The 115,343-nt window shown below is 37.9% G+C and carries 100 protein-coding genes (1 of these 100 running past the window's edge); 36 read left to right on the top strand and 64 right to left on the bottom strand.

All coding sequences use genetic code 11. From position 1 onward, the window contains the following. Together Q1K34_RS01720 and Q1K34_RS01715 are read right to left on the bottom strand one after the other, a co-directional pair. A protein-coding gene (locus Q1K34_RS01720; RefSeq protein ID WP_300433944.1) for a 2-dehydropantoate 2-reductase crosses the window boundary here: on the bottom strand, window positions 1-70 show its 5' end (the start). It extends 860 nt beyond the left edge of the window; 70 of the gene's 930 nt are visible here — the first part of the coding sequence; its start codon is at window positions 68-70; its stop codon lies beyond the left edge, outside the window. Window positions 71-150: 80 nt separating this feature from the next. Beyond that, window positions 151-1,716: an NAD(P)/FAD-dependent oxidoreductase gene (locus Q1K34_RS01715; protein WP_300433943.1), complete on the bottom strand. Its 1,566-nt coding sequence runs from the start codon at window positions 1,714-1,716 to the stop codon at window positions 151-153. A 107-nt stretch (window positions 1,717-1,823) separates the two neighbouring features. Here Q1K34_RS01715 and Q1K34_RS01710 point away from each other — a divergent pair, with 107 nt between their 5' ends. Then, window positions 1,824-2,258: a retropepsin-like aspartic protease gene (locus Q1K34_RS01710; protein WP_300433942.1), complete on the top strand. Its 435-nt coding sequence runs from the start codon at window positions 1,824-1,826 to the stop codon at window positions 2,256-2,258. Between the two features lie 70 nt (window positions 2,259-2,328). On the opposite strand, the gene Q1K34_RS01705 is transcribed toward Q1K34_RS01710, so the two are convergent. The 4 genes from Q1K34_RS01705 to Q1K34_RS01690 form a co-directional block, all read right to left on the bottom strand. After that, window positions 2,329-2,823 (bottom strand): hypothetical protein, encoded by a 495-nt coding sequence (locus Q1K34_RS01705; protein WP_300433941.1) that lies wholly within the window; start codon window positions 2,821-2,823, stop codon window positions 2,329-2,331. 355 nt (window positions 2,824-3,178) lie between these two features. Then, entirely contained in the window at window positions 3,179-4,462 is a 1,284-nt protein-coding gene (gene odhB / locus Q1K34_RS01700; RefSeq protein WP_300433940.1) for a 2-oxoglutarate dehydrogenase complex dihydrolipoyllysine-residue succinyltransferase, read from the bottom strand. A gap of 44 nt (window positions 4,463-4,506) precedes the next feature. After that, window positions 4,507-7,287 carry a 2-oxoglutarate dehydrogenase E1 component gene (locus Q1K34_RS01695; protein WP_300433939.1) on the bottom strand — a complete coding sequence of 927 codons (2,781 nt, stop codon included), beginning with the start codon at window positions 7,285-7,287 and terminating at the stop codon, window positions 4,507-4,509. A gap of 266 nt (window positions 7,288-7,553) precedes the next feature. Then, window positions 7,554-8,528: a polyprenyl synthetase family protein gene (locus Q1K34_RS01690; RefSeq protein WP_300433938.1), complete on the bottom strand. Its 975-nt coding sequence runs from the start codon at window positions 8,526-8,528 to the stop codon at window positions 7,554-7,556. A 142-nt stretch (window positions 8,529-8,670) separates the two neighbouring features. On the opposite strand from Q1K34_RS01690, the gene Q1K34_RS01685 reads away from it, so the two are divergent. Genes Q1K34_RS01685 through Q1K34_RS01670 form a run of 4 tightly spaced genes read left to right on the top strand, consistent with a single transcriptional unit; the run spans window position 8,671 to window position 15,351 of the window. Continuing rightward, the gene (locus Q1K34_RS01685; RefSeq protein WP_300433937.1) at window positions 8,671-9,270 is read left to right on the top strand and encodes a TetR/AcrR family transcriptional regulator; all 600 of its coding nucleotides are present in this window, start codon (window positions 8,671-8,673) and stop codon (window positions 9,268-9,270) included. After that, a complete protein-coding gene (locus tag Q1K34_RS01680) occupies window positions 9,267-10,652 on the top strand; it encodes a TolC family protein (RefSeq protein ID WP_300433936.1) in 1,386 nt (461 codons plus the stop codon). The genes Q1K34_RS01685 and Q1K34_RS01680 overlap by 4 nt, the downstream gene beginning before the upstream one ends. Window positions 10,653-10,674: 22 nt before the next feature. Further along, entirely contained in the window at window positions 10,675-11,835 is a 1,161-nt protein-coding gene (locus Q1K34_RS01675; protein ID WP_300433935.1) for an efflux RND transporter periplasmic adaptor subunit, read from the top strand. 15 nt (window positions 11,836-11,850) lie between these two features. Then, window positions 11,851-15,351 carry an efflux RND transporter permease subunit gene (locus Q1K34_RS01670; RefSeq protein ID WP_300433934.1) on the top strand — a complete coding sequence of 1,167 codons (3,501 nt, stop codon included), beginning with the start codon at window positions 11,851-11,853 and terminating at the stop codon, window positions 15,349-15,351. Between the two features lie 52 nt (window positions 15,352-15,403). Here the strand turns inward: Q1K34_RS01670 and Q1K34_RS01665 are convergent, their stop codons facing one another. Then, on the bottom strand, window positions 15,404-15,766 hold the full coding sequence (locus Q1K34_RS01665) for a nicotinic acid mononucleotide adenyltransferase (protein WP_300433933.1): 363 nt from the start codon (window positions 15,764-15,766) through the stop codon (window positions 15,404-15,406). A gap of 229 nt (window positions 15,767-15,995) precedes the next feature. Between Q1K34_RS01665 and aspS the strand changes: the two genes are divergently transcribed. The 4 genes from aspS (at window position 15,996) to Q1K34_RS01645 (ending at window position 20,125) form a co-directional block, all read left to right on the top strand. Further along, entirely contained in the window at window positions 15,996-17,744 is a 1,749-nt protein-coding gene (gene aspS / locus Q1K34_RS01660) for an aspartate--tRNA ligase (RefSeq protein ID WP_300433932.1), read from the top strand. Window positions 17,745-17,798: 54 nt separating this feature from the next. Continuing rightward, a complete protein-coding gene (locus Q1K34_RS01655) occupies window positions 17,799-19,589 on the top strand; it encodes a chloride channel protein (protein WP_300433931.1) in 1,791 nt (596 codons plus the stop codon). Between the two features lie 11 nt (window positions 19,590-19,600). Then, a complete protein-coding gene (locus tag Q1K34_RS01650; RefSeq protein WP_300433930.1) occupies window positions 19,601-19,840 on the top strand; it encodes a hypothetical protein in 240 nt (79 codons plus the stop codon). Window positions 19,841-19,930: 90 nt separating this feature from the next. After that, a complete protein-coding gene (locus Q1K34_RS01645; protein WP_300433929.1) occupies window positions 19,931-20,125 on the top strand; it encodes a cold shock domain-containing protein in 195 nt (64 codons plus the stop codon). A gap of 54 nt (window positions 20,126-20,179) precedes the next feature. Here the strand turns inward: Q1K34_RS01645 and Q1K34_RS01640 are convergent, their stop codons facing one another. Next, window positions 20,180-21,142, bottom strand: a complete 963-nt coding sequence (locus Q1K34_RS01640; protein WP_300433928.1) for an NAD-dependent epimerase/dehydratase family protein — start codon at window positions 21,140-21,142, stop codon at window positions 20,180-20,182. 90 nt (window positions 21,143-21,232) lie between these two features. Between Q1K34_RS01640 and Q1K34_RS01635 the strand changes: the two genes are divergently transcribed. The 4 genes from Q1K34_RS01635 (at window position 21,233) to Q1K34_RS01620 (ending at window position 27,074) form a co-directional block, all read left to right on the top strand. Further along, a complete protein-coding gene (locus tag Q1K34_RS01635) occupies window positions 21,233-21,853 on the top strand; it encodes a hypothetical protein (protein WP_300433927.1) in 621 nt (206 codons plus the stop codon). 40 nt (window positions 21,854-21,893) lie between these two features. Beyond that, window positions 21,894-22,424 (top strand): nuclear transport factor 2 family protein, encoded by a 531-nt coding sequence (locus tag Q1K34_RS01630; RefSeq protein WP_300433926.1) that lies wholly within the window; start codon window positions 21,894-21,896, stop codon window positions 22,422-22,424. 142 nt (window positions 22,425-22,566) lie between these two features. Then, window positions 22,567-24,636 carry a M13 family metallopeptidase gene (locus Q1K34_RS01625; protein WP_300433925.1) on the top strand — a complete coding sequence of 690 codons (2,070 nt, stop codon included), beginning with the start codon at window positions 22,567-22,569 and terminating at the stop codon, window positions 24,634-24,636. Window positions 24,637-25,013: 377 nt separating this feature from the next. After that, window positions 25,014-27,074 (top strand): prolyl oligopeptidase family serine peptidase, encoded by a 2,061-nt coding sequence (locus Q1K34_RS01620; protein ID WP_300434045.1) that lies wholly within the window; start codon window positions 25,014-25,016, stop codon window positions 27,072-27,074. Between the two features lie 62 nt (window positions 27,075-27,136). Here Q1K34_RS01620 and Q1K34_RS01615 read toward each other — a convergent pair whose 3' ends face one another. Continuing rightward, entirely contained in the window at window positions 27,137-27,496 is a 360-nt protein-coding gene (locus Q1K34_RS01615; RefSeq protein ID WP_300433924.1) for a YraN family protein, read from the bottom strand. Between the two features lie 10 nt (window positions 27,497-27,506). Continuing rightward, window positions 27,507-28,088 (bottom strand): hypothetical protein, encoded by a 582-nt coding sequence (locus Q1K34_RS01610; protein ID WP_300433923.1) that lies wholly within the window; start codon window positions 28,086-28,088, stop codon window positions 27,507-27,509. A 123-nt stretch (window positions 28,089-28,211) separates the two neighbouring features. Here Q1K34_RS01610 and metG point away from each other — a divergent pair, with 123 nt between their 5' ends. Continuing rightward, window positions 28,212-30,287, top strand: coding sequence for a methionine--tRNA ligase (metG, locus tag Q1K34_RS01605; RefSeq protein ID WP_300433922.1), 2,076 nt, complete (start codon window positions 28,212-28,214; stop codon window positions 30,285-30,287). A 191-nt stretch (window positions 30,288-30,478) separates the two neighbouring features. Here metG and Q1K34_RS01600 read toward each other — a convergent pair whose 3' ends face one another. Beyond that, the gene (locus Q1K34_RS01600) at window positions 30,479-30,682 is read right to left on the bottom strand and encodes a hypothetical protein (protein WP_300433921.1); all 204 of its coding nucleotides are present in this window, start codon (window positions 30,680-30,682) and stop codon (window positions 30,479-30,481) included. On the opposite strand from Q1K34_RS01600, the gene Q1K34_RS01595 reads away from it, so the two are divergent. Then, on the top strand, window positions 30,681-31,583 hold the full coding sequence (locus tag Q1K34_RS01595; RefSeq protein ID WP_300433920.1) for a histone deacetylase: 903 nt from the start codon (window positions 30,681-30,683) through the stop codon (window positions 31,581-31,583). The two genes, Q1K34_RS01600 and Q1K34_RS01595, sit on opposite strands and share 2 nt — an antisense overlap. A gap of 9 nt (window positions 31,584-31,592) precedes the next feature. On the opposite strand, the gene Q1K34_RS01590 is transcribed toward Q1K34_RS01595, so the two are convergent. Continuing rightward, entirely contained in the window at window positions 31,593-31,925 is a 333-nt protein-coding gene (locus tag Q1K34_RS01590; protein WP_300433919.1) for a single-stranded DNA-binding protein, read from the bottom strand. 210 nt (window positions 31,926-32,135) lie between these two features. On the opposite strand from Q1K34_RS01590, the gene Q1K34_RS01585 reads away from it, so the two are divergent. The 3 genes from Q1K34_RS01585 to Q1K34_RS01575 all read left to right on the top strand — a co-directional run bounded on the left by Q1K34_RS01585 (window position 32,136) and on the right by Q1K34_RS01575 (window position 33,735). After that, the gene (locus tag Q1K34_RS01585) at window positions 32,136-32,648 is read left to right on the top strand and encodes a PepSY domain-containing protein (RefSeq protein ID WP_300433918.1); all 513 of its coding nucleotides are present in this window, start codon (window positions 32,136-32,138) and stop codon (window positions 32,646-32,648) included. A 178-nt stretch (window positions 32,649-32,826) separates the two neighbouring features. Continuing rightward, window positions 32,827-33,018, top strand: coding sequence for a hypothetical protein (locus Q1K34_RS01580; RefSeq protein WP_300433917.1), 192 nt, complete (start codon window positions 32,827-32,829; stop codon window positions 33,016-33,018). 369 nt (window positions 33,019-33,387) lie between these two features. Then, window positions 33,388-33,735: a hypothetical protein gene (locus Q1K34_RS01575; protein WP_300433916.1), complete on the top strand. Its 348-nt coding sequence runs from the start codon at window positions 33,388-33,390 to the stop codon at window positions 33,733-33,735. Between the two features lie 453 nt (window positions 33,736-34,188). On the opposite strand, the gene Q1K34_RS01570 is transcribed toward Q1K34_RS01575, so the two are convergent. Continuing rightward, the gene (locus Q1K34_RS01570; protein ID WP_300433915.1) at window positions 34,189-34,656 is read right to left on the bottom strand and encodes a CBS domain-containing protein; all 468 of its coding nucleotides are present in this window, start codon (window positions 34,654-34,656) and stop codon (window positions 34,189-34,191) included. A 123-nt stretch (window positions 34,657-34,779) separates the two neighbouring features. Here Q1K34_RS01570 and Q1K34_RS01565 point away from each other — a divergent pair, with 123 nt between their 5' ends. After that, window positions 34,780-37,101 (top strand): M28 family peptidase, encoded by a 2,322-nt coding sequence (locus Q1K34_RS01565; protein ID WP_300433914.1) that lies wholly within the window; start codon window positions 34,780-34,782, stop codon window positions 37,099-37,101. Between the two features lies 1 nt (window position 37,102). Next, window positions 37,103-37,909 carry an NAD(P)H-binding protein gene (locus tag Q1K34_RS01560; protein WP_300433913.1) on the top strand — a complete coding sequence of 269 codons (807 nt, stop codon included), beginning with the start codon at window positions 37,103-37,105 and terminating at the stop codon, window positions 37,907-37,909. Window positions 37,910-37,911: 2 nt separating this feature from the next. Here Q1K34_RS01560 and Q1K34_RS01555 read toward each other — a convergent pair whose 3' ends face one another. From Q1K34_RS01555 to Q1K34_RS01490, 14 genes are all read right to left on the bottom strand, one after another. Beyond that, window positions 37,912-38,640, bottom strand: coding sequence for a hypothetical protein (locus Q1K34_RS01555; RefSeq protein WP_300433912.1), 729 nt, complete (start codon window positions 38,638-38,640; stop codon window positions 37,912-37,914). 66 nt (window positions 38,641-38,706) lie between these two features. Further along, complete coding sequence (gene hflX / locus Q1K34_RS01550; RefSeq protein WP_300433911.1) at window positions 38,707-39,930, bottom strand: GTPase HflX; 1,224 nt, start codon at window positions 39,928-39,930, stop codon at window positions 38,707-38,709. A gap of 117 nt (window positions 39,931-40,047) precedes the next feature. Beyond that, window positions 40,048-40,947: a DUF3078 domain-containing protein gene (locus Q1K34_RS01545; RefSeq protein ID WP_300433910.1), complete on the bottom strand. Its 900-nt coding sequence runs from the start codon at window positions 40,945-40,947 to the stop codon at window positions 40,048-40,050. A 2-nt stretch (window positions 40,948-40,949) separates the two neighbouring features. Then, window positions 40,950-41,462 (bottom strand): DUF2480 family protein, encoded by a 513-nt coding sequence (locus tag Q1K34_RS01540; RefSeq protein WP_300433909.1) that lies wholly within the window; start codon window positions 41,460-41,462, stop codon window positions 40,950-40,952. A gap of 9 nt (window positions 41,463-41,471) precedes the next feature. Beyond that, window positions 41,472-41,795: an iron-sulfur cluster assembly protein gene (locus tag Q1K34_RS01535; RefSeq protein WP_026914726.1), complete on the bottom strand. Its 324-nt coding sequence runs from the start codon at window positions 41,793-41,795 to the stop codon at window positions 41,472-41,474. 1 nt (window position 41,796) lies between these two features. Next, window positions 41,797-42,219, bottom strand: coding sequence for a SufE family protein (locus Q1K34_RS01530; RefSeq protein WP_300433908.1), 423 nt, complete (start codon window positions 42,217-42,219; stop codon window positions 41,797-41,799). A 37-nt stretch (window positions 42,220-42,256) separates the two neighbouring features. Then, window positions 42,257-42,688 carry a hypothetical protein gene (locus tag Q1K34_RS01525; protein ID WP_300433907.1) on the bottom strand — a complete coding sequence of 144 codons (432 nt, stop codon included), beginning with the start codon at window positions 42,686-42,688 and terminating at the stop codon, window positions 42,257-42,259. A gap of 87 nt (window positions 42,689-42,775) precedes the next feature. After that, window positions 42,776-44,014: a cysteine desulfurase gene (locus Q1K34_RS01520; protein WP_300433906.1), complete on the bottom strand. Its 1,239-nt coding sequence runs from the start codon at window positions 44,012-44,014 to the stop codon at window positions 42,776-42,778. Window positions 44,015-44,038: 24 nt separating this feature from the next. Beyond that, window positions 44,039-45,355 (bottom strand): Fe-S cluster assembly protein SufD, encoded by a 1,317-nt coding sequence (gene sufD / locus Q1K34_RS01515; RefSeq protein WP_300433905.1) that lies wholly within the window; start codon window positions 45,353-45,355, stop codon window positions 44,039-44,041. 103 nt (window positions 45,356-45,458) lie between these two features. Beyond that, window positions 45,459-46,211 carry a Fe-S cluster assembly ATPase SufC gene (sufC, locus tag Q1K34_RS01510; protein ID WP_300433904.1) on the bottom strand — a complete coding sequence of 251 codons (753 nt, stop codon included), beginning with the start codon at window positions 46,209-46,211 and terminating at the stop codon, window positions 45,459-45,461. A 51-nt stretch (window positions 46,212-46,262) separates the two neighbouring features. Continuing rightward, entirely contained in the window at window positions 46,263-46,646 is a 384-nt protein-coding gene (locus tag Q1K34_RS01505; protein ID WP_300433903.1) for a hypothetical protein, read from the bottom strand. A 21-nt stretch (window positions 46,647-46,667) separates the two neighbouring features. After that, complete coding sequence (gene sufB, locus Q1K34_RS01500; protein WP_300433902.1) at window positions 46,668-48,113, bottom strand: Fe-S cluster assembly protein SufB; 1,446 nt, start codon at window positions 48,111-48,113, stop codon at window positions 46,668-46,670. A gap of 30 nt (window positions 48,114-48,143) precedes the next feature. After that, window positions 48,144-48,512 (bottom strand): four helix bundle protein, encoded by a 369-nt coding sequence (locus Q1K34_RS01495; RefSeq protein WP_300433901.1) that lies wholly within the window; start codon window positions 48,510-48,512, stop codon window positions 48,144-48,146. 37 nt (window positions 48,513-48,549) lie between these two features. Beyond that, entirely contained in the window at window positions 48,550-48,879 is a 330-nt protein-coding gene (locus Q1K34_RS01490; RefSeq protein WP_300433900.1) for an iron-sulfur cluster assembly accessory protein, read from the bottom strand. Window positions 48,880-49,105: 226 nt separating this feature from the next. On the opposite strand from Q1K34_RS01490, the gene thiL reads away from it, so the two are divergent. Further along, window positions 49,106-50,161, top strand: coding sequence for a thiamine-phosphate kinase (gene thiL / locus Q1K34_RS01485; RefSeq protein ID WP_300433899.1), 1,056 nt, complete (start codon window positions 49,106-49,108; stop codon window positions 50,159-50,161). On the opposite strand, the gene Q1K34_RS01480 is transcribed toward thiL, so the two are convergent. From Q1K34_RS01480 to Q1K34_RS01455, 6 genes are all read right to left on the bottom strand, one after another. Next, on the bottom strand, window positions 50,158-50,409 hold the full coding sequence (locus Q1K34_RS01480) for a DUF1660 family phage protein (protein WP_300433898.1): 252 nt from the start codon (window positions 50,407-50,409) through the stop codon (window positions 50,158-50,160). The genes thiL and Q1K34_RS01480 overlap by 4 nt on opposite strands. Window positions 50,410-50,481: 72 nt before the next feature. After that, a complete protein-coding gene (locus Q1K34_RS01475; protein WP_300433897.1) occupies window positions 50,482-51,261 on the bottom strand; it encodes an alpha/beta hydrolase in 780 nt (259 codons plus the stop codon). 91 nt (window positions 51,262-51,352) lie between these two features. Then, window positions 51,353-52,645: an aminopeptidase P family protein gene (locus Q1K34_RS01470; protein ID WP_300433896.1), complete on the bottom strand. Its 1,293-nt coding sequence runs from the start codon at window positions 52,643-52,645 to the stop codon at window positions 51,353-51,355. A gap of 137 nt (window positions 52,646-52,782) precedes the next feature. Then, window positions 52,783-53,073 carry a chaperone modulator CbpM gene (locus Q1K34_RS01465; protein ID WP_300433895.1) on the bottom strand — a complete coding sequence of 97 codons (291 nt, stop codon included), beginning with the start codon at window positions 53,071-53,073 and terminating at the stop codon, window positions 52,783-52,785. Continuing rightward, a complete protein-coding gene (locus Q1K34_RS01460; protein WP_300433894.1) occupies window positions 53,070-53,999 on the bottom strand; it encodes a J domain-containing protein in 930 nt (309 codons plus the stop codon). Before Q1K34_RS01460 ends, Q1K34_RS01465 begins: the two co-directional genes overlap by 4 nt. Before the next feature lie 15 nt (window positions 54,000-54,014). Further along, entirely contained in the window at window positions 54,015-54,524 is a 510-nt protein-coding gene (locus Q1K34_RS01455; protein WP_300433893.1) for a DinB family protein, read from the bottom strand. 267 nt (window positions 54,525-54,791) lie between these two features. Between Q1K34_RS01455 and Q1K34_RS01450 the strand changes: the two genes are divergently transcribed. The 6 genes from Q1K34_RS01450 (at window position 54,792) to Q1K34_RS01425 (ending at window position 60,998) form a co-directional block, all read left to right on the top strand. Then, complete coding sequence (locus Q1K34_RS01450; protein ID WP_300433892.1) at window positions 54,792-55,508, top strand: succinate dehydrogenase cytochrome b subunit; 717 nt, start codon at window positions 54,792-54,794, stop codon at window positions 55,506-55,508. Between the two features lie 3 nt (window positions 55,509-55,511). Beyond that, window positions 55,512-57,515: a fumarate reductase/succinate dehydrogenase flavoprotein subunit gene (locus Q1K34_RS01445; RefSeq protein ID WP_300433891.1), complete on the top strand. Its 2,004-nt coding sequence runs from the start codon at window positions 55,512-55,514 to the stop codon at window positions 57,513-57,515. A gap of 69 nt (window positions 57,516-57,584) precedes the next feature. Next, on the top strand, window positions 57,585-58,328 hold the full coding sequence (locus Q1K34_RS01440; RefSeq protein ID WP_300433890.1) for a succinate dehydrogenase/fumarate reductase iron-sulfur subunit: 744 nt from the start codon (window positions 57,585-57,587) through the stop codon (window positions 58,326-58,328). Window positions 58,329-58,407: 79 nt separating this feature from the next. Further along, complete coding sequence (locus Q1K34_RS01435; protein ID WP_300433889.1) at window positions 58,408-59,562, top strand: methionine aminotransferase; 1,155 nt, start codon at window positions 58,408-58,410, stop codon at window positions 59,560-59,562. After that, window positions 59,563-60,198: a ligase-associated DNA damage response endonuclease PdeM gene (gene pdeM, locus Q1K34_RS01430; protein ID WP_300433888.1), complete on the top strand. Its 636-nt coding sequence runs from the start codon at window positions 59,563-59,565 to the stop codon at window positions 60,196-60,198. 8 nt (window positions 60,199-60,206) lie between these two features. After that, a complete protein-coding gene (locus Q1K34_RS01425; protein WP_300433887.1) occupies window positions 60,207-60,998 on the top strand; it encodes a tryptophan-rich sensory protein in 792 nt (263 codons plus the stop codon). A gap of 302 nt (window positions 60,999-61,300) precedes the next feature. Here the strand turns inward: Q1K34_RS01425 and Q1K34_RS01420 are convergent, their stop codons facing one another. The 3 genes from Q1K34_RS01420 to Q1K34_RS01410 are packed head-to-tail and all read right to left on the bottom strand — an operon-like array spanning window position 61,301 to window position 63,855. After that, window positions 61,301-62,656 (bottom strand): NAD(P)/FAD-dependent oxidoreductase, encoded by a 1,356-nt coding sequence (locus tag Q1K34_RS01420; RefSeq protein WP_300433886.1) that lies wholly within the window; start codon window positions 62,654-62,656, stop codon window positions 61,301-61,303. A gap of 12 nt (window positions 62,657-62,668) precedes the next feature. After that, entirely contained in the window at window positions 62,669-63,451 is a 783-nt protein-coding gene (locus Q1K34_RS01415; RefSeq protein WP_300433885.1) for an SDR family oxidoreductase, read from the bottom strand. Between the two features lie 5 nt (window positions 63,452-63,456). Further along, complete coding sequence (locus Q1K34_RS01410; protein ID WP_300433884.1) at window positions 63,457-63,855, bottom strand: DoxX family protein; 399 nt, start codon at window positions 63,853-63,855, stop codon at window positions 63,457-63,459. A gap of 136 nt (window positions 63,856-63,991) precedes the next feature. Between Q1K34_RS01410 and mfd the strand changes: the two genes are divergently transcribed. Beyond that, window positions 63,992-67,393, top strand: a complete 3,402-nt coding sequence (gene mfd, locus Q1K34_RS01405; RefSeq protein ID WP_300433883.1) for a transcription-repair coupling factor — start codon at window positions 63,992-63,994, stop codon at window positions 67,391-67,393. Between the two features lie 130 nt (window positions 67,394-67,523). Here mfd and Q1K34_RS01400 read toward each other — a convergent pair whose 3' ends face one another. The 3 genes from Q1K34_RS01400 to Q1K34_RS01390 form a co-directional block, all read right to left on the bottom strand. Next, window positions 67,524-67,883 (bottom strand): endonuclease domain-containing protein, encoded by a 360-nt coding sequence (locus tag Q1K34_RS01400; protein ID WP_300433882.1) that lies wholly within the window; start codon window positions 67,881-67,883, stop codon window positions 67,524-67,526. A gap of 137 nt (window positions 67,884-68,020) precedes the next feature. Next, window positions 68,021-69,403 carry a DUF5689 domain-containing protein gene (locus Q1K34_RS01395; RefSeq protein ID WP_300433881.1) on the bottom strand — a complete coding sequence of 461 codons (1,383 nt, stop codon included), beginning with the start codon at window positions 69,401-69,403 and terminating at the stop codon, window positions 68,021-68,023. A gap of 10 nt (window positions 69,404-69,413) precedes the next feature. Further along, complete coding sequence (locus Q1K34_RS01390) at window positions 69,414-72,230, bottom strand: TonB-dependent receptor (RefSeq protein WP_300433880.1); 2,817 nt, start codon at window positions 72,228-72,230, stop codon at window positions 69,414-69,416. Between the two features lie 113 nt (window positions 72,231-72,343). Between Q1K34_RS01390 and Q1K34_RS01385 the strand changes: the two genes are divergently transcribed. Continuing rightward, window positions 72,344-73,414, top strand: a complete 1,071-nt coding sequence (locus Q1K34_RS01385; RefSeq protein ID WP_300433879.1) for an endonuclease/exonuclease/phosphatase family protein — start codon at window positions 72,344-72,346, stop codon at window positions 73,412-73,414. A 345-nt stretch (window positions 73,415-73,759) separates the two neighbouring features. Here the strand turns inward: Q1K34_RS01385 and Q1K34_RS01380 are convergent, their stop codons facing one another. The 12 genes from Q1K34_RS01380 to uvrC form a co-directional block, all read right to left on the bottom strand. Further along, window positions 73,760-74,197, bottom strand: a complete 438-nt coding sequence (locus Q1K34_RS01380; RefSeq protein WP_300433878.1) for a hypothetical protein — start codon at window positions 74,195-74,197, stop codon at window positions 73,760-73,762. Window positions 74,198-74,232: 35 nt separating this feature from the next. Beyond that, window positions 74,233-75,870 carry an Ig-like domain-containing protein gene (locus tag Q1K34_RS01375; protein ID WP_300433877.1) on the bottom strand — a complete coding sequence of 546 codons (1,638 nt, stop codon included), beginning with the start codon at window positions 75,868-75,870 and terminating at the stop codon, window positions 74,233-74,235. A 97-nt stretch (window positions 75,871-75,967) separates the two neighbouring features. Continuing rightward, on the bottom strand, window positions 75,968-77,686 hold the full coding sequence (locus tag Q1K34_RS01370) for a hypothetical protein (protein ID WP_300433876.1): 1,719 nt from the start codon (window positions 77,684-77,686) through the stop codon (window positions 75,968-75,970). A gap of 10 nt (window positions 77,687-77,696) precedes the next feature. Further along, on the bottom strand, window positions 77,697-80,231 hold the full coding sequence (locus Q1K34_RS01365) for a TonB-dependent receptor (protein ID WP_300433875.1): 2,535 nt from the start codon (window positions 80,229-80,231) through the stop codon (window positions 77,697-77,699). Window positions 80,232-80,419: 188 nt separating this feature from the next. Continuing rightward, window positions 80,420-82,051 carry a glucose-6-phosphate isomerase gene (pgi, locus tag Q1K34_RS01360; RefSeq protein ID WP_300433874.1) on the bottom strand — a complete coding sequence of 544 codons (1,632 nt, stop codon included), beginning with the start codon at window positions 82,049-82,051 and terminating at the stop codon, window positions 80,420-80,422. After that, window positions 82,052-83,257, bottom strand: a complete 1,206-nt coding sequence (locus tag Q1K34_RS01355; RefSeq protein ID WP_300433873.1) for a peptidoglycan DD-metalloendopeptidase family protein — start codon at window positions 83,255-83,257, stop codon at window positions 82,052-82,054. Window positions 83,258-83,288: 31 nt separating this feature from the next. After that, on the bottom strand, window positions 83,289-84,254 hold the full coding sequence (locus Q1K34_RS01350; protein WP_300433872.1) for a tryptophan 2,3-dioxygenase family protein: 966 nt from the start codon (window positions 84,252-84,254) through the stop codon (window positions 83,289-83,291). 2 nt (window positions 84,255-84,256) lie between these two features. After that, window positions 84,257-85,033, bottom strand: coding sequence for a DUF3108 domain-containing protein (locus tag Q1K34_RS01345; RefSeq protein ID WP_300433871.1), 777 nt, complete (start codon window positions 85,031-85,033; stop codon window positions 84,257-84,259). A gap of 294 nt (window positions 85,034-85,327) precedes the next feature. Next, the gene (hppD, locus tag Q1K34_RS01340) at window positions 85,328-86,470 is read right to left on the bottom strand and encodes a 4-hydroxyphenylpyruvate dioxygenase (RefSeq protein WP_300433870.1); all 1,143 of its coding nucleotides are present in this window, start codon (window positions 86,468-86,470) and stop codon (window positions 85,328-85,330) included. A 102-nt stretch (window positions 86,471-86,572) separates the two neighbouring features. Next, window positions 86,573-87,745 carry a homogentisate 1,2-dioxygenase gene (locus tag Q1K34_RS01335; protein WP_300433869.1) on the bottom strand — a complete coding sequence of 391 codons (1,173 nt, stop codon included), beginning with the start codon at window positions 87,743-87,745 and terminating at the stop codon, window positions 86,573-86,575. A gap of 171 nt (window positions 87,746-87,916) precedes the next feature. Further along, the gene (locus tag Q1K34_RS01330; RefSeq protein WP_300433868.1) at window positions 87,917-90,145 is read right to left on the bottom strand and encodes a patatin-like phospholipase family protein; all 2,229 of its coding nucleotides are present in this window, start codon (window positions 90,143-90,145) and stop codon (window positions 87,917-87,919) included. Beyond that, on the bottom strand, window positions 90,146-91,939 hold the full coding sequence (gene uvrC / locus Q1K34_RS01325) for an excinuclease ABC subunit UvrC (RefSeq protein ID WP_300433867.1): 1,794 nt from the start codon (window positions 91,937-91,939) through the stop codon (window positions 90,146-90,148). Between the two features lie 154 nt (window positions 91,940-92,093). Here uvrC and Q1K34_RS01320 point away from each other — a divergent pair, with 154 nt between their 5' ends. From Q1K34_RS01320 to Q1K34_RS01295, 6 genes are read left to right on the top strand one after another with little or no spacing between them, the layout of a single operon-like run. After that, window positions 92,094-92,546, top strand: coding sequence for a RimK/LysX family protein (locus tag Q1K34_RS01320; protein ID WP_300433866.1), 453 nt, complete (start codon window positions 92,094-92,096; stop codon window positions 92,544-92,546). Next, on the top strand, window positions 92,515-93,387 hold the full coding sequence (rimK, locus tag Q1K34_RS01315) for a 30S ribosomal protein S6--L-glutamate ligase (RefSeq protein WP_300433865.1): 873 nt from the start codon (window positions 92,515-92,517) through the stop codon (window positions 93,385-93,387). Before Q1K34_RS01320 ends, rimK begins: the two co-directional genes overlap by 32 nt. Before the next feature lie 3 nt (window positions 93,388-93,390). Beyond that, window positions 93,391-94,386 carry a succinylglutamate desuccinylase/aspartoacylase family protein gene (locus Q1K34_RS01310; protein WP_300433864.1) on the top strand — a complete coding sequence of 332 codons (996 nt, stop codon included), beginning with the start codon at window positions 93,391-93,393 and terminating at the stop codon, window positions 94,384-94,386. After that, window positions 94,373-94,945, top strand: coding sequence for a 5-formyltetrahydrofolate cyclo-ligase (locus tag Q1K34_RS01305; protein WP_300433863.1), 573 nt, complete (start codon window positions 94,373-94,375; stop codon window positions 94,943-94,945). The genes Q1K34_RS01310 and Q1K34_RS01305 overlap by 14 nt, the downstream gene beginning before the upstream one ends. A 52-nt stretch (window positions 94,946-94,997) precedes the next feature. Continuing rightward, on the top strand, window positions 94,998-96,455 hold the full coding sequence (locus tag Q1K34_RS01300; protein WP_300433862.1) for a PAS domain-containing protein: 1,458 nt from the start codon (window positions 94,998-95,000) through the stop codon (window positions 96,453-96,455). Between the two features lie 12 nt (window positions 96,456-96,467). Next, window positions 96,468-96,884, top strand: coding sequence for a response regulator (locus Q1K34_RS01295; RefSeq protein ID WP_300433861.1), 417 nt, complete (start codon window positions 96,468-96,470; stop codon window positions 96,882-96,884). A gap of 12 nt (window positions 96,885-96,896) precedes the next feature. On the opposite strand, the gene Q1K34_RS01290 is transcribed toward Q1K34_RS01295, so the two are convergent. The 7 genes from Q1K34_RS01290 to gdhA form a co-directional block, all read right to left on the bottom strand. Next, entirely contained in the window at window positions 96,897-97,511 is a 615-nt protein-coding gene (locus Q1K34_RS01290; RefSeq protein ID WP_300433860.1) for a lipoprotein signal peptidase, read from the bottom strand. A gap of 43 nt (window positions 97,512-97,554) precedes the next feature. Further along, window positions 97,555-98,172 (bottom strand): hypothetical protein, encoded by a 618-nt coding sequence (locus Q1K34_RS01285; RefSeq protein WP_300433859.1) that lies wholly within the window; start codon window positions 98,170-98,172, stop codon window positions 97,555-97,557. Window positions 98,173-98,243: 71 nt separating this feature from the next. Beyond that, on the bottom strand, window positions 98,244-98,627 hold the full coding sequence (locus tag Q1K34_RS01280; protein ID WP_300433858.1) for a TraR/DksA C4-type zinc finger protein: 384 nt from the start codon (window positions 98,625-98,627) through the stop codon (window positions 98,244-98,246). 4 nt (window positions 98,628-98,631) lie between these two features. After that, window positions 98,632-102,087 carry an isoleucine--tRNA ligase gene (gene ileS / locus Q1K34_RS01275; protein WP_300433857.1) on the bottom strand — a complete coding sequence of 1,152 codons (3,456 nt, stop codon included), beginning with the start codon at window positions 102,085-102,087 and terminating at the stop codon, window positions 98,632-98,634. A 279-nt stretch (window positions 102,088-102,366) separates the two neighbouring features. Then, window positions 102,367-104,766: a TonB-dependent receptor gene (locus Q1K34_RS01270; protein WP_300433856.1), complete on the bottom strand. Its 2,400-nt coding sequence runs from the start codon at window positions 104,764-104,766 to the stop codon at window positions 102,367-102,369. Then, window positions 104,767-105,486 carry a DNA repair protein RecO gene (gene recO, locus Q1K34_RS01265; RefSeq protein WP_300433855.1) on the bottom strand — a complete coding sequence of 240 codons (720 nt, stop codon included), beginning with the start codon at window positions 105,484-105,486 and terminating at the stop codon, window positions 104,767-104,769. A 78-nt stretch (window positions 105,487-105,564) separates the two neighbouring features. Further along, window positions 105,565-106,908: an NADP-specific glutamate dehydrogenase gene (gene gdhA / locus Q1K34_RS01260; protein WP_300433854.1), complete on the bottom strand. Its 1,344-nt coding sequence runs from the start codon at window positions 106,906-106,908 to the stop codon at window positions 105,565-105,567. A 201-nt stretch (window positions 106,909-107,109) separates the two neighbouring features. Between gdhA and Q1K34_RS01255 the strand changes: the two genes are divergently transcribed. Continuing rightward, window positions 107,110-107,886 (top strand): glutamate dehydrogenase, encoded by a 777-nt coding sequence (locus Q1K34_RS01255; RefSeq protein ID WP_300433853.1) that lies wholly within the window; start codon window positions 107,110-107,112, stop codon window positions 107,884-107,886. Here the strand turns inward: Q1K34_RS01255 and pncA are convergent. From pncA to Q1K34_RS01225, 6 genes are all read right to left on the bottom strand, one after another. Beyond that, window positions 107,883-108,494: a bifunctional nicotinamidase/pyrazinamidase gene (pncA, locus tag Q1K34_RS01250; RefSeq protein ID WP_300433852.1), complete on the bottom strand. Its 612-nt coding sequence runs from the start codon at window positions 108,492-108,494 to the stop codon at window positions 107,883-107,885. The two genes, Q1K34_RS01255 and pncA, sit on opposite strands and share 4 nt — an antisense overlap. Then, window positions 108,494-109,903 (bottom strand): nicotinate phosphoribosyltransferase, encoded by a 1,410-nt coding sequence (locus Q1K34_RS01245; protein WP_300433851.1) that lies wholly within the window; start codon window positions 109,901-109,903, stop codon window positions 108,494-108,496. The genes pncA and Q1K34_RS01245 overlap by 1 nt, the downstream gene beginning before the upstream one ends. A 14-nt stretch (window positions 109,904-109,917) precedes the next feature. Further along, window positions 109,918-110,454 carry a macro domain-containing protein gene (locus tag Q1K34_RS01240; protein ID WP_300433850.1) on the bottom strand — a complete coding sequence of 179 codons (537 nt, stop codon included), beginning with the start codon at window positions 110,452-110,454 and terminating at the stop codon, window positions 109,918-109,920. Window positions 110,455-110,511: 57 nt separating this feature from the next. Further along, complete coding sequence (locus tag Q1K34_RS01235) at window positions 110,512-111,009, bottom strand: hypothetical protein (protein ID WP_300433849.1); 498 nt, start codon at window positions 111,007-111,009, stop codon at window positions 110,512-110,514. 327 nt (window positions 111,010-111,336) lie between these two features. Then, a complete protein-coding gene (locus tag Q1K34_RS01230; RefSeq protein ID WP_300433848.1) occupies window positions 111,337-113,580 on the bottom strand; it encodes an inorganic phosphate transporter in 2,244 nt (747 codons plus the stop codon). Between the two features lie 68 nt (window positions 113,581-113,648). After that, the gene (locus Q1K34_RS01225) at window positions 113,649-114,854 is read right to left on the bottom strand and encodes a porin (RefSeq protein ID WP_300433847.1); all 1,206 of its coding nucleotides are present in this window, start codon (window positions 114,852-114,854) and stop codon (window positions 113,649-113,651) included. Window positions 114,855-115,343 lie beyond the last annotated feature (489 nt).

Genomic DNA, 115,343 nt, shown 5'->3' with positions numbered 1-115,343 from the left:
ATCCTGCATTGGCCAGGTTTCCGCCAAAATAACCCCCTACACCTCCGATTCCATAAACAAGTATTTCCATTGTTTACTTTTTTTCAAATTTAGGAAACTTAAAGTGATCCCTCGATTTTGTTAGAAATGAACTCCTTTTAGAAATATTTTTTAGTCCTGAATATTTTGATATTTTTTCGCAATTGCATCCACACAATTAATTCCGTCTATCGCTGCGGAAATGATCCCGCCGGCATAACCGGCACCTTCTCCACAGGGATAAAGTCCTTTTACCTCTACATGTTCAAGTGAATCGGAATCACGCGGGATTAAAACCGGGGAGGAAGTCCTGCTTTCAGGCGCATGTAAAACCGCATCGTTCGTGTAATATCCTTTCAGCTTTCTTCCGAATTGCACAAAAGCTTTCCGCAACCGTCGCGCTATAAGATCTGGAAGTACTTTATTTAAATCTACACTCACAATTCCGGGTTGATAGGATGTTTTCGGAAAATCTTTTGAAAGCTTTCCTTCCACAAAATCTTTCATTCGTTGCGCGGGTACCTGTTGTGTCTTTCCCGCTGCCTCCCAGCAATTTTTTTCCACCAGTTTCTGAAAATCAAGACAAACAAAAGGATCTTCCGGTTTAAACGCTGGAAGATCTGACGGTGCTATACTAACCACGATCCCGGAGTTTGAATACGGATTATTGCGCTTACTCGGGCTCCAGCCATTAGTCACCACTTCCTGCTGCTCTGTAGCACAGGGAGCGATTATCCCTCCGGGACACATACAAAACGAATACACACCCATGCCATCCACCTGCTCTACCAGGCTATAAGAAGCCGGTGGCAAATAGGGATTATCATTCTCACCATGATACTGTATCTGATCTATCAATTTTTGTTGGTGCTCAATACGAACACCTAAAGCAAATGGCTTGGCTTCGATTTTAATGTTTTTATAATGCAGGAGATAGAAAATATCCCTGGCAGAATGTCCCGTTGCCAGAATCAAATCCTCAAAAGAAAACCATTTTTCAGCATTGATCTCAATCGCCTCCATGCGATCTCCGTTCAGTTTAAGATCGGTGAGCTTAGAATTAAAATGTACTTCCCCGCCAGCCTCAATAACCGCTTCCCGCATGGCGGTGATAATCTTTGGTAGTTTATTCGTGCCAATATGCGGATGAGCATCTACAAGTATGTCGGGATCGGCACCAAAATTCACAAACCATTCCAGGGCTTTTAAAACATTTCCCCTTTTTTTGGAACGTGTATATAATTTCCCATCAGAATAGGTTCCTGCACCACCTTCGCCAAAACAATAATTAGATTCAGGATTTACAATATGATCTTTATTGATTTTTGCAAGGTCAAATCTTCTGGACCTAACATCTTTACCACGTTCAAAAACCACCGGTTTTATACCGGCTTCAACAGCACGAAGAGCTGCATATAAACCTGCCGGACCCGCACCAATTATAGCAATTTTCCTGCCTTTGGAAACATCCTGCAATATAAACGGTGTAAGAGGCTTTTTTTCTTCACCATGATTCCATACTTCTATTTGCAGGGTGAATCTCACAGGTTTATTTCGAGCATCTATAGAACGTTTCCTTATGCGCCAATCTTTAATATCATCCTTACGAATTTTGGATTTCTTCACCACTCTATTCAACAAAAGGTGACGGTCCTCTAATTCCTGTGGCAAGGCTGTGATTTGTACCAATGTGCTCATAGGCTTCAAAGATACCATGTATTTTTTCTAATTCTTTAGATGAAAATAACTTTGGAAAAACCTTTCCCCTTTAGCTATCCCTATAATTATATATTTGTAAAAAAAACATGTCTTTAAAGAAGCTATTAGAAGAGAAAGGATATCATCGTATTAAGATGAAGTTTACCAAAACGAATCATCTGGAAATAGTTGCGAAAATCAATGATATTGAAGGGAATTTTATTTTAGACACCGGAGCTTCCAGCACCTGTGTAGGAATCGATGCGGTAGAACATTTCGATTTACTTTCAGAAGATAGTGATGTTAAGGCTGCAGGAGCTGGAGCAACTAATATGCTTACTCAAATCTCTCAGAAGAATCGGATTGATATCTTTACCTGGAACAAGAAAAAGATAGATCTGGTATTATTTGACCTAAAACATGTAAATGAAGCACTTATTAACCATAAAGCAGAAAAAGTGCATGGTATCATTGGTGCAGATATCCTCAAAAAAGGAAAGGCTGTGATAGACTACAAAAACAAGGCGCTTTATTTAAAATAGCAACTTCTATTTATTAGATAAAAAAACCCACTTAAACAGTGGGTTTTCCATTCTTACTGAATTATGTTTTCTATGACTTTTTTTGCGTAGTATCGCTAAGCGTCTTGCTCATTTCTTCAAAATCCTTCATCATCTGCTCATGTTCACTGCGCATTTTTTCATGCTCAGACATGATCGTCTGATGTTGTTTCTTCATTTCTGAGATTTGAGCTTGTTTTTCTGCATCACTCATACCTTCAAAATCAGATTTAAGATCTTTGTGTGCAGAAATCATTTCCTTATGAGAACTCATCAAGGCTTCATGTTTTTTCAGCATAACTTCTTTAGAAGCAAGGTTCTCCAGTACTGTAGAATCTTTCACCTCCATATTCTGAAGTTTTTGAGATAGATCCTCGTATTCTCCGGTCATTTCCTGATGCTTTCTTTCAAAAGTTGAATGTACTTTTTCTATACTGTCATTCTGAGTCATCAACTTATCCATATCTTCCTGAACTTTGTTGTTCTGATCTTCACATGCCGTAAGTGCTAAAAAAGCAACACTAAAAATTATTAAATACTTCTTCATTTTTATGTTTTTTTGGTTTACTCAAACTTACAAAAGCTATGATTTTAGGATTCTAAATTCCTGTTAAAAAAGTATTTACGTAGTAAACACAAAAAATTCACCGTAATTATGAAAAATAATAAGGGGAAAAATCCCCTGGACGACAATAGTTTAAAAAAGTAGATTTGAGTGTTTAAATCAGCTTCATATCAAAACTAAAATTTTTTCTCAGCTCATTTTTTTTATCCTGGCTATTTCAGTCTTGACGGTCTTAGCTATGAACGTTTTTCGTTTGGTAGTTTTGTTTTAATTTTTGTTAGAGATAAAAAAGGGTCTGCTTTCGCAAACCCTTTTTTTTATTTATTTTAAAAAAACTCTATAATTCCAGAGCCCTTTTCACATCCTGATCCATCAATAATTCTTCCGGATTTTCCAATGCTTCTTTTACTGCCACAAGGAAACCAACTGATTCTTTTCCGTCAATTATCCTGTGGTCATAAGACAGGGCAACGTACATAATTGGTCTTATCTCCACATGGCCATCAATAGCCACTGGTCGCTCCACGATATTATGCATTCCAAGGATTGCACTTTGGGGAGGATTTATTATGGGGGTAGACAACATAGATCCAAACACTCCACCATTTGTTATGGTAAAAGTTCCTCCGGTCATTTCGTCTACGGTAATCTTACCGTCACGAGCTCTAATAGCGAGGCGTTTCACCTCAGCCTCCACTCCGCGGAAACTTAAGTTTTCAGCATTCCTAATCACAGGCACTGTTAAACCTTTGGGTCCAGAAACTGCAATACTAATATCTTTATAGTCATAACTTATCTGATAATCCCCGTCTATCATGGAATTCACTGCAGGATATTCGTCTAAAGCCCTGATTACTGCGAGAGTAAAGAAAGACATAAATCCTAAACTCACTCCATGTTTATCCTTAAATTCCTCTTTATATTTTTTTCTTAGTTCGAAGATTGGAGACATGTCTACTTCATTAAAAGTAGTTAGCATCGCTGTATCATTCTTGGCGCTCACCAGACGTTCTGCCAGTTTACGGCGAAACATAGACATTTTTTTCTTCTCTTCTCCTCTAGTACCTGTTCCAGGAGTTCCCATAGAAGCTTTAGCCTCAACCGCATCTTGTTTAGTAACCCGACCGTCTTTACCCGACCCTTTGACTTCTTTTGAATCAATCCCTTTTTCATCAAGAATCTTCTTTGCAGCCGGAGAAGGACTTCCAGTGGCATAGGTATCCTGTTTCTGACCAGGAGTGCTTGATTTGGATGGCTCTTCGGTTTTAGCTTCCGCCTTTTTGCTATCTTTCTTATCTTCTGTCTTTTCCTGGCGTTCCTGCTCTTCTTTTTCAGCAGATTTATCATCATCAGAACTGTCATCATCACCTCCACCTGGTTTATCAGCGTCAGTATCGATTAAACATACTACCTCACCAACTGCTACCACATCACCTTCTTCTGCCTTTAAAGTAATAATTCCACTTGCTTCCGCAGGAAGTTCGAGGGTTGCTTTATCACTATCCACTTCGGCAACTGCCTGATCTTTTTCAACGTAATCCCCGTCTTCTACCAGCCACTGTGCTATTTCAACTTCAGTGATGGATTCCCCGGGTGAAGGAACTTTCATTTCTAAGGCCATGATTGTTATCTATTTTGGTTCCCGAAATTTCAGGAATTTGATTCTTAATTATTTTCTTCTTCGTTTAAATTCTTATCAAAAACGCTGTTTATGACACGTTCGTGACGTTTCTTGAAACGCACCGAACTCCCGGCTGCTGGGGATCCGTAAAATTTACGACTGCATACCCTGAATTTTCGCGCTTCTTCAAAATGAAGCAACAAATGAGCATAAGCCCCCATATTTCGAGGTTCTTCCTGCGCCCACACTACATCATCTGCGTTTTTATACTTATCCATTACCTCTTTCATCTTTGAAATAGGTAAGGGAAATAATTGTTCTATCCTTACCAAAGCAACATCATCTCTCTCATTTTCTTCCCTGTGCTTCAAAAGATCATAGTAGAATTTACCGGTACAGAATACTAAGGTTTTAGTATTTTCCACTTTTGCCTCACTATCATCAATTACTGGCTGAAAACTTCCTGTTGCAAACTCTTCTTTTGTAGAGATGACTTTTGGATGACGAAGTAAGCTTTTAGGTGTAAAAATGATAAGAGGTTTTCTAAATTTAGCTTTCATCTGTCTCCTTAGAATATGGAACATGTTCGCAGGAGTGGAAATATCTGCCACGTACATATTATCCTTCGCACATAGCTGAAGAAAGCGTTCCATTCTTCCTGAAGAATGCTCTGCTCCCTGACCTTCATAGCCATGAGGCAACAACATTACCAATCCGTTTTGAAGTTTCCATTTGTCTTCTGCAGCAGAAATATACTGATCTATCATAATTTGGGCCCCATTGACAAAATCTCCGAACTGAGCCTCCCAGATGGCCAGGGTAGTTGGACTTGCCATGGCATAACCATAATCAAAACCTACCACTCCATATTCTGAAAGTAATGAGTTATAAATAAAGAAATCGCCATCTCTTTCTTTTATATTATTGTGTAGAATGATCTCTTCTTCACTATCTTCTACTTTCACTACAGCATGGCGGTGGGAAAAAGTTCCGCGCTCACTATCCTGACCGCTTATTCTTATATTATAGCCTTCAGCCATTAAAGATCCATAAGCAAGATGTTCTGCCATAGACCAATCCAACTTATTATCTTCAAAATACATTTTCTTTCTCCCGTCTATGATCTTTTTGATCTTTCTCATAAACTTCTTGCCCTCGGGCAATTGAGAAATAGCTTCTGCTACCTTATCCAGTTTTTCCAGATCGAATGTGGTATCAATATTCGACATCATCTCATCTTCCTGCACATTTTCAAAACCTTCCCACTCATCCTGCATGAAAGGGGTAATTCTGGTAGTTTCTTCTTTTCTGGAATCTTCCAGTTTTTCTTCCAGGGCGGCTTTATAGGTTTCCTCAAGTTTCTTTAAATATTCATCATCAGCTACTCCCTGTTTTTTAAGCTTCTCAAAATAAATATCCCGCGCATTTTCATGCTTGGAAATTGCTTTATATAATTTTGGTTGGGTAAATCTTGGTTCATCCCCTTCATTATGTCCATATTTCCTGTATCCCAGAAGGTCTATAAATACATCTCTTTTAAATTTCATCCTGAAATCCAATGCGAAGAGTATAGCATGCACCACTGCTTCTGCATCATCTGCATTGACGTGTAGTACAGGAGAAAGTGTCACTTTTCCTACATCTGTGCAATAAGTAGAACTTCTTGCATCAAGATAATTCGTGGTAAATCCAATCTGGTTATTAACAACAATATGAATGGTTCCGCCGGTTTGATAACCCTCCAACTGAGCCATTTGTACTAATTCATAAACTAGTCCCTGTCCTGCAATGGCGGCATCACCATGTACCAGAATTGGTAAAACCTTAGAGTTATCACCTTCGTAACGGCGATCCTGTTTTGCACGGGTTATACCTTCAACAACCGCCCCCACAGTTTCCAGGTGGGAAGGGTTAGGTGCTATATTTATGTTTATTTCGTTTCCGTTATCGGTAGTGCGGCAGGAAGTCCAACCAAGGTGATATTTCACATCGCCATCAAAAATATCCTGTTCGTAATCCTTGCCGTCAAATTCGCTAAAAATATCCTTGGCACTTTTTCCGAAGATATTGGTAAGTGTGTTCAACCTTCCACGGTGCGCCATTCCCATAACGAATTCCTTTACTCCAAATTCAGCAGCTTTTTCTATAAGCGCGTCAAGGGCCGGAATTAAACTTTCCCCACCTTCCAGTGAAAAACGCTTTTGCCCTACATATTTGGTATGTAGAAAACTTTCAAAGGAAACCGCCTCATTAAGCTTTTTAAGTATTTGTTTCTTTTGAGATTCATTAAAGTCAGGATGATTCTCATTAACGTTCAGTTTATTCTGAATCCATTCTATCTCTTCAGGTTTTCGAATATACATGTATTCGATCCCGATCGAGTCACAATAAATTTTCTCCAGATGTCTGATAATCTCCTTTAAAGAAGTGGGCCCAATCCCAAGAATATCACCCGCATTAAAGGTCGTATCAAGATCTGCTTCCTCAAGTCCGAAATTTGAAATATCAAGTGATGGAACATATTTCCTACGTTCTCTTACAGGATTCGTTTTAGTGAATAAGTGACCTCTGGTCCTGTAACCATCAATCAATCGAATTACCTGGAATTCCTTAATTACATACGAGGGTATTTCTCCTTCAGCAAAATCTACAGGAGCTTCCCCCAAAACTTCTTCCGCAACACCATCTTGTTGCATTCCAAAATCAAAACCCTGGAAAAATGCCCGCCAACTAGGCTCCACACTATCAGGATATTTTAAATATTGATCGTAAAGTTCTGCGAAATAAGCAGTATGAGCAGCGTTTAGAAATGAAAATCTATCCATAAAATTGAAACAAATGTCTCTTCTGTTTTTAGAAACATAGCAAAAATACAATTTTTAAAAAAAACAGCTTGCAGGCATTATGATAATTCTCTATATGATTATAGGAATTTTAACACTGCCTGAAAATGAACAGATTCACTAAGAATTTAATTCATATTGAAAATTTTCATGTCCGGTTAAAGATACCAGAGCGCTTCGCTTTTATAAATAAGAAGCCGGATTCAGGTTCGTTCTTCAAAATTTTATCGGACATCGATTATTGATAGCTAAACCTGGCGATCCATAAGCATTTCTCCGAATTTTCTCAAGGGTTGCTTCTTTTCTTCGGGTAACTGAATTTTATCCAGAATCTTAAAGGCCTTATCGGTATAATCTACTATTTCTTTTCTGGTAAGTTCTGCCGCACCACTACTTTCAAAAAGTGATTTTACGGCTTCAATTTTTCCGGAATTTTCTACAGGAGAAATACTATATAAATGCTCCAGCTGTATGGCTTCGCTCCTGCTGGCAAGCTCCAGCGTTTTAAGATAAAGGAATGTTTTTTTGTTTTCAATGATATCTCCTCCCGGCTGTTTACCAAAAGTTTCGGGATCGCCAAAAGCATCGAGATAATCGTCCTGAAGCTGAAATGCTATACCCAATAACCTGCCATATTGATAAATGGCCTCTTTACATTGCTGAGAGGTTTGTGCCACAATTGCGCCCATTTGTAACGAAGCTCCCACTAATACGGCCGTCTTATATTCAATCATCAGCAGATAATCCTCAATACTCACATTATCCCGGGTTTCAAAATCAATATCATACTGCTGACCTTCACAAACCTGGATGGCAGTTTTAGTAAATAAAGAAGATAATTCTTTAAAAGTTTCGCCTTCATAATTCTCAAAAAGCTGATAGGCGTTTATGAGCATAGCATCACCAGAAAGAATTCCTGTATTGATATCCCATTTTTCATGCACCGTTTCCTTGCCTCTTCTTATAGGAGCATCGTCCATAATATCGTCATGTACCAGGGAAAAATTATGAAATACCTCGATCGCTAAGGCCGCATCCAATGCCTTTTTGTAGTTGCAGTCAAAAATTTCAGTCGCCATTAATACCAAAACCGGTCTTAATCTTTTCCCTCCCTGTTCCAGTATATAAACCATTGGTTCATATAAATTTACAGGTTCCTTTATTTTAATCTTTTCGTGCAGATAGTCGATTATAGCTTCTCGATACTGGGAAATGGCATGCATGAAGTAATAAATTTTCCGCTAAAATACCATAAATGAAAGTAATTCAAATTCTCTTCCAATGTTAAATAATAGTAAACTATGGAAACTTTTATTGTTTCTAAAGTTTCCATAGTTTATATTTGCCAAAAATTTAAAGAAAGCGTTGGAAGAAAAAATACTGAATACGGCTACCGAGATGTTCCTGAGTTTTGGTTTTAAGAGTGTGACCATGGACGATATTGCAGAAAAACTGGGGATATCCAAGAAAACTATATATGCCCATTATTCTACAAAAAATAAATTGGTGCAGGCCAGTGGATCCCACTTATTAAAAACTATTTCTGAAGGCATCAATAAAGTGAGAGCAAGAAACCTCAACCCGGTTATTGAAAATTTTGAGATTAAACGTTTTGTAAATCAGCATTTAAAAGGGGAGCAAACCTCTCCTCATTTTCAGTTAAAGAAGTATTATCCTAAAATCTTTGAAAATCTTATAGAAGAACAATTTAATGTGCTGGAGGATTGTGTGGAAGATAATATTGGACGTGGGATTGAACTGGGGTATTACCGGAAAAAAATCAATGTCCCCTTTGTGACCCGCATCCATTTTGTAGGAATGATGGGAATAAAAGACAAAGAAATGTTTCCGCTGGAGGAATTTAGCGAACAGGATCTCACCGAAGAATTCCTGAACTACCACCTACGGGCAATATGCACCCCAAAAGGAATTAAAACTTTAGAAGAATTTATAGCAACCTCATGAGTATTTCAATTATAAAAAAAATCCTACTTCTCGTAGGAGTATCTTTAAACTTGAGCCTGTATGCTCAGGATACACTTCCTAACCCCGAATATAGTTTTAGCCTGGAAGAAGCGGTAAGATATGGACTGGAAAATGCCTACAATTCCCAGATTGCCAGTAAGGATGTGGCGATTGCCTTAAAACAAAAATGGGAAATAATTTCACAGGGCTTACCTCAAATTAGCGCGAATGCCGAATACCGAAATAATCTAATTCAACCAGTGACACTTTTACCTGGCGAAATCGCTGGCGGTGCACCTGGAACATTTGTACCCGTTACTTTTGGCACAAAACAAAATCTTACAGCTACGGCTACATGGAATCAATTAATATTTGATGGCTCCTATATTGTAGGGATCCAATCTGCCAAAACCCTGCTTCAAATAACAGAAAACGCTAAGATAAAAACAGATTTGGAAGTAAAGAAAGCCATTACAGATGCTTATGGCAATGTTTTATTAGCCAAGGAAAGTGTCGCCATTCTGGAAAGAAATTTAGAAACAGTTGAAAAAAATCTCAATGATACCGAGAAAATTTTTGAAAATGGACTGGCAGAAGAAGAAGAGGTGGAACAACTAAAAATCACCTCCCTGGGGCTACAGGTAAATTTAAATAATGCCGTGCGAATGGAAGACGTTGCCTATGATATGCTAAAAGTAACGATGGGAATCCCTGTAGAAAGACCTATACAGGTAGAAGATGATCTTAACCAGTTAAGCATGGAAAATTTTGACCTTTTATTGCTTTCCAAAGAAATAAATGTAGAAAAGAATATAGATTATCGTATTGCTGAAGATCAGGCAAACAGTGCCGAAGTTGAAGTAAAACTGGAAAAAAGTAAAGCTTTACCTAGCCTTTCAGCTTTTGTAAATTACGGAGCCCAGGGCAATAGCGATGAGTTTACATTTTTCACCAATAACCAGATCTATTTTGACCAGTCTGTTCTGGGCCTTAGTTTAAATATACCAATTTTTAGCAGCGGGATGCGAAGTGCCAGAACTGCACAAAAAGAACTTGCTTACGAACAATCCCTTCTTGAACTGGAGCAAACTAAAAATAGGATAAAACTCGATATCCAAACCGCGAAGAACGATTATAGTTTTAGCCTTGAAAACTACCAAAATAAGAAACAGAACCTGGAGCTGGCAGAGCGAATGGAAAATAAAAACCAGATTAAATTCTTTGAAGGCTTAGCTACCAGTTTCGAACTTAGTGAGGCACAAAGACAGTTATACCAGGCACAACAGGAGTATTTGCAGGCAATGTTGGATGTAATCACCCAAAAAGCCAAATTAGAAAATCTGTTAGACACCACTACTTATTCTGAATATTATGACAATTAAACAACTTAGTAACTATATTTCCATGAAAAAGTTTCTATTCATACTTATTGCTGCGCTTTTCTTTAGCTCCTGCGGAGATGAAGATAAATCTGCAGATACACTTATTGATAATGGGGATCTTTCTGCCATTAAAGCCAGAAAAACCGAATTGAGCAACCAGCAGCGGGAATTAAAAGCCGAAATCGAGAAACTGAACAATTTTATTCAGAAAAAAGAGAAGAAACAGGCGGCAATTCTGGTTTCTACGGAAACGCTCAATGATACTATTTTTAAACATTTTGTGGAAGTACAGGGAAATGTGGAAACCGATCAAAATATTATTATCTATCCGGAATATTCCGGAGTACTCACCAAGGTTTATGTAAATGAAGGACAACGAGTCTCTAAAGGGCAAAGATTGGCCAAAATAGATGATGGCGGTCTTAGTAGCCAGGTAGCCCAGCAGGAAACCCAAACGGCTCTTGCCAAAACTACTTACGAAAGAAGAAAACGCTTATGGGATCAAAAGATAGGTTCAGAAATTCAATTTTTAGAAGCCAAAGCTAATTACGAAGCTTCTTTAGATGCGACGAACCAGCTTAAATCCCAATTAGCCAAAACTGTTATTAAGGCACCTTTTAGCGGTGTGATTGATAATGTGATGGCCGAACAGGGCCAGGTGGTAAATCAGGGGCAAACTCAAGTGATCAGACTGGTAGACCTTAGTGATATGTATGTAAAAGCTTCTTTACCTGAGAATTACTTGAATAATATCCGGGTTGGCACCGAGGTAAGCATTAATCTCTCCTCAATAGGACAGGAATTTAAAGGAACTGTTCGGCAGGTAGGTAATTATATTAACCCAGACAACAGGACTTTTGATGTGGAAATTGACATTCCGAATAAAAACGGACAGGTTAAACCAAACCTTATTGCCACGGTAAAGGTGAATGATTACACCAATGAAAATGCAATCACAATCCCCGAAAATATCCTTCAGGAAAATGCTGAAGGCGAAACTATCGCCTATTTGTACCAACCACAAAGCGATTCTATAGGAGTTGCAAAACGAGTTAAACTCGAGATCGGTTTAAATTACGGGAACCAGATTGAAGTAAAAAGCGGTTTAAACGATGGTGACGTTGTGATTATTGAAGGCGCAAAAAGCGTACGCGACGGTCAACGAGTGACTACCAAAAATTAGAAAATAGATTGCATTATGGGCAAGAACACTTATAAAGAATTTAGTATATCCTCCTGGGCGATCGAAAATAAAATGACGGTCTATGTCATTATTGCCATCATCCTATTTTTAGGGGTTTTCTCCTATTACACGATGCCAAGAGAATCCTTTCCTGAAATTATAGAGACTAAAATTTATGTTAGCTCTGTAAATCCAGGGAACTCGGCGGAAGATGTAGAGAAATTCATCACCGAACCACTCGAAGAGGAATTTAACAATATTGGGGGCGTACGCGAAATTAGCTCCACTACTCTTCAGGATTACTCTATGGTAATTGTAGAATTTGAAGAAGATGTTGAAATCCCGGTGGCCAAGCAACGGGTAAAAGACAAGGTAGACCAGGTAAAAGCCGAAACCACCTGGCCCACATTGGATAATGGCGCCAAAGTAGAACCTAATGTTTTTGATCTTAACCTTTCTGAAGAACAGCCCATCTTAAACATAAACCTTACCGGAAATTATCCCATTCAGCAGCTAAAAGATTATGCTGAATATCTTCAGGATAAGATTGAATTACTTCAGCCAATTAAAGAGGCGAGTATTAGAGGTGTTGAAGATCAGGAAGTAGAAGTTGCGGTTGATGTTTATAAAATGACCGCTTCACAGGTAAATTTTGATAATATCATCAATGCTGTTCGGGCTGAAAATAACACTATTTCAGGAGGAAATGTTATTAGCAATGGTGTTCAGAAAAATATTAGGATCCTTGGAGAAATTGAAGATCCGGATGATCTTAAGAATGTGGTGGTAAAAACTGACGGCGGCAATATTTTTCTAAGGGATATTGCAAGTATTAATTTCAAAAATCAGGATCCTACGACCTACGCCAGGGAATATGGAGAACCCGTAGTCATGCTGGACATTAAAAAACGGGCTGGTAAAAATATGATCGAAGCCGTTGAAAGCATTAAAGAGATCATAAAGAAAGAACAGGAAAACTATCTTCCGGAAGATCTGCATATTTCCTTAACTAATGACCAGTCTATAAAAACGCAAAATCAGGTAGATGACCTGGTGAATAATATCATTTTTGGAGTGATCCTGGTAGTGCTGGTACTTATGTTCTTCCTGGGCTTTAGAAATGCACTCTTTGTAGGATTTGCCATTCCGCTTTCCATGTTGATGTCCTTATTTATATTATCATCACTGGGCTTTACCATGAACACCATGGTACTATTTGGTTTGGTAATGGGATTGGGAATGCTCGTGGACAACGGAATTGTGGTGGTAGAAAATGTCTACTCCCTTATGAGTCAGGGAATGCCCAGGATGAAAGCCGCCAAACAGGGGATGGGCGAAATTGCCTGGCCTATTATTGCTTCCACGGCCACCACTCTTGCAGCCTTTTTCCCACTGGGTTTATGGCCCGGCTTAATTGGTAAATTCATGATCTATTTCCCAATTACACTTTCGGTTGTGCTTGGCTCCTCTTTATTTGTAGCCCTGATCATCAACTCCATGCTTACTTCCAAGTTTATGGAAACGGAAGAAAACTCGCTCACAAAAAAGAAATTAGTTAGATGGAGCTTAATTTTGGCTGGTGTTGGAGCAGTTTTACTCATTGCAGGATATGTGTTGAACATAGCAGGACTTCGTGGTATAGGTAATCTAAGTATCCTTACTGCAATTATGTTGTGGGTATATAAATATTTCCTCGCCGGAGCTGTAGAATATTTTCAGTTTAGAGCTTTAAAAAAATTAGAAAATCTTTATGAAGGCTTTCTTAAATATGCGCTAAGAGGAAGAAAAGCATATGCATTTTTCTTCGGAACATTTGGAGTGCTTATTCTATCCTTCTTTCTGGTGGCAGTAGCGCAACCGGATGTATTATTCTTTCCGGAGAATGAACCAAATCAAATTATCACCTATATAGAATATCCTCAGGGAACCGATATTAAAAAAACCAATGAGCTTACCAAGAAAATTGAAGAGCGGGTATTTAGTGCTATCAAAAAATATGAGGATGAAGATGGATATAATTATATGGTGGAGTCTGCTATTTCTCAGGTTGGTGAGGGTGCTGGAAACCCCCAAACCGATGCCGGCCAGTCCAATGCAATGCCGCACAAAGGGAAGATTACACTTTCCATGCGTGAATTCCAGCTTCGTAGAGGAGTAAAAAGTAGCAAGGTTCTTTCAGAAGTTAGGGATGCAGTAAAAGGTTTTCCGGGAGCTTCCATTATTGTTGAAAAAGATGCTGCGGGACCTCCAACCGGATATCCTATTAATATTGAATTAAGCGGGGATAACTATGAAGACATGTTGCGTGAAGCTGAAAACATGCGAAATTTTATCGAAGAACTCAATATTGCCGGAATTGAAGAACTTAAAATAGATGTAAATAAATCCAAGCCAGAAATGGATGTGGAAGTAGATCGTCAAAAAGCGGGACAGCTAGGAGTATCTACTGCTGCAGTGGGACAAACCTTAAGAAGGTCTATTTACGGGGAAGAAATATCTACCTATAAAGAAGGAGATGATGACTATCCCATAAACGTTCGGTTTGCAGATAAATACCGGTACGATGAAAGCGCAATTTTCAACCAACCCGTCACTTTCAGAAATAATAATGGAAAATTAATACAGGTTCCTATTTCGTCATTAATTACTAAAAGCAATACCTCCTCTTTTAGTTCTATCAAACGAAAGGACCTTAAAAGGATCATTACTGTGTATTCGAACGTTTTAGGCGGCTATAACCCTACCGAAATTGTTAATGAATTAAAAGATGAACTGCAGAATTATGAAATGCCTTCAGACATTGATTATTCTTTTACAGGAGAGCAGGAAGAACAGTCAGATAACATGAGTTTCTTATTATTGGCCTTATTCTATGCCATGGGTGGGATTTTACTTATTCTGGTTGCACAGTTTAATTCAATTTCCAAACCTCTCATTATCCTTATGGCTATCGTCCTGAGTTTAGCGGGGGTATTTCTTGGGCTTGTAACATTCGGAATGGATTTCGTGGTGATCATGACCATGATGGGAATTATATCGCTGGCAGGGATTGTAGTGAACAATGCTATTGTACTCATTGATTACACCCAGATTCTAATTGACCGAAGGAAGGAAGAAATGAATATGAGGGATGACGAATATTTAAGCCGAAAAGAATATTTTGAACTTGTGGTTGCAGGAGGCAGATCTCGGCTTAGACCTGTATTGCTTACGGCTATTACAACGGTGCTGGGGCTAATCCCTCTAGCAGTAGGGTTAAATATAGACTTCTTTGGTTTGTTTACAGATTATGACCCGGGAATTTATATTGGCGGTGACAACGTGATATTCTGGGGGCCATTGGCCTGGACCGTAATCTTCGGATTAATCTTCGCGACCTTCTTAACCCTGGTGATTATCCCAGTAATGTTTTATTTAGTGAACAGGGCAAAGATCAAATTCAGGGAGAAGCGTGAAAAAAGAAAGAAAACCAAACTGGAAGAAAAGGAAAAACAAATGAAACTGGCGAATCTGTAAAGCAAAAACCCCGAAGCACTGCTTCGGGGTTTTTTATTACATATTTATTTTCTTAGTTGTTTACCAGTGAACTTTCACTTTTCCAGCTATTCACAGAAGCGATCACGCTGTTCTGATAGTCAACTTCGGTAAGTTTATTTTCAGCCCAAAAAAACCACTTCCCACTTTTTTTGCCATTTTCGTAATTCGCGATGGCTGTCTTTTCACCGTTCTTGTTGTAAGAAACCCACTCTCCGTGCAGTCTACCGTCCTTGTACGTACCTTCCTGTCTAACACTTCCATCTTCATAATAAAACGTTCCTTTAATTAAATCCCCCTGTTTTTCAAAAACAGGTTTTTTATCTTCTTTTTGCGACATGGCAACTCCTCCAATAAGGAATATTCCTGCTAATAATATATTTTTTATAGTCTTCATAGCTCTTTTCTATTAACGTTAGCATTACAAATATAGTGAAAGTTTACAAACAATCAATATTTACATAACATTAACTTAACATTAAATCCTTTTAAATCTGTTTTTCAGCAGTTTACAATGTTAATAATGAATAAGGCTGAAATAAAATGATATAATTTTTAAGATGGAAAGGTTCAGTAAAAGTGTTTAACTTCTTACTTTTGTGCCCATTCTAAATTCGAAGAATAAAATGTACAGAAGTCATACCTGCGGCGAACTCAGCGCACAACAGATCAGTAACAAAGTGACCCTCTCCGGATGGGTGCAGAAAGTTAGAAATAAAGGTTTTATGATCTGGGTAGATCTTCGTGATCGCTACGGCCTAACGCAGTTAATATTTGATGAGGAACGCTCTTCAAAAGAATTAATGGATAAAGCCGGAAACCTCGCGCGGGAATTCGTAATCCAGGTTGAAGGAACCGTGATAGAAAGGGAGTCTAAAAATTCAAATATACCAACAGGTGAGATTGAAGTATTGGTAGAAGACTTTAAATTACTGAATTCTTCCAAAACCCCTCCTTTTACTATTGAAGATGAAACTGATGGTGGGGAAGACCTTAGAATGAAATACAGGTATCTTGATATTAGAAGAAATCCGGTAAAGAATAAGTTAATGTTCCGCCACCAGGTGGGAATGAAAGTAAGAAACTATCTTTCTAACGAGGGGTTCATTGAAATTGAAACTCCGTATCTAATAAAATCTACTCCTGAAGGTGCCCGCGATTTTGTAGTTCCCAGTAGAATGAACGAAGGCCAGTTTTACGCCCTTCCCCAATCTCCTCAAACTTTTAAGCAGTTGTTAATGGTAGGCGGAATGGATAAATATTTCCAAATCGTGAAATGCTTCAGAGATGAAGACCTTCGCGCAGACCGTCAGCCGGAATTTACACAGATAGACTGCGAAATGGCTTTTGTAGATCAGGAGGATATTCTGAATATTTTTGAAGGCCTTACCAGACATTTATTGAAAGAAATTAAAGGAGTTGAAGTAGGTGAATTTCCCAGAATGACCTTTGAAGAGGCCATGAAAAAATATGGAAATGATAAACCGGACATTCGTTTCGGGATGGAGTTTGCTGAACTTAATGATCTCGCGAAAAACAAAGGCTTTAATGTATTTGATCAGCAGGAACTGGTAGTTGGAATATCAGTACCGGGAGCTGCAAGCTTTACCAGAAAAGAGATTGACAATCTTATTTCATGGGTAAAAAGACCGCAAGTTGGCGCAAACGGACTCGTTTGGGTAAAATATAATGAAGATGGAAGCTTAAAATCTTCTGTAGATAAATTCTATTCTCAGGAAGACCTGAAAAATTGGGCAGAGGCAACCGAAGCAAGCCCAGGTGATCTTATTTTGGTCATGGCTGGTGATGCCGCAAAAACAAGAACTCAGCTAAGTGCTCTTAGGATGCATTTAGGTAATGAGCTTGCATTAAGAAAGGCAGATGAATTTGCTCCATTATGGGTAGTAGATTTCCCTCTTTTGGAGTGGGATGAAGAAACACAAAGATTCCACGCCATGCACCATCCTTTCACTTCTCCTAAAAAAGAAGATTTTGCTTTATTGGAAACTGAACCGGGAAAAGTACGGGCAAACGCCTATGACCTGGTATTAAATGGTAACGAAATTGGTGGTGGTTCTATCAGAATTCACGATAAAGAAACTCAATCTCAAATGTTCAAATATCTTGGCTTTACTCCTGAAGAGGCAAAAGAGCAATTTGGATTTTTGATGGATGCTTTTCAATATGGAGCACCCCCACACGGCGGGATCGCTTTTGGCTTCGATAGACTGGTAGCTATTTTAGGAGGCCAGGAAAGTATTAGGGATTTCATTGCATTTCCTAAGAATAATGCAGGTCGCGATGTAATGATAGATGCTCCTGCAAAACTTGATGAAGAGCAACTTAACGAGTTACATCTTCAGCTGAAATTATAAAAATAACATCCCGCGTATTGCGGGATTTTTTATTCACAGGCTAATTATCAGAGAGTGGCTAAATTCAGAAATTCTTTATTACACAGGTTTTTGAACTGGAAGTCCAGGAACCTCTCTCATCGTCAATTCCTGATGATTATTAGTGCGCTGATTGGTTTTATCGCTGGGATTTGTGCGGTAGTCATTAAAAACCTTACTCATTTCATCCAGGTTTTTCTGAAAGCTGATAACATCATAAGTTATCATAACGCCTTTTATTTTGTATTTCCGGTAATCGGCCTTCTCATAGTATACCTCATCTTCAAATTCATCCTGCGAAGAAAAGTAGGACAGGGAATACCCGCTACGCTCTATGCTATTTCCAGACAAAAAGGAATCATGAAGCGTTACCAGATGTATTCTTCATTAATTACAGCTCCCATAACCGTAGGTTTTGGAGGATCTGTGGGGTTAGAGGCTCCTACCGTAGCAACGGGTGCTTCCATAGGTTCCAATTTATCCAGAATGTTCTTACTAAACCAAACCACGAGGACATTACTTATTGGCTGCGCTGCAGCCGGGGCCATGTCTTCTATCTTCAATGCTCCCATTGCGGCAATTATATTTGCCATTGAGGTTTTTAGCCTGGACCTAACATTAACTTCTCTTTTACCGCTACTTATCGCCTCTGTTTCTGCCGTACTTACCTCCTATTTTTTCTTCGGAAGTGAGATAATCTTACCTTTCCAGTTGGAAGAGGCTTTTACAGTTTCAGAAGTGCCCTATTATATTTTATTAGGAATTGTTACTGCCGTTTTTTCAATTTATTTCTCTAAAGTTCATTTTAAGCTTACCAAGCTAATGTCTGGAATTAGGTCTAATATTTTAAGACTGATAACCTGCGGACTTTTACTGGGGTTGATCATATTTTTTATCCCACCGCTTTACGGGGAAGGCTACAGTGTAGTAAATAATCTGCTTCAGGAAAATTATCTGGAAGCGCTGGGCACTAATCTCTTTAACGCCTATCTAGATAATATTTGGGTAGTGATCTCTTTATTATTGGGACTTGTTCTCTTTAAAATTGTTGCTACATCTTTAACGTTAAGTGCAGGTGGTGTAGGAGGAATTTTTGCACCAGTAATGTTTATGGGCAGTGCACTCGGCCATGGTTTTGCCTTAATTCTCAATAACCTCGGTATATTTAAGGAAACTATCCCTGTAAGTAACTTTACACTCGTGGGAATGGCCGGATTAATGGCAGGTGTACTCCACGCCCCTTTAACCGCAATTTTCCTTATTGCTGAACTTACCCATGGCTATGAATTGTTTATTCCTTTAATGATCACAGCGGCCATATCTTATATGATCACCAGTAAATTCCAGCCACATTCGGTTTATACGATGGAATTGGCCCAGCGCGGTGATCTTTTAACGCACGACAAAGACCAAACGGTATTAACTTTGATGAATATTTCGAATGTGATCGAGAAGAATTTTATTCCATTGAGAATAGATATGAACCTTGGCGATGTGATACACGAAGGGGTTATAAAATCTTCCCGGAATATCTTTCCTGTAATTGATGAAGATCGTAATTTTATGGGGATCATCTTATTGGATGATATTCGTTCTATCATGTTTAATGAAAAATTATATAATGAAGTAAAAGTTCAGGACATCATGCAACAGGCGCCGGAGATAATTGATATGGAAACAGATAGGATGAAGGCTATTATGAAAAAATTTCAGGAAAGTGATGCCTGGAATTTACCGGTCGTGGAAAAAGGAAAATATGCCGGATTTATTTCAAAATCAAAACTTCTCACCGCCTACCGGAAAAAACTAATAGAAGTGACTGTTTAAAATAAGTACGAATGAAATTATTTATGAAAATACTCGGAATAGCAATTTTAATCGCTATAGGCATTGGGTTCTATTTCAGGTTGACCGATAGAATTTTAACAGGGGACAGAATTATTGGAATTTCAGTCCTGGCAAGTGCATTTATCCTTATGCCAATTTTTTTGATAGTGCGTTGGAGAGGTAAAAAACTGAAAGATTACACACTCTCAGACGAGAATATGAAGAAAATGAGAGAGAAAGGAATTGACTAAATACCTACAAAAAAATCATAAAAAATTCTGATATTCAACCGATTCTAAAATTTTATCTATTATGTTTGTGCTTTATTAATTATTATTTTTATGCAAGGCACAGTAAAATTTTTCAATGAATCAAAAGGTTATGGATTCATTACCAACGACGACACCAAAAGAGACATTTTCGTACACATCACCGGTTTAAACGGTGAAACTCTTCAAGAAGGAGATAGAGTTGAGTATGAGGAAACAGAAGGAAAAAAAGGAGTGAACGCTACAGATGTACGCGTGATCGAATAATATATTTTTTCTGATTAAAATGTAAAAGCCGCTTTTCAGCGGCTTTTCTTATTTCTAATTCTTTGTGGTTTTCAATGTCTCTCCAACACCTTCAAGCATCGTGCCGGTCAATTTTTCCAAATCAAATTCATGTTTCCATCCCCAGTCTTCCCGGGCAGCAGAATCATTTATACTGGAAGGCCATGACTCCGCTATACTTTGCCTGAAATCGGGTTCGTAAGAAATCTCAAAATTCTCAATATGTTTCTTAATTTCACTGGCTAATATTTCCGGAGTAAAACTCATAGCCGAAAGATTATAGGAGGATCTAATCTTTATTTTTTCAGCAGGAGCCTGCATAATATCTACGGTAGCCTTTATAGCATCATCCATATACATCATAGGTAATGCAGCATCTTCCGCAAGGAAACTTTTATAAGATGAATTTTTTATTGCTTCGTGAAAAATCTCGATAGCATAATCTGTAGTTCCGCCACCAGGTAGGGTTTTATAACTTATAATACCGGGATACCGAATGCTCCTCACATCCACACCGAACTTTCTATGGTAATATTCACACCAGCGTTCACCGGTTTGTTTACTTATTCCGTACACCGTTGTTGGCTCCATCACTGTGGTTTGAGGTGTTCTTTCTTTGGGAGTGGTAGGTCCAAATACAGCAATACTTGAAGGCCAGAATACTTTGTTAATGATTCCTTCTTTGGCAATATTTAATATATGAAATAAGGAATCCATATTCAGGTGCCAGGCTTTCATTGGAGCTTTTTCTGCAGTAGCACTTAACATCGCTGCCATCAGGTAAACTTCGCTTACCCTATAATCATTTATGATCTGCCTAATATGAGTTTCATCGGTTGCATTTAAGATCTCGAAAGGGCCAGACTCCATCAATTCTTTTGCACCATCCCTTATATCACTGGCAACCACCTGATCGTTGCCATGAATCTCCCTTAATTTCAATGTTAACTCAGTACCAATTTGTCCGCAGGCACCAATTATTAAAATCCTTCCGGCCATAAATTAAATTTTTTGCAAATATATTTATTTATACAGAGGAAAACCTAATCTTAGTATTTTCTTGACGTTCTTTATTGAGAATCCTGCAATATGAATTTATTAAAAGCATATCAGCAAATAATGAATAACTTTGTATTAGCTGAATTACTTCGTATGAAAATTATCATCTATTTTATCTCTATTTTGATACTGACTTCCTGCAGAACAGAACAGGATGGCAGGGATTCTATTAAAAATGAACTGGACACAACCGCATTTCAGAAAGAATTGAAAATTGAAAAAGCCGAATTAAAACTGGAAGAAGACGCTAGAAAATTTGCCCTCAACTGGGTGGAATACATCACTGCCCAAAATGAAATAAGGCAACTGGAGAATGCTACGATTAATCAGGTAATGAACAATGCTCCTGCCATCGCTCAGATTATGGAATCCCTTAAAAATTCGGTTCCGGATAGCTTAAAATCGGTACCGGTGGAGTCGAGGTTAAATGTAATTAATACCAAAGCACAACTTTTAAAGCAATATTCTGCAAAACAGGAACCAGATGCTGAAGATATTCAACAAACCACGAGAGAACTTCACCAGGAATTCAACAATTTAAAACTCCAGATGAACGAGATATTCTTAAAATCCCTGGAAGATTTTGAAAAAGAATTGGACGAATTTGAAAAAATGGAAAGAGAGCAGGATTCAACTTCCGAAGATTTTTAAACACCTACGAAATGTCGTAACTTATTACAAATTTAGACCAATGAAAAAATTAATGCTCATTTTAATTGTTTTTGCGGCATCCCTTTCGGCACGAGATCTAATCGCTCAGGTTAAGAATACCGAAGAAAATCTTAATGCTGTAAAAAGACAGATCAACCAAAGCCTGGGTAAATGGCATAAGGCTGCAGCTTCTGCAAATTTTGAGAATTACTTTAACCTGATGACCGAAGATGCCGTATTTATAGGTACCGCTGCTACAGAAAACTGGACATTGCCCGAATTCAAAAAATTCTCCAAACCTTATTTCGATGCTGGTAAAGCCTGGAGCTTTTCTACACTGGAGAGGAATATCTACGTTCATGAAAATTTACGGGTTGCATGGTTTGATGAACTTTTAGATACTCATATGGGGATCTGTAGGGGTTCTGGTGTGGTAATGAAAGAGAACGGAAAATGGAAAATTCACCACTACGTTCTTTCCCTGACGATTCCTAATGATAATGTTGATGAAATTACCAGCATGAAACAAGAATTTGATGAAAAACTTACTTCAAAATTAAAGAAGAACTAATTTTATTAAAGGAAATCAAAATCAACTATTCCCTTAATTTTTGAAACGCAAATACTTAGGTTGAAGATCTCCTAATAAATCCTTTGAATTTTTAGGAGATTTTTTACTTTAGCACACATATTTTTAATTATCTAATAGAACAATGAAAAAAATAAACAGATTTCTTCTTTTATCCTTTGTCGGGGCCGGACTTCTTAGCTCTTGTGACGATGATAAAAAAGTAGAAGAAAAGGATGATGAGATCCATGGTATCAACCTTGCCTATATGGATACTACCACTACACCTAATGAAGACTTTTTCAGGTATGTTAACGGAACCTGGCTGGACAGTACTGAAATCCCAAATGATCAAACCCGCTGGGGAAGTTTTAACGAATTACGTCTAAGAACTGACGAGGATGCCCTTGCACTTCTGGAAAAAACAGCAGAAAGTGATAGTCTAGACGGATCTACAGATGCAGGGAAAGCTGTTTTCCTTTATAAGAGCATCATGGATACCGTAAGTAGAAATGAGCAGGGTGTTGAACCAGTAAAACCTTATCTGGCAAAAATAGACGCTATTGATTCTAAAGAAGATCTACAGAAATTCCTGGTGGAAATGAGTGAATATGGCAGTGCCGGATTCTTTTCATTTGGAGTTGGGGCAGATAGTAAGAATTCAGATATGAATGCCGCGTATTTAAATCCGTCTGGATTGGGCCTTCCGGAAAGGGATTATTACCTAACCCAGGATTCAGATTCTAAAGACATCAGAGAAAAGTATAAAATGTATATTACAGATATGCTCCAGTATATAGATTATTCTGAAGAAGAAGCTTCTAAGGCTGCTGAAACTATCCTTGAATTTGAAACAAAACTTGCTGAACCCCGCCTGGATAAAGTAGAGCGTCGTGATGCCAGAAAGACTTATAACCCAATGACCGTAGCCCAACTTCAGAAAACAGTTCCGGCAATGCGATGGGAAGCATATTTTGATGGTATTGGAGCTAAAAATTTAGATACTATCATCGTTTCCCAGCCAGGCTACATGAAAGCTTTACAGGAAATTCTAGCTGAAAACTCTGTAGAAGAATGGAAAACCTATTTAAAATGGGATCTTTTCAACAGTGCTGCACCCACATTAACTACAGATTTAGAGCGTGAATCATGGGAATTTTATAGCAAGACATTGAGAGGTGCTAAAGAACAACGGCCTAGAGATGAAAGAGCACTTGGAAGCATCAATGGAGTTCTAGGAGAGGCTCTTGGAAAATTATATGTAGAGGAACATTTCCCTCCGCAGGCAAAAGAAACCGCCCAGGAAATGGTTGCCAATATCCTGAAAGCTTACGAAAACAGAATAAACAACCTCAGCTGGATGAGTGAAGACACCAAAAAGAAAGCACTGGAAAAACTAAGTACTTTCAACGTGAAGATTGGGTATCCTGATGAATGGAAAGACTATAGCGATCTGGAGATCCAGAGCCCTACAGAAGGTGGTTCTTATTTCCAGAATATGTTAAATGCTCAAAAATGGAGAGTTGCCGAAAATATGGCAGATCTTGGACAGCCCGTAGATAAATCTGAATGGTTTATGTCTCCGCAAACCGTAAACGCATATTACAATCCTCGTTATAACGAAATTGTTTTCCCGGCCGCCATATTACAGCCTCCTTTCTATGATTATAAAGCTGATGCTGCCGTAAATTATGGTGGAATTGGAGCCGTGATTGGTCACGAAATCTCTCATGGTTTTGATGATAGCGGTGCGCGTTTTGATGCTGAAGGAAACCTTAATAATTGGTGGACAGAGAAAGATCTTGAACAGTTTGAGGATCTTGGTAACGATCTTGCTGAACAATACGATGCTATTGAAGTCATGGACAGTGTTTTTATCAATGGAAAATTCACTCTTGGAGAAAACATTGGTGACCTTGGCGGAGTGAATGCTGCTTACGACGGACTCCAGATTCACTTGGAAGAAAATGGAAATCCTGGAGAAATAGATGGATTTTCCCCTGAACAACGTTTCTTCCTTTCCTGGGCAACTGTATGGCGTACAAAAATGCGCGAAGAAGCTTTAAGAAATCAAATTAAAACTGATTCTCATTCTCCCGGGATGTACAGGGCGTATGTTCCGCTTCAAAATATCGATGCATGGTATGATGCTTTCGCGATTGAAGAAGGGGACCCTATGTATATAGAACCCGAAGAAAGAGTTAGAATCTGGTAACATAATAGTGCATAATAAAATATAAAGCCGGTCTGACGATCGGCTTTTTTATTGAAAATTTTTAGTTTAAAATCAAGGACAAGTCACACACAAAAAAGAGCATTTTACTCGATACATATTATTTTCCTATTATAAATTGCTGCTACTCCTTCTTAAATATTCAATTGATTTTTTTTGCTCTTCTTTGATGTTTTCAAAAATTTGTTAATTTTAACAAAAATTTTATAAGTCGAGAGTAAAGCCCTATCTAACTCCTCCTTCAAAAGAATCCTTTTAAGCTTAAAATGAAGTATTTTGTTCTCCTATTATTCCTTCTTCCAGGAATCAACGCTATCAGTCAAAAAAATTAGGAATATCCAAAGGCTCCCAAACTAGCTATCTCTGACACCTATTTTGGAGAGGTCATTGAAGATCCATATCAGTGGATGGAAGATTCCAATGATCCCCAGCTAAAAGACTGGCTTGATGAACAGGCGAAATTAACCAAAAGGCAATCCAGAAGACAAACTCACTATTGGGACCTTAGAGCCCAGATCGCTGCCATGTATAGAATTCGCCGTGAAAAGACCGAAGATCATGTAGAACTGGATCCAAAATTTGAAAATAAATTTAATACCAAAATAGACTGGAATCCTTATACAGGCTCTATGGATTTTTTATATAAATTAAAAGAGCATAAAAACTGGAAAAAATTAATTAAAGGAAAAGATATACTAAAAAGTGGTGAAGAACATGTTCTCTACGGCAGTACAAGCATCAATGAAGATGAGAACCTCATTGCCCTGGCAATTTCGGTAAACGGTAGCGATTGGGCAGAGGGTCATGTGTACGACCTCACCACAGGCTCAAAATTTCCTTACACGCTTGAAAATATTAGGACAGGTACAAATTTCGAATGGAATGGCAGGGACCTTTATTATACAGGCTATAAAAAACCTAAAGTAGGTCGTGAACTATTAGATAAGCCTACTGGCGAAGCACTATACCGTCTTTCTTTAAAAGAACTGAATGCCAGACCCGAATTAATTTACAAAAATCCAGATACCACTGGCACCAATAGTTTTACTTATGATATTCACCAAAAAAACTTAAAATTATATCATCCTATCTTTTCCCGCGGAACATGGTATAAGGCTATATCTATTGCAGATCTTGATAAAAAACAATTTCAACCAAGGAATTTCCTGGTGTACCCTTCAAAAAATAATATAGAGTTAAGTATTGCTCATATTAAAGGTGATTCTCTTTTTTTAAAAACCACTATAGGAGCCCCTAATGGTAAATTACTCCTGGCTAACTTAAACAAACCTAACGAATTAAGTGACTTTATACCCGAGTATGATCTTAACCTTCAATATGTAAATAAACTCGGCAAAAACAAGCTTGCATGTGTATATCGCAAGGAGGGTCAGAACATCGCCCTTATTTTTAATCTGAATGGTGAGTTGCTTCGAAAAATAAATTTTCCGAAAGGGAAAAAATTAAATCACTTCTATGAAAACAACGATGAAGCAAAAATTACCAATTTTAGTATAAGTTCTTTTTTTCATCCTAATACCTGGTATCAATTAAATCTCGAAAATCTTGAATTTAAACCTTCCGAATCCATTTCAGTACCCTATGATATTAATAACCTGGAAACAAGATATGTAACTTATACTTCTAAAGACGGCACCAATATAGACATGTACATTACCTGTGAGAAAAACACTGTATTAGACGGAAGCAACCCTGTCTTAATCTATGCTTATGGTGGTTATGGCACAACAGTGGAGCCTTCTTTTGATAAAGCTACAGGACTTTTACTCGCGCATGGAGGTATCTTGGCGGTTCCAAATGTTAGGGGCGGTGGTGCGAAAGGAAGTGACTGGGCGGTGGCAGGCCGGCGATTACAGAAACAAAAAGCAATAGACGATTTTATTGCGGCGGGAGAATATTTAATTAAGAATAATTATACCACTTCAGAAAAACTGGTGATTTCAGGAGGTTCTCATGGAGCACTATTGGTAGAAGCTTCAGCTATTCAGTGTCCCGAACTCTTTAAGGCAGTTATTGCAGAAGCAGGACCCTATGATATGCTCCGGTTTAATTTATTTACAATTGGTAGTGTGGATACTAACCTTAAGGAGTTTGGAACTCCCGAAAATATTGAAGATTATAAAAATTTAAAATCTTACTCTCCACTTCATAATATTGCTAGAAATAAAAGATATCCCAATACCCTTTTGGTAACGGGTGACACCGATGATCGAGTGCCCCCACACCATTCCTTTAAATTTCTCGCTAAGCTACAGGAACTCGGAGATCCTTCAGGGCTTTATCATTTATATGTAACACCGGGATCTGGTCATTACGGCGCATTGGCACCAGAAGATTATGTAGATAAACTTTTATATGAATATTATTTTATGTTTGAACAAATGGGGATCGAGCTGTAAATAATTGTTGTAAATCAGTACTGCAGATTTATTTTTGGGGGGAATGACTGAAATATTGTCTCCTAAAAATAAAGAAAAGCATCCTGGATATGTTCAATTTTTGTACCTGCTTTATTTTTAATTATGGCAATAATATCAAACCTCACTTCAACATCCAGTTCTTCGTCTTCCACAAAATGGTTCACGGCTTTTACCAGCTGTTTTATCTGTTTGGGTTTTACAAAATCCTGGGGATTGCCAAATTCGGGTGTACTTCTGGTTTTAACTTCGGCAGCAATTAATAAATTTCCTCTTTTGGCAAGAATATCAACCTCTGCCTTTTGATATCTATAGTTTAACTGGAGAATCTCATATTCCTTTAATCGCAAATATTCAACGGCCAGCTCCTCCCCTTTTCTTCCCAGTTGGTTATGCTCTGCCATGATATTTTTTTTAAATCGCGTAATTAATTACAATTGCTCCAACTACCATATCTAAAGCATCAATTTCTTCCTGACTTGCTTCAATTATTTTATCCCCATAAAATTTATTGGAGGTTTCTCCTTTTGGTGTTAAAAATACCCGGAGTCCGCTTTTTTCAAGTTTGCCTTCATTCCAGTCTACAGCACCGCTATAATCCCATCCAAAGCCGTAAAATGAGATTTTTTTACCATTCATTTTATTCAGTTGCTCGTAAGTTGTTCCTATATCAACTCCTGTCTCAGATTTCCATTTCCCTTTATTTGAATATCTAAGATCGTGAATATTGGTTCGGGCTTTATTTTGCCAGGTGATATGCAACTCATTTTCGGTACCCGGATACAAAATTGTGAATGGCCGTTCATCGGTTCCTTCCTCAAACATATCTGTACCTTCCTGGATATTAGCATCAGGATAGTTTTTTGAAAGATCTTCAGCATCCATTCTTTCGAGATTTTCTATTGTATACTTGGAAGTACTTCCTAAAGTTCCTTTTTTCGCAGAATTACAGGCAGCCATAAAAAGCACGACCACTATCATCAATATTTTACACATGATAAATCAATTTCAGGTAAAAGTAGAAAGTTATTTTGCACGGCTTTTGCCTTTTACAAGAATTTAACGCGTAATCGAACGCCTTTGCTTAACTTTACGGCTGTTAAAAAAGGACATATTATAATGAACAAAAATCCTCAGAGATTTACTATTACAGCGGCCTTACCCTATACAAACGGGCCTATACATATTGGACATTTAGCCGGCGTTTATGTTCCGGCAGATATTTATTCCCGATTTCTGCGAATGCAGGGGCATGATGTAGCCTTTGTGTGTGGTAGTGATGAGCATGGTGTGCCAATTACCATAAAAGCAAAAAAAGAAGGGGTAACCCCACAGGATATAGTTGATAAATACGATGGAATCATTAAAAAATCTTTTAAAGAATTTGGGGTAAGTTTTGACAATTACTCCAGGACTTCTGGAAAAATCCATCACGAAACTGCCTCGGCATTCTTTAAGAAAATGTACGATGACGGAAAATTCATTGAAGAATCTACCGAACAATTATATGATGAGGAAGCAGGACAATTCCTGGCTGATAGATTTGTTACCGGTACCTGTCCTAAATGCGGAAATGAAGAAGCTTATGGAGATCAATGTGAAAGCTGCGGCACCTCTTTAAACGCGACAGATCTTATCAATCCAAAATCCACCATCACCGGTGCAGTCCCCACTTTAAAAGAAACAAGACACTGGTTTCTTCCTTTAGATCAATATGAAGATTTTCTGAAAGAATGGATCCTGAAAGGACATAAAGCCGACTGGAAATCGAATGTCTACGGCCAGGTGAAATCATGGATAGACGATGGTCTTCGTGCCCGTGCGGTCACCCGTGATCTTGATTGGGGGATCCCTGTTCCGGTTAAAGGAGGTGAGGGAAAAGTGCTATATGTATGGTTTGATGCGCCTATTGGCTATATTTCCTCTACCAAAGAATGGGCAGAGCGGGAAGCTAAAAATTGGGAACCTTACTGGAAAGATGAGAACACGAAACTGGTTCACTTTATCGGGAAAGACAATATCGTTTTTCACTGTATCATATTTCCGGTCATGCTGAAAGCACACGGCGACTATATCCTTCCTGAAAATGTTCCGGCAAATGAGTTTTTAAACCTTGAAGGAAAGAAGCTTTCCACTTCAAAAAACTGGGCGGTTTGGCTGCATGAATACCTGGAAGACTTTCCAGATAAGCAGGATGTTTTAAGATATGTATTAACCGCAAACGCACCAGAAACAAAAGATAATGACTTTACCTGGAAGGATTTTCAGGCAAGAAATAACAATGAACTGGTAGCTATCTTCGGAAACTTTATTAACCGGGTCGTTGTACTTACCAATAAATATTACGACGGAATAGTTCCTGAACCGGGCACATATTCTGAAGTAGACAAAAAGACCATTGCTGAATTGAAGGCATATCCTTCTGTTATCGCCAGCTCCATTGAAAGATATAGATTTAGAGAAGCTCAGGGAGAGCTTATGAACCTGGCCAGACTAGGAAATAAGTATTTAGCAGATGAAGAACCCTGGAAGCTGATTAAAACCGATGGGGAAAGAACTAAAACAGTAATGTATGTGGCATTACAGATCGCTTCAGCATTATCTATTATCTCTGAACCATTTCTCCCGTTTACCTCGGCAAAACTTAAAAAAATGCTGAATCATGTAGATGAGAAATCAGATAATACTCCAGATTGGGATATTATTACAACCAAAGAAGCGCTTATTCCGGCAGGTCACCAAATTGGAAAAGCTGAATTATTGTTCAGCAAGATCGAAGATGAACAAATGGAAAAACAACTGGAAAAATTAGAAGCTACAAAAACTGCCAATGCAATGGAAGATCAAAAAGCAGAGCCTCAAAAGGATACAGCAACTTTTGAAGATTTCACTAAAATGGATCTAAGAGTTGGAACTATTGTCGAAGCTGAAAAAATGCCGAAGACTAAAAAATTGATGGTTTTAAAAGTGGATACCGGAATCGATAAAAGAACCGTGGTTTCAGGAATTGCTGAACACTTTAAAGCAGAAGATATTATAGGGAAGAAAGTGACAGTTTTAGTAAACCTTGCTCCCAGAAAACTACGCGGAGTGGAAAGTGAAGGCATGATCTTGATGACTGAAAATGCGGAAGGAAAACTGGTTTTTGTTAACCCCGATGAAGAAGGAGTTAAAGCTGGAACTACTATAAATTAATTCAATTTTTGTCACATTGAGCGCAGTCGAAATGTGACAAAAATAAAATCTGTCTTAAGTATATTGGTCAAACTGAGACCCATGATAAAAAATTATCTAGCGTAGGAAATTGAAATACTTTATTAAGATACCTGTTCATTTTTTCCATTGATTAAAAAACGAACCAAAAAAAAAGCTAGGCTTACGAAACTCTATTTAAATTTTCGTTCAGCACCTAAATTTTCGATAGGCCGGGGAATTAGAGGCTCATAAAATAAAGTATTTAACCTGATGATTACTACTTTCAGAAATTTGTCAATGGTAACTGGTTTCAGCTTCTCTTTTATGCTATGAATTTCAATAGATCCTAAAATAAGTTCAGGATGACACTTCTTAAATCGGTATTTCCAATTCATGCTTAAAATTGCTTTCCACCCCATTTATAAACATCCATTACCTGAAGGCCACCGGTTCCCGATGGAAAAGTATGATCTATTGCCAAAGCAATTGCTTCACGAAGGCACTTGTGAGCAGGATAATTTTTTTACGCCAGACTTTCCAGATGAATCATATATTTTAAACGTTCACGATGCCGATTATGTTCAGCGTTTAAAAAGCCTCGAATTATCAAAAAAGGAGGTTCGGGTTTCCGGGTTTCCCTTGTCCCAGGAATTGGTAGACCGGGAACATATTATTGCCGATGGAACGCTAAAAGCCTGTGAGTACGCTCTGGAACATGGTATTTCGATGAATATAGCTGGTGGCACACACCATGCCTACACCAATCGGGCAGAGGCATTTTGTTTATTAAATGACCAGGCCATTGGAGCAAGGTATCTTCAGAAAAAAGGTTTAGCCAAAAAAATTCTTATAGTAGACCTCGATGTACATCAGGGAAACGGAACGGCAGAGATCTTCCAGAATGATGATTCTGTATTTACTTTTTCTATACATGGAAAAGGAAATTATCCTTTTAGAAAAGAAAATTCTGATCTGGATATTGAACTTCCCGATGGTACCAAAGATGCCGAATATCTCGAAAAACTAAAATCCACGCTCCCAGATCTCATTGATAAAACAAATCCAAACTTTATCTTTTATCTCTGTGGGGTAGATATCCTGGAAACTGATAAACTCGGCCGACTTTCCTGTTCTATCGCCGGATGTAAAGATCGTGACAGGTTCGTTTTACAAACCTGCCACGATCTTCAAATTCCGGTGGAATGCAGTATGGGCGGCGGATATTCTAAAGATATTAAACTCATCATTGAAGCTCATGCCAATACTTACAGACTGGCCCAGGAAATTTATTTTTAACTCATTGCTTTATTTACCCAGTAATAATAATTCGTTACAAACAACCTCGGTAATATATCTTTTAACCCCATCTTTATCTTCATAGCTTCTGCTGGTTAACTTTCCTTCTATCCCAATTTCTTTACCTTTTGGCACATAATTTTCAACAAGTTCAGCAGTTTTACCCCAGGCCACGATATTATGCCATTGCGTATCTGTGATCTTCTCTCCTTTTGCATTCTTGTAACTTTCATTTGTAGCTACTGAAAATTTGGCCAGTTTCTTACCAGACTCAAGATTTAGGATCTCGGGATCGTTACCTACATGTCCTATTAATTGTACGGTGTTTCTTAAAGTGCTCATAACTATAGAATTTATTGCAGTTGAAAATCATTCGTTCATTTCAACAGGACAAAGATGTAACCGGACACTTAATTTATTCGTCTGGAAAGTATTTGTATGTGTTTACTTTCGTTTGTAAACGTTTGAAAATGGATATTCTATGTTTTAGCAATATTATTTAATTAATATTTCTCCCGATATTCTATTTTAGAGCCTTGAAAAATGAAGTTTATGAATAATCGTAAGATCAGTAATAAAGCAAGAATATACCATCGCTATTTAGGTTTTTTCCTGGCAGGAATCATGGCGATGTATGCCATTAGTGGAATCGTACTGATCTTTAGAAATACAGATGCTTTTAAATTCTCTCAAACCCTTCAAAAGGAAGTAGCAACAAACCTAAACGAAAAACAACTGGGAAAAAGCTTAGGTATTAAAAATTTTGAGATAGAAAAAACCAAAGCCGAGAAAGTCTACTTTAAAGAAGGAGTATTAAATAAACAAACCGGAATTGCAACTTACGAAGTTAAAAAACTCCCGGTGATCCTGGAAAGTATGACTAAACTGCATAAGGCAAATACTACCCGCCCCCTCTTTTGGCTGAACATCATATTTGGATTTTCCCTCCTATTTTTCGTTTTATCAGCCTTCTGGATGTTTATGCCCTCAACAAAAATTTTTAGAAAGGGTATTTTCTTTACGATTGGCGGTATCATTCTAACTCTAATACTGTTGTTCATTTAACAGAAAACTCCGAAAATATGATCCTTTCCCTTCTCCTTATAAAGAAAATCAGAAATAAAAATAGATCTTAAAGGCAGAAAAATATAGAAACAAAGGGAGTCTTCAATTATTTACTATCATTTAAACGCAACCATTTTACCTCTGCCTCATCTTATTAATGAATAAAAAAATTACATTCATGAAAAAGTTAGTTTATCTATTTCTCCTCTCCGCCTCTTTAATTTCATGTAGCAAATCTGATGACGAAGGGGGAAATGATGATCGCAGTGATTATATAGTTTATCCTAACGCATCCCTAAATATAATTGAAACTGAAAATAGTAAGTTTATAGAAGTAGAGGAAGGGAATAACCTTGTATTTGAATATTAATTTTCAACCGAAGGCGCTCCTGAAATTGCCGATGACGAATTTACCGAAATAGTATATTTTGAACTGGATGCCAACACAGAAGATTTTTCATTTGATGAGAATGACTTTGAAGGAATAAATGCATACCTGGGAAGATTCTGTTTTTGTGGCAATACCGGCTTTTTTAAGATAACTTCCGGGACAATTAATGGAGAAAAAACCGGAAATAATCAGTGGCGAGTTTCTATAAATGTAGAAGCCATGATAGAAGCTAATGAAAATGTACCTGAAATGAACTTTACGGCAATGGCTACTGGAACCTTTAGGCCCCGAAATTAATTTCTAAATTCAATTTGATCAGTCTCCAAACTTTTTTATATATATTTCAGTATGGAAAAATCCTGCCCGGAATGTGGAGAGAAGATCATCGGCCGAACCGATAAAAAGTTTTGCAGCGATTATTGCCGTAATGTCTATCATAATAACGTAAATAAAGATTCTACAAAATTAATAAGGAATACTAACAACCTTCTTCGCAAAAATTATAGGATCCTGGAGGAATTAAATCCGGAAGGAAAAACTTCTATTTCAAGAACCAAATTATTAGCTAAAGGCTTCAATTTTGAATTTTTTACCAGTATTTATACTACTAAATCCGGCAATCAATATTTCTTTATTTATGACCAGGGCTATTTAAAGCTGGAAAACGATTTTTATGCTTTGGTAAGGAAAAATTAATATTCCGTCGAGACCACTTGTTGCTCTGGAATATTTTATTTTCTGAATAATTTCTCGGAATATTCTTCCTTATATTTAGCTCTAAGTCTTCACAATCCTTGTCAAAATTTCAATGGAAAACGGACTGCTGGTGGTTTCTACCAATACTAAAAATACCTCGAACCTGATCAACAATTAGAGTTCTTAAATGATAATTTAAAAACTTTTAAGGATAGAAAACTTAAGTTTTTTCAAGCTTTTCGCGGCAGACAGCGAATACTCCAGCCCACAAAACCAGAATAGAAAACTTCCGAAGTTTTAAAAAATAACAAGGAAACTAGCGCTGATTTGAAGTTATATTAAAAGGCCGGGATGGCGGAGTAAAATTAAGGCAAAAAATGTCCTTGGGACCAAAAAATTATTTGATCTCATAGATTCCATGTCCATGCGAGAGGCAGAAATGTGTAGAAATAATTAATGCGTCCAGGTTTGTCCCTTTAATTTTAAAGCAGCCCTTAGAACATCTCTCTGACTTAATTGCCCTATAAGCCTACCATTCTCCACAATGGGAAATCTTCGGAATTTTAATTCTATGAATTTCTTTGCTGCTTCCAAGACATTCATATTGCCATCAATGGTTTCCACCCTACAATTCATGCGTTTCCCAACGTTAAGATCACTCATAGGCATATTATAATAACGGCTGTCTGAAATTTGTTTCATACAATCCCCCTCAGAGATAATACCCAATAATTCCTGTTTCTCGTTCACCACACAACCACCCGAAATACCATGTTTTATTAGTTTTTCCATTACATCCATAATATTATCGGTTTCCCTGAAAGTCACCAGGTTCTCGGTCATGTAATCCCTTACTGTAATTGGGGTTTCCGCAGGCTTTTCTGGTGCCGCCCGCTTTCCCATAAAACTCTTGATACCCATATTTTAAGTTTTTGATTCCTAATTACTTAAATATATGAATTTTTACTTTAGTAACTACTAGCGTAAATTCTTTGCTCAAAAATCAAAAACTTATTTAACTTTAAGATTTCTGAATCTAATTTAATGAATAACCGATTTACCGGCTTAATTGCCTTTCTCCTAATCATTCTCACCGTTTGGGTCAGTTTTAATTTTGATCAGCCCGATTTTGAACCTGATAACTCCAAACCTTTAACTGAATTTTCTACCACACGTGCCTTTGAACATGTAGAAGAGATAGCAAAGAAACCCCATTATTTGGGCAGTCCAGCTCATAGCCAGGTGAGAAATTATATCGTAGATCAACTCCAAAGTGTGGGTCTGGAAGTTCAGACTCAGGAAGCTTACCATCTTAACAAAAACGGGGTTTTGGTGAACCCTCAAAATATTCTTGCAAGAATTGAAGGTTCTGGTGACGGCGATGCGTTGGTTTTGATGACCCACTATGATAGCGCCATGCACTCTTCTTATGGTGCCAGCGATGCCGGAAGTGGAGTTGCAACCATACTGGAAGGTATAAGAGCATTTTTGGAGAAGGATCGTACTTCGCGGAATGATATTATTCTTCTATTTACAGATGCGGAAGAATTGGGACTCAATGGTGCCGGCTTGTTTGTAAAAGACCACCCCTGGGCCAAGGATGTAAAACTTGCTTTAAACTTTGAGGCAAGAGGAAGTGGGGGAAACCCATTTATGCTCCTGGAAACCAATGATAAAAATGCCCGTTTGATTGAAGCTTTTCAGGAGGCTGATATTCAATATCCAGTGACCAACTCTCTTGCTTATAGCATTTACAAAATGCTTCCCAATGATACTGATCTCACGGTTTTAAGGGAACAGGCTAATATAAACGGGTACAATTTTGCATTTATAGATGATCATTATGATTATCATACGGCCACCGATATTCCTGAAAATCTCGATAAGGAAACACTCGCCCACCAGGGGAGTTATTTAATGCCGCTTTTAGATTATTTCAGCAATTCAGAGATAGAAAATCTTTCTAGCGACAGGGATCTCATCTATTTTTCTCTGCCCTTTGGAGGCTTCGTAAAATACCCATTTAACTGGATAGGCCCTATGCTCATCCTGGCAGTTATCCTTTTTATTGTTCTGATCATTTATGGAATAAGACGAGGCCGGTTAGATTTCATAGGAATCCTTAAAGGCTTTATCCCTCTGCTGCTTAGCCTGGTTATTTCCGGATTACTGGTTTGGGCCTTCTGGCAATTCTGTCTTTTTATTTATCCGGAATATGGTGAAATGGAGCAGGGTTTTACTTATAACGGCTACTGGTATATCGCCATTTCAATATTTCTGGCACTGGCAGTTTGCTTTTTGATGTACCATTTATTGAGAAAGAGTTTAAGAACAGCCTCTGTATTCATCGCTCCCTTAACTTTGTGGCTTATAATTTGCGCCCTGATTTCGGTCTACTTAAAAGGCGCGGCTTATTTTATAATTCCGGTTTATTTTGGTTTAGTGCAATTATTTGTGATGATACGCCAGGAAAAACCAAACCGAATACTAATGGTGGTGCTTTCAGCTCCTGCCATTTTTATTTTATTACCTTTTATATGGAACCTGCCGGTGGCTTTAGGTCTAAAAATGTTATTTGTCACGGCTATTATAACCAGTTTATTATTTTTTCTTTTCTTACCGCTATTCGGTTATTTTAGGCGTTTGAAGTCCTTTGCCGTTCTGTGTTTCCTCATTTTTAATATACTCATTTTTATAGCGCATTTTAATTCTGATTTCAATGTTGAAAGGCCTAAGCCTAACAGCCTGGTTTATTTGCAGGATCTTGATGAGAACACAGCGACATGGTACTCTTATGATCTGATAGTTGATGAGTGGACCGCAGAATTTTTTGGAGAAGACCCGGTTGAAAATTCCCATACCGAATCTAACTTCAGCAGTAAATACGGCAGTAGTTTTACCTTTAATTCTGAAGCCCCTTTAATCAATATTCCTGAACCGGAGATAATTATTGAAAAGAAGGGAATAGATAGTTTGAAGAACCAAATTTACTCACTGAAGATCGCACCGAACAGGAAAATAAACCGAATGGAAATCTATGAAACAAAAGATGTGGATTTTAAACAATTCAAAGTAAATGGTTTAGAGGCCGATGAAATATATCTTGGGGAAAATGCCTTTCATATGTTCAAAAGACGCTGGAGAGAGCGTTTATTAACCTATTACGCTTCTAACCAGGACACCCTGCGTATTGAATTTAGTGTAGAAAAAGGCGATCTCCCGGAATTTGTTTTATATGAATCTACTTACGACCTTATAGGGCATAAAGATTTAAAAGTTGAGGCCCGGTCCGAAGCAATGATTCCCAGGCCATTTGTATTGAACGATGCAACAATTTTAAAAAAAACTATAAGAATTAAAGACTAATATGAAAATATCGATACTTGGGTGCGGATGGCTGGGAATGGAACTTGGAAAAAGGCTTCGAAAGGAGAACCACGAAGTTAGGGGCTCGGTAACCAGCATGGAAAAGTTCGCTGAAGTCCGGGCTGCTGGTATCGTTCCCTATTCCATCAAACTTTTTGAAAAAGGGATACAGGGAGATATAAGGTCTTTTCTTTCAGGAACAGATTTACTTATTGTTGACGTTCCGCCGGGTTTGAGAAAAAATCCAGATATCAACTTCGTAAAAAAGATTAAAAACCTCATCCCTTATATAGAAAAGTCACACCTTCAAAAAGTGATCTTTACAAGTTCCACTTCGGTGTATAAGGATACCGAAGATTTCACCACATATGATGAAAATTCAAATACAGATAATTCCAAGAATGTTTCAGTACAACTGCGCAATGTGGAATTATTGTTTTTAAATAATGAAAATTTCAATGCTTCTATTATAAGATTTGGAGGATTAATTGGAGAAAAAAGGCATCCTGTAAATCACCTTTCAGGAAAAACCGGAGTAAAAAATCCCGAAGCACCTATAAACCTCGTGCACCAGGAAGATTGTATCCAGGCGATCTTTACATTAATGAAAAAAGACAAAGATAATTCGGTCTGGAATCTGGTCTACCCCGACCATCCAGCTAAAAAAGAATATTATTCCAAAATAGCCACAGATCGCGGACTCGAAGTGCCTCAATTTGATATTTCTGAATCCTCAAAAGGAAAAAAGATAAGTTCTGAAAAGCTCAGGAAAGAACTGGATTTTAAATTTTCCAAAGCTATCTGGTAGATTTATTTTGAATAGGCCTCAGCATAAGGAGACCAGATCTCGTAGATAGGATCACCTTTAGAACTTTTACCGGAATGATGCCATTCTCCGTCTTTTAATTCATAATCGAATCCAAGACTGGCTCCAACCCTGTTTTTATCCCTGGAGAAAAATTCTATATTTTCGGTATTCTTACCATCTTCAGAAGTATAAGTACCGCCTCCGGTACCTGAAAATTCCCGTGTTTCTGAGTTAAAAGCAATCCACTGAAAGTGGTCACCTCCCAGGATTTTAACAGTACGCCTCGCGCCGGGCGTCATTCGGTTCATCTCTCCATTACGCTTTCTACCAGTGATCACCCAATTACCATCTAATGCATTTTCTTCGGAAGATATTTTATCCCAAACCTGCACTTCATCTACCTCATTGATCCTGATCTTATTCTCGTTAATAAATGTAAGCTTTGGATCTATGCTGTCACCTACCATTTCCGGAGATTTTGTATTAAAATCAAGTGTTACCGAATAATCCTCTGAATCATATTCTCCGCCAAGGGCCCATAAAAATTCGTTGGAACTTAACTCTTTGGCTCCTTCAGCAAAATAATTATCCTGGTAGATCCTAACCACTTCTTTATCGGTTATTTTTCTTCCATTTTCTTCCACCAGTTTCCAGGAACCTTCAAGAGATTGTGCCTTTAAATTTAAACTTACGGCTAAGGCGATTATTAAAATAGACAAGCTTCTCATCATCTATAAGTTTTTGATACTCATAAATTTAAAAAGATGATTTTAAAAAATAGTTAAAGCTTTACTAAGCTATTCTTTTTGCTCGCCGTATTTATCATATTCAGGATAGAGGAAATTATTGTAAGGAAAGCGAGTAATATGAATTTCCCTCACGGCTTCATATACTTTCTTTCGGAAATCTTCCATATTTTCCTTATTCAGAGCTGAAATAAACAGAACATTATCACCCATTCTATTCATCCAGGTACGCTTCCATTCCTTTAGCGTATAATGTGCTGAAGTCTTTTCAGTCATTAAATCATCTTCATCGATCTTTTCAGGCTTATAAGCATCAATCTTATTAAAAACCATGATCGTTGGCTTACCTATAGTTTCAATCTCGGTAAGAATCTGGTTTACAGAATCAATATGATCTTCAAAGTTGGGATGTGAAATATCCACCACATGCAGTAAAAGATCAGCTTCCCGTACCTCATCAAGCGTAGATTTAAAGGATTCTACCAGCTGCGTAGGTAATTTTCTTATAAATCCTACGGTATCACTTAATAAAAATGGCAGGTTGCGTATCACTACCTTTCGCACGGTAGTGTCTAAAGTCGCAAATAATTTGTTTTCAGCAAAGACATCACTTTTGCTAATCACGTTCATTAAGGTAGATTTCCCAACATTTGTGTATCCCACCAGGGCCACACGAACCAGCTGTCCGCGATTTCCACGCTGCACTTCCATTTGTTTATCTATGGTTTCCAGCTTTTTCTTCAGTAAAGAGATCTTATCCCGAACTATCCTACGGTCGGTCTCAATTTCTGTTTCCCCGGGGCCACGCATCCCAATACCACCTCGCTGTCTTTCCAGGTGAGTCCACATTCCTGCAAGCCTGGGAAGTAAATATTCATATTGGGCAAGTTCCACCTGGGTTCTTGCATAACTTGTCTTTGCTCGCTGCGCGAAAATATCCAGGATAAGATTGGTACGATCCAGGATCTTACATTTAAGGATTTTTTCTATATTTTTTTGCTGTGCGGGCGAAAGTTCATCATCAAAAATAACCGCGCCAATTTCATTTTCTTTCACAAATTCCCTTACGTCTTCCATCTTCCCTGTACCTATAAAGGTCTTGGGATTGGGTTTCTCCAATTTTTGAGAAAACCGTTTGATCACTTCCCCTCCCGCCGTATAGGTTAGGAATTCAAGTTCATCCAGATATTCGTCAAGTTTATCTTCGTCCTGTTCTTTGGTAACTATACCAACCAGAACAGCCCTTTCAAAAGATAGATCTGTTTTTTCAATCATAAATACAAAGGTAAACAATACATAGCTACGGTATTAGCAGCTTACAGACTTCAACAAAAATTTAACTGAAAAAGGCTCGCACATTTGCGAGCCTCGATATTTTTATAAATTCAAATTCTAGAATCCGAAATTAATTCCTAAACCAAATACTTCCCTAATCTGAAATGCCCCAACGGCATTATCATCATAAACGGCTTGAAAAACGAGGTTCGCAGAAAGATAATCATTGATCCCCATTTCTACATTCAGCAAATAATCTATATCTATATTGCCCGGTTTATCCAGATAATTGGAATATAAAGATAAGGTATGTTCCATAGCCACATTCTCCATAATTCCATATTTAAAATACCCGCTTAGGGAAGCGCCTAATTCAAATCTCATGGCTTTACCTTCATCTACGCCAAAGTAATCCCCATCAACATAATCAGGTCCTGTAGTAAAGTCCTTATTTACAAAAATAAACCGTGCAGTGGCAGGGGCGAAATTGATCACCAGGTCATCATTTTTTTTCCACATAATGCCAGGACCGGTTTGTAGATACCCTGGTGACATAAAATCTGAAATTTCTGTCCTGAGGGTTTTCCCGGTTTCAGCATCTTCACTAAACTCATATCCTTTTGCAAATTGCGTTCTAAAATTTAAAAACCAGGAATAGTAATAATTTGATTCCTGAATTTTTTTTCCTGCAATAGAATTCAATTCAAGACGATCACTCGTTTTTCTTATAAATTCATCATCTTTTACCTTAGTAAGACCATAATTTCCGAAAATCCTGTTGTTCCAGGAAAAATCATCCATTTTATAATTGAACTGGTAATCTACTGAAAGGTTTCCGGCGATACTGGATGTTCCTCCCCCAGTCCATTCTTTATTAAAAGCCGACTGATTAAAAAGCAGCTGCACATTTCCCTCTTTTTTCCAGCCATTTGGAATGGTATCGTTTTCTTCATCTTGTGCGTAGGAAATCGTTATACTGAACATTAATGAAAATGCAACGAGTAAAGTTTTCTTCATTTCTATTTTTTTGATTTTTTATATAATGGAACCGATGAACATGCTTCACCATACATAAGGCTTTTCACTACAGGTTGTAGTTTTTGTATTAAGAAAATATAAGCATTCTTCGGAACAGGTTTATTGGAACAACCCTTAACAATCACCGATTTATCCTTAAAATCTGAAACATCCAACTGCTGGATCACCTCCTGGTACAAATGGCTTTCCAGGTTTTCCAAATCTCCTATCACCACTTTCCTGGCATAGGGTTGAAGATAAGTGCTTATAAGCATGTATGCCCATGCAGGTACAATGGCATCTGTAGCACAATGTAACGCTATAAACTTATCATTGTACTGTGACCAGTGGTGCGCTTTCGCCTGGTCTCTAAAATCTTTTTCTTTTAATACAAAACCTTCAAGAAGCCACTTACTAAGATCAAAAAGCTCCCTTTCTCCTTTTGGATAATGATCTTCAAGGTTAAAGGTGATCAATTTGCTCTGAGCGACCCGATTTAAAATCTCTTCCGCCATAACCTGAAATTATAAAAGTCCGAGTTCCAGCTTGGCCCCCTCACTCATAAGATCCTGGCTCCAAGGCGGATCAAAAGTAATTTCTACTTCCGCATCTTTCACCATATCCAGTGATTTTACCTTTTCTTCCACCTCTAAAGGCAAAGTTTCAGCAACCGGACAATTGGGAGTGGTAAGCGTCATTAAAATTTTAACATCGTAATCTGTACTTACCATTACGTCGTAAATAAGTCCCAGCTCATATATATCTACCGGAATTTCCGGATCGTATATTGTTTTAAGAACAGTTACAATCTTCTCTCCTAATTCCTGTGTATTAATTTCCTGTTCCATTTTAATTTAATTGAGTTTGATATGCTACCGCATACATTTTTAACTGTTTCACCATACTCACTAATCCATTGGCTCTGGTTGGTGATAAATGCTCCTTTAAACCAATTTCATCTATAAATTTTGTATCGGCTTCAATGATTTCTGAAGGATGTTGATCTGAAAATACCCTAATCAGTATTGCCACAATGCCCTTGGTTATGATCGCATCACTATCTGCGGTAAAAGCTAATTTATCACCTTCCAGTTCTGCATGAACCCACACCTTACTTTGACAACCTTTGATTAGATTTTCATCAATCTTATATTTCTCCTGAATAAGCGGAAGCGATTTCCCCAGCTCTATCATATATTCATAACGCTGCATCCAGTCATCAAACATTGAAAACTCCTCTACCACTTCCTGTTGTTTCTCCTGAATCGTCATATTTCAATTTTATGCAAAAGTACAATAAGAAGCAGTGCTATTCAACATTTTCTGCCAATCTTAGAATAGCCTCAACTAATGGCTTTACTTCTGCTGGTGGATTTCCGTGATCAAAGCTGTTAGTCTTATAAATAGTGTCATTCTTACGAATACTTAAGATCGCATGTAGCGCCTCATCTGAAACTCTTGAATTTGTTGGCGCCTTTAACTGGCTCATTTTTGAAGCCTCTATTTTATTAGCGCTCCCAATTAAAAAGTTCCATTCTTCCGCAGTGATACTCTTTGATTTCTCCTTAGAATTTAAATCTGAACTTTTTACTTTTACGTTCTCTGAGGTAACTGTGTACATGGTCGTAGAGCCCCTGGTGAAGGTTTCATAATTAAAAGATTCAATAGAATTCATTTCCTGTTTTGAACAGGTATCTGCAGAAAAAAACATTATTATAATGGCAAAAATGGCAGTTTTCATATTTCCCTATTTTTTTCAATTGACATAATACAAAAAAAGACACCTCAAAGGTGCCTTTTTAAATTATTATTAACTCGTGAATTTGATCTACTGAAGCATCATTTTGGCCTTTTTCACCGCTTCGATAAACCTGTCAATTTCACTGAAAGTATTATAAAAAGAAAAAGAGGCTCTTACAGTTCCAGGGATTTTAAAGAAATCCATGATTGGTTGCGCACAATGATGTCCTGTACGCACTGCAATTCCCATTTTATCCAGAAGAGTTCCTATATCATAAGGGTGTAAGCCCTCAATATTAAAAGAAATTACTGCTGTTTTATCCAGGGCTTCGCCGTAGATCTTCATGCCTTCGATTTCTTTTAGCTTTTGGGTTGCATATACCAGAAGTTCGTGTTCATAAGCTGCAATTTCATTAAAGCCTATCTTATTCATATAATCTATGGCAGCACCAAAAGCAATTCCACCACAGATATTAGGGGTTCCGGCTTCAAATTTATGAGGAAGTCCGGCATAGGTAGTTTTCTCAAAGGAAACCGTGGCAATCATCTCTCCACCTCCCTGATAAGGAGGCAATTTTTCCAGCCATTCTTCTTTTCCGTAGAGCACTCCAACGCCAGTAGGGCCACACATTTTATGTGCAGAGACCACATAAAAGTCAACATCCAGAGCCTGTACATCGGCTTTAATATGAGGAGCTGCCTGTGCACCATCTATTAAAACTGCCGCAGCATTTTCGTGAGCCTTTTTAATGATTCTTTCAATAGGATTTACAGTTCCCAAAGCATTGGAAACATGATTTAGAAATACAAGTTTGGTTTTGGAACTTACCAATTTTTCGAATTCTGAATAAATAAGTTCACCCTTAAGATCCATAGGAATGACCTTAAGTTTGGCGCCAGTCTTTTCGCAAAGCATTTGCCAGGGAACAATATTGGAATGATGTTCCATGGCTGAAACCAAAATTTCATCTCCTTCTTCCAATAAAGAAGAAAAACCATTTGCTACCAGGTTAATTCCATGCGTAGTCCCTGAAGTGAATATAATTTCATGAGCCTTTTCAGCATTAAAATGCTTCTGAATTTTTATCCTCGCCTCTTCATATTTATCTGTAGCCTCCTGAGATAAAGAGTGAACACCCCTATGGATATTTGCGTTGTAATTGGAATAATAATCCACGATCGCATCCATCACCTGTTTCGGCGTTTGGGAGGTGGCTGCATTATCAAAATAAACCAAAGGATAGCCGTTAACCTTCCGGTTAAGGATTGGAAAATCTTTTCGAATCTTTTCAACCTCAAAGGTCTTAGCCTGGGTTTGCTGACTCATCCTTAAAATTTTTTTGAATTTATATTACAGGTTATTAAAACCAAGATCTACCTCTAGCTTGGAAGCGATCAATTTATTGATTCTCTTCTTAACTTCAGGAATCTTTACACTTTCCAAAACGTTATTTGCAAAAGCATACAGCATTAGTCCCCTTGCTTCTTTTCTCGGAATTCCCCTGGATTGGAGATAAAATAATGCTTCCTCATCCAATTGACCAATAGTACATCCATGACTACAGGCGACATCATCTGCAAAGATCTCCAATTGTGGTTTAGAGTTTATCGTTGCTTTATCGTCTGCAAGGATATTGTTATTAGACTGGTAGGCATTTGTTTTCTGAGCTTCTTTTTCCACTAAAACCTTTCCGTTGAAAACTCCAGTAGAACTGTCACCAAAAATACCTTTATAATCCTGATGACTTTCACAATTCGGTTCAATATGGTGTACTAAAGTATTATGATCTACATGCTGTTTACCTTCAATGATGGTAACCCCTTTCATGGTAGAGTCTATACGCTCACCATTTTGATAAAAATTGAGGTTGTTACGGGTCAGTTTTCCTCCGAATGAGAAAGTATGCACAGATACATTACTTTCATCTTTCTGATCTATAAAGGTGTTGTCTATTAAAGACGCCGAACCTTTATCATTCTGAATCTTGTAATAATCTACCATTGCCCTTCTATCGGCATAGATCTCCGTCAAAGAATTGGTAAGTACCGGATGCTCTGTAAGACTTTGGTGTCTTTCAATAATCTGAACATGAGAATTCTCTTCTACCACTACCAGATTTCTTGGCTGAAGCAGTAAAGAAGATTCATTTCCCGTGGCGAAATTGATGATCTGTATAGGTTTATCTGCCTGCTTATTCTTATGGATATGGATAAATGCACCTTCTCTTGCAAAAGCTGTGTTCAAAGAATTCAAACCAGATTTTGGCGCTATCTTATTAAAGTAATTATCTATTACCGGTCTGTATTTATCCTGCGTTAATGCTGAAGACATTAAACAAACATCGATCTTATCGTGTGTGGTTTGAGACAAGTGTGAAGAAAAGATCCCATCAATAAATACAAGATCGTAAGTATCTATATCATGAATAAGATATTTCTTAATATCACGATATTCTATCGCATCTTCTTTCTTCGGAAATATAGTATAGTCATGCTTTAATATAGCATTAAGCGAAGTATATTTCCAGTTCTCATCTTTTCTATTCGGAAAGCCCAGGTTTTCAAATTCCCTGATAGCTTCATTTCTGATAGAATCCATTCCTTTATCTGGCTCCAGCCCTTCTTCAAAAGCTAAAAATGATGAGATAAGTTTATCTTTTAATTCCATTCTTTTTAAATTTAAAGTTCAAGGTTTAAAATTTAACTCTGTAAAAGGTGTTTTTTAAACAATCAACTTATTCAATTATCAAATTGACGAATTTTCAAATTGATTAAACGGTTTTCTCTGCCTTTATCCAGTCGTAACCTCTTTCTTCCAGTTCGTGAGCTAGCTCTTTCCCTCCAGATTTCACAATTTTCCCGTCTATCATTACATGCACCACATCTGGTACGATATAATTCAATAATCTCTGGTAGTGGGTAATAAGCAATACGGCATTATCTTCTCTTCTAAGCTTGTTCACTCCATTGGCCACTACCTTTAAAGCATCGATATCCAGACCTGAATCTGTTTCGTCCAGAATAGATAATTTTGGATCTAATACTGCCATCTGGAAGATCTCATTACGCTTTTTCTCTCCTCCGGAGAATCCCTGATTTAGGGAACGTGATAAAAACTTACGGTCGATTTCCAGCGATTCAGACTTCTCACGAATCATCTTCAGCATTTCATTCGCCGGCATATCCTCTTTACCATGTGCTTTACGCTGTGCATTGATCGCTGTTTTGATAAAGTTGGTTACTGAAACTCCCGGAATTTCCACAGGATATTGAAAAGAAAGGAAAATGCCTTTGTGAGACCTTTCTTCGGGGTCCATCTCCTGAAGATCTGCACCTTCGAAGATCATTTCACCCTCGGTCATTTCATATTCCTCTCTTCCTGCAATTACTGAAGATAAAGTACTCTTTCCTGACCCATTGGGTCCCATGATCGCATGTACTTCTCCCGGATTAATCTCAAGGTTAATTCCTTTTAAGATTTCTTTATCTTCTATGCTGGCGTGTAAATTCTTTATTTTAAGCATGTTTATCAATTCTGAATCTGCTTTGGCAGATGGATTTATTTTTTCTATTTATTATTTTATTGAGTCTGATACTTTTGCTCCCTCAGGAACCTCAAGGATTTCTAAAATTTCAATCACTTCTTCCCATCCTTCCTGTCGTGGATTTGGCCTTATCTGAGCTTTCACCTTAACCGGGATCATTTCAAAATCATCAGATTTTAAAGGAGCGATTCTTTCTGAAAGAACTTTCGAAGTTGAATCTAAAGTGATCCCATAAACAAAATTCTCACCTCGCATCACCGCAGACTCACCACCGTAAACAACTTCTCCTTCCAAAACCTGAATACTATCCCTTACTTTTTCAGCCTGGGGCTGATCTAATAATTCTTTTCTTTCGTAATCCTGACAGGAAAAAAGAACCAGGCTCAATATCAATACTCCAAATAACTTCTTCATAACAGTTTTTAGCGCTGGGGTTTATCCAACGGAACCTTCCAGCGAAATTTCAAGTAATTTCTGAGCTTCTACTGCAAACTCCATGGGCAGTTTATTTAATACTTCCTTACTAAACCCATTCACAATTAAGGCTATTGCTTTTTCAGTATCAATCCCACGCTGATTACAATAGAATATCTGGTCTTCTCCAATTTTACTCGTCGTCGCCTCGTGCTCAACCTGAGCCGATTTATTTTTAACTTCTATATATGGGAAGGTATGCGCTCCACATTTGTTACCCATTAAGAGGGAATCACATTGTGAAAAGTTTCTGGCGTTATGCGCTCGTCCATTTATCTGAACAAGCCCCCGATAGGAATTCTGAGATTGTCCTGCCGAAATACCTTTAGAAATGATGGTACTTTTGGTATTCTTTCCAAGATGGATCATCTTCGTTCCTGTATCTGCCTGTTGCCAGTTATTAGTAACTGCAATAGAATAGAATTCACCAACAGAGTTATCTCCTTTTAAAATACAACTAGGGTATTTCCAGGTTACTGCTGAACCTGTCTCCACCTGTGTCCAGGAGATCTTCGCGTTTTTCTCGCAAAGGCCTCTTTTAGTAACAAAATTGAAAACTCCTCCCTTACCTTCTTTGTTCCCGGGAAACCAGTTTTGAACGGTACTGTATTTAATTTCTGAACCATCTAAGGCCACAAGCTCTACAACGGCAGCATGCAATTGATTTTCATCACGTGAAGGTGCAGTACAACCTTCCAGATAACTTACATAACTATCTTCATCTGCAACCACAAGGGTTCTTTCAAACTGACCTGTACCTGCCTGGTTAATTCTGAAATAAGTGGAAAGCTCCATTGGGCAACGCACTCCTTTAGGGATATAGCAAAAAGAGCCGTCACTGAATACCGCCGAGTTCAAAGCTGCATAAAAGTTATCTTTCTTCGGAACCACGGTTCCCAAATATTTCTTTACCAGTTCAGGATGCTCCTTAATTGCTTCAGAAATAGAACAGAAAATAATCCCTTTTTCAGCCAATGTCTTTTTAAAAGTAGTAGTTACAGAAACTGAATCCATTACTACATCTACCGCGACTCCGGCCAGTTTCTTCTGCTCGTCCAGAGAGATCCCCAATTTTTTGAATGTGTCCAGCAATTCTGGATCTACCTCATCCAAACTTTCGTATTTCGGCTTTTTATTAGGTGCCGAGTAATAAGATATATTTTGAAAGTCTGGTTTTGGATATTTCACATTGGCCCACTGCGGTTCGATCATTTCTTCCCAGGCGCGGTATGCTTCCAACCGCCACTGTGTCATCCACTCCGGTTCTTCTTTCTTTTTAGAAATTGCCCTTACGATATCTTCGTTCAAGCCCACAGGAAAAGTATCAGATTCTATATCTGTATAAAACCCATACTCATACTCTTTGGTTTCGAGCTCTTTCTTTAAATCATCTTCAGTATATGCCATATTCTGTTTTTAAAGTTGAAAAGTTGAACGCTATAAAGTGGTATTTAAATATTTTATCAATCCACTTATCATTTTCGAAATATCACTCACCCTGGAGTTCAACCTTTCAAAATTCTCATCCTTTATATATCTTAAATCGTAGGCTAAATATAGCTGAGATCTAAATTCGCCAGCCGAAGCTTTTGCTATATATAAAAAACGAATAAATTCTTTTATCGTCCCTCTTTCAAATCCTTCAGCAATATTTGAAGAGATTGAAATACTGGATCTTCTTATTTGACTTTTTAAATCAAAATCTGTTTTGAACAGACCATCGTTACTAATTTCATAGATTTCAGAATTTAATTCTCTAGCCTTTTGCCATGCTTTAATTTCTTCAAAAGAACTAAATTTCGACATCTACATTATGAACTTTCGCACTTTAAACTTTTTCACTTTACAATGAAAAACTCTCCCCGCAACCGCAGGTTCTTTGAGCATTAGGATTATTAAATACAAATCCTTTGCCATTTAATCCTCCTGAATATTCAAGGATAGTTCCTGCTAAATACAGAACACTACGCTTATCCACAACGATCTTAACATCATTGTCTTCAAAAATCTTATCACCTTCCTCCTGGCTTTTATCAAAATTTAATTCGTAAGATAAACCAGAACAACCTCCACTCTTCACACCTACGCGAACATAGTCTGCAACTGGGTTAAAACCTTCTTCAGACATCAATGTGGAAATTTTTCTTTTAGCCTCTTCGCTAACTTTAATCATAACCTATAAAGATTAATTCTAAATTGTGCACAAATATACTACAATGCATGTGTTTTACCATAGACTAAGCATATGTTTTAAGAATTGAATTATAGAGGTCTTCAATTAGAATTTATAACCTAATTTTCCCCTATTTAAAAGACTCCTAATTCCACCAGCAATGCTTTAACTTCATTTTCTTCATTGAATTTTATAATCGTACTTTTGTATTTTAAAATTCAATTGCATGTTTGAAAATAGTCAGGAAAATAAGACAAACCTTTCAGAATTAGGTGAATTTGGTTTAATAGATCACTTAACTAAGAATTTTAAACCAAAGTTAGATTCCACCATTAAAGCGATTGGTGACGATGCTGCAGTTCTGGATTTTAAAAACAAGCAGAGCATAATTACCACAGATTTGCTCGTAGAAGGCGTTCATTTTGACTTGGCGTATATGCCTTTAAAGCATTTGGGATATAAAGCCGTTATGGTAAACCTTTCAGACGTTTACGCCATGAATGGAAAAGCCACTCAAATCACGGTTTCCATAGCCGTTTCGAACCGTTTTCCGGTAGAAGCGCTGGAAGAACTATATGCTGGAATTCAGCTGGCTTCTAAAATATACAATGTGGATGTTATTGGTGGGGATACCACTTCCTCTACTTCCGGATTGCTGATTAGTATTACAGCGTTGGGAATTGCTGAAAAAGAAGAAATTGTTTACCGTAACGGAGCTAAAGCAAACGATCTTTTGGTAGTGACAGGTGATCTTGGAGCTGCATACATGGGTTTACAGGTATTGGAACGGGAAAAAGAAGTTTTTAAAGCGAATCCAAATTCCCAACCAGATCTCGATCAATACACCTATTTGATTGAAAGGCAATTGAAGCCAGAAGCCAGAAAAGACATTCCGCCACTTTTAAAAGATCTGGGAGTACTTCCAACCTCCATGATAGATATTAGCGACGGACTTTCTTCTGAAGTGATCCATCTTTGTAAAAACTCTAAATTGGGCGCTAACCTGTATGAAGAGAAAATTCCGTTAGATCCTGCGGTAATTTCAGTTTGTGAAGAATTTGAAATAGATAGCACCATGATCGCACTAAGCGGTGGGGAAGACTATGAGCTGCTTTTTACAATCGCACAGGAAGATTACGATAAAATAAAGGGAAATCCGCACTTAACGGTGATTGGCCACATGACCCAAGAAAGTGAAGGTATGCACCTGGTGACCCGAGCCAATCAAAAATTACCTTTGATTGCAAGAGGCTGGAATTCGATGGAGAATAAAAAAGACTAAGAAGCCTTTGCGAAAAATACCCTTTTTCGCTTCTCGTGAATTTTGGCAAGGTACCTGTTAGTTTCTTTGAATCTCGGAGTTAATCTGGCTAATAGCCCATCTGCAGTATCTGTCATTTCCATCCCACATTTTTTGCAGGTATACTCATGTACGTGATTGGTAATGTTTTTAGACACTCTTAATTTATGGCCGAAAAGATTGCAATAAACCTTTGCAAATGAAAATAAAGTAGGGGTCAATTTTTTCATATAAGGTTAAATTTCTGGTTTCTAGTTTACTAAAATATAATAAAAAGTTAATAATTCGACAAAATGCGTTGATTAATCGATGAAATGCTTAATTGTTCTTAAACTGTTCATATCTTCTATATAAGAATTATGCCCGTTTTTCATGATGTAAAACTCACAATTACACAATGTGGAAATTTGCTCGATCTGGGAAATCTCTATCATTGGATCCTGTTCTCCAGCCGCAATAATCTTCTGTCCGGAAAAATTTTTCAATATTTCAGAATAATCCATCCGGTTCTTCATACCAATTAGAGCAGCCTGCACATTCTCTGTATTCATCTTTATCGCCCGGGATTCCAAATTTTCAATTTCTTTAGCAAAATTCTCTTTGCTCTCCTTCGGGAACAAATTAGTAATAGCCATACTTATATACGCCTCTTTATTCTTTCCTACCAGTTTAACAGATCTTTCACGAATTTTACGTCTTTCCACAGTATCATCAATCGGTGTTGAATTAATCAACATAATGCTCTTTACCATCATAGGAAAATTTTTAAGGAATTCCAAACTTACATAACCGCCCATACTATGTCCCGCGATACTAATATCCTGGGTCTCTAGTGCTTTCAACACTTCCCGAACCACCTCCGCCATGAGCCGCATATTATGTTCTTTGGCCAGCCCTTCAGACTTTCCATGACCAGGCAAATCAATGCAAATAATCTGCCGTTCTTTTTGGAGTTCTTTAACAATAGGCTCCCATATGCTGGAATCTTCCAAAAAGCCATGCAGAAGCACCAGGGGCATTTTCTCACCCTGACCTTCAACGCTGAAATGAATCCTCGATCCTTTAAAAATTATTTCACTCATTCTAAAAATTAAAAAAACCGCGAACCCAGAATAGAAATTCAGGAATTCGCGGTTAATGTTATTGTTTTAATTATCCTTAAAAAGCTAAGAACTAGGAATTCATTATATCCTCTATCTCCTCAATTTCAATAGGAATATTTCTCATTAAATTAAAGGGATCGCCTTTTTCCTGAATTACCACATCATCTTCCAGGCGAATTCCAAAACCTTCATCGGGTAGATAAATTCCGGGCTCCACGGTAAATACCTGGTTTGCCCTCATAGGTTCCGTGAGAATACCATAATCGTGTGTATCCAATCCTATATGGTGCGAAGTTCCATGCATAAAATATTTCTTATAAGCAGGCCAGTCTGGATCCTCATTCTGAACATCTGCCTTGTCCAGTAATCCCAGATCCAACAATTCTGAAGTCATCATTTTACCAACCTCAACATGATACTCTTTCCACATAGTGCCAGGAACCAACATTTTGGTAGCATCCTTTTTTACCTTGTTCACGGCATTATAAACTTGTTTTTGCCTATCTGAATACCTTCCTGAAACAGGAATTGTTCTACTTAGGTCACTGGAATAGTTCGCATACTCCGCTCCAGTATCCAGAAGAATAAGATCTCCCTCTTTACATTGGTGTCTGTTCTCAATATAATGTAGCACGTTCGCATTATTACCACTGGCGATAATGGGGGTATATGCAAAACCTTTAGACCTGTTTCTTATCATTTCGTGATAGTACTCCGCTTCAATTTCGTATTCCCACACTCCCGGTTTGACGAATTTTAAAGTTCTTCGAAAAGCTTTCTCAGTAATATCACAGGCTTTTTGCATAAGTTCCAGTTCTAGAGGATCTTTTACCGAACGTAATCTCTGCAAAATGGGGTTTGCTTTGGCCACCTGGTGAGCAGGATATTTCTCCTTACACCATTTTATAAAACGATCATCCCTGGTTTCGGTTTGATGATTCGCCCTGTAATGCTCATTCGTATTAAAATATACTGTATCACACTGCGTCATTACCTCAAAAAAGATCTTTTCGAAATCTTTCATCCAGTAAACGGTTTTGATTCCACTTACTTCAAAAGCATTATCTTTAGTAAGTTTAGCGCCTTCCCAAACGGCAATATGCTCATTGGTTTCGGTTAAAAAAAGGATCTCGCGATGCTTTTCTTCAGGAGCATCAGGAAATAATACCAGGATACTTTCATCCTGATCCACACCACTTAAATAAAATATATCACGATTTTGCTGGAAAGGCATGGTGCTATCTGCACCAATAGGATAAATATCATTCGAATTAAAAACCGCCAGACTTTTCGGCTTCATCTTTTCCATGAAGTTTTTACGGTTTTTTATAAAGAGTTTCGAGTCTATTCTGTCATATTTCATATATAATTCATTTCAATTTCTTCAAAATTAAAGGAATTAAACGCAAATGCTAAAAAAGGGATTAAAATTTTACAGGATCCCGAATATACGAATACGTCTTATGAAATATGGAAACAAGAAAAATTGTATATCATTAATTATTCGTAAAGATTTAAACGATTCTTTAATCCCATATTTTCTTTTTGTAGTTCACCAATTTTTTCCAGCAGATGATTTATAGCTTCCAGACCTTCAAGACTTATATCCAGATCCTGGTGCAACCGCATCATCCTTTCCAGATTCGCCAGATGATCACAGTGAATATATTCAGTTTCCTGAATGGTTATAATTTCTATAATTCCGCTTTCATAAAGTGAACTTACAAATTGTCGCTCTACTTCATAATGCATACAAATTTCTTCTGCAGGAATGAGATCTTCATTTTTCATATTCCCGTTTTTTTAAGTTCCTGAAATAATTCCTTTTGCCTATCGGTTAAATTTTCCGGCACTTTCACTTTATAGTTAATATAAAGATCTCCAAACTGATTTTCTTTTTTATACTTAGGGAAACCTTTGCCTTTCAATTTCACTCTGCTATCGTTTTGCGTACCTGGCTTTACCTTCAATTTTACTTCCCCATCAAAAGTCCTAACCTGTATTTCCCCACCTAAAGCTGCTGTGCTAAGACTAATCTCTTCTGTTGAATAAAGATGCTCTTTTTCTCTCCTGAACGAGGTATCATTGAGAATATTAAAGGTGATATAAAGATCTCCATTAGGCCCTCCCTGTACTCCGGCGCCTCCATGGCCTTTGATTTTTATGGTTTGCCCATTTTCAACTCCGGCAGGTATAGTAAGCCTTATATTTTTACCATTTACTGTAATAGTATGCTTTCGGCTTTCATAAATTTCACTTAAGCGTAATTGAAGTTCGGCATTAAAATCCTGCCCCTTAAAACGTCCTCCGCGATGTGCGCCTTCAGCTCTTGCTCTGCCTCCAAACATTTGCTCGAAGAAGTCAGAAAAAGTGTCATCTTCAAAATTTCCTGAATATGAATAAGATTGCCCACTCTGAGCTCTACCTCCAAAACCACCGCCAAATCCGCCTGAAGCTGCCTGTTGTTTCCTCGCTTCTTCAAATTGATCGGCATGCTTCCAGTCTTTGCCATATTCATCATATTTTTTCCGCTTTTCAGGATCACTCAATACCTCATGGGCTTCATTTATTTGCTGAAACCTTGCCTGCGCTTCTTTATCGTTTGGATTGAGATCGGGATGATATTTTCGTGCCAACCGCCTGTAGGCCTTTTTAATATCAGATTTCGTAGCAGATTTATCCAGCTCCAACAATTTGTAGTAGTCTATAAAGTCCATTTAATAATTCTGTTTTTAAATTCTAAAAACACCTGAATCTGTTTCTTTCTTCTTTAGCTGGCTTTCTATTAAACCTATCTGTCCTATATGGTAAATATCATGCTGCATGATTCCAGTTAATAAATGGCTAAAATCATAATTTTTTCCGCTTACTTTTTCGTTCAAAAAGGAATCGTCTTTTTTTTCATCTATAAGTTCATAGATTTCAGATTGAGCGGCCACTAATTTCCTTTTCAATTCTTCCCACTCCTGTTGAGAATGAACCTCTACATTGGGCCAGTCTTTTCTGGTATCTATATCGATATCATAATTAGTATTATTTCTCAGCTTTTCAATAGCGAAGGTTTTCCAGGAAATTAAGTGCCCCACTATTTGAGCCACGCTATGAGATTCCGGATTGCAGGTTTTGAAACCTATTATATAAGGTACATTTTCTAATTTCCGCATCACCGAGTCTCCATACCATGGTTCCCCTTCAAAAGTTTCTGAAAGTGCTCTTACCAATTCATTTGTTCTTTTCTTCATTTCAGGGATAAATGAAATAGGAAATTACAAAATTTGACTTTTTTGCTCAGTTAAGCTTTTGCCAAAAACAGAAGTTACCATCTATACAACTCCTTTTAAGAACCGTTTAAAAGTCTAATCTGCAAGGCTCTGTCATTCAAAGCCTCAACAATTGATAAACTATTTTAAATTAGTTCTAAATAGACCGTAAAAAGCCCGTCAAAGTTTGTTAAAAATTAGAATGAAGCGTATTTTTGCTCCACTTTATCTAAATAATTCAACACGTTTATGGCGAAATCTGCGCTTTTAAAGTCATCATTGGCAAAAAAATACTGGATGGCTTTCACAGGCCTTTTTCTGTGTCTGTTTTTAATAGGTCACCTTTTAGGAAATCTACAATTATTAATTCCCGTAAGTGAAGGTGCCAGGGATCAATTCAATGAATATGCCCTATTTATGGCCACCAATCCTGCCGTTAAGATACTGTCGTATCTTACTTATATTAGTATTCTTTTTCATGCTATTGACGGTATATGGTTAACAATTACCAATCGACGGGCCAGACCTCAGGGCTATGTTAGCTTTAAACCTTCCACCAATACTATTTGGGCATCGCGAAACATGGGAGTGCTTGGAACTATTATTCTTGCTTTTATCGCGGTTCATTTATACCAGTTTTGGGGACAGCTAAAATTTGGATCTCTGGATGATTCTCTTTACACTACCGCTAATGATCAGGAAGTCACCGACCTTTACACACTTACTATTCAAACCTTCCAGGATCCTCAATACGGATTAATTTGGGCTATTATTTATGGGTTTTCCATGCTTGCAATTGGTTTTCACCTGTATCATGGATTTTCAAGCGGTTTCCAATCTTTAGGCGTTAATCATCCTAAATATAATGGGTTTATAAGGAAGTTGGGTTATGCTTTTGCGATCCTGGTTCCCCTTGCATTCGCGGTTATCCCATTTTACATTTACTTTATACTAGAAAAAATTTAAGCTATGGGAATATTTGAATCTAATACACCTAAAGGCCCATTGGCAGAAAAGTGGACCAATCATAAAAATGCAATAGACCTGGTAAATCCTGCCAACAAACGTAATATTGATGTTATTGTAGTTGGAACGGGGCTAGCCGGCGGTAGTGCCGCGGCAACCCTGGCAGAACTGGGTTATAACGTAAAAACATTTTGTTATCAGGATTCTCCGCGAAGGGCTCACTCCATTGCAGCCCAGGGAGGAATTAATGCTGCAAAGAACTATCAGGGAGATGGTGATTCTATTTACCGCCTTTTCTATGATACCGTAAAAGGAGGAGATTATCGCTCCAGAGAGTCGAATGTTTACAGACTTGCGCAGGTTTCCGGGAATATAATTGACCAGTGTGTGGCACAGGGAGTTCCATTTGCCCGTGAATACGGTGGTCTTTTAGATAACCGTTCTTTTGGAGGTGTTCTTGTTTCAAGAACCTTCTACGCGAAAGGACAAACAGGCCAACAATTATTGCTTGGAGCATATTCAGCGATGAACCGCCAGATAAACCGAGGAAAAATCAAAGCTTACAACAGGCATGAAATGCTAGATATCGTTAAGGTTGATGGGAAAGCCCGGGGAATAATCGCAAGAAACCTGGTTACAGGAGAATTAGAAAGACATTCAGCACACGCTGTAGTAGTTGCTTCAGGAGGATATGGAAATGTATTTTTCCTTTCCACCAACGCTATGGGAAGTAATGTTACGGCAAGCTGGAAAATACATAAAAAGGGAGCTTATTTCGCTAACCCATGTTTCACTCAAATACACCCTACCTGTATTCCGGTTTCAGGAGATCACCAGTCTAAACTGACTTTGATGTCTGAATCACTTCGTAATGATGGTAGAATTTGGGTTCCGAAGAAAAAAGAAGATGCGGAAGCAATTAGAGCCGGAAAGAAAAAACCAACAGAGCTTTCTGAAGAAGAAAGGGATTACTACCTCGAGAGAAGATATCCTGCTTTTGGTAACCTTGTGCCTCGTGATGTTGCTTCCAGGGCAGCAAAAGAACGTTGCGATGCAGGTTTTGGGGTAAATAAAACCGGGGAAGCAGTTTACCTTGATTTTAGTTCAGCAATTATGAGGTATGGTAAGGAAGCTGCAACTACCCAAAAGATAGACAATCCTTCAGATGCCAGAATAAAACAATTAGGAAAACAGGTTGTAGAAGCCAAATATGGTAACTTATTCCAGATGTATGAGAAGATCGTAGACCAAAACCCATACGAGACTCCAATGATGATCTATCCGGCCGTACACTATACCATGGGTGGGGTATGGGTAGATTATAACCTTCAAACTACGATTCCTGGCTGTTATGCGATTGGAGAAGCCAACTTTTCTGATCACGGGGCAAACAGACTTGGTGCATCTGCTTTAATGCAGGGTCTTGCCGATGGATATTTCGTACTGCCATACACTATAGGAGATTATTTATCCAACGATATTAGAACCGGGGCGATCCCCACAGATTCTGCTGAATTTGATGCAGCTGAGACTGAAGTTAGGGAAAGACTGGAAAAACTAGTAAACAATAAGGGAACCAAATCTGTAGATCATTTCCATAAGATCCTTGGAAAGATCATGTGGAACAAAGTTGGAATGGCCAGAAATGCTACTGGTCTCAAAGAAGCTATCACCGAAATTAAAGAACTCAGGGAAGAGTTCTGGAAAGAGGTTAAAGTTCCCGGAAATACGATGGAAATGAACGCAGAGCTTGAAAAAGCAGGCCGTGTGGCAGATTTTCTTGAGCTTGGCGAATTATTCGCTAAAGATGCTTTGCATAGAGAAGAATCCTGTGGGGGTCACTTTAGAGAAGAATATCAAACCGAAGAAGGGGAAGCAATGCGTGATGATGAGAACTTTATGTATGTAGCGGCCTGGGAATACACTGGTAATCCTGCTGATGCTATCTTACATAAAGAAGATTTAGATTATGAAAATATCCAGGTAAAAACAAGGAGTTATAAATAATTTGAAAATTTGAAAATTCGTTTATTTAATTGACTAGTTTTCAAATTCTCAGATTTTCAAATTGAAAATATGAACCTTACACTAAAAATATGGCGCCAGAAAAACGCCGACACAAAAGGAAAAGTTGTAACCTACCAGGTTTCAGATATTTCTGAAGATATGTCTTTTCTTGAAATGATGGATGTTCTTAATGAACAGCTAATCGATAAAGGAGATGAGCCCGTAGCTTTTGACCATGATTGCCGTGAAGGGATTTGCGGTTCTTGTAGCCTTCAGATAAACGGGGAACCTCACGGGCCAGATCGCGGAGTGGCAACCTGCCAGCTTCACATGAGGAAGTTTAAAGATGGTGATACTATTACTATCGAACCTTTCCGCGCAAAAGCGTTTCCGCTTATAAAAGATCTTGTGGTTGATCGTAGTTCTTTTGACCGTATTCAGCAGGCAGGTGGTTACGTTTCGGTAAATACTTCTGGAAATACAATAGATGCGAACTCAATTCCGGTAGATAAGGAAAGTGCAGATATGTCATTTTATGCCGCTACCTGTATTGGTTGTGGAGCTTGTGTTGCCGCTTGTAAAAATGCCAGTGCAATGTTGTTCACTTCAGCAAAAGTAAGCCAGTTTGCACTTCTTCCGCAAGGGGAAGTTGAAGCAGACCGCAGGGTTTTACAAATGGTAGAGCAAATGGATAAAGAAGGATTTGGTAACTGTACCAACACCGGAGCCTGTGAAATTGAATGTCCTAAAGGCATTTCTTTAGAGAACATCGCCAGGATGAACAGGGAATATCTAAAGGCAAGCGTAAAATAAATAGCCTTTGATTTAAATATAGAAGAGCCCGGACTTTGTAGTTCGGGTTTTTTTATGCATTTTATTTAAAAAATGAACTATGACTGGAAATTTTGATATTAACTCCAAACTCCCTGGTACAAAAACCAGTATATTTTCAGTAATGAGTAAAATGGCTAATGATCATGGAGCCATCAATTTATCGCAGGGTTTTCCGAATTTTGAAACAGATCAAAAGTTAAAGGACCTCGTTTTCCAGGCAATGAAAGATGGGTACAATCAATATCCGCCAGATTCAGGCGTTCAGACTTTGCGGGAAGAGATCGTAAAAAAGATTAAAACACTATACAACAAAAAGTATGATGCCAATTCTGAAATTACGATTACTTCCGGCGCCACGGAAGCTTTGTATTGTGCCATAACTGCTTTTGTTCAAAAAGGTGATGAAGTCATTGTTCTAAAACCGGCATATGACACTTATGAACCTACGGTGAAACTTAACGGCGGGATTCCTGTGCAGATTCAGTTAAAAGGAGAAAATTATAGGGTGGACTGGGATGAGGTAAAATCTGCAATTACTTCAAAGACGAAAATGATTATCATTAATACACCCCATAATCCTACCGGTACTGTTTTATCTGAAAAAGATATGCTTCAGCTTCAGGAGATTCTGAAAAATACTAATATCATCCTGTTAAGTGATGAAGTTTATGAGCATTTAATTTTTGACAGCGAAAAACATCAAAGCGCTTCTAAATTTACAGACTTATCTGAAAAGTCTGTTGTTTGCGCCTCTTTCGGTAAAACCTTTCACAACACCGGCTGGAAAACAGGCTATTGTGTTGCTCCCAAAAATTTGATGAAAGAAATTAGAAAAATTCACCAGCTTACGGTTTTTTCAGTGAACCACCCTATGCAAAGAGCCTATGCAGAATACTTACAAACTCCGGCTCATTATTTAGATCTTTCTAATTTCTATCAGACGAAAAGGGATCTTTTTCTAAATTTCATCAAAGATTCGAAATTCACCTTTACTCCTTCAAAAGGAACTTATTATCAGCTTTTAAATTTTTCCCGGATAACTGATGAAAATGATGTACATTTCGCAGAGAAATTAGTAAAGAAACATGGTTTAGCCTCAATTCCGGTTTCGGTTTTCAATATTAATGAAAAGGATAACAGCCAATTAAGATTCTGTTTTGCTAAAACAGATGACACTTTGGAGAAGGCGGCAGAAATACTTTGCAAATTATAGATGAATTTTAATATTAAAATCCATAGTCAGGATTTTGTTTTACATCCATTCGGGGCTGTTTACTGGCCAGAACAGGAGGTTCTTCTGGTAGCAGATGTCCATCTTGGTAAAGTATCCCATTTTCGAAAACACGGTAGCGCTGTTCCCTTAAATGCTATTTCTCAAAATTTTTTAAAACTTGATCAGCTAAGAAAAGAGTTTGATCCCGAACATATTGTATTTCTCGGAGATCTTTTTCATAGCTCGCTCAATTTAGAATGGAATATGTTTGAAGAATGGATTGGAAGCATAGACAATCAGGTGTACCTCATTGCCGGCAATCATGATATTATTTCCCCGCTAAAGTATGAAGAACTAGGCATTAAAGTTTTTTCAGAGGTAAAACTGGAAGGTTTTCATTTAAGCCATCATCCAGAACCTACAGAGCATTATTTTAATATTTGCGGACATATACATCCAGGCTTTAAGATGAGAGGCCATGGCAGGCAATTAATAAAGCTATCTTGCTTTTTTCAAAATAAAAATCAGATGATCCTTCCCGCTTTTGGAGAGTTTACAGGAAATTATTTTATGCGCCCGGAAAACGGAGATCGCATTTTCGCCATTACTGGCAAAGAAGTGATCCCAATAAATTAACCTGCCCCATGATAAAAAAACTGGCCGTTCTAAATTTTCTTTCTGTTATTCTGAATATCGCCCTGAACTTTTATGCACAAACAGGAAGGATCAACAATACCACCATTGGTGAGATGAGCGATAAATATTCTAATTTATTTACCCCTGCAGATTATGCATTTTCTATCTGGGGCCTTATTTATTTTAGTCTTCTGCTATGTTCAGGCTTTATGATTCAGCAGGCATTTTCAAATGGGAAATACACTAATTTCATAAAAAATACTTCCATTTGGTTTATCGTAGCGAATCTGGGAACTGGTTTATGGACCATCGCCTGGTTATATGATTTAACGGGAATGTCCGTCGTTTTGATGTTTCTGATTCTGGCCAAGCTCTTAAAGCTTATTATAAATAATGAAATGGAGATATGGGATGCACCCTTCAAAATTATCCTGTTCTACTGGTGGCCCATTTGCCTGTATTCCGGATGGATAACAGTTGCAAGTATTGCAAATATGGCCGCCTGGCTTACTGAAATTGGATGGGACGGTGCTATTTTTTCTGAAGCAGAATGGACCGTAATAATGATAAGCGTAGCTGTAATCATTAACCTTTTGATGATCTATTTGAGAAATATGCGGGAATTTGCAGCGGTTGGCGTTTGGGCATTAGTAGCTATTTATATAAGGCACCAGGGAACTGAAGAATTAGTCGCTGCAACAGCACTCGCCGGGGGAATTCTATTATTTCTGAATATAGCTTATCATGGTTTTGTAAACCGGAAGTCTAACCCTATGTACAAAATGCTTGCTGGGAATTAGAAAAAGGAAGAATTGCCTCAGACGATTGTCTTTTTTTCAGCTTTTTATTCGGTAGTACCCTATAAAATTTTAAGGAACGACCCTCAACCCAGTATTTTATAGTTTAAAGTTACTTACTATTTATAACCTTTTTTACAAATTTTCAAATTGTGGTATTCTTTGAAGAACACAGTTTAAAAATACTTTGTTATCAGTTAGTTAAGTTCCCGTTTAACTTCTTATATCTAAAAGCGAAACGGTCTGATTTCTTTAATAGAAAACAAGTAACTTTTACTAAGAAATACTATGGCTAATTTTAGATTTTAGACCATCCCTTTGATGTCGCTACCCCAGCTAGGATAGGAGAATATCATTCCTTTCAAAGTTTCACAGGTTAATTTACCACACATTGCCATTACAAACATATTGATCATTTCTCCGGCATCTGGCCCTACCAAATGTGCTCCTAGAACAAGACCCGTTTTTTTATCTACCAAGGTTTTATAGGCATAATAATCGTCATTTATCCGTTTAGCATTAAACCACTGTGGCACCAGTTTTTGGTCAAGTGTAAAATCATATCCCTTTTCTCTGGCTTCTTTCTCATTTAAACCTACAGAAGCCAGATTAGGTAAAGTAAATACTACGGAAGGTTGTGGAGGATAATCTACTTTCTTTTCACGGTCTTTATCCAGAATATTTCCTGCTACAAGCCGCGCTTCCTGAGAAGACAATGGAGTTAGTGGAAGGCCTTCACTCGCCGACACATCGCCACACGCATAGACGCTTTTATTGGTAGGACTTTGCAAATGTTGATTTACGGTAATTCCCTTTTTTGAATATTCCACATTCCCCTTCTCCAGATCCAGACCGTCTATAGAGGGAACTCTTCCGGCTGCATTTATAACCAGTTTTGCCTTTAATTCAATTTCTTTTCCCCCTTGTTTCGCACTAATCCTGTAATTTGTTTGAAGTTTCTCAACTTCAGTCACCGCGGCATTAAATATAAATTTGATCCCAATTTCTTCTGAAGCTCTCTGAAGATGTTTCACCATATCTTCATCAAAGTTGTTCAGTGCCCTGGATTCAGTATCTATCATCGTTACTGCTACACCGCATCTAGCCGCAATATGGGCAAATTCCATCCCAATATATCCGGCTCCAATAAAGATCATACTTTCCGGCAGCTCTTCCAGCTCCAGGAATTCGTCACTTGTTATTGGAAGATCTCTCCCCGGAATCGGTAATTCCAGGGGTTTATTCCCTGTAGCGATCACTATCTTTTTTGCTTTTACGGTTTTACCCTCCACCGAGAGTGTATTTTCATCCAGGAATTTCGGAGATTGATGATACATTTTAATACCAAGTTGCTTCATATCTTTTTCGGTAGCAGCCGGTACGGCGCTCGTGAAGGATTTTTTAAATTCCATAAGATCTTTCCAGCTGAATTCAGGCAATTTTGTGATCCCATTTCCTTTCATTTTTGCAGCGCGATCCAGGATTTCAGTCAATCCTACTAAAACTTTTTTTGGATCACATCCCCTGTTTGCACAGGTACCGCCAAATTCCCGGTTATCGGCGATGGCTACTTTTAAGCCTTCAGCAACACATTCTTTAGCGACACTTTTTCCGGCTGTTCCGGTTCCTATCACAAAAACATCAAATTCTTCAAATCCCATAGTTACATTCAATTAAATTGTTTTTACCACACCCCCATCCACTCGTAAAGAAGCACCATTAGTAGCCGAAGATAATGGACTGGCTACATAGGAGATCATATTTGCAATTTCCTGAGGGTCTGCAAATCTCTGAATAAGTGAGGTGGGCCTGGTTTCTTCAAAAAATTCTTCCTCGGCTTTTTCTTTCTCTTCCTTATTATCAGCGTCAATCATTTTCTGAACTCCCTCTGAAAAGGTTGGTCCTGGCAGCACACTGTTCACAGTAACTTTTGAACCTTTGGTCATTTCAGCAAGTCCTCTTGAAATGGCCAGTTGGGCTGTTTTTGTCATTCCGTAGTGGATCATTTCCACAGGAATATTTAATCCACTTTCACTGGAAATAAAAATAATTCGGCCCCAGTCCTGTTTCAGCATTTTAGGTAAAAAAGCTCGTGACAATCTTACCCCGCTTAGCACATTCACTTCGTAAAACTCCAACCATTCTTCATCAGAGATATCTCCAAAATCTTTGGGTCCAAAAATGCCAACATTATTTATTAAAATATCCAGCCTGCTCAATTCTTTGATAAGCTTATCAATTTCTTCTTTTTCAGAAAAATCACAGGCAATACCCGAAATATTTCCTTCTGGCACCTCAGTTTTGAGTTTTTCCAGTGCATTCGCTACAGAATCTTCTGAGCGCCCGTTTATTATTACTTCTGCTCCTTCTTTTGCCAGAGTCCAGGCAGTGGCCAAACCAATTCCTTTAGTAGACCCTGATATAAAAACCTTCTTTCCTCTTAATTTTAAATCCATTATCCTTAATTTTTCTTTTTGCTGAATATAGCCCTTAACTCATGTTCCTGGTAAAATATTAGAAAGAAGATATACAAAGAATAGAGCATTTGCGTGCCCACTGTGCCCCAGTCTTCTTTAAAAGCGCTTCCTGCAATAAGAATAATCATGAAAATCGCGGCTCCAATTAATGTTTTTCTGGCCAACACTCCAAAAAGCAGGAAAATACCCAGAATTCCTTCAATAAAAGGAATAGCATAGGCAATAGGAGTTACCAAAATTTCAGGCAACATACTATCTTCGAAACCTTTTATTATTCCATTCGCGAAAGCTTCCAATTTTGGAATTCTTACGAGGCCATGAATAAAAAGATTGATTCCCAACGTGATCCTTGCCAGAAAATATGCAAGCTGTTTGTTATCCATCTTCTAATTTTAGGGAAGTTATGTATTGCTGCGCGGTTCTTGTGTTATTAAATTGATAAAATCTGTAATGCTATTTAATAGTTAAAAATCAGTTTACTGGTTGTAAGGCAATTTGTATGAATTTATATTTGCAGGAATGAGTACTAGTCTTATCGCCCAGAAATTTGCACAGTCCCCGCAACAGCAGGAACTGCGAAATGCTATTGCCACTTCCGAAAAAAATAAATCTAAAATTCATCTAAAAGGTCTGGTAGGTTCTGCCCTATCCTTTGTTGCGGCAGATGCTTTTAAGGAATCTGATCAGCCCTTCCTGATGATCTTTAATGATAAAGAGGAAGCTGCTTATTATTTAAACGATCTTGAACAATTGGTTGGGGAGAAAAATGTACTTTTTTATCCCGGTAGTTATAGAAGACCGTACCAGATTGAAGAAACGGATAATGCGAATGTACTTTTAAGGGCAGAGGTACTAAACAGGATTAACTCCAGAAAAAAACCTGCTTTAATCGTTACTTATCCCGATGCTCTTTTTGAGAAAGTGGTAACCAGAAAGGAACTGGACAGAAGCACCCTGAAAATTGCCGTTGGAGAGGAACTCTCGATAGATTTTGTAAATGAAGTACTTTTTGAATACCAGTTCAAGAGAGTTGATTTTGTTACAGAACCGGGGGAATTCTCTGTGCGTGGAGGGATTATAGATGTGTTTTCCTTTAGTCATGATGAACCTTATAGAATTGAATTCTTTGGGGACGAAATAGACAGTATCCGAACCTTTGATGTGGAAACCCAGCTTTCTACAGATAAAAAGAAGAAGATTTCGGTAATGCCGAACGTAGAGAACAAGCGTCTTGATGACACTTCGACTGCGCTCAGTGTGACACGAGAAAGTTTCCTGAAGTATATTTCAGAAAAAACCATCGTCTTCATTAAAAATCTTGACCTGCTTTCAGCTCAGGCAGATAAGCTATATAAAAAAGCAGAGGAAGCCTTTAAGGAGCTTTCAGAAGATGTGAAACATAGTGAACCAAAAGAACTTTTTAGTAATGGCGAGCTTATTAAAAAACAATTGCTGGAGTATACTGCAGTAGAATTGAGTACACAGGCTTTTTTAAAAGCTGAAAAAATAATAGAGTTCCACACCAAACCTCAACCTAGCTTCAATAAGCAATTTGAATTACTCATAGACAATCTTATTGAAAATCAGGAAGCTGGTTATACAAATTTCATTTGTTGCGTAAGTGAGCAGCAAGCGAAACGTTTTCACGATATTTTTGAAGACCAGGAGAAAGAAGTAAAATATCAAACGCCTGTTTTTTCCATGTTCCAGGGGTTTATCGATGAAGATTTAAAAACTGTTTGTTATACAGATCACCAGATTTTTGAACGTTATCATAAATTCAATTTAAAGAATGGTTATGCCAAAAAGCAGGCAATCACCCTGAAGGAACTAACAAATCTGGAAGTTGGCGATTATGTAACGCATATAGACCACGGAATTGGGAAGTTTGGCGGACTTCAGAAGATCGATGTTGAAGGTAAAAAACAGGAAGCGATCAAACTGATTTACGGAGAACGTGATATTTTATATCTCAGCATACATTCGCTTCATAAGATCTCCAAATTCAATGGTAAAGATGGCAAGCCACCAAAGATCTACAAGTTGGGAAGTAATGCCTGGAAGAATCTTAAGAAGAAAACCAAAGCACGGGTTAAGCATATTGCCTATGATCTTATTAAATTATATGCGAAAAGAAGATTAGAGAAAGGTTTTAAATACGATCCTGACTCTTACCTGCAACACGAGCTGGAAGCTTCCTTTATGTACGAAGACACCCCTGACCAAAGTTCTGCCACTGCAGCCGTAAAAGCCGATATGGAAAACGAGCGCCCAATGGATAGGCTTGTATGCGGCGATGTTGGTTTCGGGAAAACTGAAATTGCGATTAGAGCTGCTTTTAAAGCGGTAGATAATAATAAACAGGTGGCAGTTTTGGTCCCTACCACCATTCTTGCTTTTCAGCATCATCGAACTTTTTCTGAAAGGCTTAAAGATTTCCCGGTAAGGGTAGATTATCTGAATCGTTTCAGAACCGCAAAGGAGCGAAAAGAAACCCTGGCAGATCTTGAAAGCGGCAAGGTGGATATTATTATTGGCACGCACCAGTTGGTGAGCAAAACGGTTAAATTTAAGGATCTGGGATTGTTGATCGTAGATGAAGAACAGAAATTCGGGGTCGCCGTAAAAGACAAGTTGAAGACCATAAAAGAGAATGTGGATACCTTAACCTTAACCGCTACTCCAATCCCCAGAACCCTACAATTCAGCCTTATGGCTGCTCGTGACTTATCTACCATCACCACTCCCCCTCCCAACCGATATCCTATTGAAAGTCATGTGATTCGGTTTTCAGAAGAGACCATTCGTGATGCTATTTCTTATGAAATTCAGCGAGGAGGACAGGTGTTCTTTATTCATAACAGGGTGGAAAACATTAAGGAAGTTGCCGGAATGATCCAGCGCCTGGTGCCCGATGCGAAAATTGGCGTGGGACATGGACAGATGGAAGGTAAAAAACTAGAAAAATTGATGCTAAGCTTCATCAATGGTGAGTTTGATGTGCTGGTTTCAACCACGATCGTAGAAAGCGGACTTGATGTTTCTGAGGCCAACACCATCTTTATCAATAATGCCAATAATTTTGGTTTGTCTGATCTTCACCAGATGCGTGGGCGCGTAGGCCGTAGTAATAAAAAAGCATTTTGTTACTTTATCACTCCGCCATATTCCGCAATGACCGAAGATGCCAGGAAGCGTATTACCGCTTTGGAGCAGTTTTCAGAACTCGGAAGCGGTTTCAATATTGCCATGAAGGATCTTGAAATTCGTGGTGCAGGAGATTTACTTGGCGGGGAGCAAAGTGGGTTCATCAATGATATTGGTTTTGACACTTATCAAAAGATCCTTAATGAAGCTATTGAGGAATTAAAAGAAAATGAATTTCGCGATCTGTATGCTGAAACTGAAGATGTGGAACAAAAGGATTTTGTCAAGGAAACGCAAATAGACACAGATTTCGAATTGCTCTTCCCTGATGATTATATCAATAATATTACTGAAAGATTGAATCTTTATACCAAATTGAACGAACTAAAAACTGAAGAAGAACTTCAGAAATTTGAAGCTGATCTGGTGGATAGATTTGGAGAACTTCCCACTCAGGCTGTTGATTTGCTAAATTCGGTTAGGATAAAATGGATTGCGGCCAAGATTGGTTTGGAACGAGTAATCATGAAAAAGAACAAAATGGTAGGTTATTTTATTTCCGATCAAAAATCCAGGTTTTATCAAACCAATAACTTTACTAAAGTGCTCCAGTATGTACAGACACACCGGCAGAATTGCACCATGAAAGAGAAGGAAACCCGAGCGGGATTAAAACTTCTACTTACTTTTGACCGGATCACTTCTGTTGAAAAAGCTTTAAAAGTGCTGCAGCCACTGGATTTTAGACACAAAAAGGAGGAAGCTGTTAGTTAAAATTTCTGCTCTGACCCTTCCGTCCGCCTTCGGCTGACACCTTCCCTAAAATTAGCGAAGGAGCCTTTTAGTAATTTCTGCATTTTTTTTCTCCACCTAATTTAGAAGGGGTGTACGAGGGACGTGGTGGTCAGTTTTTAAAATTATCTTTTATCTTCTGTATCACAAAATCCAAATTATCAAACACTACTTTATTTTCAAATCTTATAACTCTAATTCCAAGCATATTTAAATCATCGGTTCTCTTTTTATCATATTCTCTGGCAGCTTCATTAAAATGAACCTGCCCATCCAGTTCAATAATCAATCTTTCCTGCGGACAGTAAAAATCCGCAATATAATTTTCGATACTATGTTGCCTTCTGAATTTTCGCCCTTCTAACTTACTATTTCGTAAATGCTTCCAAAGAAAAGCTTCCGCCGGAGTAAGTGATTTCCTCAATTTTTTACGATATGGTTCCAGGTATTTTCGGTTGTGTATTCTCTTCATAGGAATTGTGTTTTTGACCTTTCGTCTGCCATCGGCTGACACCTTCCCTAATATTAGGGAAGAAGCCTTTTGTTTATTTTTTTCTCCCCTCCTATTTTAGGAGGGGTGTCCGAAGGACGGGGTGGTCCGTTTTAATTTCATTCCCCAATCACTCTAATATCATCAAGATCGTACGTAGTAGTTTTATCAAAGCTGGAGCCTAAATATCTGAAGCCTATCCAAACATTGCCCTCTAAACAGGAAATATTAATATTTGATTCTCTGAAAATCGTTGCATTAGAACTTGAAGGGCCGAATGGAATATTGGCATCTAACTCTGTCCATTCGGTACTTAGCGGATCACCGGTATAGTCCTGGGTGATATATACTTCGAGAATCATTCCTTTATCGTAGGAAGAAAGTATATCAAAACTCAACATTTCAGAATTTGAAGAGTTTAAATCTATTTTTGGAGTAACCAGCCAGGCCTCTAACGGACTTTCATTGGTATTATATGCTGAAATCCGCAAAATCCGGTTTCCTGCAGATAAAGTAGGAGTGAATTTTTTCTCTCCCCCACTTACATTCACATTGGTCCAGCCTCGTGAATTTAAAGTAGTGTTAGAAGTTACCCCATCAAAATTCTCTTCAAATATGATTTTTGTGCCATTAGTAGTAGTTGCATTTTCGCAACTCAGGTATTCTGTATCACATCGTTCTCCATTCATTTGCAAGGCATCTGGCGAATTCACCACCACTACATAATGTTCATCATAGAAATCCCGGGTTAAAATCCCTGCAATACTTCCTGAACCCGCAGGAATAAGGAGCGATTTAAAATTAGAAAATGTACTGGTACTCAGTAAGACAGTTTCACCGGTTTCACAACTTTCTAGCTGCCGCTCTCCGTCAAACCTGTCATAAGCATTGGAGGCAAAGGAAAAAATCTGATCATTTTTAACCAGATTTCGATCAAACTGAACATTTTGTAATTTGACATATAAATTCTTTAATTCCGAATTAAAATCTGAGATACTGATATTCTTCGGAAGGATTTCCGCAGTTATTTCAGATCTTATAATATGGTCATCTATTAAAGAATTTGGTATTGCCACCACATCACCCCTGTTTTGAATACCTAATTGCAATACTCCATTATTATACCACAAGCTTAGACCGTCCAGCTTAACATAGATCTTCCTACCTATATTATAAGTTTGAAAAAGAGAATTATGATCTAATAATATATGAATTCCGGCAACTGGATTTTCCGGTTTATCCTGAACTACCAGTTCCTTATAGAAATTGCCGCTAGCATCACTGGAAATCACATAGCCCTCAAACCAGGTATCACTTTCCCGGAAGGTATAAATAGCTTCAGTATCAAAATTAAAGTTGCCTTTTACTGCTAAAATACTGGTGAGATTTCCTTCAATTTCAACTTCTGAAATTTCCTGTTCAGGAATTTCAAAATCATCTGTTTTTACACATCCTTGTATCATAAAAATTATCCCCCAACCAAAAATTACAAAATTCCTCATATCCCATTCATTAAAACCTTAAATATACATTCGCAAAAAAAGTAGTTCCCTGGCCATACCAATATTTGTTTGAAAACAACGGTAAATCCCGATCCAAATCCTGCTTTAGCGTGCGGTAGTTAGAATTTCTGGCCTGCTCATAACCACCACTCTTATAAAAAACATCTAAAATATTATTGAGACTTATAAAAGTGCCCAGGTATTTATCTTTTATGCGCCAAGATTTACCTCCTACCATATTTGTAAGGAAATAATCTTCAAATTTTTCCTGTCTTAGCAATTTAACTGCAACCTCAGGAGCATAATCCAGTAAAGGTAGGCCGTCATAATCCTGTTGGAAATTTATAGTACGTGTAAGCGGATTTATATCTACAAATCCGTTGGCAAAATAGTTAAGGCTAAGGCTGAACCACCAGAAATCCGGATCCCGATATTCAAATCCTATTTGGGCCGCAGTTTGTGGACCGCCAGATAAATGGTAGTTTTTAAGATATGCCTTTCCATAGTTAAGGGTTTCGCTGAAGGAAGCTGAGCTTAGCGATAATTCAGGATTATTGGCATAGAGATATTCCCCGAGCGCCAAAACTGCTTTCAATTTAATAGTAGGAGTGACCTGAGATTCTGCTCCCATTTCCAATCCGTAATACTTCTTATCCATTCCACTTAATACCTCCTGAACAAACGCAGCCGTATTTTCCCTTTCCAGCCCGGAAAGACCTTCCGCAAAATAATATGAAACCTCTGTGACATCATTTATTTGAGTATAATATCCGGTAAGCCTGAAATTTAAAAAAGAAGAACGATAACGATAAGAAAGGTCTCCGCTCAATATATTTTCTTCTGAAAGGTCGTTTACCAGAAAATCATTCTGCCTAGGATTTATAAAAGCATTCCTAAATCCCGGTGCTTTGGTAAAATACGCTGTATTAATTTCAACATTCTGCCTACCGGAAAACTTATAAACGCCGCCGGTTTTTATACCAAAATTTAAAAATTCAGCCACATTACCTGCTCCCAGGGAATTATCTGGGAAAATCCCGTTTTGATATTTCCCCTTCCTTTGGTATTGTACTGCCTCTATATTTCCTGATACATGAACCTCGAGCTTATTATTATTCCATTGTAATTGACCAAAAAGTTCTGTTTCTTCCGCATCAATTTCATAATTATATTTATATCGGTCCCCTTCCCGAACCAATCTGTTTAAATTCTGCAAATCGCTTTGAGCTTGACGGCCACTAACTTCGCCAGCCACAACCTGTACAAAAACATCGATATCCAAAAACTGGTTTCCACCCAACAAATCCTTTATTCTGGAAAAATTTTCGCTTTTAAGTGTATGATGTCTAAAAGAAGAATTCAATTTTAAATTATTTCGAAGTTCCCAGCTAAAATTAGAATTCACCGTAAACTGCGAATCTTTATTTACGTCTTCGGATAGAGCATAAATAGAGTTTTCAGAATTTATTAAGTTGGAGGAATACAGGGAATTCCAGTCTAATTGGCCATTCTGGGTAATCTCAAGTTGTGCCTGATAAGCAGCTTCAAAATTTTGAGCATCCGGAAACCGGAGAAAATAGGAAGGCAATTTTTGATAATAAGAAGGATCTGGATTTGCACCCCCACCCGCAAAACTTTGTTGACCGTTTGCTATATTTAAAACCGTCCCGCCATAGTCTATCCTGGAATTAGAAGTTTCGCCAAACTGATAGGAAATTGCTGTATTAAGTTTCATTTTTCCTGAAATATCCCAAAAATGATTTAGCATCAATACCGGTTCTTTTATCTCCCTGATCCTGGAATTACGAATTTCTCCATTCTGAAAACCCCAGTAAGGATTATACGTCCTGCCTTTCAGTTCAAATACCTCTTCAGTAATCGCTGCTGAACGACCGCGAATATTAGGGGTGTAAATACCACTGAAATTAAGTGAATGTCCATTCCCCAGCTTCTTTTCAGCAGAAATAAATAAAGAATTAGCGCTATATATAGTTCCATCAATATAAGCCTCCTCTGCAAATCTCCTTCCCAGCGAAATTGCATAATACCAGCCATTGTTATTTTCACCCGAAGCATAGGTCGCCATGATCCTTCCGGTATAACTTCTATTGGCAGCTGCAAAAGACAGTCTACCCCCTTTTTGATATTTAGAAGCACGCATAATAATATTGGTAGTTCCTCCTAAGCCCCCAAACTGGAAATCGTTCGCCGAAATTCCATTTGAAAATATTTGATTCCGCTGTACATCATTTAATCCTCCCCAGTTGGCCCATTGTGGCCTGCCATCATACATTTTATTCATTTCAAGGCCATTTATAAGGATCTTCCCATATTCTGAACCCAAACCTCTCGGACGGAAAAATGTCTGACTAAAATCGAATGCTGCTGCATTTAAGAATACATCCCGGCTGGATTGTAGAATTCCCGAGATATTATCGAATTCGCTTTCTTCTGAAAGCAATTCAGCGTCAGAAAGACTTATCGTATTTTGATGAATTTGCTCTGAAGAAAGATCTGGTTCTAAGAGAATTGTCTCCAGTATTTTCACTTCAGAAGTTAGTCTGATTGGGATCCTTTTAATTAGATACCCCAATTTGTCAATTCTTAGGATATATTCACCGGGAACAATATTCATAAGTTCCAGAGAGAATTCACCTTCTGAATTGGAATATACTTCGTTGAAACTATTTTCGATGGAAACTTTTACCTGTGGTAAGGGCACTTCGGTAAAGGCGTCTGCAAATTTACCTTTAATGGTAATTTGCTGAGGTTTCATAGACGTCCCCATAAGCACGGCTATAAAAACCACAATAACCTTTATGTTCATTTAATTGCCCCAAAATAAATATTAATTAAACTATCGGTTAAATATATAATAAACTTATATTCAGTAGTTTAAAAAATCCATTTATTTAAGTACGGGTTTAAAAATAATTTTTAATGAACTACAGGAATTTTCTAATTGTCAGCATTTACATGCTTTTTCACTCATTATCGGGTCAGGAAAAAAGAGATTATGAAATACATACCATAGCATTTTATAACGTAGAAAACCTGTTTGACACGATTGATAATCCTGAAACTTTTGATGATGACCGTACCGCTACCGGAAAAGATGTCTGGAATGATGAAAAGTATAGGTCCAAAATTGAAAATATAAGTCGGGTACTTTCAGAAGTAGGTAAGGAAACCACGAAAGAACCACCGACGATTATAGGTCTATGTGAAATTGAAAACCGACAGGTGCTGGAAGATCTAATAACCCATCCAAATTTAAAAGATCTGCATTATGGTATTATACATTATGACTCCCCGGATGAGCGAGGGATTGATGTTGCTTTCCTCTATAGAAAGCAATCTTTTCAGCCAATAGATTCTAAAGCCAGAAAGCTGGTTATATACGAAGCTGATAATCCTGGAAAACGAGATTATACCAGAGACCAGTTAGTGGTTTCAGGTTTACTAAATAAAGAAGAAATGTATTTTATAGTAAATCACTGGCCTTCCCGGGGAGGAGGCGAAGCCCGAAGTGCCTATAAAAGGGAAAAAGCAGCCTTCTTAAATAAAAGGATCATCGATTCCCTGGTCAAATTAAATCCTGAAGCAAAAATTATCTCTATGGGCGATTTTAATGATGATCCCACAAATAAAAGTTTTAAAAAAGTCCTGAATGCCAAATCCAGCAAAGAATCTCTTTCCTCCAGCGAGTTATTTAATCCTATGGAAAAAATGCTAAAACAGGGAAAAGGTAGTCTTGCCTACAGGGATTCCTGGAATTTGTTCGACCAATTCTATATGACCGGTAACCTGGTACAGGCAAATAACTCAGGATTTCAATTCTACCAGGCAGGAATCTTTAATAAACCTTATCTAATTACTACCACCGGACAATTTAAAGGATATCCTGCACGTACCTATGGTTATTCTGGATACGAAGGTGGTTATAGCGATCATTTTCCGGTGTATATTTATTTAATTAGGGCACTTAACTATAACAAAAAAGCCCCTTAAAAATCCGGAGCCTTTTTAAAATTAAATTTATTTTATTGAGCCTCTGAAGTGTAATCATCGGATTAAGTTGGTGTCATTTCGACGGAGCATAGCGGAGTAGAAACCTCTTAATTTTATCTAATTCCAATAAGATCTCTCCCTTTGGTCGAGATGACCATCAATGAAAATCTACATTTACAACAGTCATTATGAATATAATCAGGTAAACTCTAGTAGGGTGTTCCGTCAATATAGATTGCTATTGCTTCGCTTCATCCGCATTGAAGAATTCAGTCAAAAATCTACATATCCTGAAAAGAAGACATTTCGCCTGCGCTCAATATGACTTTGATACTTAATTATAGATTAGAACCAGGCGCTCCATGGAATTCTCGAAAGCATTACTACCAATGCAAAACCGTAAAAAATGGCCAGCATTTTAAATTTAGGCCTGGAAGTAAGTTTCTTTTTATGTTTTGAATATCCAATGGTAATCAAGGCAATTGCGATGATCATCATAAGCGGATGCTCTACATTGTATAATCTTAAGGTAGCATCGCCCATAACTCCGCCCATTCCTTCTTCTGCCCACATCTTAAAGTAAGGAGTGGTAAAATAAAGTACAATTCCTATTAAAAGCTGAATATGAGAAACAATAAGGGTAAAAAGTGCTATCCTAAAATTGGTAGCTGAATATTCCTTATTAGTTGCAAATCCAATGATTCCATTAAAACTTGCAATTAGAAGCATAAATAAGACAAGATATGCCCAATATGAATGGATAAACTGAATGGTTTCGTACATAAATTTTTAATTTTTAGAGTTCGCTAAAATACTAATTATTCCCATGTATTCTCAGCGCTTGCCCCACCCCAAATAAGCGTAGCTAAAAAGGGATTATCAATAAAGGGATTCCTGTTACCCTGGGCATTTTCAATCACATTATTACGCTGTAATTCGAAAGCTGAAACCGGATCTTCACGATTCCATTTCAGAAATAGTTCCAGGTTTCCAACTTCGGTAAAGCTATCGCCATAACTAAGGTTAACATACATAATGATCCTGGCAACATCACCTCTCCAATCATCTCCGGGAAACCATTTGTCACCATCTATCAGCTTATATTCACCACTTCCATCGGTAAAAGGATAATTTAACCTTTCTGAATTAATCTCAGCATCGGCCACTCTTAATAAGTGAAGATCACTTACAGATTCTTCAGTGTTTAATCGGGATTGAGGATATATATGTTCGGTATTAAAACTTTCATCACCATCAAGATCTCCCAACTGGTATTCGTCATCTGGCCTCAATTCTCCTGAATAAACCAGGACTACCATGGAGTCGTCGTCAAGATCTGCATCTGCATCATAGAGATAATCGTGGCGATCTACATATTCAAGTCGGTTGGTATGCTGGGCATTAGTAAAATCTGAAAGTTCAGCATATAGTAGATCAGGATCTACACTGAAGGTTGCATCAGCATAATAATCCTTCAAATTATCCGGAATATTAAATTTAACGACTTCAACAATATTTACCGTTACGGTTGCCGTAGAGCAGGTAGCTTCGGCATCATCGTCACAAATAGAATAGCTAAAGCTGTCTTCTCCCTTAAATCCGGTCTTTGGTTTGTAGGAGACCGTTCCATCGTTATTAAGAACAATGCTAGCATTACTTCCTGAATCATCGATAGAACTAATGACAGCATCGTCTGTTAAATCATCATTCTCTAAAAGTTTGGTAATAATCTCTTCAGTGGTTCCTAACTCAATCACTACAGTGTCATCATTCGCGACCGGAGAGCCTGTATCCTGTACCTGTATGGTAATTGTTGCTGTAGAACAGTTAGGGGTCTCGTCATCATCACACAAGGTATAGGTAAAGCTATCCTGACCTGAAAATGAGGCTTCTGGTTCATAAAGGATACTACCATCTTCCTGTAGCGTTACCGTCGCATTACCGCTGGCACTTTCTACTGAAGTCACTACCGCATTATCTACAACATCATCATTCTCCAGGTGATTGCTAATGGTATAGGTTTTTCCTTCTTCCATAGTAAAGGAATCATCTTCGGCAACCGGCGAACCGGCATCTCCGACAATAACAGTTACTATGGCACTTGAACATCTTTCTGAATCCCCCGGAACACAGATAGTATATGAAAAAGTATCATTTCCGGTAAAATCTTTGGCTGGTTCGTAAGTATAGGTATTATCACGATTATCGGTAATACTCCCGCCGGCTTCTGTTTCTGAATCTATGGAAGTAATGATGGCATTATCCACAATTTCATCATTCTCAAGTAGCTTGGAGCGATTAAAAGTATAAGCCTCATTTTCTACTGCGGAAAGCTCATCTGCCTTAGCTACGGGATTTTCGTCTATAACGGGGGGAGTGGGATTGGATACCGAATCATCTTCACCAGAACAGGCCAAGATCACCACAAGCAGAAAGAGACTAATATATTTCTTCATATTTCAAGTATTACGGCTGCAAATATCCAACATTTTAAGCCAAAAAAAAACCTCTTACCATGAAGATAAGAGGTTTATATAAATTAAGTGGTAGAACTTATTCGTTTATCACCCATTCTCCACCTTCTCTTATAAGGCCAAGACTTTCCGTAGTATTTGTGCCGTTGTAGATATCGAATGTTACCAAATACTTCTGACCTTCTTCTGCATTAGGCGCGATCTCATTTAGAAGCGCTTGCATGGCTAAAAGAATATCAGCATCAGACCAGTATGCGCTTGCACCCGGACGACGATCAAAATTACTATAACGCTCCATGCTGGCGATTTGCGTTGACAAATCAGCATTTCCAGCCAAAGCATCTGCTATGATTGAATAATCTGCAGAAGTAAGTGTATAATTGATCGTGTTATCTGGCACCCACATTCCATCTTCAAATCCAAATTGAAGTGAATCTGAAACTACAGATGGAATTGCGTTCCAGTCACCCCCTTCAAATACGAAGTTTGCATATTCGGTTACCGTTGCTTCACCATTATAGAACTTATATCCTACGGCTTTGAATTCACCTTCAGTAGCATATGGAAATTCTCTCCCAAGAAATATTGCAATTTTAGAAAGTGCTTCTTCTTCATCACCAAAGTTATTGAAACGCTGACCAAATTCTTCCGTATAAGAATTTTCAGGAAGCATATAAGGTAAATCCCACTCTCCATTTGTATAAGCGAAAACTTTGGTTTCTTCAATAGTTGAAACTGAAGCGTTTTCATCGATTACAAACTCATCGTTACTAAAGATAACATTTGTAACCTGAGTAGAAACCGATCCATTATAGATAGCATAAGAAACAATGAATTGATCACCTTCTTCTGCATTTGGATATTCTTGCATCAGTACAAAGTTGATCGCTTCAAGTAGCATATTCTCATTCCAGAAATTATCGCTGCTAGGTCTTACATCAAAACTTCCAAACCTGGCGACGTTGGCAGCAGGACCAGGATATTCTGTTTCAAACTCAGCTCCAACTTCGTCATAATTATCGTCAGACAATTCATAAGCTCTACCACCTACAGAAATATAGGTATTCCCATCAAATTGAACTGTCATGCTTCTTTCTTCAACACTTCCACTATAAACTGCATAAGAAACATTGTACTTTTGACCAGTGACAGTTCCAAAATTTTCAGTAATTACGGCTCCCAGAGCTTCTACAATCATATCATTGCTCCAGTAGTTTGAACTGGTTTCCCTAACATCAAAACTTCCAAATTGAGCAGCATTCGCAGCGGGACCAGGATATTCTGTTTCAAACTCATCACCGATAAAGTCAAAATCATCATCGTTAAGTTCATAAGACTTCTCTTCAGCAAGAATATTGTACGTCAGTCTTACGTATTCACCTTCTTCAGCCTGAGGATATTTAGCCTCAAGAAAATCTGTAATCTCTCCCATACCAGTAAAATAGTCGGTAGAAAGATCGATCATTCCATAATCTGAAGCTGAAACCGTGTAATCTTCAACCCTAAGAGGATCGAAAAGATCAAAACCTACGTTAATAATAGAACCCGCTCCGTAAGTAGGATAAAGATCTGCAAGTAAAGAAGGGATCAAAGTTCTTGCATCTTCTACTGAACCGAAATTAGGAAAGTTCTGCCCAAGATCTTCGTAATCATCCTCAGTAAGCACATAATCTCTCTCTGCAACAGCAAGCTTACTATCCAGCTCATTGTCTATCTCTTCATGAATGTCTTCCATAGGCTCACAACCTGTTAAGGCCAGACCTATAAAAGCCATTATTACATAAAATGTCTTTTTCATCTTGTTTTGTTTAGAAGTTAAGTTTTGCTCCTACAGTGTAAGTTCTTCCGAAACCGTACCATACAAGTGCTGTACGTGCATTGTTTCCAAGACCATTCTGTGCGTTCGCAATATATTCTGTATCTGTAATGTTATAAACGTTTGCATTTAAAGTAGCATCAAATCCTACTACAGAGAAATCGTAGGTAAGACCTACATCCAGGGTTCCAAAATCTGGAAGTTTCCAGGTATTTCCTGCATCTGGATCGTTACGGCTAACCGGGTCAAAATCTGACCAGAAGTCCCCGTAATAATTATAGTTACCTCTAATTCTCATATCTTCAAGGAATTCGTAATCCACACCTAAACCTGCAGTGGTTTGAGGTGTACCTCCTACCTTAGTGCCTTCAATGAATAAATTGATCTCATCTATAAGGTTTTGCTCCTCATCAAAGATCTGTACTCCTGTAACATCATCTTCCCAGGTATAATCTCCAAGAGATGCGAAACCGGTAATAGATAATTCACTAAAAGGACGATATTCAAAATCTATTTCAAGCCCCTGGTGGATCGCATTGATCCCCAAGATATTTGCTACTCCAAGAGAACCGTCCGGGTTATTATAAGAATATACTAAAGATCTATCTCTCCAGTTAGTTCTATACACATTTACATTAGCTCTAACCACAGGAGTTCTGAAGGTGTAACCAAGTTCTGTACTAAATATCTTTTGGTTTTCAGCATCCGGGTTCACATCGTTTACAAAATTAAGAAATACTGCATTAAAGAAAGGTGCTCTCTCAAAATAACCAAGGTTGGCAAAAACACCGCTACTTTTTGTAAAATTATAGTTAGCTCCACCTTTAACCTGGTACCCAAAGAAATTTGTAAAATCTGTTTCCTGAGCAGGATCTGAATCAAGGTTATTGAAGTAATCTACACGCTTGTAGGAAGTATTGGATGCAGCCAAAGAAACGAACACATCAAGATCATCTTTTGAATACTCTGCCTGAAGGAATCCACCTTCCCAAAGTACGATCCCGTCGTTATAATAACTAATCTTATCTCCAACCTGCGCCAGGTTTACCGGATTGTTTACGTTAGAATCATCAAAGAAATACTGTCCTCCAAGAAGATCGGTAACTTCCTGAAAGTGCTCTCCTTTATAATATCTTAGATCTATACCAGCAAGAAGTTCTATATCGCTGGTTATATCTGTAGATAAGGTAGAAAGTGCTCCAAACCAGTTATGGTCATTTCTTGAAGCTCTAAGAATAGTTTCAGAACCATCTGCACCTCTGGCAACGTTTTCATCTACGATAAGGTCCAAATTCACAGGTTGCAAATAACCGTCTCTATATTTGGAATCCAGGCCAAATTTGTTGGTTCCGGCCCATCCACCACCACCACCTGTACCAAAAGAGGCGTATAGTGCAGTAGACAATTCAGTTTTTTCGTTGATATCCCAGTAGTGGTTAAGAGACATTTGTGGTTTATGATAGAAGTTATCCTCTATATGAGTCACCTGTCCATTTAAATAACCCCAATCCCCGTTAAATTTAATTCCTCTTTCGCTTTCACGATAGGTTTCAATAAGATATCTGTTCTGGCGCTGACCGTGTCGTTGGGGAGCACCAAAAATGGTGAAAGACAATTGATGATCTTCCCCAAAATCTTTAGCTATGTTAGCGAAATAGTTATATCCAATAAATTCTGTACCATCAACATAACCATTACCAACTGTTCTGGAAGCAGATACTGTAGCAGCCAATCCGCTTTCTGTCCTACCTGTTGAAACTGTTGCGCCAAACTTAGTGTAACCATCATTTCCAGTTGCGGCAAAAATATTCCCACCTTTCTCCGCATCGGTAGTTTTGGTTACAATATTCACGGTTCCTGCGATAGAAGGAACAGCAACTTTAGCAGCACCCAAACCTCTTTGTGTCTGCATAGTTCTGGTCACATCAGAAAGACCTGCCCAGTTACTCCAGTAAACACGACCATTTTCCATATCATTTACAGGAACACCATTGATCATTACCGCAATATTTTCCCCTTCAAAACCTCTCATACGAAGTTCAGCATCTCCAAAACCACCACCGGCTTTGTTCGCATAAACTCCGGGAGTAGATTTAAGCACTTCCGGGAATTCCTGGTTACCGATCTTTGTTTCGATCTCAGCAGCGCTAATGGTTGAAACTGCCACAGGAGTTTTTCTGTCAATTGCCAAAGAGAAGCTTGTTACCACAATCTCATCAAGAGCATTATCATCTGCTCCTAAAATAATCTCTCCAAGGTCCTGACTTCCATTCGTTAAATTGAATTTCACCTCTTTAGATTCGTATCCTACGAAGCTAATTTTAAGTGTACCGGTAGATTTCTCTACATCCAGAGAGAAGTTACCTTCAAAATCTGTCATCGTACCATTGTTAGTACCAACTACCATCACATTCGCTCCTGGAAGTGGCCCACTAGTTTGAGAATCCATTACCACACCGGTAATAGTTCCTTGAGCAAAAATCGTAGCAGATGTAAAGAACATCGCTAGCAGTAATAATTTCCTCATTTGTTTTGTTTGTTTGTGTTTGATTAAAATTCGCTGCAAAAAAAGCTAATTCTTTAATCTTAAACATTATCCAAATGTTAAGATATTTAACTTTAACATTCACTGCCTACAAAACTATACAAAAAAAGAAAGTGCCTGATTTTAGGCACTTTAAAACTACTAACAAACTATTAACAACCTGGAAATAATTAGCTTAAATAAAATTTTAGCATTTTTTTAGTAGAAGAATCGTGGTTATTAATATTTTTTGATGAGAATTCAGCAAGGATTTTGTTAGCAAGTTGCTTACCTAATTCCACACCCCATTGATCGTAACTAAATATATTCCAGATCACTCCCTGAACAAAAATCTTATGCTCATAAAGTGCAATAAGTTTACCTATACTTTCGGGTGTTAACTTTTCTATCAAGATGCTATTTGTAGGATTGTTGCCACCAAAGACTTTAAAGGCACTAATCCTATTGATTTCTTCCTGGTTAAAGCCTTTTGCCTTTAGCTCCTCCTCTACTTCTTCCGAAGTTTTTCCATTAAGCAAGGCTTCAGTCTGCGCAAAGTAATTGGCCATTAATTTATCCTGATGAGAGGTATCCTGAAAAAGTGAATGCTTAAATCCGATAAAATCTGCAGGGATCAACTTGGTTCCCTGGTGGATCAACTGAAAAAAAGCATGTTGTGAATTGGTACCTGGCTCACCCCAGATGATTGTACCGGTTTGATAATTTACTTTCTCCCCGTTTCTATCCATACTTTTTCCGTTACTTTCCATAATTGCCTGCTGAAGATATGCCGGAAATCTATGGAGGTATTGTGAATATGGGATTACAGCCTCACTTTCGGCTTTAAAAAAGTTATTATACCATATACTGATGAGAGCAAGCTGCACCGGAAGATTGTCTTTAAAAGAGGCTTCTTTAAAATGATCGTCCATTTTACGAGCCCCGTCCAATAAGGATTCAAAATTATTATAACCTATGGCCAGACTTATGGAAAGTCCAACTGCACTCCATAAAGAGAAACGACCTCCTACCCAATCCCACATAGGGAAAATATTATCTGGGGCTATTCCGAAATCTTCCACCACTTTTATATTGGTAGAAACCGCCACGAAATGTTTGGAAACTTCCTTTTTAGGAACCGATTTTAGAAACCATTCTCTTACCGTCGTAGCATTGCTTATAGTTTCCATCGTAGTAAAAGTCTTGGAAACAATCACAAACAAAGTGGTTTCTGGATTCAGGTTTTTTAGGGTCTCATGAACATGATCCCCGTCTATATTAGAAATAAAATGAGTATCGAGGTGATTTTTGTAGAATTTGAGACTTTCAGTTACCATGACCGGTCCAAGATCTGAACCTCCAATTCCAATATTTACAATATCTGTAAATGCCTTGCCAGTATAGCCTTTTTTATTCCCGGAAATTACCTCTTCACTAAAACTTCTGATTTGCGCCTTTACTTCCTGAACTTCTGGAACTACATTTTTCCCGTCGACTTTAATTTCTGAATTTTTATCAGCTCTTAAAGCGGTATGTAATACGGGACGATTCTCGGTTTGATTAATCGGCTTGCCTTCAAAATAGCTGTCAACAGCTTCTTTTAATCCGCATTCTTGCGCGAGTTTTAGCAATAAACCCTGGGTTTCTTCAGTAATCCTGTTCTTACTGTAGTCCACATAAAAATCTTCCCATTGAATAGAAAATTTTTCTGCTCGCTCCTCATCCTTGCTGAACATATCTTTCATATGTTCATTTTGAATTGCACTATAATGCTTTTCGAGTTCCTTCCAGGCGTTTGTTGTGGTTGGATTTATATTTTTCATCTAAATATTTTTGTACGGAATTTGCTCTAATTCTTCTTTCAACGGCTTTATATAAGCAAAATATTCATCTTTTAACTCCTCTTCTATATGTTTGGCTGAAGGAAGGTTTTGGCGATATGGATCTACCTGTCTTCCATTCACCCAGAAACGATAGCACACATGAGGCCCGGTAGCAAGTCCTGTACTTCCTACATATCCAATCACATCTCCCTGACGAACCGTTTGCCCGTTGCGAACATTCCTTTTGGTCATATGCAAATACTGCGTGGTATACTTACTATTGTGACGCACTTTCACATAATTCCCATTTCCCGAGGTGTAACTTGAGGCGATCACCGTTCCATTGGCAGTACTTACAATAGGAGTACCGTAGGGAGCGGCATAATCTGTACCCAAATGTGCTTTCCATCTTTTCTGTACGGGATGAAAACGCCTTTTGGTATACCTTGACGAAATCCTTGAATAATTCAGAGGTGCTTTCAGGAAGAAACTTTGTAAAGCTTTGGCTTCAGCATCATAAAAACTGGGCTGACCTGAAATTGTATCATTCAAATATCTAAAAGCGTAATAAGGTTCGTCTGAATGTTTAAAAACAGCCGCATCTACCTTTTCAATCCCGGCAAAAATAGTATCATCAATATATTTTTCCCGGTAGACCATCTTAAATTGATCACCCTTCTGAAGTTTGAAAAAGTCAATACTCCATTGGTATATATTAGACAGCTCATAAACCAACAGGTTGCTTAGACCCTGGGCTTGTATGGCTTCAGAAAGTGAAGAAGTGATCACTCCGGAAACTTCCCTTTTCTTAATGGTAACCGGTCTTTTTTTCTTTTCGGCATAAATACTGTCTCCAAGTGCTACTACCGTATAATTGATCTTGTCGTCCTCATAAATAAAATACTGTGGAGTTCTTGCAGAATCTTTAGCTTTTAAGATCATATATTTCTTTCCTGCGGTAATTCGGGCAGGATTGAATGTGTCTTTTACTTTATTAGAAATTTCATAGACTTTGCCATGACCAACCCCGTTTTGATCCATGATAAAACCGAAGCTGTCGCCAGATTCAATGGTATCTTTCACCACTTCAAAATCATTCAGCACAAAGCCATATTCCTTTTTTACCGGAGGAGGCACCTCCTTCTTAACTTCTTTAACCGCCTGTTCTTTTTCGTCATCATTACAGGCCGAAAATGCCAGTATCATTATTAAAAATATACCTAATTTCTTCAATTTTTTATCTTTTATTTTCTGTATTAAAAGTATGATTTACCCATTGTTTTCCCCAATCTTCCTGTTCTTCTTTAGTCCATAAATTCGGGAAAAATGATATTTTTTGAAAGCTTGGAGGAAGGAATTTCTTCCAGTTTGTCCCGCCTGTTGCTTTAACAGTCTCTTTATCTTTACTTAGATAACGATATGCAGCACCTATGTGCATTAACAACCAGTTGATGTTAACATTTACATCCAGATTCCGCATCGCCTGTATTAAATCTTCATTAGCCCTTTCATCCTCATGCATGTTTAAATAACGATGATAAATAGTTTTATTACGTACCTCATTAGCAATACGTAAAAACCGGGGGGTATATCTTTTTTCGAATTGCCTTAAGGTGAGTGTTTTTTCTCCGGTTTTCAAGTCGATCCCGCCTTTTTTCCAATATATATTCTCGTAAAGTTCTTCCGGACTGTTTTCTTCGGAAAAATTTCTTCTTACCTCATCAGAAACCAAATGCTGCAATGGAGTCGCATATAATTCTATCATTCTAAATTGTGCCGACTGAAATCCACTTGCAGGCAATAAAGCCATCCTGAATTTGAGAAATTGTTCCCTTTCCATTCCTTTGATCATTACATCAAAAGAATCGATAAGAATTCTAAAATACCTGTTGATCCTGTTAAGTTTTTCAGTAAAAAAGGAAACGGTAAGTGTAGGGATTTCTATAATTTGCTTTTGCTCGTGAATTATAAGTTTAAAATATAATTCAGTAATTTGATGGTACGTGATAAAGATCGTTTCATCAGGAAAGTGTGTATTTGTTTTTTGCAGGCTTAGAAGGGTATCTACTTCAATATAATCCCAATAAGACAAATAACGATCGTATAAAAGACCATCTAAATAGGAACCCATATCCTGTCCCGAATTCTTAAACTTTTCTTCCAGTCTGACAATTCGTTCTGCGATTTCGGGTTTTATTTCCATATTTAATTCATTATGATGCTAAACTGATGCTTTAATCCTTTATAGGCTTCAAGATCTGCATCTAAAGATCCAACGGCAAGATCGGCTTCAATTTTAACCGGGATCTTATTTTTATCATCGCTTATCCAGAAAGTAAGGCTTTCTTTTTCCTTAAATACCCTTCCTGCCAAAACATAAGGGCGGAATTTTAAGGTAGCTACTTTTCCGAATTTTGTCTTTATAACTTCCCTACCCAGAAACACAAGCTTAAAATCAAGGTTTTCATCATCGATGAACATATTCACCCTCATTTCATCACCCGGTTTAAGCTCCTTACCGTTAATTTGGTTGCGAATATAATAAAATGATGATAACATATCGTGCACATTATTGGGTACGGAATAGGATTTTTTCTCCCTGTTTTTTCTATTTAAAACATGGGCCTTGTTATTGTTATGATCAAAATCTATTTCCAGATCTTTGGTATATCCCCCTTCATTAATGTTTCTTATGAACTTGTAAGGTTTTCCTGTCTTTTTATCTATGTAAGTTTGATAGTCATCATCCACTTTAAAAAATAGACCCAGCAACCCGGTAGATTTACCGCGACCCTTAATGTGATAAACCGGGGTATTATTAATGTTGGCTTCATCTACCTCTAACGTAGCATAGCTCGCGTTGAACATCCCGTAATGAATTCTGAATTTAAACCATTCTCCCGAATCGAATGCTTTTTGGGAAAATAGATTTATATGGCTTAGACAAAAGATTAGGGTAATTGCAAAAAGTCTTTTAATCATAATAGTTCTCATAAGTTTGAGTATATCGGCTTAATACGCTGATTACAATTACTATTCCAAAAGTATTAAAACAAAAAACCCCATCAAATTAATGACGGGGAATTTTATCTTATTAACCAACTAAAACTTAAATTATGAAAAAAATTTAATCATTCCTGGTAACCACTCCAAAAATGCGGTGCAAAAGTCCTGTATTTCTACTTTACCCGCAAGCAGTAAATAAATTTTAACTTATAATTTGTGTGATTATCAGTGATTTGAGTCAAAAATTTAAATTTTAGCAATTTTTTAGATTTAATTTAACGTACCTCTCAAATCCTGCTCTCTTTCAATGGCCTCAAACAAGGCTTTAAAGTTACCTTTACCAAAAGATTGCGCTCCTTTTCTTTGAATAATCTCAAAGAACATCGTTGGTCGGTCCAAAACTGGCTTCGTGAAAATTTGAAGAAGGTAACCTTCATCATCTCTATCTACAAGTACACCCAGCTCTTTAAGTGGCTCTAAATCTTCGTCTATGTCACCCACTCTATCCAGCAAATCATCGTAATAAGTTTCTGGAACATACAAAAATTCAACTCCACGATCCCTTAATTGACTTACCGTTTCTATGATATTATCTGTAGCCAAGGCAATATGTTGTACGCCAGCTCCATTATAGAAATCGATGTATTCTTCTATTTGAGATTTTTTCTTTCCTTCGGCAGGTTCGTTAATTGGAAATTTGATACGGCCATTTCCGTTGCTCATCACCTTACTCATCAGGGCAGTATAATCGGTAGAAATATCTTTGTCATCAAATGACACTAACTGCGCAAATCCCATCACTTTTCCGTAGAATTCCACCCATTTATTCATCTCGTTCCATCCAACGTTCCCCACCATGTGGTCTATAAATTTTAAACCGGTATCTGGAGATTTAGCTTTGGTATCGTAAACACGATATCCAGGTAAAAACGGACCTTCATATTCACCTCTTTCTACAAACAGGTGAATAGTTTCACCATACGTATGGATTCCAGAGATCACGGCTTTACCGTTCTCATCTTCCAGTTCATAGGGTTCTACATAAGATTTGGCTCCTCTTTTTGTAGTTTCCTCATAACTTTTTCTGGCATCATCCACCCAAAGGGCTACGAATTTTACGCCATCACCGTGCTTGTTCACATGGTCATTAATGCTACCATCTGGTTGCAAAGGAGAGGTTAAAACGATCCTGATCTTACCCTGCTGCATCACATAGGAAACACTATCTTTTTTACCAGTTTCAAGCCCGGCATAAGCAATAGGCTGAAAACCCCATGCATGCTGATAATAATAAGCTGCCTGCTTGGCATTTCCCACATATAGTTCTACGAAATCTGTTCCCAAAATAGGCAGAAAGTCTTCTGCTTCAGGAACTACTTTTTCTAAATTTAATGATGTGCTATCTGTTGACATTTTATTTTATTTTTTTGGATTATTGATATTTTAAAAAACTGAAGTTTGAACTCAGAATTTTACCACATCGCTCTATCCTGTGCTGATAAATCTTCTTTCATCTTAATGATCATGTCCATCTTCTAACCATGACGTATGGTAGGTTTCATCTGCTATTTCCATCGCGTCTTCTGTAAGCTTCAAAGGCTTAAAGGTATCTACCATCACCGCCAGCTCTTCAGTTTCTACCTGACCTATACTACGCTCAACTGCTCCCGGATGCGGACCATGAGGAATACCTGCCGGGTGCAACGAAATATGCCCGGCTTCAATATCATTCCTGCTCATAAAATCTCCATCTACATAATACAACACCTCATCACTGTCTATATTACTATGGCTATAGGGCGCAGGAATACTTTTCGGGTGGTAATCATATTTTCTCGGGCAAAAACTACAAACTACGAAAGCATCGGTTTCGAAAGTTTGATGCACCGGTGGCGGTTGATGAATTCTACCTGTAATAGGCTCGAAATCATGAATAGAGAATGCATAGGGGTAATTATAACCGTCATATCCAACCACATCAAATGGATGGGTGGCATATACCATATCGAATATTTTTCCCTGTTTCTTGATCTTTATAAGAAAATCTCCTTTTTCATCATTAGTTTCCAGCTCATGAGGTTGTCTAAGATCCCTTTCACAAAAGGGAGAATGCTCGAGTAGCTGACCAAACCAGTTTCTATATCTTTTTGGCGTATAAATTGGCCTTCTGGATTCAACAATGAAAAGACGGTTATCTTCATCATCAAAATCAAGTTTATAAATAGTTCCTCTTGGTATTAACAGATAATCGCCATATTTAAAATCTAAATTACCCAAATGAGTCCTTAATTTTCCTGTTCCCTTATGGATAAAGATCAGCTCATCTGCATCAGAATTCTTATAGAAATAATCTTCTGTAGAACCCTGCGGGGAAGCCAGGATAATATCGCAATCTGAATTAGTTAAAACCGGCTTTCTACTTTTTAAATAATCTGGATGTGGAGTAATTTGAAAGCCTTTGAATCTATAGGATTTAAGATTATTATCTACTGCTATTTTGGGAGTTACGTCATAGCTCCCTTTGATTTCCTTAACCTGAGTAGGGCGATGTTCGTGATATAGATTAGAAGACATTCCGTCAAAACCAATCGTTCCGAATAATTGCTCATAATAAAGGCTGCCATCGGGTTTTCTGAAAATCGTATGGCGCTTAGGTGGAATTTTACCCAGTTTATGATAAAAAGGCATAATAAAACGTTTTTAAATCGGCTTAAAATTAACGAATCCTTAAAATATCAGGATGAAATCGACATTATATTTCGATTTATACAAATATCATTAAAATTTGACGAAACAATCTTAAATCTAGTCTAAAAACAAGCTTAGAAACTATAAAATATTGAGCTTAAGAAATCTATCTCAAAACCAGAATCCAAGACTAAAAAACCAGTAGCTTTCTCTAATTTCAGGAGAATAAGAATATTTAGCCTCCAGCGGCCCCATAAAAGTGTCTATCCCATAGCCCAGGGCATAACCGGTAAAATCTGGTGCGCTAAGCCAGTTTCCAGTGGTATAGAGCCGGTCTTCCACATTGGCAATATTAGCACTGGCAATAAGGTGGTTTTTTCGGAATATTTCATAATCAAATTCCAGCAATGCTTTGATATAACTATCTCCGGAAAGACCTAAGAAATCATAGCCATAAAAAGGCTTGATATTATTGATGAAATCATTCCCATATCCACCCAAAAAGAAATCCAGAATTTCAGTGCCGTCATTCCCAATTTTAAATCCTGTTTCTGTAGAAAGGCGCGTGGTAAACTTATTGAAGGGCGTCACCGCATATCCAATCGCCCCCTTGGCAATGGAAAATTCAGAAAAATTATTGTTGAAATCTGAAGAGTATAGGTATAGATGGAAATCTCCCGTAAAACTTAAGCCTTTGGTCGGAAAATATTTATTGTCGTAAGAATCAAATTTTAAATATCCAAAAACGCTTCCGTAATGGCTATTATCAAAAATAAAGTCGCTATTGGTATTACTTTCATCATTAAAAGTCCTGCTACTTAATTTCAGGTATTTATGCTCTATCCCAGCACCTATGGAAAAAACCTGCTGAAAAAGCGTTTCTACATAAAACTGATTGGTGAAATCCTTAAAATTCACCCCTAATTCCCTTATGGTTTCAAACTCCTCTGGCGCCTGTACATCCCGTATGGCATTCAGGTCTATGTTCTTATCAAAAGTATTATATCTTGAATTTAAACCGATGCTCCAATAAAAACCTTTATCCAGATAGTAATTGAAATTATACCGGAGGTTATCACCTACAATTAAATCTAAAGAAGCTACATCATTTGTAAAAAGTAAACTTTTCCTGGTAAGGTTTACGAGAGCCCCGCTTTTGTACAATTCGTCGTAATGCAAACCCAGTCTTAAAAGCATTTTATTTTCGCTTTCTTCTATTTGCATCGCCAGTAGGTAATTCCCCTCTTCATCTTCGGGGATCAACTGATAATTTATCCTATCAAAGTTACCTGTTGCAGAAAGGTTGTTAAGTCCAATATTCAGATCTTCAAAATCATAAGGCTCCTCATAATCCAATTTCAGTTTCCCCTGTACGTAAGCCCTTGGATAGGTATTATTTCCCTGAAGTGTAAGGGCACTAATATTAAAAGTATCCACCTTTTTTAAATCGGGCCTTTTATATTCTTTCCCAACCTTAGAAGCAAGTTTTTTAATATCTTCCAGTTTTTTCAGGGCAGCCACTCTTCCTGAATCTATGATCGCATTGCCCTTATCAAAAGACATGACTGAAAAAGAGCTAATGTCCGGCCTGATATACACATTTGTTAACGGGATTTTTTCCTTCATATCGTTGATCGTACGAAAATTGCTTATTTGAGACATGATCTCAAATACATTTTGAAGTTTTTCCCTTTGCACTAAACTATCCTGCACATCTACACCAATTACTATGTCTGCACCCCTTCTTCTCAATTCTTCCACCGGATAATTATTGGCCACACCTCCATCGGTTAGTAACTGATCATCAATTTTAACAGGACTAAGAAGTGTTGGGATCGCTCCACTTGCTGAAATTGCCTTGGCCAGCGAACCCTCATCCAGGATCACAGCCTCTCCTGTTTCTACATTGGCGGCCACGCAAAAAAACGGGATTGGCAAATTGCTGAAATCATTCACATCACTTACATGAATAGTTAGCCGCGACATTAAATTATAGATATTTTGACCCTTGAAGAGTCCGGTAGGAAAAGAAATATCAAAGTCATCGAAGGGTAAGGTGATGGCATATTTTTCAGAATCTTCCTTTTCGTAGAAAGTTTTAGCTCTTCTGGGAAGGTTATCCTGAATTAAGATATTAAAATTTGTTTCCCTAAAAATCGAATCCAGATCTTTGGCAGAATAACCTGAAGCATACAAGCCCCCAATAATGGCTCCCATACTGGTGCCGCCAATATAATCTATTTTAATCCCTTCTTCTTCCAGCACCTTTAGAACACCGATATGGGCCAGGCCTTTAGCTCCACCACCACTTAGCACCAATCCTATCTTAGGCTCGCCTTTTTCCTGGCAATACCCAAACAGTGAAATACTAAAGAACAAGAAGATTAAAAATCTCTGCATCTATTCCGAATGATAATAATTATGAATGATTCCTGCCTTCGAAGCTCCAACCACCTCAGCCAGATCTTTCTGGGAAGCTTCTTTCACCCGTTTTAACGATCTAAAATGCTTCAACAATTCCACAACAGTTTTTTCCCCTATTCCCTGAATAGATTCCAACTCTGTATTAAGCGCAGTTTTACTTCTTTTATTGCGATGAAAAGTAATCCCAAATCTATGTGCTTCATTTCGCAATTGTTGAATGATCTTCAAAGTTTCAGACTTTTTATCGAGATATAACGGAATGGAATCCCCAGGATAAAATATCTCTTCCAGGCGTTTTGCGATTCCAATAATGGCAATTTTACCTCTAAGGCCAAGGGTTTCCAGGGCTTTAACACCACTCGATAGTTGGCCTTTGCCTCCATCCACTATAATTAACTGCGGCAGATCTTCTCCTTCATTCAGCAATCTGCGATACCTTCTAAAAACCACTTCTTCCATAGAAGCAAAATCATTAGGCCCTTCTACGGTCTTGATATTAAATTTACGATAATCCTTTTTACTCGGTTTCCCGTTTTTAAAAACCACGCAGGCTGCTACGGGATTGCTTCCCTGGATATTTGAATTATCAAAGCATTCAATATGCCTTGGCTCTTCACTCAATCTAAGATCTTCCTTCATCTGCGCCATCACCCGGTTTACATGCCTGTCCGGGTCTACGATCTTCATCTGTTTAAACCTTTCCTGGCGGAAATATTTTGCATTTCGCTGGGATAATTCTACGATCTTCTTCTTATCACCCAGTTTAGGCACTACAATTTTCAATTCTTCCCCAACTTCTACCTTAAAAGGAACATAAATTTCAGTTGAATTTGAACTGAAGCGCTGTCTTATTTCAACAATGGCCAATTCTAAGAGTTCCCGATCAGTTTCATCAAGCTTCTTTTTCATTTCAATGGTATGGGACCTGATAATTGCACCGTGAGACAACTGAAGAAAATTTACATAGCCATAACCCTCGTCGCTCACAATAGAAAATACGTCTACATTGCTTATTTTCGGGTTAACTACAGTAGATTTCGCCTGATAGTTCTCCAGAACCTCGATCTTATTTTTAATTCTCTGGGCATCTTCAAACTCCATCTTTTCAGCATGCGCTTTCATCTGATTTCTAAAACGCTGAAGGGAATCTTTGAAATTACCTTTCACGATCTGCCGAATTGCTTCAATATTGTTATTATATTCTTCTTCCTCCTGAAATCCTTCGCAGGGACCAAGGCAATTGCCTAAATGATATTCCAGGCAAACTTTATATTTTCCGTTTTCTATTTTTTCTTCGGCAAGATCATAATTGCAGGTTCTAAGTTTGTAAAGCCCTTTAATGAGATCTAATAAGGTATTTACCGTTTTAAAGCTGGTAAAAGGCCCGTAATATTCACTGCCATCTTTAATTATCCTGCGCGTAGGAAAAACTCGGGGAAATCGTTCATTTTTAATACAGATCCAGGGATAGGTTTTATCATCCTTCAGCATCACATTAAAACGCGGCTGATGCTTTTTTATCAGGTTATTCTCAAGCAGAAGCGCATCTGTTTCAGAAGCTACCACAATATGTTTGATCTCGTGGATCTTCTTCACCATAACACCTATGCGATGGCTGTCATGTTTCTTATTAAAATAGGAAGCAACCCTTTTTTTGAGGTTTTTTGCCTTCCCCACATATAAGATCTTGCCGTTCTTATCAAAATATTGATATACCCCCGGGTTATTGGGTAATGTCTTTAACTGAACTTCCAGCGCAGGTTTTTCCATTACCTCAAATTTAAAACATAAATAAGATCCACATAAATTTTTTAAGGCTGCTATGGAAAAAATTTAGTTAAGCCTCCTGAAATTTAAATAAATGCTTAATCTTTGCTTTACTTTGCAAATCCTTTAATTATATGGCTTTTTAGTATATTGCAATATGGAGAAAATCGTAATTGGCAGGTTTGATAAAGCAGACTTTCCGGCTTTACACCTCAACGATATTGCAGTAAAAATCGATACCGGAGCTTACACTTCATCTATTCACTGTGAAAACATTATTGAGAAAGATAATATTATTCATTGTACCTTTCTAGATGAAGAACATCCTTTATATAACAACAAAAAGTTTGTGTTCAAAGATTTCGACGTGGTCTTTGTACGAAGCAGTAATGGTATGATCCAGAAAAGATATATGGTGCAATCCAATATCAAATTGTTCAACAAAATATTTAAAATATCGCTTTCCCTTTCAGATAGACAGGAGATGAGGTATCCGGTTTTGATCGGAAGAAAGTTTTTAACCAAAAAATTCATAGTAGACACTGAGCTTATTGATGTGTCTTTTAATCAGAAGTTAGATGAAGATAAGAATTCTATCAAGAAATCCTAGATTGTATTCCACCAGTAGGCTAGTAGGAGCGGCGAAAAAAAGGAACCATGAAGTAGAAGTAATAGATCCCGTTAAATGTGATCTTATAATTGAAAAGAAAAAACCTACTATATACTACAAAAATCATTTTCTTGAAGATACAGATGCGGTAATTCCCAGGATCGGAGCTTCGGTCACTTTCTACGGAACTGCGGTAGTAAGGCAATTTGAAATGATGGGTACTTTTACTACTACAGAATCCCAGGCGCTGGTAAGAAGTCGGGATAAATTAAGAAGTCTTCAAATTCTTTCCCGTGCAAGGCTGGGATTACCAAAAACCGTTTTTACAAATTATTCTAAAGATGTAACGGAAATCCTCGAACATGTTGGAGGTGCACCGGTAATAATAAAATTACTGGAAGGAACCCAGGGACTTGGTGTGGTACTGGCTGAAACTCAAAATGCTGCTGAATCTGTTATTGAAGCTTTTAACGGGTTGCAGGCAAGAGTGATCGTTCAGGAATTCATCAAGGAAGCAGGTGGCGCAGATATACGGGCTTTCGTGGTAGATGGCCAGGTAGTTGGAGCTATGAAAAGACAGGGAAAAGAGGGCGAATTCAGGTCTAATTTGCACAGAGGTGGATCTGCTACAGTAATCCAGCTGACCGATGAAGAGGAAAATGCCGCCATAAAAGCCGCCAAAGCAATGGCTTTAGGAGTTGCGGGTGTAGATATGTTGCAAAGTAGCCGCGGGCCTCTGATCCTCGAGGTGAACAGCTCACCGGGACTTGAAGGGATTGAAGCAGCAACAGGAAAAGATATTGCAAAAACCATTATTAGATATATAGAAAGAAACGTATAGTATATGCCTCGTATAGACAAGAACAACGTTCTTGAAATTTTAGGTGAAAAAGTGCTTCCCGGTAAGAGCGCGACCATCAATTTCAATATGGCTAAGCTTTATACCACCACATCAGTGGAAGTTCCGGTTATTATTGAACGTTCTAAAAAACCTGGCCCGGTGGTGCTACTTACTGCCGGAATCCATGGAGATGAGATAAACGGTGTTGAAATTGTTAGGCAAATTATTTCAAAAGGGATCAATAAACCTCAAATAGGCACCATTATTTGCATCCCCATTGTAAACATTTTTGGCTTCCTGAATATGGCACGTGAATTTCCGGACGGTAGGGACCTAAACCGTGTCTTTCCCGGTAGTAAGAACGGCTCCCTGGCCAGTAGGTTTGCCTACCAGTTTGTAAAGAAAATATTACCCATAGCAGATTTTTGTCTTGATTTTCATACAGGCGGTGCCGCAAGATTCAATGCTCCACAAATACGTGTTAAAAAAGGAGATGAACAAAGCATTAAATATGCACGGATTTTTAACGCCCCTTTTACTATTCATTCCAAAACTATTATCAAATCATACCGGGAAACCTGTTCAAAATTAGGAATTCCAGTACTCCTTTTTGAAGGAGGAAAATCTTTAGACAGCAATAAAGATATCGCAAAATATGGCGTTGAAGGCGCCATGAGGATCTTAAGTCATTTAGATATGCTCGCTTCAAAGTTTGAATATCCAGATGTTAAAAAAGAGACCGTTTTAATTGAAAATAGTTCCTGGCTTCGGGCAAAATACAGTGGGCTCCTACATGTAAAGATCCCCTGCGGAAAACACGTTGAAAAAGGCGAATATATCGCTACTATTACTGATCCTTACGGAAAATTCAGACATAAAATAAAGTCCAATAGCGAAGGTTATGTTATTAATATCAATGAATCGCCCATAGTTTATCAGGGCGACGCGATTTTTCATATTTCGATGCAACCCAAAACAGAGGAACATGAACAAGGATGAACTAAGAAAGAAGTACAAAAAACTTAGAATAGAACTAAAGGCGGATGAGATTGAACACTTAAGTCTACAAATTGCCAATAAATCACTGGAATTACCCATTTGGGATTTTCGGTATTATCATGTTTTTTTAAGTATCGCCGAACAAAAAGAAGTTGATACTGAATTTTTATTACATATTTTACAGGGGAAAGATAAAGATGTAATCATTCCTAAATCTAATGCTGAAACGGGAGAAATGACCCATTTTTTGCTCACTGACCAAACAGTTATCAGGAAGAACAGATGGAACATTCCCGAACCACAGGGAGGAATTCAGATTAATTCTGAGTTACTCGATGTGGTCTTTATACCCTTGCTCGCTTTTGATAAAAATGGACATAGGGTAGGGTATGGCAAAGGCTTTTATGATAGATTTTTAGCGCAGTGCAAACCAAATATTGTGAAAATCGGGCTGTCATTTTTTGAACCTGTAAAGGAGATTAAAAAAGTTTTCAGCAGTGATATCCCATTAGATTATTGTGTAACACCAAATAAGGTATACGAATTCAGGGCTAAATAATTTTGCTTTGGTATAATTTAAATATTAATTTTAACCTACCCAATTGACTTGAATGCTTAGCGATCTGCAGTTAAACAGCATACTGGAAGATTTTGATATCGCTTATTGGAAAATAAACCTTTTTTCTAAAGAGATATCATGGTCTGAACATTTCAACTTTCTGGTCGGGAAACCAGAAATTGAAGAAGATAGATTTGAATTCTTTATCAATCATATCCTTCATCCCGATTATCGCTACGATTTCCGTATTCATTTTGAAAAACTGATTAAAGAGGACGAGCCTTTTAGTTTTGAAATAAAACTGAGACTGGATAATGGTAAATACCGCTGGTTCGAATGTAAAAATCAAAAAAGTAAAACCGAAAGGGAATTTAAGGAAACGGCAGTCCTACTGTTTGTAAATATTCATCAGAATAAAAGAGACCAGTACACGATTGAAGAAAACTTCTTTTACTATCGTGAAACGGCAGAAATGACCTCCACCGGAGGCTGGTATGTAGATACGGTGAACAAGAACATCTATTGGGATGATGTATCCAAAAAAATTATCGATTGTCCCCGGGATTTCCAGCCGGCATACGAAGATCGTATGCAATTCTACGCCGAAGAGCATCATAACAGGATGCGGAATGCTTTTGACAAATGTGAAAATTTTGGAATTCCGTTTAAACTGGAACTTAAAATGGTCTCATTCCAGAACCGTGAGTTCTGGGTAAGATTGACGGGGAAACCTGTTTATAACAATGAACAGACGGTGATAGGAATTCGAGGCGTTCTTCAGAATATTGATGAAAATAAAAGCAATGAGCTTAACCTACAGAATGCATTGGATATAATTGCCACGCAAAATTCCAGGCTTTTTAATTTTGCTCATATTGTTTCCCATCATTTGAGATCTCATAGTAGCAATCTTAGCCTCATTGTTGAACTATTACGGGAATCTAAAACAGATCGGGATAAACTAGACCTTTTGGCAAATGTGGAAGACGTTGCAGGAAACCTGGATTCGGCCATTTCAAGATTAAATGATATTGTTAGTATTCAAACTTCTTTACGCAAAGAGAAAGTAACGATTAGATTTGAAGAGGCGTTGGAAATCGTTTTAGCTTCTATTTCCTCTCTTATTAATCGAGAAAATGCAAAAATCGTCGCTGAATTTCAGGATTTGAAAGAAATTCGTTATATACCTGAGTATCTTGAAAGTATTTTACTAAATTTAATCACGAATGCAATCCGGTATAGACAACCGGGACGTAAACCAGTCATTTTTATCCAGACCTATGTCGAAAACGATAAAGAGTATTTAGAAGTTAGCGACAACGGAATGGGTATTGACCTCGATGAATACGGTGATAAAATGTTTGGAATGTATAAAACATTTCATCAAAGTAATCCTGAGGCAAAAGGAATTGGTTTATTTATAACCAAAAATCAGGTAGAAGCCCTTGGAGGGGCAATATCTGTAAGCAGTACCATAGATATTGGTACTACTTTTAAAATAAAATTCTAGATTCTATTTATTATGGGGCAAAAAGTAGAACTGGCGTGTATCATAGATGATGATAAAATATACGTTAACCTAGTGAAAAAGATCATTGAGATCAAAAAACTTTCTGAAAACTTACTTATTTATAAGAATGGCAAAGAAGCCTTGGATTATTTCAAGGAGATCATGGAAAATGCTACAGATGAAGACAAACTTCCAGACATCATTTTTCTTGACCTTAACATGCCGATAATGGATGGATGGGAGTTTTTGAATGAATTTATCAAGATCAAGAACAGTTTGCACAAAAAGATCACTTTGTACGTGGTTAGTTCTTCTATAGATCCTAGGGACCTGGAACGGGCAAAGTCGTTTAACCTGGTTACAGACTATCTTATAAAGCCTATCGAGTTGAAAAAATTCGAAAAGATCTTCGCCAGGACAGCCGCCTAATCAAATCAAAAATTATTTATTCTCGTTTTCTTCTTTAGGAAAGGCTTTTTTATTGAACACCAGCAACATGGCTACGCCCACACTTATAGCTGAATCTGCTATATTGAAAACCGGTTCAAAAAAAGTAAAATACTCTCCTCCCCAAAAAGGGATCCATTCCGGCAGATATCCTTTCCACAATGGGAAATACAACATATCTACTACCTTTCCATGAAAAAGGGAGCTATATCCTCCAGATTCCGGTAAAAAGCTCGCTACGTGCCCGTAACTATCATCAAATATGATCCCATAGAACACCGAATCGATAATGTTACCAAAAGCTCCGGCGAAAATTAGGGCGATAGAAAAAATAAGAATTTTTGAACCACCTTTTCTAACTGAATCCCACAACCAGTATCCAATTCCGACAATCGCTGCTAGGCGAAAAAGTGTCAAGGCGAGTTTCCCATATTCCCCGGGTATTTTTGTTCCCCAGGCCATTCCTTCGTTCTCCACAAAAAGAATCCTGAACCAGTCGAAAACTTCCACTTCTTCTCCTAAAGCAAAATGAGTTTTAATATAAATCTTGGAAATCTGATCAATTAAAAGAATCAGTATGATGAACAATCCGGCTTTTTTAAGGGACATGAATTTATTTTAGTTGAAAACGGGTCAAAAATACTAATATTATTTAGTTTTTTCGCACCATAATATCACCGTCTATACTGGTAAGCCTTAACGGATTTCGGCCAGGTAAAATTTTTGGAATTACTACCGTTCCATTTCGAGAATTTGCTTCTATCAAACCGGCACTGGTTTCTACAAAAATATTACCCGAATAGGTATTGATCACCGCACTTCCTGAAAAATTATTCAATTTGCAATAGCCCTGTTTTAAATCGGCGTACATAGATTTAAAAGCACCTTTGGCCTGCAAAGAAGCAATGTTGGATTTTATGGAAATTTCTAATCCTTTAGGAACTTCCAATTCAATCTCCAGGGAAAAAACTTTATGCGCACTCAGTTTATCAAATCCGCCGGCAAGTCTTTCAGGATAGTTAGTGGTAATTATTAAATTTTTCCCTTTTATTTCAGTTTCCAGAATAATATTATCGAAATATTCCCCTTCAGAATGAGTTTTAATTTTAATTTGAGATGTTTCAATAACATTCAGGCTTAAAAGAAAAACTTCATCTGTATTTATCTGAATGCCTGTAAGATTCTTTGCATCAATAATCTCTCTTGTTTCCCTTTGTCCAAAAGAAGAATTCGCCAGTAACAAAAGAATTACAATTAATAAACTTTTCATATTATTCCGCAAACAAAAAACGTCCAGTACCAAAAGATGGCTGGACGTTCTTTTTTAATACTTTCTGAAACCTAACGCTGCATATTCTTAGCTTCTATACTAAGAGTCGCGTGCGGGACCAAAAGCAATCTTTCTTTTGCGATAAGTTTACCGGTTACCCTACATATACCGTAGGTTTTATTTTCAATACGCATTAAAGCATTTTTAAGGTCCCTGATGAATTTCTCCTGACGTATTGCCAATTGAGAATTTGCCTCCTTACTCATCGTTTCACTACCTTCTTCAAAAGCCTTAAAGGTAGGGGAAGTATCGTCAGTCCCATTATTGCCGTCGTTCTTGTAGGCGTTTTGATAGATCTCAAGTTGTTCCTGAGCTTTATCAATTTTTTTTCTGATCAGCGTTTTGAATTCTGCAAGATCAGCATCGCTGTAACGTTCTTTTACATCTGTAGACATAACTTTAATGTTTTTTAATAAACAATCTGGTGGCGATATCATCAAATTCAACCGCGGCTCCTTCCTCTACCACCTCTGCAAATTCGAGTTTTGCAGTTAATGTTTCGTTTTTAATATAACTTATATTATCGTTAACGGCATCCTCGATCATACCGTCCTTTTGTAGGGTTACATCTATCGTATCAGTCACTTCGTAGCCTGAATCCTTGCGAAGGTTCTGGATCCTGTTTACCAGTTCCCTGGCAACACCTTCCTTCTTCAACTCCAGACTAATACTTACGTCCAGGGCTACCGTTAAATTGCCACTGCTGGCAACTAACCATCCTTCAATATCCTGCGAGGTAATCTCTACCTCATCTAAAGACAAATTAACTAAATTTTCATTTATTTCTACCTCTATTTCTCCATTTCGCTCAATTTTTGCGATATCTTCAGGAGTGAAATTGTTTACCTTGCTGACTATCAACTTAATATCTTTCCCGAATCTTGGACCAAGAACCCTGAAATTTGGCTTTATTTGCTTTATCAAAAGGCCTGAAGCATCATCGATCAGCTCTATTTCCTTCACATTTACTTCAGACTTTATCAAATCTTCAACTGCCTGGATCTCTTTCTTTTGAGCATCGTCAAGCACCGGAATCATTACTCTTTGCAGCGGTTGGCGCACCTTGATCATCTCTTTTTTACGAAGCGAAAGTACTAAAGAGGAGATCGTTTGAGCCTTCTCCATTTTACGCTCCAGAGATTTATCAACAAATTCTGGTTTATAAGCCGGGAAATCAGCAATATGTACAGATTCTGATTTGTCTTTCCCTGTTGCGACATTAAGGTCCTTGAACAGCCTATCCATAAAGAAAGGCGCTACCGGAGCTCCAAGTTTTGCAATAGTTTCAAGACATGTATATAAAGTTTGATAAGCAGAGATCTTATCCTGCTCATAATCTCCTTTCCAGAATCTTCTTCTGCTCAATCTCACGAACCAGTTACTCAAATTCTCCTGAACAAATTCTGAAATTGCCCTGGTAGCTTTAGTTGGTTCATAATCTGCATAGAATTTATCTACTTTCTCTATAAGAGTATGTAATTCTGAAAGTATCCACCTGTCTATTTCTGGTCGTTTCTCTAAAGCAACATCCTTTTCAGCATAACTGAATTTATCGATGTTTGCATATAATGTAAAGAAAGAATAGGTATTGTAAAGGGTTCCGAAGAATTTACGCTGGACTTCTCCAATCCCCTCAATATCAAATTTAAGATTATCCCAGGGATTCGCATTCGAGATCATATACCAACGGGTAGCATCAGGGCCGTAAGCTGCAAGGGTCTCAAAGGGGTCTACGGCATTTCCTAAACGCTTAGACATTTTCTGCCCATTTTTATCCAATACAAGCCCGTTAGAAACCACATTCTTATATGCAACATCATCAAAGATCATGGTTGCAATCGCATGTAGTGTATAGAACCAACCTCTGGTCTGGTCTACTCCTTCTGCAATAAAATCGGCTTTACGCCACTTATTTTCTACTTTTTCTTTGTTCTCAAATGGATAATGCCATTGGGAATAAGGCATAGAACCTGAATCGAACCATACATCGATAAGGTCTGCTTCACGTTTCATTGGTTTTCCTGATTCAGAAACAAGCGTGATTGTATCTACAACATTCTTGTGAAGGTCTACTTTATCATAGTTTTCTTCACTCATATTGCCAGGCTCAAAATCTTCAAAAATATCTTTTTTAAGAACTCCTGCTTCCACAGCTTTCGCCATTTCTTCTTTAAGTTCGGCCACAGAACCAATCACTTTTATTTCTGTTCCGTCTTCCGTTCTCCATATTGGCAGTGGAATACCCCAATACCTGCTTCTACTTAAATTCCAGTCATTCGCATTTGCCAGCCAGTTGCCAAAACGCCCTTCTCCGGTAGATTTCGGTTTCCAGTTTATGCTTTGGTTGAGTTCGTGCATCCTATCCTTGAATTCGGTAACTTTAATGAACCACGAATCCAGTGGATAATATAATATTGGTTTATCTGTTCTCCAGCAATTTGGATAACTGTGAACATACTTTTCAACTTTAAAAGCCCTGTTTTCTTCCTTTAGCTTGATCGCTAATTCAACGTCAACAGATTTTTCCGGAGCATGTCCATCATCATAATATTCGTTCTTTACATATTTCCCGGCAAATTCTCCCATTTCTGGCCTGAATTTACCCTGAAGATCAACTAACGGAACAAGATTTCCATTATCATCTTTTACCAGTAAAGGCGGAACTTCAGGAGTTGCCTGTTTTGCAACTAAAGCATCATCTGCACCAAAAGTTGGTGAGGTATGTACAATCCCGGTACCATCTTCAGTAGTCACAAAATCTCCTGAAATTACTCTAAAAGCATTTTCCGGATTGTCGTTTGGCTGGGCATAAGGCAGTAATTGCTCATATTTTATACCTACAAGATCTTTTCCCGTAAAGCTTTCTTTGGAAATCAAATAAGGAATCTTCTTATCCGCTTCTGAATAAGACTTCAGATCTTCTTCAGATTCCGCTTTTCTGAATTTCTTGTCGAATTGTTTTTCAGCAAGTTCCTTCGCTACAATAATCGTTATTGGTTCGAAAGTATATTGATTATAAGTTTTTACGCTAACATATTCAATCTTAGGACCAACCGTTAATGCCGTATTGGAAGGTAAAGTCCATGGAGTAGTGGTCCAGGCAATAAAATAAATACCCCCAAAATCCCCATCTAACTTCCCCAAAGGGGAAGAATTTAAAGGTGAATGTGCTGCTCCTCTCCCATCGGGGGAGGCTGGGAGGGCGATTAACTTAAACATGGCAGTAACCGTAGTATCGGTCACATCCTGATAGGTTCCCGGCTGATTAAGTTCATGAGAACTCAAGCCTGTACCAGCTTTTGGTGAATAGGGCTGTATAGTATAGCCTTTATAGATAAGATCTTTTTTGTATATCTCTGAAAGCAGCCACCATACGGTTTCCATATATTTGGATTTATAGGTAATATATGGATCTTCCATATCTACCCAATAACCCATTTTTTTGGTAAGATCGTTCCAAACGTCAGTATAACGCATTACTGCATTCTTACAGGCATCATTATACTTTTCAACACTTATCTTAGTGCCAATATCCTCTTTAGTGATCCCAAGTTCTTTTTCAACACCAAGCTCAATAGGAAGACCGTGCGTATCCCAGCCAGCTTTACGTTTTACCTGGAAACCTTTTTGTGTTTTATAGCGACAAAAAATATCTTTTATAGAGCGTGCCATTACATGGTGAATTCCCGGCAGACCATTGGCTGAAGGAGGGCCTTCAAAGAATATATACGGCTCTTTACCTTCACGGGTGGAAACGCTCTTCTCGAAAATATCATTCTCTTCCCAATAATTGAGGATTTCTTCCGCCACTTTAGGCAGGTCAAGACCTTTGTATCCAGGGAAATTTTTGCTCATTTTCTCCATTTTTCAAATGATGTGCGAAAATAAGGATTTTTAAGAAAAGAAGCTCTTATTCTAGCGTAAATTACTTGGCTTACAAATCTCACCTGAAAACTTAAACAGTTGAAGCTTAATTGATTTTAGTATGGAATCGCTTCTGTCATTATTCTTCCTTGCAGAGAGAATCCAATTCTAAGCATCTTCGCGAGCGGAGTATGAGGGAGGGAGCATGGCAAACTCATGTACTAATCGTGAGGAGACTGCTTCAGTTGCTTTTTTACCAACCAGTGACAACTAAAAAGTATAGGAAAGCGCAATGATCAAATTCCTTCCGGCAGCAGCAATACCAGACGAATAGGTACGATAACGCTGATCGGTAATATTCTCCAGGGAAACCGTGGCAAGCCAGTTGGAGTTTAATTTATATTGTCCTGTTAAATTTAATGTGTACCAGGCAGGAGAATAAGGATTCCCGTTAGCATCCATGGCATATAAATAGGGTTTGTCCTGCTCGCCCGGAGCAAGATCTTCAAAATCGAACTCGCCGTTATATTCCGCAAAAAGATCAAACTTTAATCTTCTTTTATTCCAGATCAAATGGGTGTTTCCAAACATGGGAGCGGCGTGCCTTAACGGCACATATTCATCTCCTTCATTTTCTTCTCCCTTGGTGTAACTAAATTGAGATTGCAGTCTTAATGCTACCGAAAAATCGACTTCAAGACCTGCTTCAATTCCGTAGACATATGCATTGGCGGCATTCTGAATTGCCTGCACTCTGCTTGGTTCTCCCTGGTAATCAATTTCAGTCACTCCATTAAGATTGAAATTACGACGTACCATGGCATCACCTAAATAGGTATAGTAGCCGGTAAGTCCTAACCTTATATTATCTGAAAAATTAAAATCGGCTCCCAATTCTGCATTGTAAGCATATTCTGGTTTTAATCCTGGATTCGGTACTACTACAGAACCCGGTTCAGAATCAAAAATTTTACCCACATCGTCTATATTAGGAGCTCTAAACGCAGTTGAAAGGCCTAGCCTCCAACCTACGAAATCATTTTGTCTCCAGTTCAGGCCAAGGCTTCCTGTTAGTGCACCGGTACTTATATCAGCCTTGTCAAAAGGAAAATCATAGAAACGATCATCAAAACTGGCATCTACCAGAATATGATTGTACCTGATGCCCGATTGCAAAGAAAGTCTTTCATTGACCTTCCACTGATAACTGGAATAAACCGCCATAGACTGCCATTGGGAACCATCGGGATATCGGCTGGCCGTTGGACCGGTTTCTGAAGTTTCAATATTTCTGAAACTTCCTTTGGAATCTATAGTATTCAGCACATATTCAACACCATAGAATAATTTACTTTCAGCAAAAGCTTTTTCAAAATCGAGATTTGAAGAATAGGCATCTACATTTTCTTCGGTTGAAAATAATATAAGATCCCCAAAATTTCGATCATTCCTGCTTTCTGCAAAAAATTGATAGGCACTGGTAAATTGAAGTTTGTCGAAAAACTGTGACCTACTTCTGTGATTGATATTTAAATTTCCCAGAAACCATTTTTGCGGCCCGTAATACCATTCCGCGGAGCGTAAAACCCCGTCCCGTTTTCTGTAAAGTCGGTCGTAACGAGGAAAATCTGAAGTTTCTGAATAGGTCAATCCCAGATTAAAATCCCAGTCTTTCGATGGCATATACTTAATTTTCTGAAGCAGGTTTAGTTGATCATAACCGGTAGGTTTTTGCACCAGGGGATCTGGATTTGGCACCATCACGTCCATTCCATTTTGACGCTCAGCGAACTCTGTTCTTAAATAATCATCGGGCCCGTGTTCGCCCATTTTTAAATCTCCAAAATCTGAATAGGTAACGCCGGTCCTGAATGCCCAGTTTTCCCTACCGATATTCACATCGGCATGTACTGTATTTTCATTATTTGCAGTGGCAAATCTGGTATAAGTATTCCCTGAGAACGAAGTTCCTTCGGTAAAACTAAATTTAGGCCTGAGCGTATAAAAATTAATCACCCCGCCAATCGCATCACTCCCATACACTACAGAACCTGGACCTAAAATCACCTCAGCATTTTCTACCATCAAGGGATCTACTGAAATTACATTTTGGAGATTTCCACTTCTAAAGATTGCCGAATTCATGCGTACCCCATCAACCGTTAACAAAAGCCGATTGGTTGCGAAGCCCCTAATCATTGGGCTTCCTCCGCCTAACTGACTTTTTTGCACATACACCTGCCCGGTACTTTCTAAAAGATCTGCTGAAGTCTGCGGACTCGCCAACTCAATTTCTGAAGGAGAAATACTGATGATCTTCTGCGGAATTTCATCCTTCTTAAGCCTGAAACGCGCTACAGAAAGGGTCACCTGCTCTAACTGATTTTCCAAAGATTCGAGGATGACGATATTATTATTGTTTTGGATCTCCCTTTTTCGGCGATAGGCTTCCACATGGGAAACAGCTTTAAAGATGATCACTTCAGTATCTGTAAATTGGGAAAGATCTGCTTTTCCTGAAATATCGGTAAGCGTATAACGGGATTTATCTTTATTGTAAATGGCTACATTTTCAATAGGCTCACCATTGTCATTACCCAAAACTGTAATTTCCTGGGCAAAAGTAATTGATGCTATCAATAAAAAAAGGAAAAGTAATTGTAATCGCATTTAACCGAAAATTTCTTTTAAAACACTGAGAGACTTTGGTTTCCTGAAGCCTTCAATATGTAATTCGTAATACAGCAAAAGTATATTCAGGAAATCATTTCTGGAACTTTGGTTCATTTTTATAGCTTCCAAGGCATCAAAATCGGTGCCTAAAAGGCTTTTGAGCAAATCTACATTTTTACCTTCTATACAATAATCATTTGAAGAAAAATCTTGAAAGACACCATCTAAAAGATTAAAAACAGGGAGATCTTTTATACCCATTTCCGGTTGGAATCCCAAATATTTGGTAAGCTTTAGAAGGAACAGGAGATGAAAATTGGCAATTTTATCTGAGGTATCCAAAACCTGAAAACTATACTCCAGATAATGAAACATTGGTTCATTTCGCTCTTCTTCCCGAATGGCGTTTCTTAACATCTCTGCCAGAAACATGACCATACTAAGCTTCACGGGATGGGTATGAAGGCTTTGGTAATTCCCTATAACTTTAGCTTCTTTGAGGTATTCTATTTTTCCGCCCCCGCGATGATTTGCTACAATCTCAAGTTGAGTAAGGCTTTGAAACATAGAAGCTTTAAATTTCCCTTTTCTCGACTTTAAAATACCTTTCAGCATATAAGTACAAAGCCCATCAGATAATGTGTAGGCTTTCACAATAAGATCGGCCTCAGCATATTTTAAAGCGCTTATAACAATAGCTTTAGTTTTGATAAGCATTATGGGAAATTTTGGCGTGAATTTATAAAAAAAGCCGCTTTTTCAAGCGGCTCTGTATATTTAAAAAGAAGATTGAAGTTATACTACTCCCTGAGCAAGCATAGCATCTGCAACTTTTACGAAACCAGCAATATTGGCTCCTTTTACATAATCTACATAACCATCTTCATCTGTACCGTGTTCCACACAGGACTCATGGATATCGTTCATGATCTCATGAAGTTTTTTATCTACTTCTTCAGCGGTCCAACTATATCTCATAGAGTTTTGCGACATTTCCAGACCAGAAGTCGCCACACCTCCAGCGTTGGAAGCTTTACCAGGCGAGAAAAGAATTTTTTCTTTCTGAAATACTTCAATAGCCTCAGGAGTACTAGGCATATTAGCTCCCTCACCAACACAAATACATCCGTTTTTCACTAAAGTCTTTGCATCATCCCCTTCCAGCTCGTTCTGGGTGGCACAAGGAAGTGCAATATCACATTTAATCCCCCATGGGGTTTTACCTTCATGATATTCGGCTGAAGAATATTCATCAACATATTCACTAATTCTTCCCCTTCTTTCATTCTTCAATTCCATGATGAACTGAAGTTTCTCTGCGTCAATACCGTCTTTATCATAAATAAATCCTCCGGAATCTGACATAGTCACTACTTTAGCTCCTAACTGCGTAGCTTTTTCAGCAGCAAATTGTGCAACATTTCCGGCTCCGGAAATCACCACGGTTTTACCTTCTATACTTTCACCCTTTGTTTTTAACATATTTTGGGCAAAATACACATTTCCATAACCTGTAGCTTCAGGTCTTATAAGAGACCCTCCATAAGAACGGCCTTTTCCGGTTAAGATTCCGGTAAACTCATTCTGGATCTTTTTATACTGACCAAATAAAAATCCAATCTCGCGCCCCCCTACTCCTATGTCTCCGGCAGGCACATCACAATCTGCTCCTATATGTCTTTGCAGTTCTGTCATAAAACTCTGGCAGAATTTCATCACCTCATTATCTGATTTTCCTTTTGGGTCAAAATCTGAACCTCCTTTACCGCCACCCATTGGTAATGTAGTAAGACTGTTTTTAAATACCTGCTCAAAAGCAAGGAATTTAAGGATACTAAGGTTTACAGATGGATGAAAACGCAAGCCCCCTTTGTAAGGTCCAATTGCAGAATTCATTTGAATTCTAAAACCGCGATTCACCTGAATATCACCATTGTCATCTAACCAGGGTACTCTGAACATCACTACTCTCTCTGGCTCTACCATTCGCTCGAGAAGCATTTTGTTCTGGTATTTTTTATTTTTTTCTATAAAAGGAATTACCGTTTCTGCCACCTCATGAACCGCTTGCATAAATTCTGGTTCGTTTTGGTTTCTGGTTGACACCTTTTCCAGGAAATTTTTGATGTTTTTTTCCATAATGATGGGCGCTGTTATTAAATTATAAATTTTACATCTAATTTGTGTCGCAAATATAAATATTCTTTAAGGATTAAAAGTTTCATTCCAGTATTTGATATAAAATTAACTTTTAGCTTTAAACCTCGCCATAATACTAAGGCTTATTAGATTTCCGTTATGGTATTTTGCTATATTTGCCATTACTGCAAGCCAATTTTCATGATTAACACCAGGGCATTCTTTATAACAAGTTTGGTTCTCTCGCTTTGGTCGGGGACATCCTTTGGGCAGTTAAGTATCTCTAACGAATTAGGGATCATCACCGGTCCAGCTGGTTTTTTTACTGATTATGGCGAGCGTTATAACCTGCGAAACAATCTCGAAAATGAAGGCTATGGTGTAGGTTTGGTACATTATATGAATTTTGCTTTTAAACCTGAGTGTAGCTGCCGTCCCACAAAATTATGGTTTACCAGGCATTTTAGAATTCGTAATGAAATTGATTACTTACGTTCAAATCTGGAACATTATGGACCTGTAGCTTCTAAAAATAGTGAAGGAGGCCGGCAGTTAAGAGCCATGCATGGAGAAACCCAACTAATTGAAGCCGGGGTTTCCCTGGAATATCATTTTTTAGGAATTAAGGAAGCCCGTGATTTTGCCGCACTCTTCGCACCATATATCAGCCTGGGAGTGCATTATGTATATTATGATCCCAATGCTTATTCTGATTTGGGTCCTTTAGACAGTCCAAAAGTATTATTCCCTACTTTTGACGACGGCTTATTCCTGGAAGAAGGCAGTACTTTTGCGATACTCGGTAGTGCAGGAGTTCGTTACAGACTGGGCAGGTTCAACGATCTGCAATTGGAAGCCAGAGCCACTTACTACGATACCGATAAGCTTGAAGGCCTTGATGTACAGGGACCGCAAAATAAATTCAATGATTTTGTTCTTTGGTTAAATATAGGATATATCTACTACCTGGATTTTTAAAAAGCAATCTCTTCGGAATTTATAATTTTTCCTCCTTTTCTTAAGATATCAATTTTAGCTTTATTAAAGGCATCTTCATTTAAAGCTCTTGTTGCATCTTCCAATAATATCGCCTGAAAACCTTCAGCTAAAGCATCCATAATTGAAAAATACACACAGAACTCGGCCGCAAGACCTGCAAAATAAAGCTCCGTTGCTCCTTTCTCCTTTAAATAACCTGCCAGGCCGGTAGATTTTTGATGAGCATTATCGTAAAAACCGCTGTAGCTGTCTATCCTGATATTTGTTCCTTTCCTAAAAATAGCCTCTATCCCAGAGGTTTCAAGATCAGGATGAAAATTTGCGCCATCGCTATTTTGTATGCAATGTTCCGGCCACATCACCTGGTCTAATCCATCCAGTGTGATCACTTCAAATTCTTTGGCCCCTGCGTGAGAAGAAGCAAAACTAGCGTGTTTTTCTGGATGCCAGTCCTGAGTGGCTATCACCAGGTCAAATTTTTCCTGTAGTTGGTTTATAAGAGGTACAATCCTATCCCCATTTGGAACAGCCAGTGTCCCGCCAGGCATAAAATCGTTTTGTGCATCTATAATTACCAGGGTTTTCATCACATTCTTTTTTTATAGGATTTAATAAGCTTCTCACGTTCCTCCCTAAGCAGTTCGCTAATTCCAATTTTATAGATATGCGGATTATTAAAACGCTTATATTCTATGGGTAATTCTGAAAGTCGGGTAAGGCTGTAGTCAGAAATTTCTTTCAAACTTCTTTTATCAATAAGGATTTCGCCATTTTCCATTACTTTATGAAGGAGGGCTTCCTGATGATATTTCTCCAAATTCATCGATTTATAAGGCTCAAAAGGATGGAACATTTCTTCCACCCTGTTTTCATGATATAGGCCAATAGCGTCTGCGCCAATACATTTTCCATGATCATCTTTTATCCTGAAAACCTGCTTTTTATGCGGAAGCGTTATTTTGAAAATACTTTCAGAAATTTTAATTCGAGGTTTGCTGTTGGAATATGCCAGCTTATAAACCCCATCTAAAGCCCCATCTGGATCGCCCGTAACTAAATTAGTTCCAACACCAAAAATATCTATGGGAGCCTGTTGCTCCAGAAGGCTTTTTATAACATATTCGTCTAACTGATTGGAAGCTGCGATCTTTACATATTCCAGGCCTGATTCATCAAGTAATTTTCTACTTTCTTTTGCGAAATATGATAAATCTCCGCTATCCAGGCGTATAGCCAGTAATTGTTCGCCCTGAGCTTCCATTTCTTTCGCCACCTTTATGGCATTGGGAACTCCACTCTTTAAAGTATTATAAGTATCTACCAGCAATACGCAATCCTTAGGCCTTCCTTTGGCAAAATCTCTGAAAGCTTCCAATTCATCATCATAACTTTGAATAAATGAATGTGCCATGGTTCCTGAAACCGGAATATCAAAGTCTTTTGCTGCTACCACGTTACTAGTACCATTAAAACCGCCGATCATTGCCGCTCTGGTCGCAAAATAGCCTCCTGAAGCCTGAGCCCTTCGTAGACCAAAATCCAGTAATCCCGAATCACCTGCAACCAGCCTTATCCTACTCGCTTTAGTAGCAATCAAGGTTTGGAAATTAAGAAGGTTCAAAAGAAGGGTTTCAATGATCTGTGCTTCAATGATATTCGCTTCCACCTGAAGTATGGGCCTGGTAGGAAAGACAATATCACCTTCTGCTGTTGAATAGATTTTTCCTGTAAACCTGAAATTTGTCAGGTATTTTAAAAAATCGTCTTCAAATCCCTGTGATTCCAGAAATTTAATGTCCTCATCATTAAATCTGAATTCAGAAATCACTTCAAGAAAATTTTCTAATCCCGCAAAGACCGCATACCCCCCTTCAAAAGGTAATTTTCTAAAATAATAATCGAAAATTGCGCTATGATTTTTCTGGCCTTGCTTAAAATATACCTGAGCCATTGCCAACTGATACTGATCTGTATAAGTCGCAGAGAAGTTGTTCATGTTTTTAAATTTGGTTAGCCAATGCTTATTTTCTTCAATTTAGTTTGATATAATTGAAGATCTTCCTCACTGAATAAAACAAATTTAATCTTTTTAATATTTTCAATTTCCGATAAGGTGGCTAAAAGTGTATTAAAAACAACCTCTACCGCCAAATCTGTTGGATATCCAAAAATTCCTGTTGAAATGGCCGGAAAAGCGATGGTAGCAATTTTCTTTCCTTCGGCTAATTGGATGCTATTCCTGTAACAGGACGCCAGAAATTCACTTTCTGGTTGATCCTTTCCATACACGGGTCCCAAACAATGAATTACGTAATTATTTGGTAACTTATAGGCTTTGGTGATTACGGCCTGCCCAGGTTTTATAGGCGCCAGGGATCTACATTCTTTATACAAAGCTGGCCCAGCCGCCTTGTGAATCGCTCCGGCTACTCCTCCACCTGGAGCAAGTTCTGCATTTGCGGCATTTACCACGGCTTCCACATCCGGCTGATCGGCTATATCTCCTTTTACCACCTCAATTTCAATATTTTGTAATATAAATCCCATGGTTTTTATAGGATAATTTAAGAAATAATTGAAACTGAAAAAAGATGTGCTTAAAGTTTAATTTTCAAGATCATCGGAAATCGAGATCTGATAGGCCTCATTTTCCATCGGCAAAAGTTTAGCACTTTGTAATTCAAAAGTATTTCCATTGTGGATCCACGGGATCTCTTCCGAAGCATTATCAGCATCATAGCCGGTAAACCAGGCGAAATCTATATCCTGATAATAAGAAGTAATCTTAAGGGTATATACCTCTCCTTTTTTATCCCATTCAATTAAGAATTCACTATCGTTGGGAATAGGTTCCGCAGTCTCAGGATCACCGCTATCAGAAATATAAATCGTGGTCATATCTCGTGGCTTAAACCACAAATAGGTATTATCCCATTTTTCACCATAGGTTTCTGGATTCACCAGAGCAATAGGATTACAACTGGCAAAGCCTAAAAATAAAATAGCTAAGGAAAAAAGTTTTAGTTTTTGGTTCGAAATAAAACCGTTAAAATGTATTGGGGCACTCGTGTATTTTTGGAATACACTTTTTAAAAATATCATATAAAATTTTTCGATACAGTAGGCGCTGAATCGAAGTAGAAAATTGGGGCGCGGCGAAAATAGAATTATTACCGAGGTTCAAAAAACAAAAGCCTGATACTAACTAAATTTTAATAATTCTTGTCCGGTTTTTTCCGCCAAAACCAGATAACACCGATAAACTGTATTCTGCCGGGATTCTTTATATGAAATATCTTGCTTATTCGCTACTTAGCATAAAAAAAGAGGCTGTCTAAAAGTTCTTATTTCGTCAAGCTGAATCAAGTTCTGGATGACGTTTTCTCGACTTTTAAACAGCCTCTTCTTAAAATGAATAGATTCGTATCCTTATACTTTCTTATAACTGGAATTATATTCTTCCATCAAATTCATGATAGCATTCATCAATTCTTTTGTTTCCAATAATATATTGAAATATAAGGTGGTATTTTTAGGACTTGATTCTTCAGTTCTCGTTCTGGCAACCTGTTTTTCAACTTTATCGGAAATCCTGTTCAGGATCTCATCTTTAGATGCTACAATCCCGCTTATTTCCTCGAATTTCCTTTCTGTAAAAATCCTGTCTATTCTACCTAATAAATCTGTTAGGATATCATCTATCTCTTTAAGATCTGTGATTTGATTGTATCTTAGAGGCTTGTGATTGTTATTCACGTGCTTATAACTCTTTTTAGAGATATATTCCAGAGACTGCGCTATATCTGTTAAATATCCTAAAATGGTAATATAAAAACTACTTCCTCTTACACTCGTCTCATCCAGGCTCTTTATAAAAAAGAAAATATGGTCCCTCAGATCCTCAATTTCGGCCTCCAGCTTGGCTACTCCTTTCTTACTCTTCTTTAGTTTTTTCTTATCCTGCTTGGAAAGGCCGGTTAGCACATCTGAAAATATCTTGTTAGACCTTGAAACTACGTTTGAAATATTATCGGCACTTTCAGCAATAATTCCCTGTACGGTTTTGCTTTCCGACTTTTTGAGGCCGGATTTGTCTGCTTTTTCAACAGATTTTTTCTTGTGCGATATATAGTTTCGAATAAGCAGGCCAATAGCTGCCAACAACAAGATGGCAATAGCAGGTCCTCTTCCGAGGAAAATAATATAGGTTAAAATGCCCGCAGCTGTAAATGCACTAAATGCTGTGAAGAACCAACCACCAATCACATTAAGTACTCCGGCAACCCTATACACTGCACTCTCCCTTCCCCAGGCTTTATCTGCAAGCGAGGTTCCCATTGCTACCATAAAGGTAACATAGGTGGTAGACAAGGGTAATTTATAGGAAGTTGCGATTGAAATTAAAACACCGGCAACGGTAAGGTTGATCGCTGCCCTGATCATATCAAAAGCGGGCTGCTCTTCAGCCTTATCTCCCACTAGAATCTCGTCTGGTTTGTTAAAACTCTTACTGATCTTTCTCTTGGCGCCAACTGGCATAATACTTTTTAATCCGGCAGCCAGGGTTGTACTTCCTGAAACTACTGCTCGTGAAAGCATATTAGGGTTGAACTTTTCAGTTCCGTGTCCCTGTCTTGAAAGACCAATTTCTGTATCAGCTACACTCCTGGCCTTTTTGGAGAACCATAAAGTAAGTACCATAATACCTCCCGAGATAAACAATAAAATGGGTTCTGCAGGCACTTTGGTTCTAAGAACTTCCATAGAAAAAGTAGAAGCTGCCTGTCCAGATGCTGCCCATGCTTCATAAGAATGATAAGCCGCCATTGGAACACCAATAAAGTTAACCAGGTCGTTTCCAGAGAATGCCAGCGCTAAGCCAAAGGTTCCTATTGCAATTACTATAATAAGTATACTCTTTTTAAAGATTTTCATATATAACCAGGAGAACAGTGTCCAAAATACAAAGCTCACTCCCACAACTATCATCCACTGGCTTGCCAGCACATCTTTGAAACTATCATAATACGGAGTTCCCTTCAAACCTTTAAAGAATATAAAGTACCCAATTGCTGTTAAGCAGAAACCCCCAAAAAGAGCTCCAAAATTCTTTACTCTTTTTTCATATTCAAACGAAAATACCAGTCTTGAAAGCCATTGTACAATGGCACCAATAGTAAATGCTATAATTACAGAGAGGAATATCCCCGATATTATCTCAGTAGCTTTATCTGTGTTTATATAGCTGGTAAGATTTGCCATAGTTTGCGAATCTGAAGCGCTAATTTTGATAAGTGCCATTACTACCGCCGCACCTAATAATTCAAATACGATAGAGACTGTGGTAGAAGTAGGCATTCCCAGTGTATTGAAAAAGTCCAGCAGGAGGATATCGGTAATCATGACGGCCATAAATATGATCATGATCTCATCAAAATAGAATTGCCCGGGCATAAAGATCCCTTTTCTGGCCACTTCCATCATACCACTGGAAAAAACAGCGCCAAGGAAAATTCCTAAACTGGCAACAATCATAATGGTCCTAAAAGAAATCGCCTTAGAACCAATTGCTGAATTTAAAAAGTTTACCGCGTCATTACTAACCCCAACCACCAAATCTGCGATGGCCAGAACCACTAATGCTACTAACATTAATAAATAAAAATTCTCCATTCTATCGTATTTAAACGGTGCAAGTATCCAATCAATTTAGGGATTAACTGTTACCAAATTGTTATATTTTAAAAATGAAAATCAAAACCAGCTCTAAAGCTTATCTTATCCTGTTTTCCGTTCTGCTCAGCATAATTAATATCTGTCTGGATTTTTAACTTATGGCCCACAATATACTTAGAAGCTCCTAAAGTATATACTTTCCTATCCAGCAAATTGGTAATCTCATTAAAATCGTTCATGGAATATCGCGCTGCAATCTCGTAATTATTCTTAAATAAGTACCCTGTCTGGATATTAAAGGCATTCCCTTCAGCTACCACAAAATCAGGAAGATTCGTCTCATTGGACCTTCTGGCCAGTGGTTCATCGGCATCTCTCTTTGCATATTCAGTCAAAAAAGATAATCCTCTATACTTAAATACCGCGTCAAAAAAGATCGTGGTTATATCGGTCTCATGAATCCCCCCATTTTCAAGAAGCATAAAATCTCCCTGATTACTTCTTGTTTTTACTGCATCATTGTTGAAATCGTACACAGCTCCCACCATTAATTTCGGTATTTCCTCTCTTTTTAGATCAGCTTCTATATAATCACCTTCTTTCTCAAACTCCCCAAATGGTAGAACCTCAATTCTACCAGTATATTGAAAACCTCCCATATTACCAACGGTTATATTTCTACCTTCTCCCTGGGAAAGCGCAAATTTTTCTTTAAGCACAAATTCTTTTCCGAAATTGATCTTATGATGGAGCTGAAGGCCAATATCCCTATCAATGTTAAAATTACTATTGAGAATAGATCGGTCGATGAATTGAAGATCTCCTGATGAGATTACCCGCTCCACATTACCCGGTAGTTTAGCCTGGCCTGCCCAAAGTTCAAAGTTTTCATAGAAATTCCAAATTAATACAGCATCTAAAATATACCTAGGAGCGTCCCCAGTAAATTCATTGGCACCGGAAATATCAAAATTAGAAAGTCCCAGCTCGATATTATATTTAAGTTTAGGGGTAAGAGCCCAGCCATTAAATTTTAATCTTGCCCTTCTTATAAAAAAAGCCTGTTCCGGGTCCTCGTAATTTCCATCATCATAATCCCATGAAGTCTCAGATCTAAATTGTATCCTGGGAGCAAATTTTACACTAAATGAACTGTCTTTAGCAGTAAAATTGATCAATCCCTTACCAAAAGAGGTATCGCTTATTTCCTGCGAATGCAGATTAAATCCCAGCATTAGAAAAGCCAGAATGGCCAATTGAGCAGCTTTCATCCAAATCGTATTTTAAGTTTTTGTCAAAGGCAAATTAACGCCACCAATGTTAACTTAACATTTCCTAATGGTTAAAAATAGAAAATCATCTATACGAATAAAAAAGGCCGCCTAATAGACGGCCCTACACACTGATGAAATCTAGTCGACAAAAACTTTACGATTTTTAGTGTGTACTAAAGAGAACACAAATAAAACCTATACATATAAACAGGATGTAAAGGCTATATTAAATTAAAATTAAGGAATGGGAACTTTAAAAATGTAAGCTAAGTTTATGCTTCGGGAAAGTATTAAAGCAAAAAAACCAGCCTCGTTAAAGACTGGTTTTACTTTTTTGCTCCTCCTCTTGGGCTCCCTTCGACTTCGCTCAGGATAAACTTCCCGCCCAAATCATATTACAAAAAAAACCCACCATTTGGTGGGTTTCAGTAGCTCCTCCTCTTGGGCTCGAACCAAGGACCCTCTGATTAACAGTCAGATGCTCTA

Source organism: Christiangramia sp. (genome assembly GCF_029937855.1).
GTDB lineage: Bacteria > Bacteroidota > Bacteroidia > Flavobacteriales > Flavobacteriaceae > Christiangramia.
The sequence above is the reverse complement of the archived record's forward strand: the minus strand, read 5'-3'. Positions and strand labels throughout refer to the sequence as shown.

What these genes read in the sequence shown, in the direction of transcription:
- odhB (WP_300433940.1), bottom strand. Translation starts at nt 4,462, where the DNA reads ATGGCCTTAGAAATGAAAGTTCCTTCACCCGGGGAATCCATCACTGAA.
- thiL (WP_300433899.1), top strand. Translation starts at nt 49,106, where the DNA reads ATGTTTGAAAATAGTCAGGAAAATAAGACAAACCTTTCAGAATTAGGT.
- Q1K34_RS01415 (WP_300433885.1), bottom strand. Translation starts at nt 63,451, where the DNA reads ATGGATTTAAAATTAAGAGGAAAGAAGGTTTTTATATCAGGGTCTACT.
- Q1K34_RS01365 (WP_300433875.1), bottom strand. Translation starts at nt 80,231, where the DNA reads ATGAGGAAATTATTACTGCTAGCGATGTTCTTTACATCTGCTACGATT.
- Q1K34_RS01445 (WP_300433891.1), top strand. Translation starts at nt 55,512, where the DNA reads ATGGGAATATTTGAATCTAATACACCTAAAGGCCCATTGGCAGAAAAG.
- gdhA (WP_300433854.1), bottom strand. Translation starts at nt 106,908, where the DNA reads ATGGAAAAAAACATCAAAAATTTCCTGGAAAAGGTGTCAACCAGAAAC.
- Q1K34_RS01270 (WP_300433856.1), bottom strand. Translation starts at nt 104,766, where the DNA reads ATGCGATTACAATTACTTTTCCTTTTTTTATTGATAGCATCAATTACT.
- Q1K34_RS01505 (WP_300433903.1), bottom strand. Translation starts at nt 46,646, where the DNA reads ATGAAGAAGTTATTTGGAGTATTGATATTGAGCCTGGTTCTTTTTTCC.
- Q1K34_RS01235 (WP_300433849.1), bottom strand. Translation starts at nt 111,009, where the DNA reads ATGATATTTTTAAAAAGTGTATTCCAAAAATACACGAGTGCCCCAATA.
- Q1K34_RS01290 (WP_300433860.1), bottom strand. Translation starts at nt 97,511, where the DNA reads ATGTCCCTTAAAAAAGCCGGATTGTTCATCATACTGATTCTTTTAATT.
- Q1K34_RS01560 (WP_300433913.1), top strand. Translation starts at nt 37,103, where the DNA reads ATGAAAATATCGATACTTGGGTGCGGATGGCTGGGAATGGAACTTGGA.
- Q1K34_RS01285 (WP_300433859.1), bottom strand. Translation starts at nt 98,172, where the DNA reads ATGAAAAGTTTATTAATTGTAATTCTTTTGTTACTGGCGAATTCTTCT.
- Q1K34_RS01650 (WP_300433930.1), top strand. Translation starts at nt 19,601, where the DNA reads ATGAAATTATTTATGAAAATACTCGGAATAGCAATTTTAATCGCTATA.
- Q1K34_RS01410 (WP_300433884.1), bottom strand. Translation starts at nt 63,855, where the DNA reads ATGGATAACAAACAGCTTGCATATTTTCTGGCAAGGATCACGTTGGGA.
- Q1K34_RS01440 (WP_300433890.1), top strand. Translation starts at nt 57,585, where the DNA reads ATGAACCTTACACTAAAAATATGGCGCCAGAAAAACGCCGACACAAAA.
- Q1K34_RS01615 (WP_300433924.1), bottom strand. Translation starts at nt 27,496, where the DNA reads ATGGCAGAGCATAACCAACTGGGAAGAAAAGGGGAGGAGCTGGCCGTT.
- Q1K34_RS01695 (WP_300433939.1), bottom strand. Translation starts at nt 7,287, where the DNA reads ATGGATAGATTTTCATTTCTAAACGCTGCTCATACTGCTTATTTCGCA.
- Q1K34_RS01450 (WP_300433892.1), top strand. Translation starts at nt 54,792, where the DNA reads ATGGCGAAATCTGCGCTTTTAAAGTCATCATTGGCAAAAAAATACTGG.
- Q1K34_RS01400 (WP_300433882.1), bottom strand. Translation starts at nt 67,883, where the DNA reads ATGAAGAGAATACACAACCGAAAATACCTGGAACCATATCGTAAAAAA.
- pdeM (WP_300433888.1), top strand. Translation starts at nt 59,563, where the DNA reads ATGAATTTTAATATTAAAATCCATAGTCAGGATTTTGTTTTACATCCA.
- aspS (WP_300433932.1), top strand. Translation starts at nt 15,996, where the DNA reads ATGTACAGAAGTCATACCTGCGGCGAACTCAGCGCACAACAGATCAGT.
- Q1K34_RS01490 (WP_300433900.1), bottom strand. Translation starts at nt 48,879, where the DNA reads ATGATTAAAGTTAGCGAAGAGGCTAAAAGAAAAATTTCCACATTGATG.
- Q1K34_RS01705 (WP_300433941.1), bottom strand. Translation starts at nt 2,823, where the DNA reads ATGAAGAAGTATTTAATAATTTTTAGTGTTGCTTTTTTAGCACTTACG.
- Q1K34_RS01355 (WP_300433873.1), bottom strand. Translation starts at nt 83,257, where the DNA reads ATGATACTGGCATTTTCGGCCTGTAATGATGACGAAAAAGAACAGGCG.
- pncA (WP_300433852.1), bottom strand. Translation starts at nt 108,494, where the DNA reads ATGAAAACCCTGGTAATTATAGATGCACAAAACGATTTTATGCCTGGC.
- Q1K34_RS01345 (WP_300433871.1), bottom strand. Translation starts at nt 85,033, where the DNA reads ATGATTAAAAGACTTTTTGCAATTACCCTAATCTTTTGTCTAAGCCAT.
- pgi (WP_300433874.1), bottom strand. Translation starts at nt 82,051, where the DNA reads ATGAAAAATATAAATCCAACCACAACAAACGCCTGGAAGGAACTCGAA.
- Q1K34_RS01575 (WP_300433916.1), top strand. Translation starts at nt 33,388, where the DNA reads ATGGAAAAATCCTGCCCGGAATGTGGAGAGAAGATCATCGGCCGAACC.
- Q1K34_RS01715 (WP_300433943.1), bottom strand. Translation starts at nt 1,716, where the DNA reads ATGAGCACATTGGTACAAATCACAGCCTTGCCACAGGAATTAGAGGAC.
- Q1K34_RS01670 (WP_300433934.1), top strand. Translation starts at nt 11,851, where the DNA reads ATGGGCAAGAACACTTATAAAGAATTTAGTATATCCTCCTGGGCGATC.
- Q1K34_RS01230 (WP_300433848.1), bottom strand. Translation starts at nt 113,580, where the DNA reads ATGGAGAATTTTTATTTATTAATGTTAGTAGCATTAGTGGTTCTGGCC.
- Q1K34_RS01280 (WP_300433858.1), bottom strand. Translation starts at nt 98,627, where the DNA reads ATGTCTACAGATGTAAAAGAACGTTACAGCGATGCTGATCTTGCAGAA.
- Q1K34_RS01330 (WP_300433868.1), bottom strand. Translation starts at nt 90,145, where the DNA reads ATGCAGAGATTTTTAATCTTCTTGTTCTTTAGTATTTCACTGTTTGGG.
- Q1K34_RS01480 (WP_300433898.1), bottom strand. Translation starts at nt 50,409, where the DNA reads ATGAAAAAATTGACCCCTACTTTATTTTCATTTGCAAAGGTTTATTGC.
- Q1K34_RS01520 (WP_300433906.1), bottom strand. Translation starts at nt 44,014, where the DNA reads ATGAGTCAGCAAACCCAGGCTAAGACCTTTGAGGTTGAAAAGATTCGA.
- Q1K34_RS01320 (WP_300433866.1), top strand. Translation starts at nt 92,094, where the DNA reads ATGGAGAAAATCGTAATTGGCAGGTTTGATAAAGCAGACTTTCCGGCT.
- Q1K34_RS01305 (WP_300433863.1), top strand. Translation starts at nt 94,373, where the DNA reads ATGAACAAGGATGAACTAAGAAAGAAGTACAAAAAACTTAGAATAGAA.
- hppD (WP_300433870.1), bottom strand. Translation starts at nt 86,470, where the DNA reads ATGTCAACAGATAGCACATCATTAAATTTAGAAAAAGTAGTTCCTGAA.
- Q1K34_RS01680 (WP_300433936.1), top strand. Translation starts at nt 9,267, where the DNA reads ATGAGTATTTCAATTATAAAAAAAATCCTACTTCTCGTAGGAGTATCT.
- Q1K34_RS01455 (WP_300433893.1), bottom strand. Translation starts at nt 54,524, where the DNA reads ATGAAGAAAAGAACAAATGAATTGGTAAGAGCACTTTCAGAAACTTTT.
- Q1K34_RS01255 (WP_300433853.1), top strand. Translation starts at nt 107,110, where the DNA reads ATGATTAACACCAGGGCATTCTTTATAACAAGTTTGGTTCTCTCGCTT.
- Q1K34_RS01590 (WP_300433919.1), bottom strand. Translation starts at nt 31,925, where the DNA reads ATGAGCACTTTAAGAAACACCGTACAATTAATAGGACATGTAGGTAAC.
- Q1K34_RS01600 (WP_300433921.1), bottom strand. Translation starts at nt 30,682, where the DNA reads ATGAATTGGAAATACCGATTTAAGAAGTGTCATCCTGAACTTATTTTA.
- Q1K34_RS01530 (WP_300433908.1), bottom strand. Translation starts at nt 42,219, where the DNA reads ATGACGATTCAGGAGAAACAACAGGAAGTGGTAGAGGAGTTTTCAATG.
- Q1K34_RS01565 (WP_300433914.1), top strand. Translation starts at nt 34,780, where the DNA reads ATGAATAACCGATTTACCGGCTTAATTGCCTTTCTCCTAATCATTCTC.
- Q1K34_RS01690 (WP_300433938.1), bottom strand. Translation starts at nt 8,528, where the DNA reads ATGCATGCCATTTCCCAGTATCGAGAAGCTATAATCGACTATCTGCAC.
- sufD (WP_300433905.1), bottom strand. Translation starts at nt 45,355, where the DNA reads ATGGAATTAAAAGATAAACTTATCTCATCATTTTTAGCTTTTGAAGAA.
- mfd (WP_300433883.1), top strand. Translation starts at nt 63,992, where the DNA reads ATGAGTACTAGTCTTATCGCCCAGAAATTTGCACAGTCCCCGCAACAG.
- Q1K34_RS01245 (WP_300433851.1), bottom strand. Translation starts at nt 109,903, where the DNA reads ATGAACAACTTCTCTGCGACTTATACAGATCAGTATCAGTTGGCAATG.
- Q1K34_RS01535 (WP_026914726.1), bottom strand. Translation starts at nt 41,795, where the DNA reads ATGGAACAGGAAATTAATACACAGGAATTAGGAGAGAAGATTGTAACT.
- Q1K34_RS01395 (WP_300433881.1), bottom strand. Translation starts at nt 69,403, where the DNA reads ATGAGGAATTTTGTAATTTTTGGTTGGGGGATAATTTTTATGATACAA.
- Q1K34_RS01300 (WP_300433862.1), top strand. Translation starts at nt 94,998, where the DNA reads ATGCTTAGCGATCTGCAGTTAAACAGCATACTGGAAGATTTTGATATC.
- Q1K34_RS01625 (WP_300433925.1), top strand. Translation starts at nt 22,567, where the DNA reads ATGAAAAAAATAAACAGATTTCTTCTTTTATCCTTTGTCGGGGCCGGA.
- Q1K34_RS01640 (WP_300433928.1), bottom strand. Translation starts at nt 21,142, where the DNA reads ATGGCCGGAAGGATTTTAATAATTGGTGCCTGCGGACAAATTGGTACT.
- Q1K34_RS01610 (WP_300433923.1), bottom strand. Translation starts at nt 28,088, where the DNA reads ATGTGTAAAATATTGATGATAGTGGTCGTGCTTTTTATGGCTGCCTGT.
- Q1K34_RS01425 (WP_300433887.1), top strand. Translation starts at nt 60,207, where the DNA reads ATGATAAAAAAACTGGCCGTTCTAAATTTTCTTTCTGTTATTCTGAAT.
- Q1K34_RS01710 (WP_300433942.1), top strand. Translation starts at nt 1,824, where the DNA reads ATGTCTTTAAAGAAGCTATTAGAAGAGAAAGGATATCATCGTATTAAG.
- Q1K34_RS01375 (WP_300433877.1), bottom strand. Translation starts at nt 75,870, where the DNA reads ATGAAGAAATATATTAGTCTCTTTCTGCTTGTGGTGATCTTGGCCTGT.
- Q1K34_RS01465 (WP_300433895.1), bottom strand. Translation starts at nt 53,073, where the DNA reads ATGAAAAATGAAGATCTCATTCCTGCAGAAGAAATTTGTATGCATTAT.
- Q1K34_RS01675 (WP_300433935.1), top strand. Translation starts at nt 10,675, where the DNA reads ATGAAAAAGTTTCTATTCATACTTATTGCTGCGCTTTTCTTTAGCTCC.
- sufB (WP_300433902.1), bottom strand. Translation starts at nt 48,113, where the DNA reads ATGGCATATACTGAAGATGATTTAAAGAAAGAGCTCGAAACCAAAGAG.
- Q1K34_RS01540 (WP_300433909.1), bottom strand. Translation starts at nt 41,462, where the DNA reads ATGGCGGAAGAGATTTTAAATCGGGTCGCTCAGAGCAAATTGATCACC.
- Q1K34_RS01555 (WP_300433912.1), bottom strand. Translation starts at nt 38,640, where the DNA reads ATGATGAGAAGCTTGTCTATTTTAATAATCGCCTTAGCCGTAAGTTTA.
- Q1K34_RS01495 (WP_300433901.1), bottom strand. Translation starts at nt 48,512, where the DNA reads ATGTCGAAATTTAGTTCTTTTGAAGAAATTAAAGCATGGCAAAAGGCT.
- Q1K34_RS01335 (WP_300433869.1), bottom strand. Translation starts at nt 87,745, where the DNA reads ATGCCTTTTTATCATAAACTGGGTAAAATTCCACCTAAGCGCCATACG.
- Q1K34_RS01385 (WP_300433879.1), top strand. Translation starts at nt 72,344, where the DNA reads ATGAACTACAGGAATTTTCTAATTGTCAGCATTTACATGCTTTTTCAC.
- Q1K34_RS01350 (WP_300433872.1), bottom strand. Translation starts at nt 84,254, where the DNA reads ATGGAAATAAAACCCGAAATCGCAGAACGAATTGTCAGACTGGAAGAA.
- Q1K34_RS01460 (WP_300433894.1), bottom strand. Translation starts at nt 53,999, where the DNA reads ATGGACTTTATAGACTACTACAAATTGTTGGAGCTGGATAAATCTGCT.
- Q1K34_RS01525 (WP_300433907.1), bottom strand. Translation starts at nt 42,688, where the DNA reads ATGAAAACTGCCATTTTTGCCATTATAATAATGTTTTTTTCTGCAGAT.
- Q1K34_RS01475 (WP_300433897.1), bottom strand. Translation starts at nt 51,261, where the DNA reads ATGAGTGAAATAATTTTTAAAGGATCGAGGATTCATTTCAGCGTTGAA.
- rimK (WP_300433865.1), top strand. Translation starts at nt 92,515, where the DNA reads ATGAAGATAAGAATTCTATCAAGAAATCCTAGATTGTATTCCACCAGT.
- Q1K34_RS01570 (WP_300433915.1), bottom strand. Translation starts at nt 34,656, where the DNA reads ATGGGTATCAAGAGTTTTATGGGAAAGCGGGCGGCACCAGAAAAGCCT.
- hflX (WP_300433911.1), bottom strand. Translation starts at nt 39,930, where the DNA reads ATGATTGAAAAAACAGATCTATCTTTTGAAAGGGCTGTTCTGGTTGGT.
- Q1K34_RS01435 (WP_300433889.1), top strand. Translation starts at nt 58,408, where the DNA reads ATGACTGGAAATTTTGATATTAACTCCAAACTCCCTGGTACAAAAACC.
- ileS (WP_300433857.1), bottom strand. Translation starts at nt 102,087, where the DNA reads ATGAGCAAAAATTTCCCTGGATACAAAGGTCTTGACCTGCCTAAAGTG.
- Q1K34_RS01380 (WP_300433878.1), bottom strand. Translation starts at nt 74,197, where the DNA reads ATGTACGAAACCATTCAGTTTATCCATTCATATTGGGCATATCTTGTC.
- Q1K34_RS01295 (WP_300433861.1), top strand. Translation starts at nt 96,468, where the DNA reads ATGGGGCAAAAAGTAGAACTGGCGTGTATCATAGATGATGATAAAATA.
- Q1K34_RS01370 (WP_300433876.1), bottom strand. Translation starts at nt 77,686, where the DNA reads ATGAAAAAGACATTTTATGTAATAATGGCTTTTATAGGTCTGGCCTTA.
- Q1K34_RS01420 (WP_300433886.1), bottom strand. Translation starts at nt 62,656, where the DNA reads ATGGGATTTGAAGAATTTGATGTTTTTGTGATAGGAACCGGAACAGCC.
- uvrC (WP_300433867.1), bottom strand. Translation starts at nt 91,939, where the DNA reads ATGGAAAAACCTGCGCTGGAAGTTCAGTTAAAGACATTACCCAATAAC.
- Q1K34_RS01580 (WP_300433917.1), top strand. Translation starts at nt 32,827, where the DNA reads ATGAAAAAGTTAGTTTATCTATTTCTCCTCTCCGCCTCTTTAATTTCA.
- Q1K34_RS01310 (WP_300433864.1), top strand. Translation starts at nt 93,391, where the DNA reads ATGCCTCGTATAGACAAGAACAACGTTCTTGAAATTTTAGGTGAAAAA.
- Q1K34_RS01585 (WP_300433918.1), top strand. Translation starts at nt 32,136, where the DNA reads ATGAATAATCGTAAGATCAGTAATAAAGCAAGAATATACCATCGCTAT.
- Q1K34_RS01595 (WP_300433920.1), top strand. Translation starts at nt 30,681, where the DNA reads ATGCTTAAAATTGCTTTCCACCCCATTTATAAACATCCATTACCTGAA.
- Q1K34_RS01645 (WP_300433929.1), top strand. Translation starts at nt 19,931, where the DNA reads ATGCAAGGCACAGTAAAATTTTTCAATGAATCAAAAGGTTATGGATTC.
- Q1K34_RS01665 (WP_300433933.1), bottom strand. Translation starts at nt 15,766, where the DNA reads ATGAAGACTATAAAAAATATATTATTAGCAGGAATATTCCTTATTGGA.
- sufC (WP_300433904.1), bottom strand. Translation starts at nt 46,211, where the DNA reads ATGCTTAAAATAAAGAATTTACACGCCAGCATAGAAGATAAAGAAATC.
- recO (WP_300433855.1), bottom strand. Translation starts at nt 105,486, where the DNA reads ATGCTTATCAAAACTAAAGCTATTGTTATAAGCGCTTTAAAATATGCT.
- Q1K34_RS01240 (WP_300433850.1), bottom strand. Translation starts at nt 110,454, where the DNA reads ATGGGATTTATATTACAAAATATTGAAATTGAGGTGGTAAAAGGAGAT.
- metG (WP_300433922.1), top strand. Translation starts at nt 28,212, where the DNA reads ATGAACAAAAATCCTCAGAGATTTACTATTACAGCGGCCTTACCCTAT.
- Q1K34_RS01390 (WP_300433880.1), bottom strand. Translation starts at nt 72,230, where the DNA reads ATGAACATAAAGGTTATTGTGGTTTTTATAGCCGTGCTTATGGGGACG.
- Q1K34_RS01635 (WP_300433927.1), top strand. Translation starts at nt 21,233, where the DNA reads ATGAATTTATTAAAAGCATATCAGCAAATAATGAATAACTTTGTATTA.
- Q1K34_RS01470 (WP_300433896.1), bottom strand. Translation starts at nt 52,645, where the DNA reads ATGAAATATGACAGAATAGACTCGAAACTCTTTATAAAAAACCGTAAA.
- Q1K34_RS01630 (WP_300433926.1), top strand. Translation starts at nt 21,894, where the DNA reads ATGAAAAAATTAATGCTCATTTTAATTGTTTTTGCGGCATCCCTTTCG.
- Q1K34_RS01545 (WP_300433910.1), bottom strand. Translation starts at nt 40,947, where the DNA reads ATGAAGAAAACTTTACTCGTTGCATTTTCATTAATGTTCAGTATAACG.
- Q1K34_RS01225 (WP_300433847.1), bottom strand. Translation starts at nt 114,854, where the DNA reads ATGAAAGCTGCTCAATTGGCCATTCTGGCTTTTCTAATGCTGGGATTT.